General features: G+C 57.7%; 86 protein-coding genes, 1 tRNA gene and 1 other RNA gene (2 of these 88 cut by a window edge). 29 read left to right on the top strand and 59 right to left on the bottom strand.

The genetic code is table 11. The annotated features are described in order from the left end of the window. Both Enr13x_RS23895 and Enr13x_RS23890 read right to left on the bottom strand, forming a co-directional pair. Window positions 1–895, bottom strand: partial view of a 4Fe-4S binding protein gene (locus Enr13x_RS23895; RefSeq protein ID WP_145389350.1) — the start only. Its footprint begins 1,358 nt before the window's first position; 895 of the gene's 2,253 nt are visible here — the first part of the coding sequence; the start codon lies at window positions 893–895; its stop codon lies off the left edge, out of view. Beyond that, entirely contained in the window at window positions 892–2,172 is a 1,281-nt protein-coding gene (locus Enr13x_RS23890; protein ID WP_197455316.1) for an FMN-binding protein, read from the bottom strand. Before Enr13x_RS23890 ends, Enr13x_RS23895 begins: the two co-directional genes overlap by 4 nt. Before the next feature lie 1,767 nt (window positions 2,173–3,939). On the opposite strand from Enr13x_RS23890, the gene Enr13x_RS23885 reads away from it, so the two are divergent. After that, window positions 3,940–4,611, top strand: a complete 672-nt coding sequence (locus Enr13x_RS23885) for a PEP-CTERM sorting domain-containing protein (RefSeq protein WP_145389348.1) — start codon at window positions 3,940–3,942, stop codon at window positions 4,609–4,611. Between the two features lie 3 nt (window positions 4,612–4,614). Then, complete coding sequence (locus tag Enr13x_RS23880; RefSeq protein ID WP_145389347.1) at window positions 4,615–5,214, top strand: O-methyltransferase; 600 nt, start codon at window positions 4,615–4,617, stop codon at window positions 5,212–5,214. Window positions 5,215–5,879: 665 nt separating this feature from the next. Here the strand turns inward: Enr13x_RS23880 and Enr13x_RS23875 are convergent. After that, window positions 5,880–7,187, bottom strand: a complete 1,308-nt coding sequence (locus tag Enr13x_RS23875) for a Gfo/Idh/MocA family protein (protein ID WP_197455315.1) — start codon at window positions 7,185–7,187, stop codon at window positions 5,880–5,882. A gap of 200 nt (window positions 7,188–7,387) precedes the next feature. Here Enr13x_RS23875 and Enr13x_RS23870 point away from each other — a divergent pair, with 200 nt between their 5' ends. Beyond that, window positions 7,388–10,015, top strand: coding sequence for a M1 family aminopeptidase (locus Enr13x_RS23870; protein WP_145389345.1), 2,628 nt, complete (start codon window positions 7,388–7,390; stop codon window positions 10,013–10,015). 243 nt (window positions 10,016–10,258) lie between these two features. Here Enr13x_RS23870 and Enr13x_RS23865 read toward each other — a convergent pair whose 3' ends face one another. From Enr13x_RS23865 to Enr13x_RS23845, 5 genes are all read right to left on the bottom strand, one after another. Beyond that, window positions 10,259–12,889 (bottom strand): hypothetical protein, encoded by a 2,631-nt coding sequence (locus tag Enr13x_RS23865; protein ID WP_145389344.1) that lies wholly within the window; start codon window positions 12,887–12,889, stop codon window positions 10,259–10,261. 274 nt (window positions 12,890–13,163) lie between these two features. After that, window positions 13,164–14,342, bottom strand: a complete 1,179-nt coding sequence (locus tag Enr13x_RS23860) for a GNAT family N-acetyltransferase (RefSeq protein ID WP_145389343.1) — start codon at window positions 14,340–14,342, stop codon at window positions 13,164–13,166. Window positions 14,343–14,705: 363 nt separating this feature from the next. Continuing rightward, complete coding sequence (locus Enr13x_RS23855; RefSeq protein ID WP_197455314.1) at window positions 14,706–16,028, bottom strand: Gfo/Idh/MocA family protein; 1,323 nt, start codon at window positions 16,026–16,028, stop codon at window positions 14,706–14,708. Between the two features lie 105 nt (window positions 16,029–16,133). Further along, window positions 16,134–17,363 (bottom strand): outer membrane protein assembly factor BamB family protein, encoded by a 1,230-nt coding sequence (locus Enr13x_RS23850; RefSeq protein WP_145389342.1) that lies wholly within the window; start codon window positions 17,361–17,363, stop codon window positions 16,134–16,136. 84 nt (window positions 17,364–17,447) lie between these two features. Beyond that, window positions 17,448–18,158 carry a ZIP family metal transporter gene (locus tag Enr13x_RS23845; protein ID WP_145389341.1) on the bottom strand — a complete coding sequence of 237 codons (711 nt, stop codon included), beginning with the start codon at window positions 18,156–18,158 and terminating at the stop codon, window positions 17,448–17,450. Window positions 18,159–18,382: 224 nt separating this feature from the next. Between Enr13x_RS23845 and Enr13x_RS23840 the strand changes: the two genes are divergently transcribed. Beyond that, entirely contained in the window at window positions 18,383–19,501 is a 1,119-nt protein-coding gene (locus Enr13x_RS23840; RefSeq protein WP_197455313.1) for a DNA glycosylase AlkZ-like family protein, read from the top strand. 105 nt (window positions 19,502–19,606) lie between these two features. Here the strand turns inward: Enr13x_RS23840 and Enr13x_RS23835 are convergent, their stop codons facing one another. Then, a complete protein-coding gene (locus tag Enr13x_RS23835) occupies window positions 19,607–21,016 on the bottom strand; it encodes a metallophosphoesterase (protein ID WP_145389339.1) in 1,410 nt (469 codons plus the stop codon). After that, a complete protein-coding gene (locus tag Enr13x_RS23830; RefSeq protein WP_145389338.1) occupies window positions 21,016–25,155 on the bottom strand; it encodes a tetratricopeptide repeat protein in 4,140 nt (1,379 codons plus the stop codon). The genes Enr13x_RS23835 and Enr13x_RS23830 overlap by 1 nt, the downstream gene beginning before the upstream one ends. 679 nt (window positions 25,156–25,834) lie before the next feature. Here Enr13x_RS23830 and Enr13x_RS23825 point away from each other — a divergent pair. Next, on the top strand, window positions 25,835–27,154 hold the full coding sequence (locus Enr13x_RS23825) for an amidohydrolase family protein (RefSeq protein ID WP_197455312.1): 1,320 nt from the start codon (window positions 25,835–25,837) through the stop codon (window positions 27,152–27,154). Between the two features lie 90 nt (window positions 27,155–27,244). Here Enr13x_RS23825 and Enr13x_RS23820 read toward each other — a convergent pair whose 3' ends face one another. The 7 genes from Enr13x_RS23820 to Enr13x_RS23790 all read right to left on the bottom strand — a co-directional run bounded on the left by Enr13x_RS23820 (window position 27,245) and on the right by Enr13x_RS23790 (window position 33,615). Next, entirely contained in the window at window positions 27,245–28,024 is a 780-nt protein-coding gene (locus Enr13x_RS23820) for a class I SAM-dependent methyltransferase (protein WP_145389336.1), read from the bottom strand. Then, window positions 28,021–28,497, bottom strand: coding sequence for a GNAT family N-acetyltransferase (locus Enr13x_RS23815; RefSeq protein WP_145389335.1), 477 nt, complete (start codon window positions 28,495–28,497; stop codon window positions 28,021–28,023). The genes Enr13x_RS23820 and Enr13x_RS23815 overlap by 4 nt, the downstream gene beginning before the upstream one ends. A gap of 3 nt (window positions 28,498–28,500) precedes the next feature. Beyond that, window positions 28,501–29,358, bottom strand: a complete 858-nt coding sequence (locus Enr13x_RS23810) for a glycoside hydrolase family protein (protein ID WP_197455311.1) — start codon at window positions 29,356–29,358, stop codon at window positions 28,501–28,503. Window positions 29,359–29,477: 119 nt separating this feature from the next. Further along, entirely contained in the window at window positions 29,478–30,452 is a 975-nt protein-coding gene (locus Enr13x_RS23805; protein WP_145389333.1) for a glycoside hydrolase family protein, read from the bottom strand. Then, a complete protein-coding gene (locus Enr13x_RS23800; RefSeq protein ID WP_145389332.1) occupies window positions 30,449–31,177 on the bottom strand; it encodes a WbqC family protein in 729 nt (242 codons plus the stop codon). The genes Enr13x_RS23805 and Enr13x_RS23800 overlap by 4 nt, the downstream gene beginning before the upstream one ends. Window positions 31,178–31,537: 360 nt before the next feature. Further along, a complete protein-coding gene (locus Enr13x_RS23795) occupies window positions 31,538–32,407 on the bottom strand; it encodes a LysM peptidoglycan-binding domain-containing protein (protein ID WP_145389331.1) in 870 nt (289 codons plus the stop codon). A 1,013-nt stretch (window positions 32,408–33,420) separates the two neighbouring features. Continuing rightward, window positions 33,421–33,615: a hypothetical protein gene (locus Enr13x_RS23790; RefSeq protein ID WP_145389330.1), complete on the bottom strand. Its 195-nt coding sequence runs from the start codon at window positions 33,613–33,615 to the stop codon at window positions 33,421–33,423. Between the two features lie 186 nt (window positions 33,616–33,801). Between Enr13x_RS23790 and Enr13x_RS23785 the strand changes: the two genes are divergently transcribed. Next, complete coding sequence (locus tag Enr13x_RS23785; protein WP_145389329.1) at window positions 33,802–34,161, top strand: DUF952 domain-containing protein; 360 nt, start codon at window positions 33,802–33,804, stop codon at window positions 34,159–34,161. 148 nt (window positions 34,162–34,309) lie between these two features. Here the strand turns inward: Enr13x_RS23785 and Enr13x_RS23780 are convergent, their stop codons facing one another. From Enr13x_RS23780 to ruvB, 3 genes are all read right to left on the bottom strand, one after another. Then, on the bottom strand, window positions 34,310–35,683 hold the full coding sequence (locus tag Enr13x_RS23780; RefSeq protein ID WP_145389328.1) for a UTP--glucose-1-phosphate uridylyltransferase: 1,374 nt from the start codon (window positions 35,681–35,683) through the stop codon (window positions 34,310–34,312). Window positions 35,684–35,782: 99 nt separating this feature from the next. After that, window positions 35,783–36,436, bottom strand: a complete 654-nt coding sequence (gene nth, locus Enr13x_RS23775; RefSeq protein WP_145389327.1) for an endonuclease III — start codon at window positions 36,434–36,436, stop codon at window positions 35,783–35,785. 35 nt (window positions 36,437–36,471) lie between these two features. Beyond that, the gene (gene ruvB, locus Enr13x_RS23770; RefSeq protein ID WP_145389326.1) at window positions 36,472–37,533 is read right to left on the bottom strand and encodes a Holliday junction branch migration DNA helicase RuvB; all 1,062 of its coding nucleotides are present in this window, start codon (window positions 37,531–37,533) and stop codon (window positions 36,472–36,474) included. A gap of 172 nt (window positions 37,534–37,705) precedes the next feature. Here ruvB and Enr13x_RS23765 point away from each other — a divergent pair, with 172 nt between their 5' ends. Further along, window positions 37,706–38,287, top strand: a complete 582-nt coding sequence (locus Enr13x_RS23765; protein WP_145389325.1) for a sigma-70 family RNA polymerase sigma factor — start codon at window positions 37,706–37,708, stop codon at window positions 38,285–38,287. Between the two features lie 364 nt (window positions 38,288–38,651). On the opposite strand, the gene Enr13x_RS23760 is transcribed toward Enr13x_RS23765, so the two are convergent. After that, a complete protein-coding gene (locus Enr13x_RS23760) occupies window positions 38,652–41,033 on the bottom strand; it encodes a hypothetical protein (RefSeq protein ID WP_145389324.1) in 2,382 nt (793 codons plus the stop codon). Window positions 41,034–41,439: 406 nt separating this feature from the next. Between Enr13x_RS23760 and Enr13x_RS23755 the strand changes: the two genes are divergently transcribed. Next, window positions 41,440–43,209, top strand: a complete 1,770-nt coding sequence (locus tag Enr13x_RS23755) for a SulP family inorganic anion transporter (RefSeq protein ID WP_145389323.1) — start codon at window positions 41,440–41,442, stop codon at window positions 43,207–43,209. Between the two features lie 218 nt (window positions 43,210–43,427). On the opposite strand, the gene Enr13x_RS23750 is transcribed toward Enr13x_RS23755, so the two are convergent. The 5 genes from Enr13x_RS23750 to Enr13x_RS23730 form a co-directional block, all read right to left on the bottom strand. Continuing rightward, complete coding sequence (locus tag Enr13x_RS23750) at window positions 43,428–45,431, bottom strand: VWA domain-containing protein (RefSeq protein ID WP_145389322.1); 2,004 nt, start codon at window positions 45,429–45,431, stop codon at window positions 43,428–43,430. Then, a complete protein-coding gene (locus Enr13x_RS23745; RefSeq protein WP_145389321.1) occupies window positions 45,428–46,321 on the bottom strand; it encodes a DUF58 domain-containing protein in 894 nt (297 codons plus the stop codon). Before Enr13x_RS23745 ends, Enr13x_RS23750 begins: the two co-directional genes overlap by 4 nt. 88 nt (window positions 46,322–46,409) lie before the next feature. Then, entirely contained in the window at window positions 46,410–47,267 is an 858-nt protein-coding gene (gene ygfZ, locus Enr13x_RS23740; protein ID WP_145389320.1) for a CAF17-like 4Fe-4S cluster assembly/insertion protein YgfZ, read from the bottom strand. 752 nt (window positions 47,268–48,019) lie between these two features. After that, window positions 48,020–49,843, bottom strand: a complete 1,824-nt coding sequence (locus Enr13x_RS23735; protein ID WP_145389319.1) for a Gfo/Idh/MocA family protein — start codon at window positions 49,841–49,843, stop codon at window positions 48,020–48,022. A 111-nt stretch (window positions 49,844–49,954) separates the two neighbouring features. After that, window positions 49,955–50,821: a DUF4456 domain-containing protein gene (locus Enr13x_RS23730; protein WP_231743746.1), complete on the bottom strand. Its 867-nt coding sequence runs from the start codon at window positions 50,819–50,821 to the stop codon at window positions 49,955–49,957. 375 nt (window positions 50,822–51,196) lie between these two features. Between Enr13x_RS23730 and ffs the strand changes: the two genes are divergently transcribed. Further along, an RNA gene (ffs, locus tag Enr13x_RS23725) (signal recognition particle sRNA small type) lies at window positions 51,197–51,291 on the top strand. Window positions 51,292–51,404: 113 nt separating this feature from the next. Here the strand turns inward: ffs and Enr13x_RS23720 are convergent. From Enr13x_RS23720 to Enr13x_RS23710, 3 genes are all read right to left on the bottom strand, one after another. Then, a complete protein-coding gene (locus tag Enr13x_RS23720; RefSeq protein WP_145389317.1) occupies window positions 51,405–51,839 on the bottom strand; it encodes a hypothetical protein in 435 nt (144 codons plus the stop codon). A 224-nt stretch (window positions 51,840–52,063) separates the two neighbouring features. Then, window positions 52,064–52,489, bottom strand: coding sequence for an Rrf2 family transcriptional regulator (locus Enr13x_RS23715; RefSeq protein WP_145389316.1), 426 nt, complete (start codon window positions 52,487–52,489; stop codon window positions 52,064–52,066). Between the two features lie 18 nt (window positions 52,490–52,507). Continuing rightward, window positions 52,508–53,377: a phosphoadenylyl-sulfate reductase gene (locus Enr13x_RS23710; RefSeq protein WP_145389315.1), complete on the bottom strand. Its 870-nt coding sequence runs from the start codon at window positions 53,375–53,377 to the stop codon at window positions 52,508–52,510. A 609-nt stretch (window positions 53,378–53,986) separates the two neighbouring features. Between Enr13x_RS23710 and Enr13x_RS23705 the strand changes: the two genes are divergently transcribed. Beyond that, window positions 53,987–55,240, top strand: coding sequence for a HEAT repeat domain-containing protein (locus tag Enr13x_RS23705; RefSeq protein WP_145389314.1), 1,254 nt, complete (start codon window positions 53,987–53,989; stop codon window positions 55,238–55,240). Window positions 55,241–55,854: 614 nt separating this feature from the next. Here the strand turns inward: Enr13x_RS23705 and Enr13x_RS23700 are convergent. The 4 genes from Enr13x_RS23700 to nusB all read right to left on the bottom strand — a co-directional run bounded on the left by Enr13x_RS23700 (window position 55,855) and on the right by nusB (window position 59,459). Further along, complete coding sequence (locus tag Enr13x_RS23700) at window positions 55,855–57,207, bottom strand: SGNH/GDSL hydrolase family protein (RefSeq protein ID WP_145389313.1); 1,353 nt, start codon at window positions 57,205–57,207, stop codon at window positions 55,855–55,857. A gap of 87 nt (window positions 57,208–57,294) precedes the next feature. Beyond that, window positions 57,295–58,158, bottom strand: coding sequence for a TerC family protein (locus tag Enr13x_RS23695; protein ID WP_145389312.1), 864 nt, complete (start codon window positions 58,156–58,158; stop codon window positions 57,295–57,297). A gap of 36 nt (window positions 58,159–58,194) precedes the next feature. Next, on the bottom strand, window positions 58,195–58,971 hold the full coding sequence (locus tag Enr13x_RS23690; protein WP_145389311.1) for a sulfite exporter TauE/SafE family protein: 777 nt from the start codon (window positions 58,969–58,971) through the stop codon (window positions 58,195–58,197). An 11-nt stretch (window positions 58,972–58,982) separates the two neighbouring features. After that, window positions 58,983–59,459, bottom strand: a complete 477-nt coding sequence (gene nusB / locus Enr13x_RS23685) for a transcription antitermination factor NusB (RefSeq protein WP_145389310.1) — start codon at window positions 59,457–59,459, stop codon at window positions 58,983–58,985. A 256-nt stretch (window positions 59,460–59,715) separates the two neighbouring features. Between nusB and Enr13x_RS23680 the strand changes: the two genes are divergently transcribed. Beyond that, a tRNA-Ala gene (locus tag Enr13x_RS23680) sits at window positions 59,716–59,788 on the top strand. A gap of 450 nt (window positions 59,789–60,238) precedes the next feature. Here the strand turns inward: Enr13x_RS23680 and Enr13x_RS23675 are convergent. Continuing rightward, a complete protein-coding gene (locus tag Enr13x_RS23675; RefSeq protein WP_145389309.1) occupies window positions 60,239–60,442 on the bottom strand; it encodes a hypothetical protein in 204 nt (67 codons plus the stop codon). Window positions 60,443–60,640: 198 nt separating this feature from the next. Between Enr13x_RS23675 and Enr13x_RS23670 the strand changes: the two genes are divergently transcribed. The 7 genes from Enr13x_RS23670 to Enr13x_RS23640 all read left to right on the top strand — a co-directional run bounded on the left by Enr13x_RS23670 (window position 60,641) and on the right by Enr13x_RS23640 (window position 65,986). Further along, window positions 60,641–61,162 (top strand): sigma factor, encoded by a 522-nt coding sequence (locus tag Enr13x_RS23670; protein WP_145389308.1) that lies wholly within the window; start codon window positions 60,641–60,643, stop codon window positions 61,160–61,162. Next, window positions 61,159–61,335, top strand: a complete 177-nt coding sequence (locus tag Enr13x_RS39075) for a hypothetical protein (RefSeq protein ID WP_231744485.1) — start codon at window positions 61,159–61,161, stop codon at window positions 61,333–61,335. The genes Enr13x_RS23670 and Enr13x_RS39075 overlap by 4 nt, the downstream gene beginning before the upstream one ends. Next, window positions 61,287–61,472: a c-type cytochrome domain-containing protein gene (locus Enr13x_RS39565; protein WP_315856904.1), complete on the top strand. Its 186-nt coding sequence runs from the start codon at window positions 61,287–61,289 to the stop codon at window positions 61,470–61,472. The genes Enr13x_RS39075 and Enr13x_RS39565 overlap by 49 nt, the downstream gene beginning before the upstream one ends. A gap of 376 nt (window positions 61,473–61,848) precedes the next feature. After that, window positions 61,849–62,610 (top strand): glycine zipper domain-containing protein, encoded by a 762-nt coding sequence (locus Enr13x_RS23655; RefSeq protein ID WP_231743745.1) that lies wholly within the window; start codon window positions 61,849–61,851, stop codon window positions 62,608–62,610. A 638-nt stretch (window positions 62,611–63,248) separates the two neighbouring features. Further along, window positions 63,249–64,127, top strand: a complete 879-nt coding sequence (locus Enr13x_RS23650) for a matrixin family metalloprotease (RefSeq protein ID WP_145389307.1) — start codon at window positions 63,249–63,251, stop codon at window positions 64,125–64,127. Between the two features lie 5 nt (window positions 64,128–64,132). Further along, window positions 64,133–65,170: an AraC family transcriptional regulator gene (locus tag Enr13x_RS23645; RefSeq protein WP_145389306.1), complete on the top strand. Its 1,038-nt coding sequence runs from the start codon at window positions 64,133–64,135 to the stop codon at window positions 65,168–65,170. 636 nt (window positions 65,171–65,806) lie between these two features. Then, on the top strand, window positions 65,807–65,986 hold the full coding sequence (locus Enr13x_RS23640; protein WP_145389305.1) for a hypothetical protein: 180 nt from the start codon (window positions 65,807–65,809) through the stop codon (window positions 65,984–65,986). A gap of 543 nt (window positions 65,987–66,529) precedes the next feature. Here the strand turns inward: Enr13x_RS23640 and Enr13x_RS23635 are convergent. Together Enr13x_RS23635 and Enr13x_RS23630 are read right to left on the bottom strand one after the other, a co-directional pair. Then, entirely contained in the window at window positions 66,530–69,325 is a 2,796-nt protein-coding gene (locus Enr13x_RS23635) for a serine/threonine-protein kinase (protein ID WP_145389304.1), read from the bottom strand. A gap of 17 nt (window positions 69,326–69,342) precedes the next feature. Continuing rightward, on the bottom strand, window positions 69,343–69,990 hold the full coding sequence (locus Enr13x_RS23630; RefSeq protein WP_145389303.1) for a sigma-70 family RNA polymerase sigma factor: 648 nt from the start codon (window positions 69,988–69,990) through the stop codon (window positions 69,343–69,345). An 853-nt stretch (window positions 69,991–70,843) separates the two neighbouring features. Here Enr13x_RS23630 and Enr13x_RS23625 point away from each other — a divergent pair. From Enr13x_RS23625 to Enr13x_RS23615, 3 genes are all read left to right on the top strand, one after another. Further along, complete coding sequence (locus Enr13x_RS23625; RefSeq protein WP_145389302.1) at window positions 70,844–72,793, top strand: phosphate ABC transporter substrate-binding protein; 1,950 nt, start codon at window positions 70,844–70,846, stop codon at window positions 72,791–72,793. A gap of 482 nt (window positions 72,794–73,275) precedes the next feature. Next, entirely contained in the window at window positions 73,276–73,698 is a 423-nt protein-coding gene (locus Enr13x_RS23620) for a YciI family protein (protein WP_231743744.1), read from the top strand. Window positions 73,699–73,700: 2 nt separating this feature from the next. Further along, window positions 73,701–74,192 carry a VOC family protein gene (locus tag Enr13x_RS23615; RefSeq protein WP_145389301.1) on the top strand — a complete coding sequence of 164 codons (492 nt, stop codon included), beginning with the start codon at window positions 73,701–73,703 and terminating at the stop codon, window positions 74,190–74,192. A 177-nt stretch (window positions 74,193–74,369) separates the two neighbouring features. On the opposite strand, the gene Enr13x_RS23610 is transcribed toward Enr13x_RS23615, so the two are convergent. Continuing rightward, complete coding sequence (locus Enr13x_RS23610; RefSeq protein WP_231743743.1) at window positions 74,370–75,257, bottom strand: TetR/AcrR family transcriptional regulator; 888 nt, start codon at window positions 75,255–75,257, stop codon at window positions 74,370–74,372. A 13-nt stretch (window positions 75,258–75,270) separates the two neighbouring features. Between Enr13x_RS23610 and Enr13x_RS23605 the strand changes: the two genes are divergently transcribed. Beyond that, window positions 75,271–76,848, top strand: a complete 1,578-nt coding sequence (locus Enr13x_RS23605) for an HlyD family secretion protein (protein ID WP_231743742.1) — start codon at window positions 75,271–75,273, stop codon at window positions 76,846–76,848. Then, window positions 76,845–80,156 carry an efflux RND transporter permease subunit gene (locus tag Enr13x_RS23600; RefSeq protein ID WP_145389299.1) on the top strand — a complete coding sequence of 1,104 codons (3,312 nt, stop codon included), beginning with the start codon at window positions 76,845–76,847 and terminating at the stop codon, window positions 80,154–80,156. Before Enr13x_RS23605 ends, Enr13x_RS23600 begins: the two co-directional genes overlap by 4 nt. A 270-nt stretch (window positions 80,157–80,426) precedes the next feature. On the opposite strand, the gene Enr13x_RS23590 is transcribed toward Enr13x_RS23600, so the two are convergent. Continuing rightward, window positions 80,427–81,683 (bottom strand): enolase C-terminal domain-like protein, encoded by a 1,257-nt coding sequence (locus tag Enr13x_RS23590; protein WP_145389298.1) that lies wholly within the window; start codon window positions 81,681–81,683, stop codon window positions 80,427–80,429. Window positions 81,684–82,298: 615 nt separating this feature from the next. Between Enr13x_RS23590 and Enr13x_RS23585 the strand changes: the two genes are divergently transcribed. Then, window positions 82,299–82,862, top strand: a complete 564-nt coding sequence (locus tag Enr13x_RS23585; RefSeq protein ID WP_145389297.1) for a protein-tyrosine phosphatase family protein — start codon at window positions 82,299–82,301, stop codon at window positions 82,860–82,862. Here the strand turns inward: Enr13x_RS23585 and Enr13x_RS23580 are convergent. After that, window positions 82,844–84,187, bottom strand: a complete 1,344-nt coding sequence (locus Enr13x_RS23580; RefSeq protein ID WP_197455310.1) for a phospholipase D-like domain-containing protein — start codon at window positions 84,185–84,187, stop codon at window positions 82,844–82,846. The two genes, Enr13x_RS23585 and Enr13x_RS23580, sit on opposite strands and share 19 nt — an antisense overlap. Before the next feature lie 343 nt (window positions 84,188–84,530). Beyond that, window positions 84,531–84,908, bottom strand: a complete 378-nt coding sequence (locus tag Enr13x_RS23575; RefSeq protein ID WP_145389295.1) for a universal stress protein — start codon at window positions 84,906–84,908, stop codon at window positions 84,531–84,533. A 198-nt stretch (window positions 84,909–85,106) separates the two neighbouring features. Between Enr13x_RS23575 and Enr13x_RS23570 the strand changes: the two genes are divergently transcribed. Beyond that, window positions 85,107–86,123, top strand: a complete 1,017-nt coding sequence (locus Enr13x_RS23570) for a site-2 protease family protein (RefSeq protein WP_145389294.1) — start codon at window positions 85,107–85,109, stop codon at window positions 86,121–86,123. Window positions 86,124–86,258: 135 nt separating this feature from the next. After that, window positions 86,259–87,080: a CBS domain-containing protein gene (locus Enr13x_RS23565; RefSeq protein ID WP_145389293.1), complete on the top strand. Its 822-nt coding sequence runs from the start codon at window positions 86,259–86,261 to the stop codon at window positions 87,078–87,080. A gap of 1 nt (window position 87,081) precedes the next feature. On the opposite strand, the gene Enr13x_RS23560 is transcribed toward Enr13x_RS23565, so the two are convergent. After that, entirely contained in the window at window positions 87,082–88,152 is a 1,071-nt protein-coding gene (locus tag Enr13x_RS23560) for an NHL repeat-containing protein (protein ID WP_145389292.1), read from the bottom strand. Window positions 88,153–88,458: 306 nt separating this feature from the next. Here Enr13x_RS23560 and Enr13x_RS23555 point away from each other — a divergent pair, with 306 nt between their 5' ends. Continuing rightward, window positions 88,459–90,045, top strand: coding sequence for a hypothetical protein (locus tag Enr13x_RS23555; RefSeq protein ID WP_145385934.1), 1,587 nt, complete (start codon window positions 88,459–88,461; stop codon window positions 90,043–90,045). A gap of 17 nt (window positions 90,046–90,062) precedes the next feature. Here the strand turns inward: Enr13x_RS23555 and Enr13x_RS23550 are convergent, their stop codons facing one another. The 6 genes from Enr13x_RS23550 to Enr13x_RS23525 all read right to left on the bottom strand — a co-directional run bounded on the left by Enr13x_RS23550 (window position 90,063) and on the right by Enr13x_RS23525 (window position 96,326). Further along, entirely contained in the window at window positions 90,063–90,740 is a 678-nt protein-coding gene (locus Enr13x_RS23550; protein WP_231743741.1) for a hypothetical protein, read from the bottom strand. 228 nt (window positions 90,741–90,968) lie between these two features. Beyond that, entirely contained in the window at window positions 90,969–91,418 is a 450-nt protein-coding gene (locus Enr13x_RS23545; protein WP_145389291.1) for a LolA family protein, read from the bottom strand. Between the two features lie 299 nt (window positions 91,419–91,717). After that, a complete protein-coding gene (locus tag Enr13x_RS39065) occupies window positions 91,718–92,221 on the bottom strand; it encodes an Rpn family recombination-promoting nuclease/putative transposase (RefSeq protein WP_231743740.1) in 504 nt (167 codons plus the stop codon). Beyond that, complete coding sequence (locus Enr13x_RS23535; protein WP_145389289.1) at window positions 92,181–92,996, bottom strand: RHS repeat domain-containing protein; 816 nt, start codon at window positions 92,994–92,996, stop codon at window positions 92,181–92,183. The genes Enr13x_RS39065 and Enr13x_RS23535 overlap by 41 nt, the downstream gene beginning before the upstream one ends. Before the next feature lie 25 nt (window positions 92,997–93,021). After that, on the bottom strand, window positions 93,022–93,978 hold the full coding sequence (locus Enr13x_RS23530; RefSeq protein WP_145389288.1) for a tyrosine-type recombinase/integrase: 957 nt from the start codon (window positions 93,976–93,978) through the stop codon (window positions 93,022–93,024). A 281-nt stretch (window positions 93,979–94,259) separates the two neighbouring features. Continuing rightward, on the bottom strand, window positions 94,260–96,326 hold the full coding sequence (locus tag Enr13x_RS23525) for a hypothetical protein (RefSeq protein ID WP_145389287.1): 2,067 nt from the start codon (window positions 96,324–96,326) through the stop codon (window positions 94,260–94,262). A gap of 571 nt (window positions 96,327–96,897) precedes the next feature. Between Enr13x_RS23525 and Enr13x_RS23520 the strand changes: the two genes are divergently transcribed. Beyond that, a complete protein-coding gene (locus Enr13x_RS23520) occupies window positions 96,898–98,355 on the top strand; it encodes an IS1380 family transposase (protein ID WP_197455309.1) in 1,458 nt (485 codons plus the stop codon). A 1,628-nt stretch (window positions 98,356–99,983) separates the two neighbouring features. On the opposite strand, the gene Enr13x_RS23515 is transcribed toward Enr13x_RS23520, so the two are convergent. The 9 genes from Enr13x_RS23515 to Enr13x_RS23475 all read right to left on the bottom strand — a co-directional run bounded on the left by Enr13x_RS23515 (window position 99,984) and on the right by Enr13x_RS23475 (window position 110,665). After that, on the bottom strand, window positions 99,984–100,949 hold the full coding sequence (locus Enr13x_RS23515) for an RHS repeat domain-containing protein (RefSeq protein ID WP_197455308.1): 966 nt from the start codon (window positions 100,947–100,949) through the stop codon (window positions 99,984–99,986). Window positions 100,950–101,151: 202 nt separating this feature from the next. After that, window positions 101,152–102,108 carry a tyrosine-type recombinase/integrase gene (locus tag Enr13x_RS23510; protein WP_145389284.1) on the bottom strand — a complete coding sequence of 319 codons (957 nt, stop codon included), beginning with the start codon at window positions 102,106–102,108 and terminating at the stop codon, window positions 101,152–101,154. Window positions 102,109–102,401: 293 nt separating this feature from the next. Beyond that, window positions 102,402–104,468, bottom strand: coding sequence for a hypothetical protein (locus Enr13x_RS23505; protein WP_145389283.1), 2,067 nt, complete (start codon window positions 104,466–104,468; stop codon window positions 102,402–102,404). A 1,209-nt stretch (window positions 104,469–105,677) separates the two neighbouring features. Continuing rightward, window positions 105,678–105,938, bottom strand: coding sequence for a hypothetical protein (locus Enr13x_RS23500; protein ID WP_145389282.1), 261 nt, complete (start codon window positions 105,936–105,938; stop codon window positions 105,678–105,680). Then, a complete protein-coding gene (locus Enr13x_RS23495) occupies window positions 105,935–106,636 on the bottom strand; it encodes an RHS repeat domain-containing protein (protein WP_197455307.1) in 702 nt (233 codons plus the stop codon). The genes Enr13x_RS23500 and Enr13x_RS23495 overlap by 4 nt, the downstream gene beginning before the upstream one ends. Before the next feature lie 208 nt (window positions 106,637–106,844). Further along, window positions 106,845–107,825, bottom strand: a complete 981-nt coding sequence (locus Enr13x_RS23490) for a tyrosine-type recombinase/integrase (RefSeq protein ID WP_145389280.1) — start codon at window positions 107,823–107,825, stop codon at window positions 106,845–106,847. A 520-nt stretch (window positions 107,826–108,345) separates the two neighbouring features. Next, window positions 108,346–108,741, bottom strand: coding sequence for a site-specific integrase (locus Enr13x_RS23485; protein ID WP_145389279.1), 396 nt, complete (start codon window positions 108,739–108,741; stop codon window positions 108,346–108,348). Between the two features lie 1,127 nt (window positions 108,742–109,868). Continuing rightward, complete coding sequence (locus tag Enr13x_RS23480) at window positions 109,869–110,375, bottom strand: hypothetical protein (RefSeq protein WP_145389278.1); 507 nt, start codon at window positions 110,373–110,375, stop codon at window positions 109,869–109,871. 8 nt (window positions 110,376–110,383) lie between these two features. Next, the gene (locus tag Enr13x_RS23475) at window positions 110,384–110,665 is read right to left on the bottom strand and encodes a hypothetical protein (RefSeq protein WP_145389277.1); all 282 of its coding nucleotides are present in this window, start codon (window positions 110,663–110,665) and stop codon (window positions 110,384–110,386) included. Between the two features lie 542 nt (window positions 110,666–111,207). Here Enr13x_RS23475 and Enr13x_RS23465 point away from each other — a divergent pair. After that, on the top strand, window positions 111,208–112,128 hold the full coding sequence (locus Enr13x_RS23465) for an ISAzo13 family transposase (RefSeq protein ID WP_231743739.1): 921 nt from the start codon (window positions 111,208–111,210) through the stop codon (window positions 112,126–112,128). On the opposite strand, the gene Enr13x_RS39880 is transcribed toward Enr13x_RS23465, so the two are convergent. From Enr13x_RS39880 to Enr13x_RS23450, 3 genes are all read right to left on the bottom strand, one after another. Then, window positions 112,115–112,762 carry an RHS repeat-associated core domain-containing protein gene (locus Enr13x_RS39880; RefSeq protein WP_390621115.1) on the bottom strand — a complete coding sequence of 216 codons (648 nt, stop codon included), beginning with the start codon at window positions 112,760–112,762 and terminating at the stop codon, window positions 112,115–112,117. The genes Enr13x_RS23465 and Enr13x_RS39880 overlap by 14 nt on opposite strands. Before the next feature lie 111 nt (window positions 112,763–112,873). After that, window positions 112,874–113,758: an Rpn family recombination-promoting nuclease/putative transposase gene (locus Enr13x_RS23455; protein WP_145389275.1), complete on the bottom strand. Its 885-nt coding sequence runs from the start codon at window positions 113,756–113,758 to the stop codon at window positions 112,874–112,876. Window positions 113,759–114,841: 1,083 nt separating this feature from the next. Beyond that, window positions 114,842–115,343, bottom strand: the 3' portion of a protein-coding gene (locus Enr13x_RS23450; RefSeq protein ID WP_145389274.1) for an Rpn family recombination-promoting nuclease/putative transposase. Its footprint extends 431 nt past the window's final position; only the last 502 of its 933 coding nucleotides appear in the window; its start codon lies off the right edge, out of view; its stop codon occupies window positions 114,842–114,844.

Genomic DNA, 115,343 nt, shown 5'->3' with positions numbered 1-115,343 from the left:
GAAACAGCATGCCTCGCGTGATCACCGGAATCGCCGAAACGAATCCCGAGACCAACACCCCGAATACCGAACACAGCAGCGTCCCGGCGAGCAAATAGTATTTGATGTGAACCCACCAACCGTCACCGGGAACACGAAACCGTTTGACCCGTTTTCCGATCGCCCAATCAAACAGGTCAATCGTCGTGCCCAATGGACACAGGTAGCCGCAAAAGCCGCGCGGAATCAGCACGCAAACGATCAAAATCGCTGCCGCCGACACCAGCGACCAGACCCAGCTACGTGACGCGACCGCGGTCGACAAACTGACCAACGGGTCAATCATCAAGAACGTCTCGGCCGGGATGATCTCCTTTGCCGCCAAGTTATCGCTGTAGTGCGACGGCCATTGCTCGACGGCGGCGATTTCTGGGTTGGGACTCTCCGCCGCCGGCCGTGCATCGTAAGGCCAACAAACGTAGAAGAAGAGAACGACGAACGTGACCAAGCAGATCGTTTGGACGATCCGTCGGACCGGTGACGCCAGCCAGGACAATCCGAATCGCCGCAACGTCTTTCGCAACAAGCCTCGCTGTTTCGACATGCGGTCGGACTGCAGCCCCTCGGGCACCAGCCAGCGCAGCAACCGCCCCGTCAATGAATGGGAGGCGTATTGATCCGGCTTGAGTCGCCGGAGGGCGGGTGAAAACCAGTCCAATCGCAGCACCGCGCGGCTGCCGAGATCAAAACTGGTCAGCAACACCAAGAGGGCGGCGGCCAACCCGACGCACGCGATCGTGACCGCAAGCGATGGCGGAATGCCCAAGCGAACCGCAATCCAGTGGTTTTGCGCGACGGCCACCAGGACTGCGGCGGCCAACAGGGCGACGGCCAGCGCCAAACCGCGTCGTCTCATCGGGTCCCCTGGGCCAGCGCCTTGGCAGTCGCGTTGACGATGGCTTGGGCCGTGATCGTGGCACTGCTGGTTCCATCAATGCCTTGCACGCTTTGACGGGCGATCAATTGCGCCGGCGTGTCGGTCAACGACGAATAAAATTGTTTCTCTTTGTGGTCGGTGATTTTGACCGCTTCCAATCTGCCGCCCGATACCGTGACTGCGACGGAAAGTTTACCGTTGTAACCCGTGCTGCTGTCGCGGTAGGTTCCGTCGGCGACGCGACTGACGTCCGCCTGGTCATACAAGCGAATCGTATCGATACTCTCCTGGGCACGAGCTTTGAAACGTTTCTCGTACTCGTCGTTTCGAAACCGCTTGGATGCGATGACGCGTTGGTAATAGTCGATCGCCTCGTCGGGGCGTCCGGCCAGCCGCAGCGCGTCGGCGGCCAGAATATTGGCCTGGTAATCGTTGCCCGATTTCACGAAGGCGGCCGTCAGACTGAGCGCCCGGTCGATCTCGCCCATGTCGCCGTACAGTTTGATCGCGCCAAGGTTGAGACGCCGTCCGCGTAGCATTTGCAGGGCCATGCTGCGGTTTCCTAAACGCCAATAGCACTCGGCCAATCGAATGCCATGCACCTTGTCGACGTTCGCCTTGCCTTGCTGGAACCAGAACGCGGCCCGTGGGTAGTCCTGCAACAACCGAAAGTAGGCGTCTCCGAGTGCGTTCATGTCGCGCTGCAGCAAGACCCGGTCGTCTTTGTGCAACGACACGCAGTGGTGAAGCAGTTTGATGCCCGAGTGCCATCGGCCAGGGTTTTCGTTGATGACCGACCAGATGTACTGGCCCATGTTCTTATGGCTTTGCCACGGCCCCTTGGGCGGCTTGATCGGCCAGGAAAGGTCGAGCGTTTTGGGATAGTTCAGCGGCGTGGATTCGAACCAGTCGGGCGGCGTTTTCCCGGCAGCCTTGATCAGGGCCAAGACCTCCGCCTTGGAACGTGTCACTGTCCCGGAATCGCCCCCGGCAGCGCTATCCGTGGGCGTCGGTTCCGCTTTCGGCGTCAAAACGAACCACTTGCCTTGGTAGGAGACCCGATAGACTTCATCGAACCGATATTCCGATTTTGCAGATTGAGAGTCATCACTGGGTTTGAAATCAAACTCCTTTTCCGCTTTCCGGATCGAGGTGATGGTGCCGGAGAGTTTCGCCCCGTCGGCAAACTCAATCACGTCGGCCCCCGTCGCGCCGCCGCCCGCCAAAACCATCATCAGTAGAACCAAATACTTCATCACGTTTCCTCGAGATTTTCCGCCAACCATACGCCTCGGCCCGATCAAACGTACAGGATACTAAATCGCCCGCGCGACGGCACGCACTCTGCGAAACTTGGCGGGGCAGAATCCGAAATCTGCTCAGTCTAACGGAATCGATGTATGTCATCGTCTTTTATCGCAAAACGCTGATTCACCCTCCCACACAGAGCTGGAGCAGTTTTAAAGTCACCCTCCTGGCAGGAGGGTCGAGCGAAGCGAGGGGAGGTCGAACGGTTGCAACGGAGTGATTTCGAGCCACAGCGAACCCTCCCCGGTCGCTCGTACCTCGCGTCCGACCTTCCCCAACGGACGTCAATTCTATAAGTGACAGATTTGATCGAGGCGGAAGGCGCCAAGGCTTTTGCAGCGTGGGCCCTCTCTGGCGTTTGCTTGCTGCGCAAACGCCGTCTCTCCCAGAGGGAGAGAATCTAAATTGTTTCCCAAAAGCTGCCGTTAGACAATCGATATCCCACACGGGAGTGTGACGTGAATTGAAATTCAATACATCGAAAACGTTCGAGTCAGGAAATCTGAAACCCGCCCGCAAATCGGTCAGAATGAGGTTCCTCGACATGCCCCTTCCCGCGTGGCAGCGTGAAGCACTCGGTGTATGGCGGAATCGCCCGCGCTGCTCCAGCGGACACGACGATTGATGACCCCCGAATGCTTCCTCAAGTGTATCGCCGGGCCTGCCGTGGTTGCGTTTCCATTTTGGTTTCTGGGCTGGTATCCTTGGCGGTCGTCTCGGCAAGGTTGCAGGGCACGCGATCGCGTGGTTCTCAGCGGCGGTCGCGGCGGGGAGTTTTCAAACCACGACGGCAATCCATACTCGCCTCCCAAATCAATGCAGTCGAATTCAATTTCCTCTGGTTTTGTGGAAGACGGCTACGAACGAGCCATCAATGGAATGGAGGTCGAGATTCGAACTGCAGTTGAAGCGGAATATGCTGATCAATGGAACGCTTCAGGGCTCCTCCGACGATGGTTTTTGCTGCGACGAATCGAGCGTGAGGTTTCCGAACGCGTCGCTGAACGATCCAAACACATTTCGCCAGACTCGCTGTTCTAGCCACCGACGATGCGTCGTCGGGCATGAGAGGTCAAACTTTCGAGATCGATCCGACCGGAGTCGTTTCCCGCGGCGATTCCGATCGCGTACATTGAATGGGTGATCATGGACCTCCTTCTCATCATTGCGATGGCCTGCCTCGGCGCCCTGCTCGGGTGTGGGATCGGGGTTTTGATTCCCGGCGCATCCGTGTCGCTTGTGATTTTGACATCCTGCGCGTATGCGGTGTTGGGCCTTGCCGCTGCGTACGGGCTGCTCATGATTTCGAAATCACACTCGAAGAAGACTCGGCGGCCGAGATCCAAGCCGGCCCGCAAAACGAGACCGCCACAAACACGTCGTCGATTTGAAGAGCGTCTCGCCAGTTTCGTCCATCAAACCGGCGCACGAGAGGTGCGGAGTCGTGAACCGCGAAGGTCGACGATGCCGTTTTGGACATCGGTCACCCAGTTCGCCAGGATTCCGCCGAGGTCGTCGTTGTCCATTCGCCAAATCCTGTGGAACATTCGACGTATCCTTCGCCGCTGAGTGTGGGCACCATTGACGTCCGTCTGGAGCCCCATACCGCGATTTTTCATGGCGTTCACGCCCAGCCGCCACGATGTTGCTCGGCCAAGTTAGGATATCCAGTGGCAGTATTCTTTCTTACCGAGTGTCCTTGCGGGAAGTGATCGATGACGACGAAGCTAAGTGTGATGATCGTGTTGGGGTGCAGCATGCTGTGGAGCACCCAAGGTTGGGCTGAACTCGTTTTCCTAAACAATAGCAATGCGTCGGTTGCGTTGGGGGCAAGCATGGATGCGGAGCCGTTTGCGAATCGGTCAACGGCAGATTCGCTGGCTAGCATGATGGACCTGCCGACTGCCGATGCGACGGAATTTCACAATCAGTCGACGCATGTTTGGGTTTCCGGCGGAATGCTGGAAGTCGATTTCGATCTTGGCGTTGAATACGATCTCACTTCATTCCACCTTTGGAATTACGTGACGGAGACCTATGACGTCGATCGTGTGGACCTCCGTTTCTTGAACGCCTCGGCGACTCAGGTCGGGGACTTTTCGGTCATCAACCCGGCCTTTGGCAACACTCAGGGTTCGGAAGCGTTTCCGATCGTCGGCGAGACAATCGCGATCGGGGACCCAAAGAACGTCCGATTCGTCAACGCGGTGTTTTCTGGCACGAACAATCAAGTCGATTTCAACAACGTCGGATTCACGGGGCAATTGTCGGCGGTGCCCGAACCGGGAACTGTTGCCATGCTCGCCGCCGTGACGGGGCTATTTTTTACCGCTCGTCGACGACGATCGATCCGCACCTCTTTGACTGCGAATCAGGCGTCGGTTTGACTCATGGACGTTGACGCCTATCTGGAACAACTCTATCGCGAAGGCTGTCGCAATGACGAGGCGGCGGTGTCTCGCGACGGCATGATGTTGAACATCACGCCCTCGACGGGAAAATTTCTCGACGTGCTCGTCCGCGATGCGCAACCGACGCGGATCCTTGAGCTGGGCACGTCAAACGGCTACTCGACCCTCTGGCTCGCGCGGGCTGCTGCAGCGGTCGGCGCGACGGTGGACAGTGTCGACGCGTCGCGTTCAAAAGTGCAGAGCGCCGAAGCAAATCTCGCGGCGTGCAGTCTGACCGAAACGGTGACACTGCATCATGGCGACGGTGGCGATTTTCTCCGGCAATCTGACGATGATCGCTATGACTTTGTGTTTCTGGATTCCGACCGCTCGCGCTATCAGGATTGGTCGTCGGACCTGATCGGTGTGCTTCGATTCGGACTGCTGGTTGTCGACAACGCCGTCTCCCACGCCGGCGAGATGGTCGAATTCCGACGAACCCTGTCGCAAGAGTTCGGTCTCTCCGTCGTCGTCCTTCCGATCGGAAAGGGGCAGATGGTGGTTCAAGATGCCGCGAGCGCTGGGCAGCGAACCACGTGAATCCCAGTGATCGTCGGCAAATGGAAAGCAATTGTTAGCGGCAGGGCGCGAGCCCTCCGGTCTTTCAAGCTGGAACCGGAGGGCTCGCGCCCAATACCGCTAAATCGAGATTCGACTTACCCCAAAATGGCTCCCCTCTCCCCCGAACAAGCCTCTTCGTTGATTCTGATTGATCATGGGCACCGAGTGATTTTAGAATGCCAATATGTTGCAATGACGAGAGGCTTGTTTGGGGGAGAGGGGCTGGGGGTGAGGGGGAATCCACATGACGAAACGACGATGCAATCACAAGGTCACCGAGTTTGTTCGTGATCAGCGCGGCCGAGCGAATGAATTCGAAAACTCGGTTTAGCAGATGATGAGCAATCGTGGTTGCGCCGGAGAAAAGTTTGGACGTGAGTATCCGATGGGGCGATACTCTGCTGATTTCTGCTGTGTCGCCATGTCCAACCGGGGTTCGAGAGCATATCGTCGCCGCAATCCAGCAACGGCGCACAGTATAAATTCCCACTTATCCCCCTCACCCCCAGCCCCTCTCCCCCGATTTCTGACTCGCTTAGGCTCGCCAGGAATCGGGGGAGAGGGGAGCCAGGGTGATTCATGTTCCCTTCTCGATCTAGCGGTATTGGGCTTGCGCCCTGCCGCTAAAAGCTTGTAAACACGGGTTACACCGCGGCAATGTCCCAGCCGTCGCGGTAGTCTCGGCGCAGCCAGGCGTTGGCCGAATCGTCGTTGGTGAATTGCATCGCTTTGCCGTTCCACGTCAGCTTGGTCCCGCGATAACGCACCGCGACGTTGCCCAACAGCACCGCTTCGGTGAGCGGACCGCCGTAGTCAAACCCGTCGCTGGGCTGTTGGCCGCTGATGATTCCGTCGACCCAACCGTGATAGTGGTTCAAGCCTTCAACCTTGTCCAAAAGGACACCGTTGGAGACGAAGGGTGCCCCGACGTGCGGCAAAACCAACGTGGCGTTTTCGCCGACGAACAGCGAACCGCTTTTCGGCAACGCTTGATTCGATGGAAAGTCCGTGCCACGCAGACTCGGCAACCGACCGCCGTCATACCACGTGATCGGCAGCTTGCCACCGACCGTCCATTCGGTCCCCGGGAACACATACTTGACGGTCGTTTGGGCCGGCCAGACTTCATCGTTCAGCCCCGTGTGATCGGCAGTCAATTCCAACGGTGCTCCGTTGATTTTCAGCGCCGTGAAAACCGGGTCCAGGATGTGGCAGCCGAAGTCACCGAGCGCGCCGTTGCCGAAGTCTTGCCAATCGCGCCAACCCCAGGGGTGATAGATCTTCCATCCGCCGTAGGGTCGTTCCGGTGCGACACCCAGCCACAGATTCCAGGCCAACGTCTTGGGGACGTCTTCGAGCGTCTTGGGGCGACTGATGTGAAACGATTTGCCGTGGCCGGTCGCCGCACACCAGCTACGCACTTCCTTGACCTTCCCGATCACGCCGGACTGAATCGCAGCCACGGCGGTCCGGTAAAATTCGTGCGAATGGATTTGATTGCCAAGTCGCGTGATGACGCCCGACTTTTTGGCTTGCAACGCCATCTGTCTCGCTTCCCAGACGTTGTGCGTCAGCGGCTTTTGACAGTACACGTGCTTGCCCTGACGCATCGCGTCCAGGCCGATGAAGGCGTGCATGTGATCGGGGGTCGAAACGGTCACCGCGTCGATCGCGTCACCGTGCTTGGCCAACATTTCACGAAAATCTTGGAAGACCGGCGCCTGCGGGGTGAGCTTTTTGACCTTCTCGGTGCGAGAGAGATCGACGTCGCAATACGCCACCATCTCGGTCGAGTCGTGGGAGTGCATTTCGCTGATGTCCGACCAGCCCTTGCCGTCGCATCCGATTCCGGCGATCTGGACGCGAGAGTTCAGGTTTTGGCCGCGGACAAAGGCGGGGGCGGCGGCAAGTCCGGCGGCGGTACCGGCGATGAATTGACGACGATGAAGCATGGTGGGACCCTTCATACAAAAAGGAGGGGAGGCTGATTGGTGGGGAGCCGACCAGTCTACTCGATCTGAAATCCTGGTGAGGGTCGCAATAGTCAAGTCACTCAGTACACTGGGTGAAATTGATGGAAGGCGTGGAGTTGTCCATCCGCTCCGATCGCAAGCTGGAAGCTTACGCCACATCCCCCCAACCACCTTGAGCCATGATTCCTATTGACCGTTGGTCCCTGATCGCTGTCCTGTTGTTCTGTCTTGTCGGGCAATCCCGCGGCGCAGAAATCATCTGCCGATACTGCGCCGATGGCCGTTCCCACGCGATGCTTCCGCTGGGTCTGGAACTCGACGGTCGCTACCAATACGCGCCCGATCGTCAAGTCGACGTGCTGCATCTCAAGCTGGACGTGACGCCCGACTTCGACGCGAGAACGGTCGCCGGCACGGTCTCCATCACCGCCCAACCGATCGCCAAACCGGTCGAAATCTTGAGTTTGGATGCGGTCGACATCAGCGTCCAGGAAGTGCGTTGTCAGGAAGCGACCGTTGACGATTTCATTTCCACTCGCGACGGTCTGCAGATTGCGTTCGCCGAACCGATTCCGGTCGGGAAAGAGTTCACCGTCGAAATCGACTATTCCGCCCAGCCCATCGCGGGGCTGTATTTTCGCACGGCCGAAATGGGCTACCCCGAGCAAGACACGCACATCTGGACGCAGGGGGAAACGCACGAGGCGCGGCACTGGTTCCCGTGTTTCGACTATCCCAACGAACGTTCCTCGACCGAAGTGATCTGCCACGTCCCGAAGACCATGCGTGTGCTGAGCAACGGAAAACGGATGGGGGAAACGATAGATGCGGCGGGATTGAAAGCGGTCCGTTGGCTGCAAGAGAAACCGCATGCGAACTACTTGATCTGCCTGGTCGCCGGGAACTTGGAAAAGCTTGAAAAACGTCATCGTGACATCGCACTCGGTTTCTACACGCAACCGACGCTCGCCGAACATGCCGCCAACTCCTTTCGCGACACGCCCGACATCATGGCGTTCTTTGAACAGGAAATCGGCGTGCCCTTTCCATGGCACAAATACGATCAAGTGACGATTCGTGACTTCACCGCCGGCGGCATGGAGAACACGTCGCTGACCACGTTGACGCACACGACGATCTTTTCCGAGGCGACCGAAAACATTCGCACGACGCGGCGACTGGATGCTCACGAAATGGCACACCAGTGGTTCGGTGACTACGTGACCTGCAAAGATTGGAGTCACCTGTGGTTGAACGAAGGCTTCGCGACCTATTACACCCATCTGTTCGAAGGCCACAAATTCGGACGCGATGCGATGCTGTATGGGCTCTACAGCGACGCAACCGGCCGGGTGTTGACTCAAGACAAAGACACCAAGCCGATCGTGTACAACGGCTACAAAAACGCGATGCAGCAGTTTGACTATCGGTCCTATCCCAAGGGCAGTTGGGTGCTGCACATGCTGCGAAGCCAACTGGGCGAAGATCTGTATCGCCAATGCGTCAAGGAATACCTGCAACGCCACGCCTTGACCAGCGTCGTGTCGGATGACTTGCGGCAGGTGATCGAGGAATTGAGCGGTCGCCCCATGGATCGCTTCTTCGATCAATGGCTCTACCACCCGCGGCACCCCGATCTGAAGATCAGCTACAAATGGATGCCTAAAGAGAAACTGGCCAAGGTCAACATCAAGCAGACACAAAAGCTGAGCGAGGATGTCTTGCTGTATCACTTTCCGACGAAGCTTCGTTTCATTGTCGATGGAAAACCCGTCGACCACGAAATCGTTGTCAGCGAGGTCGACGAGGATTTTTACGTCCCCCTGGCGGCGAAACCCTCGATCGTCCGTTTTGATCCCGAGTACACCGTGCTGGCAACCGTGTCGTTCGACAAGTCAAATGACCTGTTGAAACCGCAAATCGAAAACGCCGACGACATGATGGGACGATTGCTTGCCTGTGTCGCGCTTGCCGATCGTAAAACCGATGCGTCGGTCAAATTGCTGGCCGAGCGGCTCAATTCCGATCCGTTTTTTGGTGTTCGAATCGAAGCGGCCAAGGCGCTCGGCAAACATGGATCGGATGAAGCATTGGACGCATTGCAATCGAGCTGGGAGAGTCAGTCGGACGCTCGTGTACGGCAAGCTGTCGTGCAACGATTGTTCGGACGGTTCACCCCGGAAACCCTGGAGTTGGCGTTGGAGGTACTGGAAAAGGAGTCCAATCCCGCGATCCAGGTGGCGGCGATCGGGGCGTTGGGTAAGTTTCATGGGGACGCGTCGAAACAGAAACTGACGGAGTTGCTGGAATCCGATTCGTTCGGCAATGAGGTGGCTGACGCGGCGATTGCGGCGATCGGCAAAATGAATGACCCCGAGTTGGTCCCCGCCTTGCTGACCGTGCTCCAAAAGCGTCAAAGCGAACTGGACGCACGCGATTTCGGACGCGGACTTGGGGCACTGGCCAAGACTGCCCGACCGCTTGAAGACAAGGACCAGGTCTTTCAATTCATCCGCTCACACGTGGAGCATCCCAAGTCGACGGTCCGCACGGCGGCGCTCAGTGCCCTCGGACAACTCGGTGACCGGCGCGCCGTCGCGGTGATCGAATCGTACAGTGATTCGGGCGACAGCCGGATCGCCGGCGCCGCGAAACGCGCCCTCGGCGAACTCAACGCGTCACGTCCACTGGTCCCGACCGAGATCATCGAGCTTCGCAAGACGATGACCGAACTGAAACGGGAAACGGAAAAGCTGAAAGCCGAGCTGAAAGATCTTAAGGCACAAGAGGCGGCCAGTGATGACTGACGGGGCTGTGAAGAGCGTTGGGCGACGTCCTTTCTAGGTCGTCGGGGCGAGCCCTCCCGACGACGGCCCGGAAGGGCCGTCGTACTTGAAAAGCGATCGCCTGAAGGCTAGACACCAACGGTTGCTGAATGCCGTTTTACTGATGTCCGTGCCATTCGTGCCTGTCCGCTTTTTCGCTCGACGGCCTGTTGTTTCAGCCTCGTCGAACGTGAAAGCTTCTGCCACCTGTTATCCGCTGCTGGTTCAGTTCGCCAGGCCGACACGCACGTCGTGCACGATTTGCTTGGCGATGGCGTCCAGGTCCAAGTCGGGGGCGGCCAGATGCAGTCCCTTGGTGTAGGACTTGTTCATGAATCGATAGTCGATTTCGAAGTCCACCGCATTGTCGGCTAGGACGGCCGACAACGTGCCCTCGAAGGAGATCTGGTCGATCATGAACAGGTCGTCATGGTGTTCGGCGAGAAACGCCAACGCTCCGACCGCACCGGTTGAAACGTTCTCGGCCGCCTGGACCGCCAGCTGGGCGACGTCCAATGCGGCATTCTTGATGGCGAGTTCCGCGTTGATTCGGATCACGTCCGGGTGCGCCTCGGGGCCGGCGGCATCGAGAATCCATCCGGCCGAAGCACGGACGGCCGACATGGTCGCATTGGCGACATTCAATGACCCCTGGGCGGCCAACCGAACCCCCTTGGCCGACGCGTAGCGTGCGTACGTTGCGACCTCGTACGCTCTGCGCTGGGCATAGTTGTACCATTTTGCTTGCTTTCGGCTGCGAACGGCCTTGCGCCATGTCGAGTAGCGGGCGCTTTCGGTTTTGCGGAGCGACGTGACCTTGGAGGAGAGTGACGCGACCGCTTTTTCGGCGACGGCCAGATTCGATTTGATCTCGTCAAAATCGCGTTGCGCTTCCTTGATCGCAGCGTCACGTTCGCCGATCAGCTTGTCGACCTCCCGCTGGGCCGCGTCGAGTCCGGCTTGGGCTTTGTCAAAATCTTTGTGAGCCTGGTCGATCCAATCGTTCAGACCGCCGGCGACTTTGCCCTCCAACGTCGCACTCAAGTCGTTGCGAACGACCGCGCGGTACGTCCAGAACGGAACGCCGACGGACGAGGCTTCGAATTCATAATCCACCATGCCCAAACCGTCGACTTCCGTCGTGATGTTGTAATACATGCGGCGTGGCGTGATGTGAATGTCGACATCGTGGGAAACGCCCAGCATCTCGACACCACCGCTGACGATAAAGTGATCGTGCTTGCTCTCGGACATCAGGATGTCGATGTTGACATCGGAGACCGAGAGGGCGCCCAAGTCGAACGCTCGGGTCCAGGCCTTCAGTCGCACGACCGGCGTGAGTCCCGTGCGATCGATCAAGCCGTCGACTCGACCGGCCAACGAGCCTTTGATGTACAGTTCGCCCTTAACGCCGATGCCGTCTTCGATGCCCAATTCGACGTCGCCGCCGAGCGGCGCGATGTTGATGACGACGTCACGAATCTCAAATGCCGCCGTCTCGTTCGGGTCGGTGGAGACTTCTCCCAACCCCGTCAAACGCTTGGCAAAATTCATCAGTTCGGTGCTGGACAATGATTCCAGTTCGCCCCGCAGTGCGATCTTGATCGGCGTTCCGGCCGCCAGACTGAAGTCGACTTTGCCGGCAATCGACACGTGGCGTCCCCCGATGTCCATGTCCGCCAGCACGCCGACGCTGACCGAAGGCACGGCAGTCGGTCCGACTTGATCGGCGGCCGTTTCGCCTGGGGCGGGTGCTTTGACGGTGTTCAAGCTGATCAGAAGAATGACTTCGTCCAGGTCCAGCCCCGTCACGCCGAACGCGTTGTTGATGCCGCGAGCGGTGGCCGACAGGCGGAACTGGTTCCCCGTCGGTGTTTCGGCGATGCCCACGCGTCCGGACAACTCGACCACCGAACCGTCGGTCTGCGCCATCGCCAAATCAACACTGACGTACAGCTGGTCCTGGTCCGTACCGGGCGATTGCCACACCAAAAACGCATTGCCGACGCTTAGGTTGGACGGCAGGTCGTTGATGACGATCTGGGGCAACGTCGCCCGCAGCATCACGTCTTCACGCAACTCTTCCCAGAAACCCGTGTCTTTGGGCTCCGATTGCCATTGTTGCACGACGTCGTTGGAGAACTCGCTGAACAACACGCCCTCGATTTGAATCTCAGGAATGTCCAACCCGACTCGATCGAGCAATTCGGCCGGAATCGAATCCTGGGCAATCGTTGCGGTCGTCAGCACATTGACGCCACGCTGCAACCGGATCGTGAACTCCTCTGACGCGTACAGATCGCCGTAGAAGGTTTGGGCCTGTGTCGACATCACCGATGACTCGATCTCACCGACGGCTGCGGAAAAGACGACGATCGGTGATTTGAATTCCAGCGGTGATTCGATCAGGTCGTTGCTCTGCGCCAGTGCGCCAAGATCGGTCTTCACGGCCAAGACCCAATTTCCCAGAGCATGGTTCCCCAGTGCGCCGCCGACGTATTGGAACAAGACGGGGGCGTCGGATTGACCGAACGTCGTCGTGCCCGTGACCGAACCGTCGCTGCCAAACGTCGGTGCTTCGATCACGATCCCCGCGAACGAGGCGAATTGGTCGATCTGATCCAGCGCGAGCCGTCCGGTTTGGTCGGCGATCGCCTTCATCGCGTCGACCGTCTCGCGGGCCGCGGTCGACAGTGCAAACGCTTGCGAATCCGCGCCGCGCGTCTGCTGGTCTGTCTGCTGGCCCGACTCCACCGTCGCGACCAGCGCCGTGGTCTGATCGCTGACCGCCAGATCCAACAGCGACACCGGTGTCGCATCGGCGGCCATCAATTGTCGCGCTTCGAGTGTTTCCAACGGCCGCGTGATGCGACGCGCTGTAGAACGCCGTTTCGTCGGATTCTTTTTGACTCGACTTGAACGTTTTCGACCGAACGTGAACTTTTCCGGGAACATAGCGGCGACCCTGTGGACCAGATGTAAAAGAGTGGGGTGGCGAACCGGAGTGTTCCCGATTCACCATCCCCTGCGTGGTCCGGTCAAGGTTCCCTTAAGTGTCCGGCAGAAAAAGTGGGATAGGCTTCCAGCCTGTCGACGCGGCGATGACAGGCTGGAAGCCTCTAAAGCTCGCTCAGCACCCGAGCCTGCGTGCACAGGATTTTGCGATGCGTGCTGAGGATTGCATCAACGGCAAAAGCGATGTGACCGGCCAATGCATCCCCGAATCCAACCCGATCACGATGCTTTGAAACGGAAGACGCTCGGCATAGAGGCTATTGATCAGTTCATTGTTCGGGTCGGTGCATGAATCGCTTACGGTACATCCGGTTTCGTGCAGCCAATGAACGTTCTGGATCTCCAACAGAAAGCCGGGGGAATACTCGGCGAACCGCTCATCGTACGTCGTTTTGTATCCGCTGACGTGATCGCCGCTGTGCAGGTCGACGAGCATGGCGACCGGAGCGCCATCAAGCGTCAAGCGACCGAATCGGATCGAGTCCTGTTGGCCGAAGCGATCGACCATCTCCAGAAAGAAGGCGAGCGATTCGCTTTGACAGGCCAACGCAGTTCCTTCGCGGCCCTTCCAGCCGCTCGCCTCCAGGTCGACGAACTGGTGTGCCCAATGGTGAAGCTCATCGGCGTCGCCGGAATGTTCAAACGTCACGTCGCCGACTTGCTGCAGCTTGGCGAGCAGTTTTCTGGCTTTCTTGCGACGGTTCTTTGACATCGACTGACGGAGGTACGCTTCGGCGTCCCCGTCGGGCTCCAGGGCGGCCCTCGAAAATCGGTCGCGAGTAAAAATGGAAAGTTGGTTTTCTGTCACCGTCTTGCGAACGTGTTGATCGAATTTGGGGGAGGCCGAGACGGTGTCAAAGGCCAGCAACCGCGCGTTCTGCCGGGACAGTGACGTGAACATCGCCGTGAGTGTTGCCTCCACGTCATCGGCGTCGATCAACGGGGTCGAATCGAACGCTTCGTCCGGCCGCCAAGCGTGAACGCACTGGATCGGTAACCGGTAAAAGGGCATCGTCACCAGCGGCATCACCCCATAAAGCTCGGGCGTGTCGCCGTTTGTCGGCGTCCCTTCGACCACCAGCAGACGTGCCGATGCTTCCCGGCGGTGCTTAATCAGCGGAATCAAGAACTCCGGTTCGTAGCAGGGATTTCGCCATGCACATCGTCCGACCAACCGTCGCCAGGCCGGGACCAACGACTCCATTTCGCAGCAATCGGTCACCAATCGCCCACGAAGCAAGGGCGTGGTTGATTCGCATTTGGCAACGGGACTGGGTGACGGCAACGTGATCATGGCAACAACAGCGAGGCAGAGGGCTCCGAACTGCTAATCCTACGTCGCAAACTTGGATGGAAGCCCCGGCCACAACCCACGATTTGATTTCGCTGCTTCAGCTCCAAATCATCCCCGGTCGATCACACCGCTGGTACGGATCGCGCCGGGGATTCCAATTTTCCTATCCCACCAAAAAGGTGTCCGACACCTTTTTGGTGGGATAGGTAGTTTGGCGGGCAAGAGACCAAGAGTGTGCGGTTTTTTGTGCCCGCCATTTTTACCGTGAGTGAATCTCGATACCAGCACGACGTTGAAGCGTGTACGGGCCTCGATACATTCGCCTACGCTGCGTGCGCAAGATCGTCGTGGCGGCGTGACCGGCTAGCCAATTTCAGGATACGTCCAGGGCTCGCGGTACGTTCGTCGCAGCATGCCGTTGGCTTCGTCGTCACCGATGATCTGGCCTGCGCCGGCGTCCCAGCGGACGCTGCGGCCGAGTTTCATCGACAGCATGCCCAGCAATGCAAGCGTGGTGGCTTGGTGTCCGACGGTGATGTCCGCAGCCGGGCGGTTGCCGGTTTCGATGGAGCGGAGGAAATCGGCGTAGAGCAGTTTCAGGTTGTGGCCGTCGGGTTCTTGTAGTTCGGCATCTTGGTGGATCACTTGCTTCTTGCTGTCGGCCGGGTAGAACGTCCAGCCATCGCGCCATCCGATGTGAAAGGTTCCCTGGGTGCCGAAGAAGTAACAGCCGATGCTGGTCTGCTCGGGGCCTTGCCCGGCAAACTTGCGATGCTCCCAGGTTGCGGTGAAGGAATCGAATTCGTAGGTGGCGGTCTGGTGATCGGGGGCGTCGGTCGTTTGTTCGTCGTCATTCAGCACGGCCGCACCGGCGATCGGTCGCCCGCCGGTGGAGTGCACGCTCGTCGGTGATTGCTGGTCGCTCCACCACAGCATCTGGTCCAGCCAATGCACGCCCCAATCGCCGAGGGTTCCGTTGGCGAAGTCCAAAAAGTGCCGAAAACCGCCCGGATGAATCCGACGGCAATAGGGACGCAGCGGAGCGGGGCCACAGTACATGTCCCAATCGAGATTTTCCGGCGGTTCGCTGTTTCGCGTCGGCTTTTCTGCGCCGCCTCTGCTGTGCACGAACATTCGAACCAACCCGATGTCGCCGGCACCACCGTCTTTCAGGAATTTCATGCCAGAGACATGGTGGGGGCCGATCCGTCGATGTAGGCCGACTTGAACGATGCGATCGGCGGCACGTGAAGCCGCCAGAACGGCTTGGCTTTCGCCGATCGTGTGCCCCGTCGGTTTTTCAATGAAGACGTGGGCTCCGGCTTCGATCGCCGCCAACGCATTGAGCGCGTGCCAGTGATCCGGTGTGGCGATGATCGCGACGTCGACGTCTTCTTTTTCGAACAGCTCGCGATAGTCGCGGTAGGTTCGTGGGGTGTCGCCGGACAGATCGCTGACTTCTTCGGCGTTGATCTCCAGCCGGTCGGAATCGACATCGCACAGCGCGACCACTTTGGTTTGCCCGCCGGCCATCGCTTCACGCAGAATATTCATGCCCCACCAACCGGCGCCGATCAGTGCCGTGCGGTACTGCTTGTCCTTGGATGCCGCGTGAATTTTCGGAGCCGAGGTGAGGGTGGCCGCGGCGGCGGTGCCGGCGAGGAAGGTGCGACGTTGGATGGGCATGGGGCAGGGATGTTGGCGGGGTGCGGTGGGGAGGTCAGGATTCGACAGGCTGGAAGCCTATCCCACTTGGGAATTGACAGGCTGGAAGCCTATCCCACTGTTATTCTAGTCACGGCAGTCGACGCAGACGAGTTGGCCTCGGATGCTTCGGCAAAAGATGCGGCCGCCGGAGAGGACGGGGGAGGTCCAGGTTTTTCCGTCCAGGACCTTGCTGCGGGCAATCGGCTCCCAGCCATCACGTGTTGCCGGTGCGATGATCAAATCGCCCGGTTCGGTCAGCAACAACAGTTTACCATCGGCCATCGCCAGACCACCGGGACGCAGATCGTCGACCGACCAACGGATGTCGCCGGTCGACCAGTCCATGCACCGCAATCGCGCGCCGGTTTCCATGTCGCCATCGATGCCGTACAGGTGCCCCTGATACAAAATCGACGTGTGGATCTGATTCTTCATCTCTTTGGACTTCCAAATTAGATCCGGCGTCTCGCCACTGATATCGAACAGTGCCGAGCCGCGATTGTATCCCGAGGAGAGAAACATCTTGCCGTCGTGAAAGATCGGATCGGCGGCGTTGCAGTTAAAACTGGTCAGCCAACGCTCGGCCCAAAGTTGTTCGCCCGATTGGACGTCCACTCCCACGTAGGCTTTTCCGGATGCGATCACGGCCGCCGTCGGTTCGGAGTTGGGGATCAACACGGGCGACGCGTACCCGCATTCACGGTCGTCGGAGCTCCACAACAGATCACCGCTGTGTTTGTCGACCGCGACACCGGATTCGCCGACGTTCAACAGCAGGGTGTCGCCGATGACCAACGGAGCCGCAGAAAATCCCCAACCGGGCAACCGCACCTCGGTCTCGTCGGCAATGTTTTTCCCCCACAACTTTGTTCCATCGGAAATCTGCAGACAGAACAGCTCACCGGCACGTCCCATCACATACAGTCGATCGCCATCGACGGTCGGCGTCGAAATCGGGCCGCCTTCGAAGTCTCGGTCGTCGAGCTCCGCCGGATAGCCGAACGTCCAAACGGTCTGTCCGTCAGCAACGTTGATGCAGTAGACGATGTCCTGGCCGTCGACATGCCCGAGCGTGAACGCGCGTCCGTCTTTGACCACCACGGACGAAAACCCTGTGCCGACCGACCGAGACCAGGCGATCTCCGCCTGTCCGTCAGTCCAATCACATTTCCAATCGGTTTCGCGAGAGATTCCGTCCCCGCTGGGGCCACGCCAGCGATACCAGTCCTCGGCGATGCATTGCGAAAAGCTCGCGAGAAAAACGACGACGAATAATCCGTGCACAGAAAATCGGTACAAAGGCATGCTTGTCATCAGACCAGTCAAGACGATGTCGTAGGGGGGGGACAACTTAGCGTAAACAGATCCGATTCGCAAAACCTGGGGAGCGCCCCCGGTTCAGCCCTCCAAGAGTTTGCCCAGCAGCCCCAACAGGAATCCAAACACCGCACCCAGGGGTGGGAAACTGCTGTTCTTCAAAGTCGCTTGAGGTGCGATATCTTCAAAGACCAGATAGAGGATGCCTGAGGCCGCGAAGACTTGCATCCAGCCGAGCACCCTCGGTTCGTCGGCGAGGAAATGGTACCCTAAAAAACCGAGTAGCGGGCCGAGTATCGCTGCGATCGTGAACCAAAACAAGATCTTCCGAGACGCCATCCCGCCGCTGCGTAGCTCTCGATGAGCGTTGAAACCTTCGGGCAGATTTTGCAACGTGATGATCACCGCCAGCAGAATCGCTCCGCTTTTTCCACCGGAGATGACCGCGCCCAGGGCGATGACTTCAGGGATAAAATCAGACAACATGGCGACAAGCTGCGACGCCGACGATTGACTACGGTCGAGCAGAATCTGCAATCCCCAGAAACACAACCCGCCGGCGGCAAATGCGATCACGGTTTCCCACGTCGCAATCAGTTCGACGCCATGGGGAATCAACACCAACGCAACCGCTGAAAGAAGGGCACCGCCCCCAAATGCGATCACGGTGTGACGGAATTCCTGCTCGAGCCAACGCGGTCGTATGTGTTCGAACGATGCAATGACGCCTCCGAGCGGGATCGCGCCGCCCGCAATGGCGGTCGAGAGAATCAATTGAGTGATGGGATCCATTGGCAAATGATCAGTTGTGGGGGCGATCAAAGTTTAACCGAAGTCACGCTGGATTTACGAGAGGTCCCCTACAGCCTGCACACCAACACCCATGCCCGCGCAAATCGTACCTTCCCCAAATGGCACGGGCATACACACTACCGCCCAAATGTCATCCATCGAGTCGGTCGATTTCGCAACAGATCGGCCGATGGTATTCTGGGCATCCGAAGCGAGGAACTTCTTTGTTTTTAATCGGGCAGGAAATGACGACGATGGAGCGATTGAAACTGGCTGAATTCAGGAGACGCGTTGTCGCGGGAGCCTTCCCCGATTTTCAACGATTGTCTGATGCGATCAGCGCGATGCAATTCGTCCAGGCGGATCCGATTCGATCGCCGGCACGGGCTCAAGACTTGATGCTTCGGCAGCGTGTTGCCGGGTATCTCGCCGGCGAATTGGAAGAAACCTACCCCGAATTGAATGCGGAGGAAGGCTACCTGTTCGCTTATGGGTTCATGACGCCCGAGGTCTGGAGAAACCTGCGTCTGCGTCCGCATCGGAAACTGAAAAAGCTGGAACGTGACGTACTCGACGCGGTGGCAGAATTGGGTGAAGTGCATCCGCGTGGGCTGGATGAGCGGTTTGGTCGCAAGTCGGTGAAAAACTATTGGGGCGGCAAGTCCCAGCAAACGAAGCGAACGTTGGACCATCTGCACCACCACGGGTACTTGCGTGTCGTTCGTCGGGAAAAGGGAATTCGTGTCTACCAAGTTCCCGAACAGATCGACGGAACAGCGGCGGATCCGGCCGAGCGGTATCGTCGGCTGGTCTTGACCACCGCAGGCGTGTTCGGCGCGGCGACGAAACCGACGTTGGTTTCGGAACTGCGCAGCCACAACCATCTGCTGCCGTCCCGGCGCGATCGCATCGCGGCGGTCGACTCCTTGGTCGAAGCGGAAGAACTGCGGGAAGTCGACGTGGCGGGCATCACCTATCTGTTCAGACGCGAGAATCGATTGACCGACGAGGTTCCCGAGCGGGTTCGGATTCTGGCGCCCTTTGACCCGCTGGTGCGAGATCGGGCCCGATTCCAGCAACTGTGGGGATGGGACTATCGTTTCGAAGCCTACGTCCCGGCGGCAAAACGGGTTCGCGGCTACTACGCCATGCCCGTTCTGTGGCGCGATCAAGTGGTCGGCTGGGCCAACGCAAATGTGGTCGATGATCACTTGCAGGTAGAATTCGGATACGCCGACAAACGCCCCCGCCCCAAAGCGTTTCGTTTGCAGACGGAAATCGAAGTGGAGGCGATGGCTATGTTCTTAGGCCTGCCGAGCGGTGCGTGGGAACTCGCGTTGTAGCGTGACCGTCATGGCCGGCAACAAAACCAGCACTTTTCGAACGCGGCTTTAAAATCATTTTCCATTGAGTTTGATTGCTGGACATCGAAGCTCCGAACGAATCGGCTACGAATCAGAAAGATGCAGTGTCGGACCGGTAGGCAAAATTTCCACCCAGCTACGACGCTCCATCAATTCAATCTGGTCGTGTTCGATCGCATCGATCAGTTCAATCATGGATTCGTCCGAATCGTCAAATCGCGACAGATCCAAGAGGCGGGTCCAGGTTCCTGAATTCAAGTACACGTGGTTTGCAGACTGATCGATTCGTCGCGCCGCATGGGTGTGGCCCGCAACGACGGCGTTCGGGCCATTTGACATTGCGAATCCCGAGTTCATGATTTCGCGATCCATGCCGCTGGCTTTCGCGGTATCAAAAAACGTTGTCGATGTCGTACGCTCGGCGCGCAGCCAGGCACGAAGAAATGTTTTTTCAAAACCGCCGTGACTTGCGAGTAGACCGATCGGTTGATCCGACTCAGGTTCGATCGGGGACTGTTTCAGGCATTGTTCCAGCTTGTACATCGTTGCGACATTCGCCTTCCGATCAGATTCATCAATCGACTCCCAGACGTGCTGGGCCATCATCTGCCCCATTTGCTCGGCGATGGCGTCACTGACGTTTGACGCGTCTGCCACCGCCAAACCCGCTCCTCCGAAAAGCTGTCCGCGAATCTGCTTCATCAAGACCCGCAGGAGTGGTCTCAATTGGTCCGGAAGGTTCTTTCTGACAAGCCCTGCATCCAAGTACAGCAACAACAACAAAACCCCGGGAAACTCGGGTTTGACCGAATCGAGGAAGGGGAATCGTCGTCGGCCACTGATCGGGTCCATCGCCCGTTTGAACACGTTGATCGGCCCCAGAACCAATTCGCTGCCGGCGGGCATGCGGAGATCGGATTGACCATCGGCCAAGGCTTGATGCACAACATGAGGGTCGATGTCGTTGACCGGATCGGCACGATGTCCGTGCGCCACAACCACATCCCATCGTCCGACCTTTGCCAGCCACGGCTTGGCGTGCCGCCAGATCTCAATGCGATCGTCTTCTGATGCCTGTGCATCACTACCGGCAATCCAGCGACGAAGGATGGTTGTGGTGTCCGGGTGCAACCACTCTGGGTCATGGTTTCCCGACAAGAGGACGATTCGGTTGTCGAGTGCCAACCACGCCCGCAATCCGGCCCTCCAATCCGAGGCCCATGGCATCTGTTTGGCGATCCGATCGAGCGTCGTTGCGACCAGTGCGGGGGCGGTGGAAAGTTCGAAACGAGCGGGCCGGGACTCCAACAGCAAAAAATCGACGATGTCCCCGTTGAGTACCAGGATTTGGTTCTTCGGTTCGTCGGCGAGCAGTCGCTTCGCCCACCGGACCAGTGATCCGCCAGCATCAAAATTCCCCATCCGTGCGGCTGGAGTGATGTGCAGGTCTGAAATCACAACCACGCGATCCGCTGTGGGAATGGTCGTCTCCATCACGTCATCTCCATTTGCCCGGTTTCTTCATCGTCCTCGTCTCGCCGCCCTTGTTTAGTGTCACCTTCAACGGCGTCCTGTTCATTTGCCGGTTCGGCCGGAGGGATGTCGGGCACCTTCGCCCCTGGGGGTGAAACGACATCAATCGATGCTTGTTCGAACGCATCCAGGTACCGTTTTGCAATTCTCGCCATTGCAGCGATACAGGACGATCTCAGTACTTCGTCCACCCGCGTGAGATCGATTCCCGGGATCGTTGATTGCAGCATTTCTTCAAGTTGCTCCACCGAATCGTCGTTCAACTCGAACGCCGTGGCCCAGGCGAGATACCTCGCGTTCGCCGCGGCTTCTAACTCATCGGCAGTCTCCAGGGCGAAGATTAGATCCTGCATCGAGAGCAGTTGACCGTACCGATCGTCCAGCTCGCGAAGATTGGTCCAGGCCAGCAACCCAAGAACGATCGCTCTGGCAGAATCATCGGCAGCCAGCGCGATGCGAGCAAGGTAGCCCAATCGCCCCGCGACTCCCAGGGTGTCATCTACCGACTGGGACAGGGCCAAAGCGGTGGCCTCCAAACGAAATGCTTCAACCGTGTCTCCTTGCGCCAAAAATAACCCAGACATCCCAGACAGTGTATTGGCTTCGCCTAGTCGCTCTTCGATCTGTTGGTAGATCGGGAGCGCCGCGGCGTAGCTCTGCTCGGCTTCGGTCAATCGGTTGGTTCGGACCTGAAGGTCCCCCAAAGCCTGAAGCGTATTGGCTTCGCCCAGCCGATCTCTGATCTGTTGGTAGATTGGGAACGCCGCGGCGTAGCTCTGCTCGGCTTCGGTCAATCGGGTGGTTCGGACCTGAAGGTCCCCCAACGCCTTCAGCGTGTTGGCTTCGCCCAGTCGATCTCTGATCTGTTGGTAGATCGGGAGCGCCGCGGCGTATCTCTGCTTGGCTTCGGTCAATTGGGAGGTTCGGACCTGAAGGTCCCCCAACGCCCTCTGCGTGTTGGCTTCGCCCAGTCGATCTTCGATCTGTTGGTAGATCGGGAGCGCCGCGGCGTATCTCTGCTCGGCTTCGGTCAATCGGTCGGTTCGGACCTGAAGGTCCCCCAACGCCAGTTGCGTGTTGGCTTCGCCCAGTCGCTCTTCGATCTGTTGGTAGATCGGGAGCGCCGCGGCGTAGCTCTGCTCGGCTTCGGTCAATCGGTCGGTTCGGACCTGCAGGTCCCCCAACGCCAGCTGCGTGTTGGCTTCGCCCAGTCGATCTTCGATCTGTTGGTAGATCGGGAGCGCCGCGGCGTAGCTCTGCTCGGCTTCGGTCAATCGGTCGGTTCGGACCTGAAGGTCCCCCAACGCCCGTAGCGTATTGGCTTCGCCCAGTCGAGCTTCGATCTGTTGGTAGATCGGGAGCGCCGCGGCGTAGCTCTGCTCGGCTTCGGTCAATCGGTCGGTTCGGACCTGAAGGTCCCCCAACGCCCGTAGCGTATTGGCTTCGCCCAGTCGATCTTCGATCTGTTGGTAGATCGGGAGCGCCGCGGCGTAGCTCTGCTCGGCTTCGGTCAATCGGCCGGTTCGGACCTGAAGGTCCCCCAGCACACGGTAGATCGACGCCAATGCGGCGGGTCGTTCAAAGATAGACATCAAGCCAACTTTCGAGGACCACCTCAATAGATGCTCGGAAGGCGTCGCAAACATTCGGATATTAAGCCAAACTTGTACGAGCAAGGCTAATCGTTGTTCCGTATCCGTGTCTCGATTTTCACTCTGCCAATCCAACAGTGATTCGACATTTTCCGTTTCTTCCAACGAAACGCGTGATGCAATGCGAGTTTTTCCTTTGCGATGGTTCTCGTTGTATTGAAAAGAGATCCAACTTTGAAACGCGAAAACGATTGCCGCGAATACCCTGCTTGACTCTTCCTCGTCCAATTCCTGAAGTCGCCGCGAGGCGTACCAGCGGAGCGGGGCGGGGAGTCGGAGACGTCGTTCCGGCCCCGCGATCTCGACCAGACTGTGACGCTGCAGGACCACCAGTCGTTCTTCTGCTCGATCGCCGAAAATGCTTTGCAGCAACACCGATGGCAAACCCGACGGAAGGAGCCCCAGCCAGCAAAACAATTCCGCTGCCTCGGCCGACTCGTTCTGCAAGGCGTTGAACGAGAGATTCAGGCTGCTGGCGAGGCGTTTGGTCCTTAGCTGGGCGTCCGGGTCTTCGCCAGGATCCCAGCCGACCAATTCGTGTGCCGTGACGGCATCAACGTCGTCGGCTTCGATTCGTTTCAGCAGTGTTTGCAGCCCCATCCCACGCCCCACTTGCCCGGCGATCAAACCGATCGACCGCGGATGGCCTGCCAACGACCGGACCAGCGACCGCAACGTCGTCAAATCACGATCCGCGTCGCTTAGCCGTGCTCCGGCTGCTGAAACGAAGGCTTCGTAGTCGTAAGGCTGTTCGAGTAAGTCAACTCGTTGCACCTGTTCAACCAGGGCGGCGGATGGATCGCCAAGTTGCTGTCGGGTCGTTGTCAGGATCCGCGGCAACGTGTCGGGGGGCAGCAAGTCGCGGATCAGTGATTGAACCCCAACGCGATCCGAGCTGATAACGTCTTCCAAATTATCGAAAACCAGCAGAACACGCTGGTCCGAGATGGCTTGCGACAATTGCCGGTTGTCTTCGATCTGATCCAGATCAAACGTGACGGCGATTCGATCACGCAATTCGATTGCCGATTGCGTTCCGTCCAGGCTGAACCAAATCGCCCGCTCGAAGACCCGAGTTTCATGTTCGGTAGAGTGTTGCAAGAACGCCAATGCGAGTTCGCTTTTCCCGCTTCCGGGCATCCCGGTCAGGGAAACGAGACGATTCGTCGCCACATTATCCGTCAGGCGGACAATTTCAGATTGCCGACCGCAGAAGTGTGGTGTCGGTGCAGGAGCATTTTCAATCGTGATCGGCCCGGCAACGCGCGCGACCGGTGACGAAGGCTTCCAAAACGCGGATTCAAAATGCAACGGCCTGGCAAAATACAACGGTGCAGCCCACTGCAGATCCTCCGCCGGAATTTTCCTGCGGGCGTTGCCGACGGCACGATCGAAGTAGCCGTTGGCCGTGGTGGCAAGTTCGGTAAACAATTTCTTTGCCAGATCAGGCGTCCGGTCTGCCACCAATGCCGCATGGCTTCCAACCACCGCGACCAACTTTCCCCGACTCAGCAAGTTCTCGGCCAGACTACCCAGCACATTGTCTCCCTGGGCACCATAGCAGCTCCAGATCAACCCCACCTTTACACCCGCGTTGAGCAAACGATCGGCGATTTCGGAGACGATCACAGGTTGTCCAGGATCGTTGGGGTATTCATCGTGCTCGGCATGAAGATGAAGCCGGCCGGGACTGCCGTGGGCGACGATCGATAGGAGCGTCGGACCAGACTGGCGATCAGACAACTGTTTCAACAAGTCGGCACTGGCATGCCGAGCGAGAAACGGGTCTTGAAAACCGAATTGCTTGACCACATCCTCGATGACCTTTTCATGACGTTCAAACACGGATTCCGGCAACCGCGTTCCTAAGTGATCCGGTGTGCGGCACCAGAACAGACCAACCGACGAGTCCGAATCGATTTCGATGACCTCGCCGCGCATGCCTTCAAAGCAGCGGACGAGGCACCAACCAGATCGTCGGAAATAGAACGAGCCTGCGCGTCCCAGCAATTCAAAGGGCAAATGGGGCAAGAGCCACGGACGGGTGTCCTGGTTGACCAGCGTCGGCGGCATCGTCAACTGAACTCGAAGCGGGCGGGCGGAGTTGGCTTCGTTGAGCAATTGGTCCCAACGGCGTCGCGCGTCATTAGGTAAGCCAGCCGCACTCTTCGATGGCAGCAAGAACTCTTCTAACCACGCCCCGAACTTCAGTCCCTCTTCAACCGAGAGGCTTCCCGGTTTGGAAAATTCTCGAACGAATTCCCGCGGTGATAGCTCGAAATCGGAAACACGTTCGTCACAACGTAGACGGATCGATTCATCCGTGTAGGGACGCGGTGACGACTCGGTAAAATCCATCAGGGTGATGTCATAAACTTCCTCACCGGGCACGCTTTGGTCGTCAAGCGGCGAAATAATCAATCCAACATCAATCGACGTTTGCGTCATGCGAGCCGGCCCCGAAGTCTGGATCCAGAAATGGCGTGTCTGTGCAACTTCACTCGTTCGGTCGCATGTTTCCACCAAACGATCGTGGAGTTGATCCTCCGCTGAGGGATTATAGCTGACGCAGGGGGTGCACGTATAGTGCTACGGCGGATCCGCTGTCAGGGCAGGGAGCGGAGAGGCTGTGGGATAGGCGTCCAGGCTCATCGACGTGGATTTCCGGGTAAGGATCGTGGGCGAAGTGGGGAGCACTTCTCCACCGCAAAGAGGTCGTGCAGTTTCTAAGTCGATGATTTCAGAGGGTTTTCGTCACTCTCCCTCGGGACTTCGATTCTTTTACTGCAGGATTTAGCAACCGATTTAGATTCTCTCGCTCTGGGTGAGACGGCGTTTGCGCAGCAAGCAAACGCCAGAGAGGGCCGGCGGCTCGCGAAAGCTTTGACGACTTCCGCGACGATCAACTCCGCCACTTATACAATCGACCTCCCCTCGCTTCGCTCGACCCTCCTGCCAGGAGGGTGACTTTAAAACTGTACGACCACCAAAGCCGGGGGAGAAGGGAGCCATCGTAAGTGATGTAGACCACGATGTATGCCAGAAGAATTGAGTCGAATCCCGTACGACGTTTGCCGAGGGTGGGCGGCGTCGTGATGCAATCCAGAAACGTTCAATGGAGCCAACGATGTATCGAGACAGCGACGTTCAGTCGAGCCGGTTGACAGTGATCCTCGCGTGCCTGCTGTTGACGGTGGCACCGATCGGGCTCGGCAGAGTTCTGGCGCAAGAGATGAATGTGATCGCGTCGCCGCAGCCCGATTCGGTGATTGCGATCGTTGGGGGAAATCTGATCGATGGAAATGGTGGGCCACCGCTTAAGGATTCCTGTATCCTGGTCCGTGGCGAGAAAATCGTCAAAGTCGGCAAACGCATCGACAGTTCGATTCCGCAAGGAACCGAAGTGCTTGATGTGAGTGGCAAGTCGGTATTGCCCGGGCTGTTTGATTCGCACTTCCACTCGCGTGATTCGGTCGAGCAGCCGGTCGAATTCGAGTTGCACAACGGCATCACCTCATTTCGTGATCCCGGACACCCGTTCAAGTACTACAGAACATTGCTGTCGAGTGACGCGACGATTCCACGAGTCTTTTTGTGCGGCGGCCATCTCGATGCTCCGCCGGTCGTCTGGCCCGATCAGGCTGCCGTCATCACGACGACCGAAGAATCCAGACAGGCGGTCTTTGACCACGTCGATCGGGGCGCTTCGGCGATCAAAGTCTACTTTCGATTGCCGCTGGAACACATTCGTGCGGCATGCAACGCGGCCGACGAACGACACGTCCCGGTCACGGCTCACTTGGAGTTGGTCGACGCCGATGATGCGATCAACGCGGGCGTGATCGGCATCGAGCACATCACCAGCTTCGGCACGACGATCGCAACACAAGATCAAGTCGAACAGTTCAAATCCTTGGTGACCGCAGACTCCGCCGCGCGAGGCGAGTGGCGCTACCGCCTCTGGGCGCAAGTGCAGATCGACGGAAACCCACGAGTCGACGAATTGATCGATCTGATCGTCGAACGAGGCGTCTACGTTTCGCCAACCCTGGCCGTCTTTGAACGACGAGCCGGAAAAGAGGATGCGACGCCAGTGGAGGCAGCCGGGTTCAAGAACATGCTCTCCTTTTTCCGCCGCTGTCACCAAGCCGGTGCCAACGTGGTGGTCGGCTCGCACACCTGGGCACCGCTGGCGGGCCCCGGTAAAGCCTATTTGCGAGAGTTGGAGTTGTTGGTCGAGGCGGGGATGACGCCATTGGAAGTGTTGACGTCCGCGACCAAAACGGGAGCTGAATTCTTTGGCGTCGCGGATCGATTGGGAACGATCGAGGCGGGGAAGCTCGCGGATCTGATTGTCGTCGAAGGCGATCCATCGAAAACGGTAGGTGAATTAGATCGCGTGAGCCAAGTCATGCTGAACGGCCGGTGGGTGGGGCTTGATGATTGATCGCGGAATCGGAATTCGCCAAGAGTTTCGGTTGCCTCCGCGAATCCCGAAAGTCTTGGCGGTGGTTGAGTCGCTGGCGAGAAAACGGATTCAGACGCTGCCCATTTTATCGGGTAACGCGTCACCGCGGCGGCAAACCAGAAAGATGCTGGCGCACAGATCGGGATAGATCTGCCCGAGTTGATAACAGCCTTCCAGATAGTCGTCGGAGATGATGTCGGTTTGCAGCAACCGGTCCCACTGGAAATTCGCCAAGGCCTTGAAGAAAATGCCTGTTCGATAGACGACGTCCAGCCCGGCTGCGCGGGCATCGCGTTCCAGTGTGTCCAGGGAGTAGGTGATCCGGTGGCCGTGCTCGCGCTCGGCGGCGGTGACCGCGCTGTGATGGGAAATCAGCCCCATTTTCACGGCGATTTGCCGCGACGGCGCGTTCGCATTGGGACACACCAACAACAACCTGCCCTCATCGCTGAGCCATTCCCGGTTGATGCGCTCGAGAACCAAGACGGGGTCATCGAGGTGTTCGAGGACATGGGTCAAGACGATGTTGTCGTATCGAGTCGGCAACGTCACCTCTTCGAAGGTCCCGTGGATGCTTTTGACTTTGCCGGCGAGTGTCTCGTTCATCGTGGCGATTGCCGCATCGGACGCTTCGACACAGGTCAAGTCCTCAAAATGCTTGAGCAATCGTTTGGTGAAGCTGCCGTGAAAGCTGCCCAATTCCAAGCAGTTCCCCGATCGAAAAAACGGCTCAAACGCCCTGATCATGAAGCGATGCATCACGTCCAGGTCAAAGTTGTAGGCGTATTTGTGCTCGGGCGTATCTCGCAATTCGGCGTTGTAGTCGCGCGGTTCGTTCGATCCAGTCATCCGTCGATCCCCAAGTTAAGTTGCATCACCACGTTGGCGCCATCTTTGTCAAATCGGAGGTATCCAAGTTTTGAGTACAGTCCGATCGCCGGCACGTTCTCCGCCGAAACGTCCAACGCGATCGTTTGGACACCGCGCTGCTTGACGTCGTCGTGACAGCGGCACATCAAACGGCGAGCAATCCCCTGCGAACGGTACTCCGTCATCACACTGACGTTGGAAACAAACGCGCTGGGCGGCTGAGTCTGTTGATTGACGTAAGACGCCACCAATCCGATCAGTTTGCTCGCGTGCCAGGCCTCGAACGTCACCGAATGGTTGAACAGCTTTTCCGCGTACGTCGGCAGATCGACGCGCTCGGCAAGCGGCGGACGAAACTGTCCCGAACAGGCTTGTAAATGCTCCAGGATGTCTGCACCAGTCGCTTGCGAGATCGTGTATCGGATCGATTGGGGTGCCCGACTGGATTCCATGCATCAATCCTCCGCCACCGCGAGTCCGAAACCGCGCCGCCCGAACTCGTTTCCGTTGTACAGCAGATAAGCATTTTGGTTGTGATGAAAAACGTGGGGATAGCACATCATCTGGCTGTCCCACACCTCCGCGGACGCAGAACGTTCGATCCCGACCTGACGATCATCGCGGACCCAATGTTGCAGATCATCCGACGACGCATAGCCGATTCGATAGCCACGATCGGGATTGGTTCGAAAGTCGTTGGGGTAACGGTAACAGAAATACATGTGAAACCGTCCGCCGCGTTCAATGACGGTCGGCAACGCCTGGCATTCTCCATCGCCGATCGCGTCTGCGACAATCTGGTCTCCGCCGTCCTTTGTCCAATGGACGCCGTCGGGTGAGGTCGCGTGGGCGATCTTGTAAATTCGGTCCGGTTCGGATTGACCGGGAAACTGTTGCCAAGGATGACCAAAGATGTACCACATGTGAAAGACATCACCGAAACGCTGCACGAAACCATCGCCGACCAGGCAGGGCTCGTGCCGGGTCGCCGACAGGATTGGGCCGTCTCCGATTCGCCGGAACGTTATTCCGCCGTCATCGCTGATTGCTAGGCCAATCCCCGTTTCGACGGACACCCCCACCCGTCGACTCCAACCACACGTGTAAGCGAACACTCTGTCGCCGACGCGAATCGGATTGAACGGAAAGATGCCGTGCTCGTCAAAGCAGCCAAGTCCGCCCAGCGGGAGGGCGGGCTGTTCGGTGACTCGCAGAACCTTTTGCAGTTCCCAGTCAAAGTCCACGTACAGGACATGGCTGCGAAATTTGCCGGTGTCGGCGTCGCGCTGGCGCGAGGAAAAGTAGATGCGCACGAAACCGTCGCACACCAAGGCCTGGGGGGACTGAGCGAACTCGACGCAATCGGCGGGTAAGTCGTAGTCGGTTGGATCGAAAAGGCGACCCCGTTTTCGCCATCGTGGCGCGTGCTTGGTCACAATTCGCCCTCCAACACCGCGACGCCGAATCCGTGTCGGCCGACGTGATTGCCGAGATAGAACAGGTAGGTGTGTCCCTGGTGCTGGAGCAGATGCGGATAGCTGACCATTTCACTGTCCCAGCCACTTTCGGAAACCGTGATGCCCGCTCGGTCGTCGTCGCGTGTCCAATGCAACAGGTCTTCGGAGTGGGCATAGCCGATCCGATAGCCGCCGCTTTTGCCGCGATAGTTTCGGCTGCGACGGTAGCAGAAGAACATGTGGTATTTGCCACCCGAAAAGATCACATCGGGGCTGGCCTGGGCTTCGTCGGGTTCAATGCGGCTGTCCAACAGGTCTTCACCGTGCTTGTGCCAGTTGAGGCCGTCATCGGAAGTCGCCATGCGGATCTTGTAGACCGGTTCGGCGCGGCCGTTGTCGACGATCCACTTTCTGCCCGCGATGTAGAACAGGTACCAGCGGTCATTGAATCGGCGGATCTTGGGGCCGCTGATCACAAAGGGCTCGTCCGGTGTATACGGAATCACCGGACCGGGGCCGAGCTTCGTAAACGTTCGGCCGCCGTCAACACTTTCCGCCACACCGATCGCCGTATTGAACGGAACGGATTCACATCGCGTCCATCCCGCGTAGTAGGCGCGATACACGTCGTTGTCGCGGATCACCGAAATGGGATAGATGCCGAATTGGTCGAACATGCCCATCTCGCCCAGCGGCAGCACGGGGCGATCGCTGACGTGGAGCACCTTTTGCAGGTCGGATCGGTCGAGATCTAGATACGTGGAATAACTCGTGTACTGGCCGTCGGAATCGGGCACCGGACGGCACGAAAAATAGACGCGTAAAAAGTCATCGTGCGGTACGACGCATGGCGCCTGAGCGAATTCATCAATCCAGCTCGCCCCGGGACAGGTTGACTCGGTCGGGTCAAACACCTTGCCCAGTTTCTTCCAACGATAGCGCTCCGTCATGACACCGGCACGGGATTGGCAACCAGTGTGTATCCATTTTCCACCCACTCGCGAACCGTTTCTGTCGTGTTAAACATCAACACATCGAGGATGGAAAGCCAAGCGACAAAGGGATGATTGAACTGTTGATAAGACCGGTTCTCCGATTGAATGAACCTCAAATCAAGGCCCTGCGAGTTGAATTCCGCATGGTCATACAACGCCGCGCCGCCGATCGCGTTGACATACGTCGTCGCGCCAAGGGCGTGGCAGATCGCCAAGACTTTGTCTTGACCACGGGCGGAGTGGTCGATCGGAACGCTGGATGAATCGATGATCGAAGTCTGGATCCCAATGTGCTCACAAAGCAATTGAATTGAGTGTTTGATGAAGCGAAACAAATTCGAATCGGGGTATTCGATCGCCGTCATGAACAGCCCCATCGCGGCGGTGAAGTTCGGGGCCTTTTGGTAGGCGGCTCGAACTCGATTCAACAGTTTGCGTCGATCAAAGTCCGGGGAAACCTCTCGCTGTTCGATCGTGCTGTAGTCGGACGCCTTGCGCAGCGGAATTGAAAACATCACATCGCTGCCATCGAGCAGCATCCGGTTGCGATTGATCCAGCCTTTCTTGGTGTACTGCAGATTGTCGTAGAGCACCAATGCGTCGGCCGCGTGCAGCAGGTGAAAGTAGCCGACGTAGGGAAAGAAGTACGGCTGCATGATGGCGATCCGCTTCTCCCCCATTGCAATGCCCCGTTGTAGAAGTCGTCGGAAATCCAGAATCGATTGAATGCGCCGCGCGCGGCATCACCCACGTCTTTGGATATCGTCATCGCTTGAGCGAACCTTGAATCGGCCGATGACGACGCTCATGCGATTGCTAGCAACTTGTGATCGCTCGGATTGGTTTCGAGGCTGGCAGGCACACGACGTGTGACTGAGAAGAGAAGAAGGTCAAAAAATGGGTTGGTCAAAAAATGTGGCGACCCGTGTAGACCAACCCGCCTCAGCCGCTTCCATTTTTTGACCACCCAATCTTTTGACCAACCCCCAAGCGAACCGCAAGGTTTGGGTCTGTCCCCGGTCTGCGACCGATTCGTCGCTCTATCCGCCCTTGGTCAGATTGGCTCCGACCCAGTAGCCCCAACTGCCTCGCGCCAACACGCGTCTCCCCTGGTAGCCCTGGTCGGCGATGTGCATCCCATCGATAGTGGATCCGGACAACGAATAGCGGAGGAAGATGAAGGAGTGTCCGATTCCGCGGGGCCGTTTGTTCTCTCGGACAAGTTCGTAATTCGACTTGGTGCTCCAGGTTTGAATCACGGCACCCGGTTTCAGATGCCCGGCCCAGATTCCGTTTTGCTCGACGAGCGTTCCAAGCTTCGCGTACGCCATCGCTCCCGCAGCGCCTTTGCCGCGGTATTTTGCAGGAAGACGAAACCAAGTGTTTGTCTTGGTGTTGATGAAAGAGCCCCAGAGTCGACCGAAGGACGTGCGACTGGACAGCGACGGAAGCGCAACACCCACCTCGATCGCAGCAGCCTTCACCCGGTTGTATGCGATTTGATAGCACAACCCGCCGGGGTACTTTTCGCTTTCGCTCAGGTTGTTGTACAGCTCGGCCACCTTGTTTCCGAACCGGTTTCCTTGTGGCTGTGGAGCGCCGGTGGGCAGAAAGATCATCCCGCTCTTGTTCGCCGGATCGTATTTTGCCCCGCGAAAATGAACGTACTTTTGTCCACGCGGGGGTCGGGGGCATTGGACGTAGTTCACCAAGTACCAATTGATCTCGGCGGATTTCAGCGTGCCAAAATTGAATCGGATCAGTTCCTTGGCATCCAGGCCATGATCTTTTGCAATCGAGACGAAGGTCTCGCCATCTTTCTGGCCCACCTTGTAGGGAACCGGCTGTTGGTCGGTCGTTGGAGTGGGTGGCCACGGTGCCTTTCTGGCAGGTTCTTGAATCGTTGCCATTGTCGTCTCGTCCCTTGGGTTTGCGTGGAATTCAGAGGTGGACCAACCGCGTGAGTCGACCTGCTGGTGATCGGGCCTTGCAAATTGGGGCGAAGTCACCTCGTTCAGATTTCCAAGCGAACAATCAACGTTTTTGTTGCAACAAACTTGATGCCTCCGAGAGATTTTTTGCGTCTCCGAGCAGAGCCCGGGGCGCTGTGGAGCATTTTTTAGCGGCAGGGCGCGAGCCCTCCGGTGTTTTGGCAAAGAGGAAGAACCGGAGGGCTTGCGGGCTGTCGATTGAGTCGGGATCTGCTGAGTCAATGGTGAGCCGCTGGCCGTAAGGCCCCGGGCAGCGTCGCAGTGCCCGGCCGCTTACGCGCCCGCGGCTCACCAAACCGACAGCCCGCTTGCACCCTACCGCTATAACCTCCAGAAACACATGGGAAAAATGCTTCCTAGCGTTAAGAGCCCGGGGGCGAAATCGAAAGCATCCGTCAGTCGAAAGGGCCGACAGCGACACGGCGCGGATCCGAGGTCCGCACGCACGTTGTGGTACGGGAGAAGAGATGGGGGTCAAGAAATGCAGCCAGCTTTACAGGCAAATCCTCCCAGTCCCTGCCATTTTTTGACCACCCAATCTTTTGATCCACCCCAAAGCGAGTGAGCCAACCGCCCGGGGTCTGTCCGCAGTTGGTGCGCATTTTTCTTCGTTTTTCGCACGACCAGTCGTACCAAGTGCGAAAAACCTTCACCCATCGCGGCGTCCGAGCTATCCCGGAGGGATCACAGCGAGTAGCCGGAGGTCAGCGCAGCGCCACCTCCGGACCACGCCCCCAATCCTGCCCCCGACCCCGGACGGGGTCGCAGCAAATCCCGACACCCCGCGTGTTCAGCCTCCCGCTCAATGGAAACCCCAGAGTCCGACCGGAAAATCTGTCGCGATCACTGTCGGCAAGCCGTTGTTCCGAGCCCACAGAACGCAGCAGGAAGGTAGGAAAATTTCGGGTAGGAAAACGGATGCCCGAAAAACTTCACACCCGGCAAACCCGAATCCAAATCAAAATGCCCAGGACGAAGACCGCGATGCCGAACCAGCCGAATGCGTCCATTTCGGCGCGTGTCGCCGTCCCGAACGACCATCCGAAACAGAACACCGACAACACTCCCCACAGCAACCCCGGGTGGTCGTTGTCTTGAGTGGCGATCGGAGCGCGATAAGGATTCATGGCGTCGGTGTGTGGAGAGATGTCTTCATGGGATAGCAAGCAGTATAATTCAAGCACCGTCATCACAGATGAACATTCGAATGTAGGATCGCGTTCTACGAAAGCATCGGATTTTGCGAAGATGATGGGGGCCGTTTTGGGAAACGATTGATTGATGATTGAGGAGGGCAAGTTTTGAATACGCCGATGGTCTACAAAATTCTCGCGAAAACCGACTGGGACGACGCCCAAGCCGCGGGTGTCTTCGCCGGCTGCGGCATCGATTTGACCGACGGCTTTATCCACCTGTCCGGTCACAACCAGGTCGAGACGACGGCGAAGCTATACTTTGCCGGGCGAGAAGATTTACTGCTGCTGACAATCGAAGCGAGCAAACTGGGCGAATCGCTGCGGTGGGAAGCATCGCGTGACGGAGCTCTGTTCCCGCATGTCTATGGTGACATTCCACTCGACGCGGTGATTTCCGTCGATCCGTTGCCAGTCAATGATGACGGAAGTCATCGGTTTCCAGATTCGTTTGAACGGCTCGACCAAGAGACGGGGTGATTGGGTAATCTGGTTGGCAGCCTATTCGGTAGGGCATGCTGTGCATGCCATTTGTCATGCGCAGCATGACCTACCCTATCTGCCATTTGTCATGCGCAGCATGACCTACCCTATCTGCCATTCGTCATGCGCAGCATGACCTACCCTATCAGGCGAATGTCTGGTCGCCTTCGTAGGTTCCCGCGGGGACGGTTGCGGGTGCTTCACCGCCGACCAGACTCGCGGTGCCTCGGATGGTGATGCCTGCGGAGAGTTTCAGGTTTCCGCTGACCTTCAGCGTCTCGCAATCACTCAGCGACGGCGTGTCTTCAAACCGCTGATCGAGATCGCCGATTTTTTTGAAGTAGCGATCGTCCAGGGCGACGTGCGGCGGAACGCCGTTTCGACTGGCGATCAAGCCTACCGAAAAATCCTCGCGGACTTCATAGGCATCCGAACGCACGGCGATCAGATCGCCGGTCGTTTTGACCGGGGCGAACCGAGATCGGGGGACGCGGATGGCATCGGTATTGGGCAGCACTTCGATCGCGGCGCCCATCGCGGTTTCCAACTGGTAGACCGCGGTCGAGGAAGCGTCTTTGGGGTCAACCGTTTTTCGGTTCGTGATCGTCGGCAGCGAGACGACGCCATCGTTGGAATCAAGGAACTCGGACAGGGCGACCAAGTCGATCCACAAGTTGTTGGTGTTGAAGTAGCGATGCGTGGTGATGTCTTGAAACTGTGCTTCTTCGTCGCCGTGGCATTGGGCTTTTTCACGTAGCAACAGTTGCCCGTCGGCACGACGTGCCAAGTGACCACCTTTGCGGTCCGCCGGCGTGCGGTCGGCGACTTCCATCAAAAACGATTTCCCGCTTTCGATGAAGTGCCCCAAAATGCTCAGGTCCAGCGTCGCGCCGAGATTGTCGGCGTTGGAAACAAATAAATAACGCCGGCCGTCTTGGAGTAATCGTTCGAGCGTTCCGCTGGTCACCAACGCTGCGTAAATGTCGCCGTGACCGGGAGGGCACCATTGCATCGACGGATCGGCCGGCCACACGGCGGGTTCGAGCGTCGTTGCATCGATCTTGGGGACCTGGTGTTGCAGGAACGAGATCACCTCGACATCAACGTCTCCCATCGCCGAAATCGCCTCGTCGGTTTGCGTTGCCGTTGAGAAGCTGTTCATCAGCACCAACGGCACCGACAGCAATTCGGCTTGGCGAAGGATGAAACTGAGAAATGAATCTTCGCCCCGCACGCTCAACAACGACTTGGGGCCTTCCAATCCCATCGATGTTCCCAGCCCACCGTTGAGTTTCAAGACGGCAACGGAATCGAGTTTTGCCCGACCGGTTTCTTGCATCGCCGGCGGCAGCGTTTCGGCATCGGTCACATCCGACGCGGGCTGGATGTCCGCTTCGCGGATAAAGCTTTCGGTTCCCGAGCAGAGTTTTTCGTAGTGCTGCCGGAACAAGCCTTTGACGATTTCGGGGACCTCGGCTTGGTCGAGAACGGCTTGGACGGCGGGCCAGTTGGAAGACATGGTTGCACGCGTTGACAGGGGAAAGATCTGATCCGTGGGTTTATAGGTGTAAGGCCAGTGTGGGATCAGATCAAGTACGTCTGGGGGAGGAGACCGACATCACGCCTTTTTCAGCGCGACCGGCTTTTTTCGATTCGGGTAAAGATCGCGACAAAGGTCGCACTTCGTTCCGTCACAGCCCCGCGCGGTACAGAACTCTCGCCCGTAAAAAATGATCTGCAGATGCAGCTTGTTCCACGATTCACGTGGAAACAATTTCTTCAGATCCGCTTCGGTCTGCGCCACGCTTTTCCCGTTGGAGAGGCCCCACCGCTGGGCGAGGCGGTGAATGTGGGTGTCGACGGGGAACGCGGGGACGCCGAACGCCTGGGCCATGACCACACTGGCCGTCTTGTGGCCGACACCGGGCAACGCCTCCAGCTCCTCAAACGACTGCGGAACCTGGGCTGCATGTTTTTCGATCAGGATCTTGGACAGCCCGTCCAGGCTTTTCGCCTTTTGTTTGGACAGTCCGAGGGGACGAATGATTTCCAGGATCTTTTCTTGGCCCAGCGCCGCCATTTTCTGCGGCGTCCCGGCGACACGAAACAGTTCCGGAGTGACCTCGTTGACTTTCTTGTCGGTGCACTGGGCACTCAACAAGACGGCGACGAGTAACGTGAACGCATCGGAATGATCGAGCGGAATCGGCGTTTCGGGGTAGAGTTCGTCCAGTCGCCGCTGGACCAGCGCGGCACGTTCTTTTTTCAGCATGGTTGGCAAGATCGCAAGCTGGAAGCTTACGCCACTTAGACGGCGGGGGGCGGCATTTTCATGTGCTCGAATGCCTTGCTGGTCGCCATTCTTCCACGCCGCGTTCGAACGATCAACTCGCTGCGCAACAAGAAAGGTTCGACTTCGTCCTCCAGCGTGTCGCTGCTGACGTTCATCGTGTGGGCGATCGCTTCGAGTCCGCTGGGACCGCCGCCGAAGACGCGGATTAAGGTTTCAAGATAATTGCGGTCCTGTTTGTCCAGACCGAGTTTGTCGATCCCGATCATGTCCAACGAATCGCGGGCGACACCGATCGTGACGGACCCCTTGGCTTTGATTTGGGCGTAGTCGCGAACCCAGTGCAGTCGATTGTTGGCCAAACGCGGTGTCCGACGACTTCGCCGAGCGATCTCTCCGGCGGCCGGTTGATCGATCTCGACGGCCAGCTTTTTGGCGTTTCGAATCACCAGTTCACAAAGCTGGTCGTCGCTGTACCAGCCGAGGTGTTCGCGGATCTGGAATCGGTCACGCAGCGGCGCACTCAGCATGCCGGCTCGGGTGGTCGCGCCGATCAAGGTGAAGGGTTGCAGTTCAAAGTTCAACGTTCGAGCGTTGACCCCTTCACCAAGCACGATGTCGATCCGAAAATCCTCCATCGCCGTATACAAGTACTCTTCGACCGCCTTGGGTACGCGGTGGATTTCATCGATGAACAGCACCGACTTTTCCGAGACATTGGTCAGGTAGGGGAGCAGATCTTTGGGGGCACTCAGTCCGGCCCCGTTGGCCATCTGCACGGTCGTGCCCATTTCGGCGGGGATGACGGTGGCGAAGGTCGTTTTGCCAAGCCCAGGAGGGCCGTCAAACAAGATGTGCCCGAGCGGTTCGCCCCGCCCGGTGGCGGCATCGATGGCAATCTTCAGCCGCTCGATCACGTCCCGCTGGCCGACCATTTCGTCCAGCCGGCGCGGCCGCAGCTTTCGCTCCTGATCGTCCGGACCCTCGGCACTGGCCGACGCGACGACCGGCGGATCACCCGGAGGCAGATCACCCGGGACGGCCGGTTCGGATTGTTGGTAGACTGCTTCTCGCGCCATTGGGTACTCATCCGTGTGGAAACACATTTGCGAAGATTTCTTTGCAGTGACTGTTTTAACCGAATTTGGCTTTCAAGTCGGCGCGAGATTTGTCCGGTGCCCGACGATTCTCCGCCGCGACAGCTCTACGGCCCTGCCGACCCCCCGGCACCGCCCACGCAAGGAATTTTCAATGTCTGAATCCCTCCCTTCCTCTCGGCCCATCGACGTGTCCGACCCCGCAATCGTCGCCCAATACGAGCCTTATCTGCGGATGCTGGCCCGGACGCGGATGCGGCGGGCCTACCAGGCCAAAATCGGTGCCTCCGACATGGTGCAGCAGGCGATGATGCAGGCCGTGCAGGGATTCGAGGGGTTTCGCGGGTCCACCGAAGGCGAATTGCTGGCCTGGCTGAGGCAGATCCTGGCGCATCACCTGTGCCACCTGGACCGGGATCTGCACCGCGACAAACGCGACATCCGCCGAGAACAATCGATGGAGCAGAAACTGGCCGCCTCGTCGATGCGGCTGGAAGGATTGCTCGCCGGCGATTCCCCGACGCCCAGCCAGAATGTCGCGTTCGGCGAGAGCGTGATTCAGATCAGCCAGGCGATTGCCCAACTTCCCGATGCCCAGGCCGATGCCGTTCGGTTGCATTACCTGGAAGGCATGAAGCTAAGCGAGGTGGCTGCCGAACTGGGGAAATCCACCGGCGCCGTCGCGGGGTTGTTGCATCGGGGCATGAAGGCGCTGCGGAAGCAACTTGGGGATTGATGGCGTGCCTGTTGGTGTCTCGCCTTGAGAGACCATCCAGCTTGGGACGTACGATGGCCCTTCCGGGCCGTCGTCCGTAGGACTCCCGACGACGACCTGGAAAGGACGTCGTACAACTCTGCTCGACGGCCCCTTTGCTGCGAGGGACTTCGATTCTTTTGCTGCAGCGTTTGGCAACCCATTTAGTTTCTCTCCCTCTGGGAGAGACGGCGTTTGCGCAGCAAGCAAACGCCAGAGAGGGCTCGCGCTGCAAAAGTCTTGGCGACTACCGCTACGATCAAATCCGTCACTTCTACAATCGACGTCCCGAGCAGCGAGATCGGCGGCTGAAGCCTGCACACCAGCCTCTGTTGGTGTGATGTGCTTAGTTTTTTGCGAACGCTTCGAATCGCTTGCGTGTTGCTCCATCGACGGGGCGGTGCAATAGCAGGACGTATTGAGCCCGCTTGCGCGATTGTTCCTGGTCGCCGATTTCAGCCAGCCACTCGATCGCTTGCAGCTTTGCCTGGTACCAGTCCTCATTCCCGATCTTCATCGTCGCGGCCAGGCGATCGGCCAACTCGATCGCCGACCGCTTGGCGGCTTTGGAATCGCTGCCGGCCAGCAATCGCATGCCGCGTCGCAACGATTGGGGCTTCGCGTCGCCCGAGAGCGCCAGCCGCACGATCCCCTTGACGGACGTGTCGTCCGGCGCACTCCAAAACTGCGCCGTTGCCGTTTGCCATTCGGATGCATCGGGCCAGCCCAGCAGAACAGACCCGATTGCCGGTTGCGTCGCCGCGTCGAGCATGGCGTCGCGTTGCAGTCGCCATCGCGCCCGCAACAGAATCGTGTCGTCGACAGCGTCGGTTGCAATCGCTTCCCCGCCACCTCCACCGCTGGCCCGGAATCGTTCCAACCGTCTTAAGAACTCCGTTGACGGATCCGCGCCGGTTAATGTTGTTGCATCGAATGCCATTTGCGGACGATCAAAAAACAGAATCGCCGCTCGATGAACCGGGGCCGCGAAGGCATCGTTTTCGGCGGCGAGTTCACCGAGCGTGGCGGCGAGCGAGTTGAGTTCGTTGGTGACTTGGTCCAGTTCAAGTTTCGACAGGTAGTCAAACCACAACGTCAGGGTGGGTTCGAATTGATCGACGCGTTGCCCGAGCGTCAGCAGTTCCAATGCGTCGCGAGCGGCCTGTTCCCGGCGTCCGGATTGCACCAAGATCCGACACAGCCACTCGTTCGCCTTGAGCGCCGCTTCGCTGCTCGGCCAGGTTTGCGAAACTTCTTTCAGCAGGTCTTCCAGCAGCGTCAGGCGTCGTTTCGGATCGTCGGCCCCGGCAAACGGTTTGGACGCCAACAGCGCCGCCTGCATCGTCAATTGGGTCGCGTTGTCGTCAATCGCATGTTTTCGAGCGGTTTGCCGCAGCACCTCAATCGCCTGCTGCGAATCCTTGGCTGCGATCGCCGCCGCGGCGCTCTTGGCTGCGTATTGAAACGCCGCCTCGGGGACCGGTTCGGCCAGCGCGGCTTCCCGCAACAACCCCGCCGCCTGTCGCGGGTCCTTGCGTCGCAACCAGTCTTCGCCCTGGGCCGCGATCAACGCGGGGCTCAGCCGACGGCGGTCGGCCATCCCGTCCGGCGAGGCGGTGGATCGAAGCAGGGCGATCGCGATCGATTCCGCTCTTCGGCGTGCAAACGCGCCGCCACGACGCTCGATCCGATCGATCCACCGGGCCACCTGGCCATCGTCTTTCGCGTCCGCCAACAGCACATCCAATTTCGCAAAATCCACCTCCAGGTTCTGCGGTTGGGCATCCGCTGAACCCGATGATCGGTAATAGGCATCGCAAATCGCGCGGGCGGATGCAGAGTCGCCCTTGGCGAGTGCTAAACGGATCCGCAACGCGGTCCAACGCGGTGAATCGTTGGCAGCGGACGGGCCCCCCGCAGCGGCGATGATTTCGCCGGCGGCCGCAACATCACCGCTTCGCAACAGCGACTCGGCTCGCAAGGCCCTGGCGACACGCTTGGCTTCGGATCCGTCGGGTAGCGTCAGGATCGCCTCCTCCGCCACCACCGCTGCATCGGCGGCCGCGGCTCGATAGTCATCGGAACCTCTGGGGAACAGTTCGCTTTGCAGCAGCGCGATCGAAACGCGCTGCAGCGACAACTCTTGCAACAATCGCTGGTATTGATCCGCGGCAATCCGGCCCGGCGACTTCGCCCCACGGGTGGTTTCGGCGGTTCGTGCGCTCCACTCTCGGCGTGCCGTTTCCTGCAGTTCGTTGACGTCGTACTGCAGACGCGAAAACTTGCTCAGCAACTCGTCGGTCAGGCTTGGGTCGGGGGGCGAGACCGATGCGGCGACAATCGCCGCCCTCAAGATGCGTTGGCGAATGGCCAATCGAGTGGCGTGCAGGAAAACGACCGACGGCGACTCGGGGTAACTGGATAACAGCAACACGAGGGGCTGGCACGCCGAATCGATCGCGGGATCAATGCGTTGGGAAAGGTCGGAAACCTTCCCGTCAAAGATCGTTGTGGTATTCCGTTCGGCGAGCACCTGGGCCAACCGCGCCGACCATTTGGCGTGCGGCAGCAAGCCTTCGGGATGCCGGCGCAGCTGGTTTCGGCAAACCCACTCGGCATCGTCCAAGCGGCCGGACGCCGTCAAGGACTGGACCAGATCGTTGGCGGTATCGTCGGTCGTGCGAACGCCGGCCCAACCGAACGGTGACGTGATGCCGAACAGGAGCACGCAAATCGCCAGCCGCCAGTCGCAACGTGGCCGGTCGCAACGTAGCCAATCGCGACGTGCATGGATTGTCCATCGAGCACGCGAGGTGGGCGGCGCGATCACGTTCGGGTGGTGCGGTCGTGGTCGCGGGGGAGCGAGCATGGTGATGATGCAGATAATGAAGTCGAAATATTTTTTTACTTTTTTGACGTCGCCGGGTTCCAAACCCATGTGGTTTGCGACGTCGGGCACCGACCTAGCGTAGCGGGTAGGTGGCGGATTTTCACCTCACCGAAGAATGTGATGATTCGGTCATTTTTTAGACGCACGCCATGCGCTTGATCCTTTCTTGACCGCGTGGCGATGGAAAGTAGGATTCGCGGTTGTTTCTTTTTATGATCACCCTTTCTCTGCCCTGATTGCTTGAATGCTGAATTTCTTCCGTGCCGGAACCGCGAACGCTAAAGACGATCTTCTTTCCGGCTTGACCGTCGCGTTGGCGTTGGTCCCTGAGGCAGTCGCGTTTGCCTTTGTCGCCGGTGTTTCCCCCCTGATCGGATTGTATTCGGCATTTTTCATCGGCCTGATCACGGCCGCCTTTGGTGGGCGCCCCGGCATGATCTCCGGTGCCACCGGCGCGATGGCTGTTGTCGTGGTGGCTTTGGTCGCGATGCATGGCGTGGAATATCTGTTTCCCGCGGTCATCTTGTGCGGCATCTTTCAAATCACCGTCGGCGTCGCCCGGCTGGGAAAATTGATTCGAATGGTTCCCCACTCGGTGATGCTGGGGTTCGTCAACGGTCTGGCGATCGTGATCGGAATGGCTCAATTGGGCAGCTTCAAAACGCTCGATCTATCGACGGGAAATCTGGTGTATCTGACGGGGCCCCGGCTGTACGTCATGCTGGGGCTGGTTGCGATCACGATGCTGATCATCTATCTGCTGCCCAAACTGACGCGTGCTTTGCCGGCGTCGTTGGTGGCGATTTTGTCGGTCACCTTTTTGTCGGTGGCGATCAATCGAAGCGGCGTCATTTCGGGCGATGAAATCACGCCTAACGCGGTCGCCACGGTCGGCGACATGCTGAAGACCAATTTCAAGGCCAGCCAAATCACCGAGGCCCGGCAGAACGATCCGACCAACGTGGCTTCCGATGAGCTGTTGGCCGAGTTCCGCCGCGTCAGTTACCAAAATGATGAAGTCGTCGGCCCGGTGTTACGCGATCCTGCGACCGACGCTGCGGAAGTCGAACCCGCCGGTGGCGACGAAGAGTCGTCGATCAGCGGCGGACTGCCGATGCCGTTCTTTCTGCAATACACCGTTCCGCCGATGACGATGGAAACGCTGTGGATCATCCTGCCGTTCTCGCTGACTTTGGCGGGGGTCGGGCTGATCGAATCCCTGATGACGTTGACGTTGATCGATGAGATCACGGAAACGCGAGGCCGCGGGAACCGCGAATGCGTCGGCCAAGGTGCTGCGAATATTCTTTGTGGACTGTTCGGCGGGATGGGCGGTTGTGCGATGATCGGCCAATCGTTGATCAACGTGAATTCCGGCGGACGCGGCCGATTGAGTGGGATCACCGCGGCGGTCTGCTTGCTGGCGTTCATTCTGTTTCTCGCGCCGTGGATCGAACAGATCCCGATGGCCGCCCTCGTCGGCGTGATGTTCATGGTCGTCATCGGAACGTTCGAGTGGGCGTCACTGAAGATGGTTCGCCGTGTTCCGCGGGCCGATTTCGCGGTCATGCTTTTGGTCGCCGGCTACACCGTCATCATGCACGATTTGGCCACCGCCGTCATCTTGGGCGTGATCGTATCGGCCTGTGTGTTCACTTGGACGCACGCCACCCACCTGGGTGCAGAAACCCAGATCAACGAGTACGGCAGCAAGATCTACCAGCTGCACGGCCCCCTGTTCTTCGCTTCGGCAACTTCCTTCAAAGAGTTGTTCGATGTCCACAAGGACCCCGACGATGTCGTGATCGATTTTTATTATACCCGCGTCTATGACCAATCCGGTCTGGAAGCAATCAACGTGCTGGCCGAAAAGTATGAATCGGCGGGCAAGCGTTTGCATCTGACCCATCTCAGCGACGAATGCCGCGGATTGCTGGACAAGGCGGGCGATTTGGTCGAAGTCAACCTCTCGGAAGATCCCCAATACCACGTCGCAACCGATCGGTTGGGGTGAGGGATCCACTCGTTCCAGGGCTCCGCCTTGGAACGCGAGGTCGGTGTGGCTACGGCCACACGCGGTTGATGCTCAGGAGGCGGGAGCCTCCATGACAGGGTGTTCCCAGGCGGAGCCCGGGAACAAGGGAAAGTTAGTAGGTGATGCTGTGCATCACCTCCCGCACGCACAGCGTGCCCTACAGATGATCGACAGGCTGGAAGCCAATCCCACACCCGCTAGGCGATGCGTCGATTGTACAACCACCATTCGACGGCCAGGACCACCAGAACCGCACCCAACAGCCAGCGCCAATACTCCTGGCGGGTCTCGATCATCCCGGCGGTTTCGATGGTTTCGTAGCCGAGTTCAAACGTCTCACGCGGCTGGATTTGGCTTTCCAGTCGGCTGAACAGGTTGATGCTGAACAGATCCACCAGCTTGTCTCCCGCGGTGACCCGGTAAGACCCAGGCATCTCGGAATCGACGAATTCCACGCTGCCGGAGTTCCCGGTTCGAACCGATTCCGGGGTCCCACTGCCACGCGCGATCTCGACCGAATCGATCTGGCTTTCCACTCTTAGCCGGACCGTGTCGCCGGGCAAGAACGAGGGTGCGGCGGTCGCATCGGCCGCGCCGGCGAGATGCCGCAGGACGTTCAATAAAAACACCGGCCAAGAGCGTTCGGCGTACCAGTTCGTGTTCGTCTGCGGCGTGCCGTCTTCGCCGGTGGTGACGATTTCAAACCCGAGGACCAAATCCTGGTAGCCGTCGCGCGGCGCCAGCGCGAGCACGGTTCCGTTGTCGGCGCCGACCAATTCACGGGTCCCGGTGGGGCCGCTGACCGATCGGCCTTCAAAGATCAGCAGCGAGAACAGTTCCAAAAACTGCATCATCGGATGGGTGCGATCGACGTCGACCAGGATCGTTTGGCCGGGTTCGCTTGCCCAAGACCATTGGTCGCTCGGCAGGGCGCCGATGAAAAAGGTATTGGTCGCCGGCAAATTTTGGGGACGGCAGCGATCGTAGAGGATCAGATCGTCCAGGCCCGCTTCCGCCCGCGCCTGGTATTCTGGTGTTTCGAGATAACTGGGGGATTGGAATTCGGCGATGCAAATCTTCGCCGCACTCTCGGTGGTCAAGCCGATCTCCAGCGGTTTGTTTCCATCGGTCACGACCAGCACCGACACGGTACGCAGGGGCCGCAAACCCGCGTAGGCAAAATTATCGATCAACAAATCGTCATCAAACGGTTGGTCTCGCGACGCCCCGGAGCCGGGTGATTCCAGCCGCATTTCCAGTGACGCGGCATCCTCTTGTCCGGCCAGCGAGAACGTCAGTCCGGTTTCTTCCCCCGGCGCGAGGGTGAGCGATTCGGATTCACGCCAGATGCCGTCGACGTACAGCGAGAGATTGAAGGTTTCGGCGCCGGTCCCGAAGTTGACGATCGTCGCAAAGGCCTGGGCGTCGCCAGGTTTTTCGACGTTGCGATCGGCGCTGAATGCCGTGACGGCGACGTTGCGCGATTGATCGGAGCCGACTTTTAGATAGGTCGGAACGAGGTTGCCGACGTTGAAATCGCTGACGTTTCGAAACCCACCGTCGCTGTAAATCAGCAAATCCGCCGGCATCGGATCGGCAACCTGGACGTCGTTTTCGTCTCCGGTGGTGCTGCTGCGGCGCGGATTGGCCAATCCATCGGCGGCTTCCAGTGCACCGATGATGTCCGTCGGACGGTTGGTCACTTGAGCCCGTTCCAATGCGGCTCGCAAACGCCCGCGATCGCTGGTAAATGATTGCAGCACCTCGGCCCGGTCGCTAAACGTGACCAACATGGCGGTTTCGCGTTCCTCCATCCCATCGATCTGCTCGCGGATCATTTTGCGAGCCACTTCGAAGCGGTTTCTTTGTTCGCCCGCATCGGTCGCCATCATGCTGGCCGACGCATCCAGCAGAAACACCTTTCTGCCCTGACTGGTCGATTCGCCCTGCACGCCGGGACGCAACAACGCAAACGCTGCCAAGGCCACTGCGAGCAGCTGCAAGAACAACAGCAGATTCTGTCGAATCCGCTGGAACAAGCTGTTCACATGCAGATCTTCGACGGTTCGGGACCACAGATAGGTGCTGGGGATCTCGACCGGTTCGCGTCGCAGTTTCAAAAAATACAGCAGAATGATGCCGGTCGGCACGGCGGCAAACAGCGCCCACTGCCACGGCAGAAGCGTCGAAATCCAATTCATCGCACGACGCCTCGTTTGCGGAGGTAGCGGGTCATCACATCATCCACCGGCTGGTCCGTTCGAACGGGCAGGTAGGCGATGCTGCGTCGTGAACAGAAACTCTTGACGCTGCTGAGAAACGATTGCAGCGTCAACTTGTATCGCTCGAGCACGTAATTGTTGATCGTGATCTCGGTTTCATCGCCGTCTTCGCAATCGATCAATCGCCGATCTCCGCGAATCGGCGGATCGATTTCTTCGGGTGACAAGATATGCATCACGTAGACGTCCATCCGCCGGCCGACCAGCATCCGCAAGGCCGCTTCGTAACCCGATTTGTCCATCAGGTCGGTGATCAAGACGACGACGCCGGTCCCTGAATTACGCAACGAAAAATCCTTGACCGCGTCGTGCAGCGAAACATTGTCGCCACTGTCAAGGCTCTCCAGATACTGCAGCATTTTCCACAAGCCGCTGCGGCCGCGCAGCACCGGTGCGCGACGTCCCTGGTCACCGAGTGCTTGAACGCCGACCCGGTCGGCGCGACACAGGCCGATGTAGCCCAGCGCGGCGGCCATCTGTTTGGCGACGTGAAATTTCGTCGGCGTGCCAAAATTCATCGACTCGCTGCAATCGATCAACGCGTAGACGTGCAGGTCTTCTTCTTCCTGAAACAGTTTCAGGAACAATTGATCCAGGCGGGCGTACAAATTCCAGTCGATCAATCGCAGATCGTCGCCGGCGACGTAGTTGCGAAAGTCGGCAAATTCGACGCTCTGCCCTTTGCGTTTGCTGCGGCGTTCGCCCTTCATTCGCCCTCGAAACACTTTGCGTGAAACGAGTTCCAAACGTTCCAGTTTGGCGAGCAGATCGGGCGAGAGTAGCGGAATCGATTCGGTGGTGGCACTCATGTTCGCTAGTGTAGCGGAATTGCCGTGGGAGAGGCTTCCGGCCTGTCATTTCGGGATCGACAGGCTGGCAGCCTCTCCCGCATCGTGCCTAGAGCACCGTCGCCGTAAACCCGTCCCCTTGGGCGTTTGCGCCGGGATCGAAATGCGAGCGTCGTGCGATCCCAATCGCGACCGCGGTGTCCTCGCCCGTCTTGGCAACGCTGGTCAATCGTCCGACGACTTTCGCGTCGGCGCTGACTTCGCTGCCCGGGGCGGGAATCGATCCCGAGGTCTGCCATCGAACCAGTTGTTTCTGGACCTGACCCAACGCGTCCAACCGGGCGACCGTTTCTTGCCCCAGGTAGCAGCCCTTGGTGAAGGAAATCGATTGCTTGATGCGGGAGGCTTCCTGGGGCAGATTCTTTTCCGACAGATCAACGCCGAACCAAGGGAACCCGGCCAGCGTGCGGGCGTGATGAAACTCGTCGTCATCCCCCGCCGTTTCTCCGGTCGAGCGAATGACTTGTTCGATGGCCCCCGGCGTTTCGGTGACCAACACGATCGTTTGCTCGCCCAGCCAATCCACGTCGTAGCGCATCGCGTTGGATTCGCCCCAGTCGGTTTCTTCTCGCAGCGTGACCGGCGCGTCGGGGGCGAGGACGAACACAGACAACTCCGAGGAATGGTCGACGGGCGTGGCGTCTTCGCGAATCGTGTAGCGATCGGCGTGCGTGGCGATTGCGTCGGCCTGGCCGTCCGCGCCGATCATCCGGAACCCCTCCGGCGTGCGAAACGCAACGACGTGCGCCACGGTTTTGCCGCGCACGTCGGTCAGAAACGTTTCACAGCCGCAACCGATCTGCAAGGACTTGACGTCGTTGGTCGTCAGGTTGTTCAGGATGGCCGTGGCGTCGTCGCCGACAAGGTCCAAGACGGTTGCGGCGGAGAGACGAAAGACAGCTGACATGTATGGCAGGGAGAGATTGGAAGGGGGGCAGAGACAAATCGCTGGAGCTTAGGGACCGTCCAGCATAGGACGACCGGTTATCGAGTACGACGGCCCTTCCGGGCCGTCGTCCGCTGGACTCCCGACGACGACCTGGAAAGGACGTCGTACAACGGTCCGGTTATCGAGTACGACGGCCCTTCCGGCCCTTCCGGGCCGTCGTCCGTTGGACTCCCGACGACGACCTGGAAAGGACGTCGTACAACGGTCCGGTTATCGAGTACGACGGCCCTTCCGGGCCGTCGTCCGTTGGACTCCCGGCGACGACCTGGAAAGGACGTCGTACAACGGTCCGGTTATCGAGTACGACGGCCCTTCCGGGTCGTCGTCCGTTGGACTCCCGACGACGACCTGGAAAGGACGTCGTACAACGGTCCGGTTATCGAGTACGACGGCCCTTCCGGGCCGTCGTCCGCTGGACTCCCGACGACGACCTAGAAAGGACGTCGTACAACGGTCCGGTTATCGAGTACGACGGCCCTTCCGGGTCGTCGTCCGTTGGACTCCCGACGACGACCTAGAAAGGACGTCGTACAACGGTCCCCTTTCCCTACACCATGTCGTGGAGGCTCCCGCCTCCTGAGCGTGAACCGCGTGTGGCCGGAGCCACACCGACCTCGCGTTCCAAGGCGGAGCCCTGGAACGAGTGAGCCCTGGAACGAGTGAAGGGCTAGACACCAACGTGCGCTGGTGTCTGGCCCCCAGCGCGATCGCTACGTCACGTCCTTGAGCATGAATTCTTGCTCGCGTTTGATGTCGCTGCCGTCTGGGGTTGCATCATTATCGATGTCAAACCATTCCTCTTTGTACTCGAGGTAGCCGCCCTTTCCGGCTTGCGAATTCTTCAGCGCGACGTTGGCTCCCAGAGCGATCACGGCATCTCCCATCGCGACTTCGGGATAGCAACGCACTTGGTTTTCCTTGTCGGGATTGCGGATGCAATACGCCCAGTGCTCGATCTCTTCGCGATACCCTCGGCTGACCGGACCCGACGCGGCGGTCTGGGCGACCGGGGCGGCGAAATCGCCGCTGGCACTGGTGTCCAAGGCGTATCCGCCCTCTTCCTTTTTGACGCCGACCTTGCTGCTGGTATCGCTGTTTCGATACAGCAGAACATCGGTTTCCTTGTCCAACACCAACGTGCCCTTGCTGCCCATGACGACTTCGCCCCAGCCGCCGAATCCGTTGCCGTTGATGGTGCTGTAGGTGACGACGACTTTTTTGTTGGGGTCTTGCTCGTATCCGGGCACGGCTCCGTTGGGATAGTTTTGGACCGGATCGTAATAGCCGACGTCGAAGGTCTCGGCGTATTCGGGGCCGGGGAACTCGAACGTGCAATAGATATGGTCACCGGCGTCGCGGTCGTGTGGCATGATGTGTCGTCCGCCGACGGCATGGACCGACAAGGGGTGCACTTTCTTTCCGTCATCACGCAGTGACGAGAGGAAAATACTGACGGCATCCAGCTGGTGGCTTCCCAATTCGGCCATCAACCCCGCACCGGTCCGCTCGAACAGTCGCCAGCGGTGCAGTTCTTCTTCGGCGGTGAACATGGTGTCGCCACGGCCAAAGTCTTGATAACCATGGTCGCGGGGATCGACCGACTTGTCGGCATCCCAGGCTTCCCACTGCGCGATTTCGGCCTGCAGCCGCGTGATGTCCGACCCGGTCGCGGTTTTCAACTTGGCTTTGCGGTAGGCGAGATCTTTGGCGATCTTGTCATACAGTTTCCCGTTGGCCATCTTTTCGCCGCCGGGAATCGGCATCGACCAGCTGTCGCGACCGGGCAGGTTTCCGCGGTGCCATTGGGCGCGGATGTGGTGCAGTTGGCCCAGCAATCCCCAGCGAATCAGGTTGACCGCGTTTTCATATTTGACGTTGTAGTGTCGTTGGTGACCGGTGGCCAAGTGCAGCGGATTGCCCTGCTTGTCTTCGCCCGCGGCTGCCATCCGGCCCATCACCTTGCATTGGGCGACGTTGTGTGCCATCAGTTTTTCGGTCAGCACGTGCAGGTTTCGCTCCATCGCCAGCGCGGCGACCGGGGCGTGCAACCACAGCGGCAGCGCGATGATGACGGCTTCGATATCGGGGTCGTCCAGGCAGGCCATGATGCCGCCATTGGAACCGTCGTAAACCTTGACGTTCTTCCGCGCTTCGGCTTCGTTGCTGTAGCCGGCGACGGAGATCAATCCGGGGCGACGGATCAATGCCGAGGCACTGCTGCAGTCACCGTGGAAGGCGCGATGTTGGCTGAAGGGCCGGATGTCGCAGATCGCTTTGACGTCGACATAGTTTGGATTGCAGCCGCCGATCAGCACGCTGCCTTCGTCGCCGGTTCCGATCACGGCAATTCGCACCGGATCTTTGACTTGGCCGTAGCCAAAGTAAGCGGCACCCAGACCGGCACCACTGACGGCGCCGGTGGCGACGATGCCTCGTAAAAAGTCTCGACGATTGACGTCGTAGTAACTGGTCACGGCGTTGTAGTAGTTTTGTTTTCCTACTTCACGTTCGTCACTGGAGAGCTTGTCGACCATGGGATTGTCCTCGGATGGGGTTCGTGCTTGATTGGGGTTGTGTTGGGGGCTGCGGTCAAACGTTTCGGAGCGTGCCGGATCATCGTGGCGGCAGCTCGCTTTCGACTCTCGCTATTTGTCGGCGGCGTGCTTTGCGACGCTGCGCCGAATCAACAGGTGGATGAAATAGTCCAAGCCCGCAAAGCGTCCGGCTCCCGTTGCTGCCAGGACGAAACAGGCCATACATTCGATCAATTGGTAGTTGCTGCTCGTCGGCCCGGTTCCCGGCGGGTACTGGCTCAGGAAAACAGAACCGAGAAAACCGGCCGCGGCTAACGCGGCGACGGGGGTGAACAGCCCCAGCAACAGGCACCAGCCGACCGCCAAGTCAAAGTAGGGCACGTAGCGATTGATCACGCTGGTGTCGACGACCGCGGTCCGCGGCTTGACCAAATCCAGCGGCGGCGAAGCCTGGCGTTGGTTGGGGGCGGCCAAGGAATTGATCGTGCCTTCGTACCCGGCCCACAAGTCGTCGATCGCCGCCAGTGCCGGTTTTAATTTGGCGTCGTTCTCCTTTCGAACGGTCTCGATCTGGCCCGCCAGACTCTCCACGCCGACGCGGTCGCCTTCGGTATTGAGCATCTCCAGTCGCAGCTGACCCAGATCGTATTCTTCCAATTCGTCGGCATAATCCTGCAAGACAACCTCATGGTCTTCCAGCAGTTTTTCCAACGCTTCGTTGGCCACCGCCAATTCCTTGTCGCCAAAGGTGTAGTAATCAGCAGCTTGATCCCGATACTGTTCCAACCACCAGCGCGTGAACTCGGGATCGCGTCGCACCTTGCCGTCGTAGTCCCAAACCGTTTTGCGAAATTCGTTCGCGAACGGGCCCTTGGCGTTGGCGAAAAAGGGTGCCGCATCCCAATCGCCCTTGCGATACTTCTCACTCCCTTCGCTGTGAAAGTGCCAACCGATAGTCAGTCGAAGCAAGACAAGCATCGTGATGGCGATGATGCCCAAGATTCGGGGCGAGATTCCCCAGCCGACAGCGAGGCGAAGGGGGGTGAGCAAAAGATTTCGCACGATTTCAGGCAGCTCCAATGGAGAGTTTGTTGGCAGGGTTGTAGGCGGGGAGCGTGGGGGCAACCGCGCCAATGGCCGGATCGGTTTCCACTCCGACACCGGCAAGCCATTCATTATGGACGAGAAAACGCCTTCCGCCAAGGATAAACGGCGCGCGAAACGGCGACGATTCGCAAGCAACCTGTGGGGCTGGGCGAGACTTGGCCGAGATTGCCGATTGGCGTGGCCGTCGCACGCCCTGACTTTTCAAGATGAAGATCGTCGTTTACACTTCCCGTCCCATTGCCCGACGGTGGTGGCCCTTACGACTGTGAATCGTGAACCTGGTCAGGACTTAAGTGGAGCAGCCATAAGCGGTGTAACTTTGTGTGAGGGCCACCTCCGTCGTGCAAACCCAACAAAAATGGCGAGATCGTGCCGTCGGCATGACCTCGCCATTTTTTTGTGCGCCGAATTTGTTGCGCCGAAACATTTCAGCCGAAACGGATCCGAGACGAAACTAGTTCTTCACCAATTGGGTCTCGGTGACGAAGGGGTTCGTTCGCACGACACCGACTTTGACCGGTTTTTGCACGCCTTGGCTGACGCACGGGTTCAGCGTGCAGGGCGCCGGTTCGGTCGGCTGGTATTCGCTCGGCGGAAGATAAAAATCGCTCCGCAGGCGTCCGCGATAACCGGGGCCAGCGCTGACCACCGGAGGCGAAGCGAATGGGCTGATCCCGTAGGGGCGAGCGTGCCGGGCACCGTAGTAGACCGGCGGGTTGAGCGCAAAGTACGGCGGCGTCCGTAGCGACGATCCGTACTCAGCCCCATAAGGCTGATAAAAGCCGAAGGGGACGAAGGGGTAACCGGCTGGATGGGCGGCAGACGCCGCGTCCGATCCGCCAAATGCAATCGCGGCCAGCGCGGCGACGGCAAGTGCAATTCGTTTCATGGTGTTAAGACTCGTTTGGTGTCGACCTGACGTGTGGAGAAATTCCCGGGCGGGAAACTCCACGCTAGTCGCAGCAGCGATCCTTGCAACCGTCACCAGCGGCGAAACACACGAAAGCCCTAAAGGGCGTGCGGATTGTGCAGGCGTCAGCTCGCCCGGTAAAAGCCTGATTTCGCCGTGCTTTTCGGCCGCAGCAGGCAAAACGTGAGATATCTTCCCACGCATTAGATGTAAAACATCACCGCGTCGTCCTGGGCCGTGCGGGCGGCGATCTCGGCCAACGTGGTTCGGGCCAGTACCGCCCGCGAGGCCTCGCTGGCGGCGTCCCAGACGTCGTGCAGCATCCGGTTGGCTGGTGTGTCGGTCGCGTCGGTCTGGCCATTGGTTTCGGGGCAGCCGACCGCCTCAGCAATCTCCAGCAAGGTCAGCTCGGCCGGTGCGATCGCCAAGCGATAGCCGCCCTGGCTGCCGCGAATGCTCTGCACCCAGCCGGCACTGCGCAGGGTGCGCAGGATTTGAACCAGGAACGGCCCGGGGATGCCGTGCCGCTGGCTGATCTCTCGCACCGCCACCGGCGCCTTTTCCGGCTGACGCAACGCCAATTCGATTAGCGCCAGCGTCGCGTAATGAACCCGTGCAGAGATTGTCACCGAATCCTCTCCCCGTTTTCAGTCATGAAGCCCGCATTCGGTCTTCTGAAACCCACTCCATCGCCCCGCACGCTCGTCTTCGCCGAGTAAATTGGCGCGCGTGCATGGCCAGCAGCCGACGCTCGGATAGCCCTGGTCGTGCAGCGGGTTGTAAGGGATGTCGTGCTTGCTGATCAGACTCCAAACCTCTTTCTTGGTCCAATTGGCCAGTGGGCTGATCTTCACCAGCTGGAATTTTTTGTCCCAGCCGACGATCGGAGCCTTTGCACGATCTTCGCTTTGGTCACGCCGGATCGCGCTGGCCCAAGCGTGCAGCCCCCGCGCCGCGTCTTTTAAAACACGTAACTTGCGATCGAAGCAGCATCGATTGGGATCGGTCTTGTAAACCGGCCCGCCGTTGGCCGCTTCGTATTCCTGGACCGTTTGTTGTGGGTACTTGAATTCGACTTCGATCCCGTAACGCTGCTTGACCGCTTCACGCAATTGCAGTGTTTCTTTGAATTGATAGCCGGTTTCCAGGTTAAAAATCGGCGTCTCGGGAGCAATCTCGCTGAGCATGTGGATGATCGTCATCCCCTCGGGGCCAAATGCCGTCGCCATCGAGAATTTTGGCGCAAAACGCTCCACCGCCCAGGCCAGGATCTGTTGCGGAGTGGCCGTTTCCAGCCGCTGACTGTGGTCGGCCAATTCCGCTAAAAACTCTTCGGTCGGCGCCAGCGGGGGATCCGCCGCCAGCGCCCCTTGCAATTCGTCCTCCGCTGGCTGGCTGTCGGCGTCACCGCCCGTCACAACGGGAAGCGACGCGGCCGTAGGGACAGACTCTTGTCCACCGGCAGCACGCTCCAGCTCCGGTTCGATGGACGGTTCGGCGGTCGAGACGGGTTTCATCGTCAGACTTTCAGGAAGGCAGAAAACTCGAGACCGGCCGCTCCTGCGGCCACACAGCCGGATAACAATAGAAAGTTGATCCGATTAGTCAAGTATGGTATCGGCTGGTTTGGGGATCGGGTTGAGCGGATTTCGGCTCCCGGCGACGCTGATTCGCGGGCGGACGGGCGAAAAGCCGATAAAAACGCTGCGGGCGTGAGCCCGCGGGATGTTACAATCCGAGGGTACTGGTGCCGCGGCAACGCCGCGGTGTCCAGGCTTTAGCGACCGTCCAGCTTGGGGCTAGCGCGAAACGTGACAAATCTGAATGATCTGACCGAATGGGTGAGAGGTGGTCGGCGGAGGGGTGTACGACGTCCTTTCCAGGTCGTCGCGCAGAGCCCCACGGGCGACGGCCCGGAAGGGCCATCGTACTCGGAAGGCGGAGGGGTGTACGACGTCCTTTCCAGGTCGTCGCGCAGAGCCCCACGGGCGACGGCCCGGAAGGGCCATCGTACATCAGAAAAGCGATCGCCTTAAGCTGGACGGCGACTCAAGGCGGCACACCAACGAAGGCAGCATCCCGGTCACCGTGGCCGTTTCTCTTTCTTCTCGTCAAACAGACCTGCCATGACACATTTGATTCGCCATTCGCGTCTGCCGTTGAGGTTCGTGTTGCTGCTGGCACTTGGGGCGTTTTGCGTCGACGCACCGCGGGCCCATGGCGACACTTTGGAATTGCGTGGCGGGGTGCAGGTCGATGGAAAGATTGTGCGGAAGACGGACACCGGATCGAAACCGCATGTGATTGTGGAAGTGGATCCGGAGATGCGACTCGCGATTCCCCTGAGCCGGGTCGTCAAGACGGTCGGCGACGGCGAGGAAAAACTGGTCTGGTACCGTCGGCAGTTGGCCCAAGTGGGCGAGGACGCCGAGGCGCACTGTCAATTGGCGCGGGCGTGTAAGGGGAATGGTCTGTTGGCACAGCGTGACTTTCATTTTCAGCGAGCCATCGAAATCGATCCCAATCATTCCCAAGCCAGAGCCGCGCTCGACTATGTTCGCGACGGCAACGAATGGGTGCTCTTTGCCGATCAGCAACGACGCCGCGGATTGATGCGGACAGCAGGGGGATGGGAGGTCCCGGAGGTTTATCTTCGTGAACAAAGACGCGACGAGTTCGACGAAGCATCGAAGCTCTGGATCAAAGAATTGACCAAGCTGAGGGGGCTGGTGTTGCGACCGGGAAAACGGTCTGCCGAAGCGCTCGAATCGATCCAAGCCATCGATGATCCGCTGGCATCGACCGCGCTGGCCGAAGCCCTTGAAAAGTCGCGAGGGAACAAACCCGATCCGAAATCGTTGCGGATGATCTACGTCAAACGACTGGGGGCGTTGAAGACGTCGGTCGCAGTCCAGGCGTTGGTTCGAACGGGAATCTTTGAGCCCGATCCGGGCATCCGCACCGCCGCCCTCTTGCAGCTTCAGGAGTACGGCGGGTCGTCCGCGGTCGCGTCGTATCTGCCGATCTTGAAGGGCGACAATCGCAAGCCGGTGGAAGTGACCGCGGCCCTTCGCGCATTGAACTACTTTCCCGACCCAGAACTTTGGCAAGAATACGTCGATGCCTTGATCACAACGCACAAATCTTTGACACCCAAAGGGCCCGGCATGTCTGTCGGCAGCAACAGCCTGGGCGGTTCGGGGCTTTCCACCGGCAGCAAGCAAGAGGTGCGAACCAAAACGGTTCAAAACCCCGCCGCGTTGGAATTGCTACGGCAAATCGCACCGGGCGTCGATTACCGATACGACCAAGCGGCATGGCGAAACCACTTTGCGGCGCAGCTGACGCAAGCCCCCGACGATCTCCGTCGCGATCCGTAGCAACGTTGGTGTTTAGTTTTGAGGTGATTCCCGGTCACTGCGACGGACCGTTGTACGACGTCCTTTCTAGGTCGTCGTCGGGAGTCCAGCGGACGACGGCCCGGAAGGGCCATCGTACTCGGAACGCGGAGGGGTGTACGACGTCCATTGCCCTTGTTCCCGGGCTCCGCCTGGGAACACACTGCCATGGAGGCTCCCGCCTCCTGGCTCGCCGACGGCGTGTGGCGGAGCCACACCGGCCTTGCGTTCCAAGGCGGAGCCTTGGAACGAGTTGAGGTCGTCGTCGGGAGTCCAGCGGGCGACGGCCCGGAAGGGCCATCGTACTCGGAAGGCGGAGGGGTGTACGACGTCCATTGCCCTTGTTCCCGGGCTCCGCCTGGGAACACACTGCCATGGAGGCTCCCGCCTCCTGGCTCGCCGACGGCGTGTGGCGGAGCCACACCGGCCTTGCGTTCCAAGCCGGAGCCTTGGAACGAGTTGAGGTCGTCGTCGGGAGCCCCACGGGCGACGGCCCGGAAGGGCCATCGTACATCAGAAAAGCGATCGCCTTAAGCTGGACGGTCTCTCAAGCCTGCACACTGGCACTGGCATGCCGTACGCTTTCGCGTCGCGCATCACTCGACCGGTTGCAGCACGTATCGGTGCGGGGCCGGTTGGGCGGCTTCGTAGATCGCCGCCAATTCTTCGTCGGCTTTCTGTTCGAGGGCTGCGAGTTTTTCTTCAAAGCCTTCCATCTTTTGCTCTCCCGCGGCGACCTTTTTCTCCAACGCCGCCTTGGACGCTTCATCACCGGCTTGGGCCAGGCTGCGTTGATCGCGTGCCAGGTTGCGAGCGGTGTACCAGTGACCGCGAAGGTCTTTGATCGTCGATTCGTTTCTGGCTTTGTTCATCGCCACGACCTTGGCCGCCTGGACGGATTGGGGGGTGGAGGGGAACCGTTGCAGTTCGACATGGGCGGCCAGCTGGGTGTGGGTGAATTCGCCGACCGGTGTGCCATCAATCGAAAGGGCGTATTTGCCGGGCGCCAGGCCGTGGACCTGGAACCCTTCGCGGCTGAATTTATGGTCCAGCTTCAGCATCTTGGCGGCGACCTGGGTGTCTGCGGGGGTGACCCACGGCAGTGATTCGGCGAGGAAGGTGAATTCGATCGATCCGTCCGCACCGACCAGCTCGCTCACCTCGCCACCGGTGGCCCGTGCGCGATAACCCTTCTTTGTGGGCACGAGCGTGATGTTCGAAACCGGGCCTTGCATGCCCAGGTTTTCAAGCCAGGCGTGTGCCATGATCAGTTGGCCGTCGGTGCCGGGATGAACCGCATCTTTGATGAAGGTGAACTGCGGATCATCCTGACGCGCCACTCGAGTCAGGTGATTCAGGGGGCCGAACATATCGATCGACCGCATGCCACGACGGTCTGCCTCGTCACGCAACCAAGTCCCAAAGTAGGCGAGGACGGCGTTGTACTGACGCAGCGCGGACTCTTCGCGGGGGCGTTTTTTCAAATTGGCGCGGGCGGCGACGGCGTCGAACATCGTCGGCGTGATCGGCGAAACGGTCGTGCCGGCGGATTCCAGACGGTCCAACAATTCGGTCATGTCGGTTTCATAGGTCTCAAAGATTGCATGATCGAACGCTTGATAACGTCCGTCGTTCATCCCCAACAGAATCGTGACCAGCTTCGGATTCTTCGACAGCACGTCGCGGTCGAGACGCTGCAGTGCGTCCCAGGCTTTGTCCCCGCCGATTCCCGCGTTGTGGAACTTCAGCGGCACACTCGGAAACCGGGTGATGAAGAAGTCTTCGATGTACTGTGTGTAAAGTCGCTGATGCGTGATGCTGTCGCCGAGGAAAACCACCGCATCACCGGATTGGAGATTGGCGGCGCCGACTTGGATCGGTGTCGTCTGGGCGAGCGACGGGAAAAGGAGTAAACAGACCGAGAGCAGGGCCAACGCGAATCGTTTCATCACTGGTGTGGGGGATAGAGGGAGGGAGAGGCAGAAAAACGGAGGGCAGAAAAATCTGAGATCTGAAATCTGAGATCTGGAACCATCTTAACCTCTCACGCTTCCGGTTTCACCTTCGCCGCGGCTGGGGCGAACGCGTTTCATCTTCATTCTCAGATTCAGGAATTCGACCATCAGGGAAAACGCCATCGCAAAGTAGACGTAGCCTTTGCTGATCGGCGTCCCGGAGGCTTCGCTGATCAGCACGACGCTGATCAAGATCAAGAAGGACAAGGCCAACATTTTGACGGTGGGATGTTCCTGGACAAACTCGCTGATCTGGTTGGCAAACGCGATCATCACCAAAACGCTGATCACCACGGCGGTGACCATGACGGAGACTTCTTTGGCCATTCCCACAGCGGTGATCACCGAGTCGAGCGAAAAGATGACGTCCATGAAGGCGATTCGGAACAACACGCCGCCGACGGTGACGCTCGCACGCGTTTCCGGCGTGACGGGGTCGATCCCATCGGATGATCCGCCGCTGTCACCGGGCAGATTTCCGATCTCGGCCTCCTCTTCCTGACCCTCGATCTTGTGATGGATTTCGCGCACCGCAGTCCACAACAGGAACAGACCACCGAGCAGCAAGATGATGTCTTTTCCGCTGATTTCGTCCGCTTCTTCGTTTTCGCGAAGGTACTCGGCAACGGATTCCAGCGGGACATAGTCGGACAGATGAAACAGCGGCCCGACGAGTTGCATCAGGTAGCCGATTCCCAGCAGCAACAGGATCCGCATGCCCATGGCCAACACCAGTCCGAAACGTCTGGCGAACGAGCGTTTTTCCGGCGGCAAGCGTCCGGTGATGATCGCGATGAAGACGATGTTGTCGATCCCCAGCACGATCTCCATCAACGTCAACGTCAGCAACGCAACGATCGCGTCACCGGTCAGCAGAGATCCCATTTCCGCGATCATATCCAATGCCTTTTTGTCATCGCACTAGCCTGGGCGGATCCAAGGTGAGGCCAGGCCGAGAATCCCCATCAAGAACAGCAGCCCCAAGGTAACGCCTCGCAGACGGTTGCGTCCGAGCCAGTTGCCGAATTTAAGTCCCAGCGAGGTGACCAACAACAGGATGGGAATCGACGCACCGGCATTGAGCGCCGGGGTGACCAGTCGATCGCCAAAGAAAGCGAACAGCATGACGATCGCCGGCGCCAGACTGGTCAGGTACATCGCAAACAAGAATCCGCGAATCTGACGGGTGTTCCAGTCATGGGCAGAGACCCAAAACACCATCGCGGGCCCCCCCATCCCGACCAGCCCTTGCAAGAAACCTGAGATGGGAAACGCGATCCAGGCCCAGATCGGCGACAGTTTGGCCTTGGGGACCGGGTGATACAGGACCGTCGCGATCGTCGCCGCCAGCACGACAGCGCCGACGAATTGTCGGATCCGCACCAACGGAAACGCTTCTTCGATCGCGATCAGCGCGATGATTCCCAGTGGAAAAAAGGCGACGCGTCCAATCCCGGGCCAGAGAATGGTCTTCGGCCGGATCGATTCCCGCAGCGCGTAAACGCCCGCGATGTTCTGCGGAATCGTCGCCACCAACAGCGCCATACTGGCCTCGGGGATCAAGTACCCCAGCCATAACAGGGTGGGAATGATCAGCATGCCGGCGGCGAATCCGGCCGCCGCCTGGACAAAGATACCGACCGAGAGCACGAGCGTGACGACCAGCCAAGGCCCTAACCAGGAAACGACTTCGGGCATCGGTCGATCGCCTAACCGTCGTTGTCTTGGGAGGCGTCTTCGTTTTGGGAGGCGTCTTGTTCGCTGGCCCCACCCAATGCGTTGGCCTCGAATTCCTTGAGCAATCGATCCAAAATCCCGTTCACAAACCGCGGGCTGTTTTTGTCGCCGTAGCGTTTGATCAACACCACCGCTTCATTGACCGCCACGCGGCCGGGCGTTTCGGAAAACAGGATCTCGTAGCCCGCCATGCGCATCACGTTGCGATCGGTGATCGCCATCCGCCCCAGCGCCCAGCCTTTGGCCAGTCGGGCGAGATGCCGGTCCACTTGCTCGCGATGTTCCAGCGTTCCGGTCAGCAGATTCTCGGCAAACGCCGACAAGGCCGAACGGCCCTGCAGCCGAGACTTGATAAACCGGCGCGCCGACACGGCATCGCGTGTGCCGTTGACGTCGGCTTCGTAAAGTAACTGTAAAACGATCTCGCGGGCGCGACGGCGGGTGGACATTCAGGATCTCGGGACGCGTGTTCTTTCGAAGCAGACGCTTTTTCAGGGATTTCGATGATTCAGGAGCGGATTGTAGGCGCGCCCCGCCGCCGCGCCGAGCTACCTCGATGCGACCTCGATTTTGCCTCCAAAACGCGGGTTGACGAATCGGCCGTCGGATTGATAATACCGCTCCTGATTAGTTGGTCAGCCCGTTGCGACGGGCCCAACATGCCTCCCCCATGGCTTTGATCGGATTCCAAATGGGGGCCCAAACGGGGGTATAGCTCAGTTGGGAGAGCGACGCGCTGGCAGCGCGTAGGTCGTCGGTTCAAGTCCGTCTACCTCCACTTACGAACGAAAAGCCGCCGATCCAATGCGATCGGCGGCTTTTTTCGTGGGATTTTCGTGGTCGTTCGCCGGCTTCACCGAGTTCCATCGGTTCGTGCCATTTCGGGGCAGTGTGCAGCACGCGACTGCGAGCAAGGCACTTGCAGAGTTCAACGATTCATTTTCTTTCATCGCATTGCACGCCGCTTCACTGGTTTGAGTCCTACTCGGGGGAGCTTTCGGACGACCGTCCGAAGAGGAGCCCTCGATCAAGCCGTCTTCTTTGGAGGTCGTGCAGTTTTTTAAAGCAACCCTCCTGGCAGGAGGGTCGAGCGAAGCGAGGGGAGGTCGAAAGGTGAATCGAGAGTTTTATTTCACCTGCCAGAGTCGCGTCCCAAGCAGCAAAGAGAACCCTCTCCTCGCTACGCTCGACTCTGCCAGAGGGAGAGTGTTGAAAACCCTTTAAAAAATCAACGACTTGAAAACTGCACGACCTCTGTCGCCTCAATCGCCATCATGAATCGGCCGACGTCATCCGGCCGATCACTGACCGGGGATCCGTTCACGGCAAGGCCCATGGTCATCATGCCAGTGCCCAACAGAAACAGTGCGAAGGGGAGACGCACCACCATCGCCAGACGAGAAAATCGAATGCTGCGTGTTTCGATGGACATCACATTCTGTCTCATCGTTGAGTTTCTCAATCGGACACTTGCCTGTGTGCTGCAGGTAACTGCCGTGATGTAAATGGTGGGAGGAGTTTTTCATCGGTTTTGCGGGCATGACCAGGACTTCAAGAATCTTTTGTCACACTTGAGAGAATTCGTGGAGAGTACAGGCATCAACCCTCAAATGCAGGTGTCAACACGGCAATGCTTGAAGAACATCAGCAGATTCGATTTACACAACTTTGGACTGATGCTCAGCCAACGGTCAGTCAGTACGTCGCCTCGCTGATTCGGGACCAGTGGGCCGTTGGCGACATCATGCAAAGCACGTCACTCGCGTTGCTGCAGAAGTTTTCAGAGTACAACGATTCGCGCCCGTTTCTTCCCTGGGCCTTGGGTGTGGCCAAGTTTGAGATTCTGGGGCATCGTCGCAATGCCGCCCGGAATCGGATGATCTGTGACTCAGAATTCATTGAAATGTACACACAAGCCTGGGCCGAGATTGCCCCGCGAATGAGTGACGAGGCGGCGGCCCTGCGGCATTGTGTCGGCGAGTTGAAAGCTGTTGAAGGGACTGCCTCGGCAGGCACTGACTTTGCCAGTGCTACACAGTTCAGCCGTGCATTCGCAAAGCCAAAGGGCACACAATCCTCAAACGACGCGTTGGCAAGATTCGCGATAACGCAACTTCACTACGAATCAAAGTCAAACGGAATCGTATCATGACGTTCATTCGAATTGCAGTCGCCCTGCTGATGACTGGCCTCTCGACGCAGGCCATCGCGGAAGACCTGTCGCCCGAAAAATTGCAGTTCTTCGAGTCGGAAATTCGTCCGGTGTTGGTGCGAGAGTGTTACGGTTGCCATTCCAACAAGGCAGGCAGGACACACGCGAGCTAACACACATCGGCGGAAGCACCGGGCCGGCCGTTGTGCCGGGAAACCTGGAAGAGAGCTGGCTGTACAATGCGATCACACACCAAGACTTCGTCATGCCGCCGAAGCGGAAGCTGCCTGCCGTTGACGATGCCGCTTGACCGACGTCCACGGCAACGTGGCGAGAGAGATCATCGCTTAGGAGTCCGACGTTGATCTTCGCTTCAATGCTGCGGGTTTTGTAGGCGTTTCTTCCGACGACCACGATGCGTCCCGCCGACTGCTCGATCCGATCGTAAAGCAATCCACAACGCTAGCGATGACCGAAGTGATTCACACCGCGCTGGCTTGGGGAAGGACCAGCGCGCCTCAGCCCAACGCGCGATCCAGCAGCGAGGCCAAGGCCGTCGTCGCAATTGGCAATGATCGACAGCCATCAGCCTGGGCAGGGGCTCACGATTAGCCTGGAGTCTTACTGGTAATTGTCACTGTTTCTCTCACTTGCTCGATTCTCCGAAACACCAACTTCTCACGTGAATGGCGTTGCCTTTCGAATGGAATTGGACGAAAAGATTCATAGTTCCTCATTCCATCGAATGGGCTTTCAGAACTCTACACCAAGGAATGGTTATGAACACGAACGACAGATGGATCCGCATTCGCGTCACGTTGGCAACCGTTGTGATTTTTGGATTCAGTATGACGCAGGCCACCGCTCAAGAGAATACGCAACGCGGAGCGGTTCTCGGTGGATTGGCGGGAGCGGTCACCGGCGGTCTGATCGGCGATCACAACGATGAGGCCGGTGCAGGCGCAGCGATCGGAGGCGCGATTGGTGCGATCACTGGTGGGTTGCTGGGAAACGCAGCCGATAAGGAAAAACGCGAGGCACAAGAGCGGCAGCAGTACGCACTGCAGCAGCAGGCAATCCAAAGGCAAGCGGCCATTTCGATGGCGGACGTGATTTCGATGACGGCCAGCGGATTGAGCGACACGATCATCATCAATCAAATCAGCCAGCGAGGAGTTCAGTACCGCCCCCAAGTTTCTGACATCATTACCCTGCACGACAACGGCGTGCGTGAACCGGTGATTGCGGCGATGCAACGAGCAACGATCGGACAACCGAACGATCCCAAGCCCGTTGTTGTTCAGCAAGTCGTTACTCCTGCTGCAGCAACACCGGTGCCCGTGATCGTTGAAACGCGGCGGGTCACGCCGTACTACTATCGACCAGCTCCTGCCGCTCCGCGTGGCCGTCGCCCCATTTCTCGTGGCAGTTTCAATATCCGCTTTTGACTGTATCGCAGTTCCGCATCGCGAGGCTCCTACGAAAAAGAGCAACGCTTACAGCCAGTGGCAAGATGGCTGCGGCACCAACTGAGCAGGGCGGCGAAGTTTTCCGAGTGCGAATCCTCGACCGATCGAAGAGTCTCGGTCGCGGGGTTTTTCTGCGTGGTTTCCATACCTAACAGGCGGAACCGCCGTCCGAAAAGTCACAGCACCTGTCCAACCGTCCAAGAAAACTCACTGGGACATCAAGAAATTTCCCGGATCTTTGTGACATCCCGCAACTTGATTCTGTCTGGATAAATACGGGCCGGCTCCAGGGCTGATCAGTTGTTGAATTTGCGGTGTCCCCTGAAATGATCACCCAAAGCGTGAGCGAAGGATTTTCACTGACCCTCGTTGGCGCATGACAGTGCAATTGAAGGCGATTTGAGCGTGGCCAAACGAATGAAGCGGACAGCATTGAGGTCGACGAATCCTTCTCCGATGGCGGTGATACCGAACTTGGTGCTGGTGAACAAACCGAAAAATTCTTCGGGAGGAAATTCGGTGGACGAGGATTTGGCAGTCCGGGCGGATTCCGATTTGGATTAGGTCGCTGCTAATGAACAGAAAGCCGGAGCTCCACGTCCAACCACAGGAATGTCATGTCTAAGCACAAAGGATCAAGTCGATTGCTTCGCGCGGAAGCGTTGGAGTGTCGAAGATGTATGGCGGCGAGTCTCGGCTGGGATGGCCCCGGACTCGGTTCGGCGACACTGACGTATCACATTGATGCGTCCGGCTCGGGACTCGATCCGGCAACGGTTCAGTCCGCGATCGAGACCGCATTGAAGGCGTGGTCTGATGTCGCCGCTATCGATTTCATGCCAACCAATCGAGCTGGGCTTCAAGATTCACTCGACTTTTCATTCGAGTCGATCGATGGTTCAGGCGGAACTTTGGCGCAGGCATACTTTCCCGACGATGTGAATCCCGCGCGAATCGCCGGCGATGTCGAGTTTGATTCTGCGGAAATCTGGGAGGTCGGCAACGCATTGGGAAGTCGAGCCACGGACCTGGTTTTGGTTGCGGTTCATGAAATCGGCCACGCACTCGGCCTGGATCACAACGATGCCGCCGACAGCACATTAAACGAAACCATCTCGCCACATGAATTCTTCACCACGCTACCGGCTTCGGACGTGGATGCGATCCTGGCACTTTACGCACCCGCCACAGGCGCCTTCATCGACGATCCTGTCGCGAACGATGGCCTGACCGACGACGCGGATGAAACGGTGTCAACAAACGAAGAGCCTGACGTTGCCCCCAGGCGACGGTGGACTCCATGGGCGCGGCACAACCCCTGGGGCCGTGGTTTTGGCGGACGAGGATTGAGAAACTTCCCAACGCCGACCGACGAAAATTCGACGGATACCGGTGCTGAAAGTAACAGCGCAGATCAAAATGGGGTGACGACGGACCTCGGCTGTACTCCACAGCTGACTCGGTTCATTGGTGCTCGCTCCGCCTGGAGAAGGTAGCGAGGATGAGCTTTTTCAGTGAAGACCCCATCACGGTACTGCTTGAGAAACTCTATCTACCGGATTGGGAAGCGGTCGAGTTTTCCTTTCCCAATCGCTGGGGTTTGCGCGTGCCAGATAAGGTTGTCAGCATGTACGTGTTCACTCAGGGCGGCGGTTGGCTTCAATGCGATCAGCCGGGCACCGAACCGATCAAGGTCATCGCGGGCGACCATGTCATTACGACACAGGGGCAAGCGCACAGAATGCTTCGCGAGCTCGATTGTGATGCGGAACCGATTGGTGATCGCATCCGCGACCCGACTTGGCAGATGGACTCGGACGTCGGTCAGACGGTCTTCGTCTACGCACAATTCAGTCTCTCAGAGTTGACGCTCAATCCACTCGGGATTGGCCTGCCAGACGTTCTCCACCTCAATCATCGTCGCGACAACGTGTTGAAATCCTGTGTCCCGATGCTCGATCTGTTGCAAGCAACCAGACGCGAAGCGACAGCAGGTTGGCAGCTTACTGTCCGTAGGCTGGCCGAACTCGTGTTCGTAAGAACAATCGCCGCCGAGTTGAATCGTGGCGTACCAATCACAAACACTCAAAGCGACATGCATATCCGACAAGCAATGACGGACCCGGCGATCGGCCCCGTGCTGAAGCAAATGCTCACATCGCCGCAGCGACCTTGGTCGGTCCCTCAGATGGCTCGCATTGCCAAGATTTCCAAGTCAGCGTTCTCGGAGCGGTTTCGCAATTGCGTCGGATCTCCACCGCTGCAGTATCTGACCGAGATTCGCATGAACAAGGCTTGTCGGTTGCTGCGAGAAAGTACCGTCGAGATTGCGAACATCGCGATCTTGGTCGGATACGAGTCACCTTCCTCCTTTAGCAACGCGTTCAAACGGTGGAGTGGAAAGTCGCCTGTGGGATACCGTCGGGGAGGCGAACATCACACCGGCTGTCAGCCCAAATCACAGCTCAACAGCCTGCCTTGCGTTTCAAGCGAACGTCTTTTTGGCAACGCGATTCGACCATCAAAATCATCGCACTGACGAAGGCAACACCGGCATAAGCAACGGGTGAATCGAGCAACGCAAAATCAGCAGCGGCCGCGTCGCTTTCTGGTACTTCGACAGCATTTTCAACAGATGTCGCCAACGAAACCAACGTCTCGCTCGTATCCCGTCGATGAATACCATGTCCCGGTGCGGCCGCAATCTGGAAACTTCGGAAACGCCCAATGCTTGGGTCAAGCCGAATGTCACCTCGATCAACCAGACCCGTCGCCGTCACCGCTGGTAGCGGCACAGCATTCATCGCAATCAGTCCACCTTCACGCGAACGCTCGATGGCGATGATTGACGCCCTGCCAGACGCATCGGCTTGGGACTTGGATTCCGAGTTTTCAACAATGTTATCGATCGTCCGTTGACGGATTTGCCACGGAGGCTCGCTCGCGTGCTGATCGGTGTCGACGGTGGCTGGGGATCGGTCTAGTTGCTCCAAGGTATCAAGTTCAACCATTCCACCGTTAACGTCGGGAGCGTTGACGCGCGAGCCACGTTCGTTAGATTCTGCCGAGTCGACAGTGAAAGCGGTACGGGTTACGACCGATGACGGAATTGTTGATCGAGTGGATTTTCCATGAACTTCGGTGACCGCTAATTCCGACGTGCTAAGCGACAGCAATGCAACATCCATCACCGACGCCGAACGATCAACACTTGAAAGTGGCAGAGGCGAAACCGCGACCGCTCGTTCCCTGGATGCAAACTCCGCCCTCGCTGCAGATTCCGCGAACACTGCGTCTCGGTCTGCAAGGGTGTTTTGATGCGGCCGTCCCCCATCTTGGAAATCGCGGATTCTGACCGCACGATCGATCACAATCGTGTTCACGTATGGATTATCGCTCGAGGTTCCGCGCAGTTGTTCCAGGCGTGACTCGATCGCGGCAGCCACTCGAAAAGGATGGATCGGTTCACCACGAAGTTGTATCGACCCATCCGTTGCCTTCGCCACCCTCGGCACGGCAGCGATGGCAATTTTTACATGGCTGGACAATGGTTCCGTGATGCGAAGTTGTTCACCGGAAACCCGATAGGATTCAGCTGGCGCAGCGGGTTGCGGGACAATCGGCTCCGTCGCAACCCGTGCGGCAATTGCCTTCACAATCCTTGGCGTTGTGAACGAAGCTTCATCCGAATTGACGACGAAAAACGGCTTCTCCGCAAATTCCACAGCATGCCCCATCAAGCCTGCCGCCAGCAACGCGCGGTTCTCTAACGGCTCAACGCGCAATCGCCGTTGAGGGTTGGAGGAAGATCGGCGAGGATTGCGTTGCAAGGGCATGGCAGGATGAGAAAGGACCGATCGGGACGATACTGAATCTTCTTTGATAATAATTTAGTTTGCTAGGTTCCGTCCACAGGGATTGATTGACGCAAAGAATGGTACTCTGGACGATCGAGCAAGTCGCTCGTCGGTTTGTAGCCACCCTCGATCGCCATTACCAACGTTTCTCGTGCGTAATCGACACAATTGGACCTGGAAATGACGTCTTCCGATTCCAAAGAAGGAGTGATGGGAATCTGCGCAGCGATCTCGCGCAGCTCTTCCGCGACGCTGGCCAATCGCTCTGCATTTCCGAGCCACAATTTCCGCCTTTTCAATGCGATGGCAGCCGCTTCCGGTGCCCGCTTTGTCGTCAGCAGGAGCTTGGCATAGTTGAAGTAATGCTTGCTGAGAAATTCTCGGTATCGTGGTGTCTGAGCAGAAACGTTGTAGGCGATCTCTTGGTGCTTTACCGCCGATTGATAGGCGTCGATCGCTTGCTCCAGGTTGCCAAGTTCTTCATGGACAAAAGCGACGTTGTTGAAAACGCCACCCAGCGTGCTGTGTTGGTCCGCATCCTGCTCGAAGGCCTCCGTCAGAGTCATTTGAAACGCAAGGGCTTCTTCAAAGGCACTCTGCGCCTGCTCGAAACGCTGCGTCTTCGCGAACGCGAGTCCCAAGTTGTTGATCGACACGGCGAGATCGCGTTGATACAGTCGATGGTGCGGCCAGCGATCGGCCAATTGCCGATTGATGTCGACTGCTTGGGAGTAAGAGTCGATCGCTGCCGGTAGATCCCCCGCGTCCGACTGCGCCGTGCCAAGACTGCTAAGCGTCTGTGCGACGGCTGAAGCAACCTTCGGGTTACTCTTGTCCTTCGTCAGCTCGACCATCTGCTTTTTCAACGCTGCTCTTGCAAATTCGATTGCTTGAAATGGTTCACTCTTTGAAAGCAGTCCGCTCAAGTTGTGGTAGGTCGATGCCAGTTGCTGATCGAGTTCGCTACTCCACTGCGACTCGTCGATCGTTTCGATGATTTCGATACTGCGACGAAAAGCGGCTTCGGATCGTTCTGATTGTCCGATGGAATGAAGCAACAAGCCGAGATTGTTGAGTGACAATGACAAGTCCGATTGCCGATCGGGATCGTTGGGTTCGGCGCTCACCAAACGCTCCCCGATGGCAATCGCTTGTTCATAGAGTTGTTTTGCGGTCGCGTAGTCACCCGCTTTTTCTTGCACGAGAGCCAGGTTGTTTTGACAGGTTGCCAGCGCCGATGACAATGTTTCGTTGGTTGGATCAGCAATCGACAACCTTTCAAAGAGGTCCTTCGATTGACGCAGTGATTGGGCCGCTTCGCGACTCAGTCCGATTTCGCTTTGCAACGACCCGATCTTTCCGTAGGTGACGGCAATGTCTTCCACCAATTCGGGGTCGTCTGTCGCCCGCTGGACAAAACTTTGATAGTAAGCGAGCGTCTCTTGCAGCAATTGTCGCCGGACCTCACTGGCCGAAGGAATGTCGGCCAACAACTCTGCCGTTTGCGCGCCAAGCCGATCGACCGCTGCACGCGATTCCGCTTCACTCTCTTTCCACATGATGGTGCTGGCATCCGATTCGCGCTTTGCGGCAGCGATCATCGCGTTACTGGCGACGAGTCCCAGCAGAGCAAGCAAACCGATAAGCACCGATGCAACCACGGCGCTTCGATGTTTGTTCGCCCACCAGGATACGCGATCCAACAGTGTCGGCGGTCGAGCGACCGTGGGCTCGCCACATAAAACTCGACGCAGGTCTTCGGCAAAATCGGCTGCCGTATCATAGCGGCCGTCGCGTGTCTTCGACATCGATTTGGAGATTACGGTCTCTAGGTCCGGCGGAATGTCGCGGCGGATCGTTCGCAGGAGCGGCGCTTCGTGGCCATCAATCTGCCGCAATACGGCTGGCGCGTTGTCGCCTCCAAAGGCAGGTTGCAAACACAACATTTCGTACATCGTCACGCCAAGTGAAAAGACGTCGGTGCGTCCGTCGACGATCGCAGATTCTCCCCGTGCCTGTTCAGGACTCATGTACTTCATCGTGCCGACGACGTCGCCGGTTTTGGTCAGAGATGCATCGGTCTGGCAGAGCGCCAGGCCAAAATCAGTCACCCAAACCTTGCCTTCATGGTCAAGCATCAGGTTGGACGGTTTGACATCGCGATGAATCACACCGGTTTGATGCGCCGCATGAAGCGCGTCGGCAACGGCAATCCCGAGCCGGACCACTTCATGAACGTCCGGCTTGATGCGGTGCTCTCGATGGTCTGCGATGACCGCATCCATGGATTGGCCATCAATGAACTGCATCGCGTAGTAATGAACGCCACGTGTCGAGCCGACCGTGTGGATCGGAACGATGTTGGGATGATGCAGCCCAGCAGCCGCGTGGGCTTCGTTTTTAAAACGGGCGATTTGCTGTGCGTCGAGGACGGAAGCGAAAGGCAACAGCTTGATCGCAACCATTCGATCCAACGAGATTTGCCGAGCGCGATAGACGACTCCCATTCCGCCGCGACCGATTTCGTCCATCAGGCGAAAGTCGCCAAGGACACGATCAGAATCGTCGCCAAACTGTGTTTCCACATCGCCATCGTGTTGCGGCACGAAGCCAACCGCGATCTGATGCAGGTCTTCCAATCCGACGATGTAGGACCGTAGCGGCTCGATCAGATCGGGATCCTCGCAGGCTAATTCATCCAGCGACGGGGGCACGCCGCCTTCCAGCGATTGCAAATAGCTATCCAAGAGTAACGTGAGACGCTCTTTCTGCGCCGCGTTCAGATGCCGCGTCGTCGCAGGCTCGATGCTCAAATCGAAAACGGAAGATTGGTCCATGACAGTCAGGCAAACGGCTAAACGTCTGAATCCTCATAAGTCTCTTTGAACTTGTCCATCGCGCGCAACCATAGCATGCGTACGGTCCCCGGCTTGCGATCTAATCGTTCGGCAATCTCGTTGAACGAGAGTCCCTGCAGGATGCGCAGCACGATCACATCGCGATACTCTGGCCGTAGCTTGGAGAGTTGATTCGCCAATGCGACCGATTTTTCCTGCTTCCGCATCGGTTCGCTTGGCGACGGCCCACGGTCGGCGAGAACGTTCGCAAAGTTTGCGGCGCTATTGTCGAGGGCTTGACTGACCCGGTCGATGGAGACATCGCGTCGCAAGTCGCGTTTCTGGGCATTGAGGTGAGTGTCAATGGCGTTACGCAAGCTGTTCACCAAAATCTGTCGAAGCCACGCCAGCAATTCGCCTTCACTGCCGCCTCGAAACGTCTGGAAGTCTCGATGGGCGGCCAGCATCGTTTCCTGAACCAAATCCGAAGGACTCATGCGACGACGAAGGCGATGATCGAGTTGAGTGGTTGCCAGAATCGTCAAGTAGTTTCGGTACAACGTCAGCAATTCACCGAGCGACTCGGCATCGCCACCGCGAGCCAGATCCAGCTTTTCGCGTGCCTGCGTCGCAGATGAGTCAGAAGAGCCTAAAGGTTCCGCCATGATTCCTTTCGATGTTTGCGGCCTCAGCATCCAACTTGGGTTGTTGGTCTCTTTTCTGGCGAATGAAACGTATTCGTTTTAACCCGATCGAAGCCGATTGGTTTCGGTTTTTGTCGTGGTCACTTGAACAGAGGTTGGAGGTGCTTGAAACCCGCAATTTGAATGGCCTGCGGACGATCAGGCATCTGAATTGGATGATCGAAAAAGTGAACAGCCCACGTGACTCAAGCACTGAATCACGTGGGCAAACCAGCGAGCGGGCTGCGTTTTTGTGAGCCGCGCGCCGCGTAACCGGCCGGGCACTGCGACGCTGCCCGAGGCCTTACGGCCAGCGGCTCACCATTGACTCAGCAGATCCCGACTAAATCGACAGCCCGCTAGCTGGTTTTCGCGGAATTCCGAATTGAACTCAGGGGGATCGAGAGGTTAAGGATCGAACGGAAAATAAGTGTCGGATCTAGCGAGTGGGATAGGCTTCCAGCCTGTCATTCCAGCGTCGACAGGCTGGAAGCCTATCCCCCTTAGTTTCCGTGCGTTGCTAAGCCGGGGACGACTCGGGAACTATGAGCCGTTGCGTAAACAGATCGATTCTCTTGAATTGATCAAAACCAAGAATGTCGTCACCCAAGATTACGAATACACATGCGGCGCGGCCTCACTCTATCCAGTTTTTGGGATCGTTTTAGGACTTCGGGCAGCGACCCGTTTCCTCGCAATTCTCAACTTCGTCGGATCATCGTTTGAAGTTCCGATAAAGATTGGCCCTGCCAGCCAAGGATGGACTGTACAACGTTTTGGGCAGCAACCAAATTGCCGGCTCCTGTCTGAAGTATGCCGCAAAGAGTCGCCACAGATGACCGAAGCACTCGCGATCACGGGCTTTCTGCTCGCCGCCTATTCCATCGTTGCCAACGATGCGATTCAAACGCTTGGCACGTTTTTGAGTTCAAACGCCAAGCGGCCCTGGTGGGTGTTGTGGGCATTCGCCTGCACGGTCTTGATGATTGTGTTCGTCTATGGCTGGCTTTCTAACGACGGCGACGTCGCGTTTGGGCGGTTATCAAAATTCCCCGAACCGGCCGGTGGATTGACTTGGCTGCACATCATTCCTCCGTTGGTGATCCTTGGACTGACACGTTTTGGGATCCCTGTCAGCACGACGTTCCTCGTGTTGTCGGTGTTTGCACCCGGCAACATGACGTCCATGTTGACCAAGTCGATGCTGGGCTATCTGGTGTCCTTTTTTGTTGCGATTGGTGTCTATGTTCTGATCACCAAATCATTTGAACGAAAGGTTCGCGATTCCGCCGATGCGCCTCCTGCGAAGTACTGGATCGGCCTGCAATGGATCTCCACCGCGTTTTTGTGGAGCCAGTGGTTGATGCACGATTTGGCGAACATCTTTGTTTACTTGCCGCGCAAGTTGGACAGCTCGTACTTCTTTTTCGCCGCCATCGTGATGCTGGTGCTACATGCCTATATTTTTTCTCGGCGTGGGGGTGAGATCCAGAAAATCGTCAACAGCAAGACAAACACCAGTGACATCCGGTCGGCCACCATCGTTGACCTGATCTACGGCATGATCCTGGTGATCTTTAAGGAATACAGCAACATGCCGATGAGTACGACGTGGGTCTTTTTGGGACTGTTAGCGGGTCGAGAAACCGCAATCTCACTCCTGTTGAAAGCCCCGCCGCTGAAACAAACGACTGGAATCATTTTCAAAGATGCTTCCAAGGCGGCAATCGGCTTGGCCATCAGCGCTCTGCTGGCGTTCGTCTTGCCGATGTTTTTCAGCAGTGCCGTCGGAACGGCCGACGCATCCAGCGATGTTGAATCGGTGACCGCGCCCGACGGAGAAAGCCTGGCACAGCTCGCGCCGTTTCAAGGCACCGACGCCGCGGACTTTCCGCAGGCAAACTTGCATCTAGCCGGTTCCGATACGATGCGTCCGTTGGCCAAGGCCTGGATCGAGCAGTTCAATACGCTTTATCCCCAGGTTGCCATCGATCTCCGTTCCGAAGGTTCCGCGTCGGCAATCAAAGCGATGGCCAGTGGCCAGGCGGAAATCGGCTTGATGAGCCGGCCTATGAATCGCGAAGAACTGAATCAGTTTCGCGGCAAGTTTGACACGCATCCGCTGGTGATCCGCGTGGGACTCGATGCGCTGGCCGTCTATGTCCATCGCGACAATCCACTGCGCGGTTTGACCTTGCCACAGTTGCGGGAGATTTTTGCCAAGAAGCAGTCGATTGAGTGGAAGAAGTTTGTGTTGCCGCCGTTTCCCAGCACTCCGATTGAAACCCATGGACGCAACGAGTTATCGGGGACGCGCCAGTACTTCATGGACACCATCGGCACCGATGGCCTGCGTAGCGACATTCAAACCTACGATCATTCGGAAGGGGTTGTCCAAGCGGTGGGCGAATCGATCTCAGCGATCGGCTATGCGGGCTTGAACTTTACCAACGATTCGGTGCGACCGATTGCGATTGCCCAAAAGGAACACGATCCCTACAGCCACTACTATAACGAAAAGCATCCAAACGCGACGTCTCTCCAGCGTCGCTTTGCTCCGGTCTATTCGGGGCAATATCCACTTGCGCGATACCTTTATTTGATCGTTCACAAACCGAACGGCGAAACGCTTTCGCCACAGATCGCTGCGTTCTTGAACTATGCAATTTCACGTGAGGGTCAGGCAGTGGTCATGCAATCCGGCTTGATTCCGCTGGACACCGAGTTGCAATCCATCCAGGCGATCCGATTGCAATCCAACTACGTGCCTCGACTGCAGGACTAAAACGACACGAGCCGAGTCGACAGGATCCGAATTCGCGAGGAGATCCTGGGCTCGGTCGATGAAGCGTTTGAGGCCGCGAGGAAGGCGGGCGTGATCCCAGATCACCTCGCTTTGATTTTGAGTAGAATCAGCGGGGATGCGTGTGGCTGGTGCGACGTGGTAAAGAATTTCGGACGTGTTTTTAAGTGGGCAGCCGGCACGCCTGAGAGTTTTGCTTCAGCAACGATTCGCTCGCATTCCTGTACGGTCTCTCGTTTCTCATTTTTTGGGCCAACCAATTTTTTGTCCAACCTTCTTGCCCATCGCATCGCGACGAACGAGGTCGATCGATTGCAGGGACGTCTCTGAATTTGACGAGCGGAGTTGGATTTTCGCAATCGTGTGAGCGGCGGCCAGCCAGAAGTGTCGAAAAATCTCCGGAGGTTGTCGATCTGGCGACGTCCCATTCGACTGGATCGTGAAACAGCAAAGCCAAGCGTCGTTTGGCGATTAACACGGAGAAACCTATGAGATACGTCTGTTTGGGCTACATTGCGGAAGGGAATTGGGATTCGCTGCCAGAAGCCGAGGGGCAGCGGATGTTGGAGGAGTGTTTTGCGTACGACGATGAATTGCGCAACGGCGGCCATTTTCTCGGCGGCGAGGCGCTCGATTCGTCACGCAATGCCGTCACCCTGCGGATGAAGAACGGTCAAGTCGACGTGACCGATGGTCCGTACGCCGAAACAAAGGAAGTGCTCGGTGGCATACTTTTGCTGGAAGCCCGCGACTTGAACCACGCCATTGCGCTGATGTCGAAACATCCGGGGGTGAAGATGGGGCCGTTTGAAATTCGACCCGCTGACGAACAGACCAACAAATTGATCGCTCAGCGGGATGCAGCATTTAGTAATAAGGAAAACTGAAGATGACAAAACAAGCGAAGAACACGATTTGCCTTTGGTACAATGGCGACGCCGCAGACGCCGCGCGATTTTACGCCGAGACCTTTCCAGATTCCTCTGTCGACGCGGTGCATCGAGCGCCCGCCGATTTCCCATCCGGAAAGAAAGGAGATGTCCTGACCGTCGAGTTCACGGTGATGGGCATTCCCTGCCTCGGACTCAACGGCGGCCCCGGTATTGAGCATAACATGGCGTTCTCGTTCCAAGTCGCAACCGCCGACCAGGCCGAAACGGACCGCTACTGGAATGCCATCGTCACCAACGGCGGCGAAGAGAGCCAGTGCGGATGGTGCAAAGACAAATGGGGTTTGCACTGGCAGATCACGCCGATCGCCCTGACGCAAGGCGTGACCAATCCCGACCCCGCAGTCGCCAAACGAGTCTTCGAGGCGATGATGACGATGAAAAAGATCGACGTCGCTGCGATCGAAGCAGCGGTTCGCGTTGCTGACTGAGCCGTTGATGTGCCGAACTTAACCAAACTATTCATCGGAACCAACAAAATGACCGTCAAGAATGAAGGCCGTTATGGGCCCAAAAAAGGCGGATGGCAGCCTGCCTGATATTGGGCTGCGCCTTGACCGACCGAGCCGTCTGATCGATGTCCGCACAGAAAAACGTTGTAGCAGGGGTCAGTTTATTCCATACGTGCTGAGAAACATTTCAATCGTGCGTTCGACGATTTGATTTCGTTGGCGGCGTGACGGCGGGGGCTCGCCTTGGACAATGCTTGGCCAGAACGCGAACGTACGCAGCAATCCGAGGAATTGCATGGCTGCGAATTCCGGGTCCGCTTTAAGAAGACAGCCGGATGCCTGCGCGTTTTTCATCCACGTTGTCACTCGCCTGATAAAAAATCGCTGGTCGATCTGTTGGCCGGCATCCGGCTCGCCCAGGACGCGCGACAGTCCGGCTCGGGCAAGTGCCTGCACCTCCTCCGACGTGAAAAAGTCGATTTCGCTGTGCGCAAGCTCCGTCAACTGCTCGGCCAGGTCACGCGACTGGTCGAACTCACAAGCGGGAAGTTGCTCGGCGCGGAGCTTTAACTCCTCAAGAATCGCATCAAACAGCGATTCCTTGCTGTCGAAATGGTTGTACAGCGTTCGCTTGCTGACCGAGGCGGCGTCAGCGATGCCTTTCATGCTGGCGGCGAAGTACCCGTATTGCTGAAACGCCTGCACGGCGGCCTGCACGATGGCCGCTCGTTTGCGATCCGTCAGCCGCTCTCGCCGCGCGGTTTCAGGAGGTGCACTTCGGGGTTTACTTTTAGCTGGCATAAGATAAAGTGTACCGAACGGTTTACTTTTCGCAAGGAGTGGCTTGGCCTCTTCAGGTCGACAAGAGATGTACTTTACGAAATTCGACGTCGGCGTTTCTGTCCTGGGCATTGTCTCCTTGTGGAGCATTGGAATCACCGGATGCGCACAGAAACAGGACGTGATCGTCCCGGTTGAGAAACCACCTAAGCCGGTCATGATCGCTGCGTTGCGGAGAAGTTCTCCGACAAGCATCCAGTTCATCACGGGGACCGTTGTGCCGTGGAAATCCGAGCAGATTGGGTTTGAAGTCGCCGGACGGGTCACCGAAGTCATTGAGCCAAACGAATCCGTGACGCCGCAAATCGGTGAAGAGCCTGCTCAGGGGGCACCGCGTGCGACTCCGCTGGCTCGTTTGGATGATGAGGCATTGCAAATTGCCGTCGATTCGGCTCACGCCAGTGTCGAAGTCGCGAAACTCAACCGCGATGCGAACCTTGTGACGATTGAGCAGCAGTTGCCAGCCCAAATCGAATCGGCAAAGGCCGAGGCCGATCTCGCCGACATTGAGCTGTCCCGCGCGCGACAGCTTTCCAACCAGAACGCAATTTCACGCTCGGAACTCGATGCCGCTGAAACGAATGCATCGACGACGAAATCGCGTCTTGCCAGCTCACGGGCCGAGTTGGCACAGGCGCAAGCCCGCCAACTCGCACTCGAAGCTCAAATCCTCGAGGCCGGGCAGCAGCTCTCCGAAGCCCGGCGAAATCTCCGAAACGCGGTGCTGTTTAGTCCTTTTCCCGGTCACGTTTCACAGATCCACGCCGTTCCCGGCACCTATGTCAAAGAGGGCGATCCGGTGGTGACGGTGCAGATGATGGATCCGATGACCATCGAATTTGAGGTGACTGCCCGCGATTCTCGCCGCTACCGTCGTGGAGACTTTTTTCCGGTCCAAGTCACCGATGGAGGCGGTAGGGCCCGTCGGCTAAGTGGAATGGTTTACCGGGTCGACACGGTCGCTGATCCGGCCGCGCGAACGTTTACGGTGACACTACATGTGCGGAACGAGATTGACGAATCCGCGTATGCGACACTGGACGCCGCGGAGCCCGTTGCCAGGACGGAGCAAATTGCGCCGCTGAATATCGGCCCCATGATTACGGGCGACCAGCGACTGCTGGTCATTCGCGAAGCGGTTCACACGATCGACGGCGAGACATTTCTCTGGAAAGTCACCAATCGCCAGTGGGGAACGCCCTCTCCGCCGGGCGATCGACTACTTTCGGTCACGAAAGTTCCGGTGCGAATCACCAGTGATGTGATTCCTTATCTGGGACGTTGGAAGTTTGTCGCGGTCGAGTTTACCGACCCGGAAGTGGCGATGGATGTCGATCACGATTTGATTACTGGCGAACTGTACTTCAAATCGAATCCGTCAGAATCGGAAGGGAACGCAGCCAGTGAGCAACCGTCCTTGGAATCCTGGACGGGATCGCATGTCATGCTTGATGATCATCGCTGGTTGTTGCGGTCGGGTGACGTCGTTCAAATTTCACTGACGCCGGACGAACCGACCGACGGCTACTACGTGCCGATGAAAGCCGTCCGTGAAGAACAAGATCAAACCTTCGTCCATGTGGTTGATGTCGCTGAAAGCCAACCGACCGCGCGACGAGTCTTTGTCGAAGTCGCCGAAGATGAATCGGTCATCGGTGAATCCGTCCTGCTTCGTATTTCGCCTTCATCGTCGGAAAACTTGCGAGACGGCATGCAGATCGTTGTCGAAGGCACGCACTATCTGAACGACGGCGACCGCGTGATGGTCTCGCCGGTTGTGGGAGCCGAGCGATGAGAGGGCTTCCTGAGTTCGCGGTACAGCGGCCGACGATCACGATCACGTTGGTGCTATTGTGTGTCACTTGGGGCGGCGTCAGCTTCTTCACGATGCCGCGCCGCGAAGACCCTGAATTCACGCTCAAGATTGCCATCGTGACCACGCGTTGGCATGGCGCCTCGGCGGAGCAAATTGAAAAACTGGTCACGGACCCGCTTGAGGATGCGATCGACGGTCTGGAAGAAGTCCGCTTGATTCGATCGACGTCCAGCAGCGAACAGTCGGTCATCTTTGTCGAACTCGAGGACAGTGTGCCGGGCGCCAGAGTCGACGACGCCTGGGATCGAGTGCGGGCACGGATTCGCAACGTGCCGATGCCAGAGGAGAGCATTTCGCCGTTTCTGTTCGACGAATTCTCCGATACCAGCGTCTTGCTCTATGCCGTTCATCAGCGTCCGCTCGACGGGGACTCGGTCATTGACCCGCAGTACGCCTACTCGCCGCGACAACTGGATCTGTATTCAGAGCGAATACGCGATGCGCTGCGACTACTGCCCGGCGTCTCGCAGGTCGGTCGGTTCGGAGTCCAGGAAGAAGCGATCTATCTGGAGACGGACGAAGGGAACTGGTCAACACTCGAGCTGACGACGTCTCAAATCGAATCCCTGGCCGAGTCACAAAACATCGTGGCGCCCGGTGGCAAGATCGACGCCAAAGACGGCCGTTTTTTTGTAAAGCCCGCCGGTGACGTCAGCGCCGTGGCGGCGTTCGACTCGCTGGTCGTCGGCGTCGTTGCGGCCGGAGAAGGCGCAGGCGACGCGGGCTTCAATCAAGTTCCACTCAAAAACATGGGGCTGAACGTTCGTCGGGGGTACATCGACCCGCCGCAGCGCATTTGCCGCTACGGAACACCCGAGTTTGAAACGGACGCCATCATCCTTGCGGTGTCGATGAAGTCGGGCGCGAATATCATTGACATTTGCGACCGTTCCAAGGGGAGCGTCGCTCAGTTGCAAAGGACGGGTGTGCTGCCGCCCGATCTCGCCGTGTCGATCATTTCGGACCAGTCGGACAGCGTCAAGCAACGCATTCGCGAAGTCGGCGTGAATATCGTCCAGGCGATTCTGGTTGTTGTCGTCCTGGTGTATTTGGTCGTCGGATTTCGAACCGCCGCCGTCATGGCCGCCAACATCCCGTTTGTTGTCATTTCGTCGCTGGCAATCATCACGCTGTTCGACGTGCAACTGGAACAAATGTCGTTGGCGTCGATGATTATTTCGCTGGGATTGCTGGTCGATAATGCCGTTCAAATCTGTGACCAGAGTCGCACCAACCAGATCGCCGGTATGAGTCCGCGCGAGGCGTCGGTCGAAGGCGCGAAGATGCTTGGCCCGTCGATGCTGAGCGGAACAGGCACGACGATCGCAGCGTTTATTCCGATGTTGATTGCAATGGATGGTGCAAATCGCGAATTCATCTACAGCCTGCCAATCACATTGTCGGTCATGCTGGCCGTCAGTTGGGTTCTGGCGATGACTTTCTGTGTGATCCTTGCAGCGTGGTTCATTCGACCGCCAAAGGATACGAGTCGCCCAACCGCACCGCTGCCGTGGCTGATGGCCAGGCTCGGCGCACTCGATCGTCAACTCCGCGGCAAGAAGAGAGCAACCACGCCACTGCAACAACAAGCATCACGGGGGGGATTCTATCAACTCTACGCTGGTGCATTAAGTTGGTCACTGCGTCATCGGTTCGTCACGATCAGCGCCTCCGTCGGCATGTTTTTGCTCGCGACCCGGCTTCCGGTTTCGAGTGAATTTTTTCCGCTCACACAACGCGATCAATTTGCCGTTGAAATCCATTTGCCGGAGTCCTCATCGATCGAACAAACGAACCGCGTCGCTCGGCAGGTGGAAGAAATGATCCGCGCGCTTAGCCATCATGTTGACGCCGAAGGACAGTCGCACGAACGCTTGCTCAATATGCGGACCATTGTTGGCGGCGGCGGATCGCGCTGGTACCTCGCATGGGAACCGGAGTCGCTGAAGCCCAACTACGCTGAAATTTTGATCCATACGACTGATGGAAAATTCACTCACGACTTCGCCGAACAACTTCGCGTCGCCGCACGACAGGGAATTGAAACGTTGGGCTTGTCGCCCGTCGCCGGCGCCCGTGTCGTACCGGTCGAACTGGCCCTCGGCCCGCCCGCTGATCCGGTCGTCCTGCGCGTGATGGGGAACGGGCTGGCGGATGCCAGCGAGCTTCGACGGGTCGCCAACCGAGTCAAATCAATCGTGGACGCCGAGCCAGACACTTGGGACGTCAACGATTCCTGGGGTGTGCCCAGCCAGCAACTCTTCGTCGACGTTGACTCGGATCGAGCCAGCCTTTCGGGAGTTCGCAACGCGGAAGTGGCTGCAACGCTCGATGCCTACTACTCCGGAAAACTGCTGACGATGTACCGCGAGGGTGACCGGCAGATCCCGGTCTATTTTCGATTGAATCCCGAAAGCCGCCAATCTCCTGCCGCGATCAAAGACGCGCACATCGAAAGCCGTGTCGGCAAGATATCACTGGCGGCAATCGCGAGTGTGAAACCGCAATGGCGATTGGAGTCCATTGATCGCCGCAATGGCAATCGAACGATCGAAGTCCGCTCGCGAGTGAACTTCGGAGCGTCCGGCAACGACATCACCAATCGGGTCTTCAGCTCCGCGGCGATGGAGGAACTGAGAGCCGAATTGCCACCCGGATTTCGTATCGAGATCGGCGGTGCGCTCGAAGAATCGATGAAGGCTCAATGGAAGATGTTCCGGTCGTTCGGCATGTCGTTCATCGCGATCATTTTGTTGTTGATTTTTCAGTTCAACAGTCTCGCCCGCACGGCGATCATCATTGTCACGCTGCCGCTTGCCCTCGTGGGAGCATTGTTCGGGTTGTGGGTCACCGGAAACGCGTTCGGGTTCATGCCGCAGCTCGGCGTGCTGGCGTTGTTCGGAATCGTCCTGAACTCGGCCATCCTGTTTGTCGAGTTCGCGGACATCGTCATGAAAGGAAGACGATCCGGGACAGATCAGCCGCTGACGCGCAGCGAGCACTTTGCTGCGATCGTCGACGCCGCCCGGCAACGATTGATGCCGATCTTCCTGACCACCGCAACGACGGTTGGCGGTCTTGTTCCCCTCGCCCTCGCCGGCGGCCCGCTATGGACCGGGCTCGCCTGGTTACTCATCTTTGGACTCTCCTTCGCCACCGCGCTGACGCTATTTGTCATACCCGTCCTCTATTCCTTCCTGTCGCCCACGTCTCGAGGAGACGTCTGATTCGTCTACGACCGGCAATCCAACGTCATTGCGACCCTGAAACGGGAGTTTGGCAATGACGCCCATGTGACTTTTGTACCGATGGATCTGGCGGTGCTGGATTCCGTAAGGGAAGCGGCGTTCAGGATCTGGATACTGTCTGAGCAGAAGACGTCTCTGAGTGGGGCACCGTAGCTGCTGTTGGTGAAACGCGGGATCGGTCTATCTGGCGAGAGCAGTTCGCTGACGAAGTCGCTCATTGTTCTGAGCGTCGTCGATGCGCCACCGTGATCAGGAAGCGGATTTCCGCAGGCCGATGCCGGCTCCGTCGGATCGGCTAATTCCAAATCCAGGCAGATTCGGAACGCAGAGATTGCCGTTGCGAATCGTAAAGTTGGAGTAGTCCAGATTTTTGCCGACTCCCGGAATGCCTTCCACGATCAAGACGTTGCCGACGCCGGCTGCGAGGTGCGCGCAATAGAGCGGTTTCGGTGTGCAGCCCCAGAGATGAGGCGCCGCCGCGATTCCCGTTTCTTGAAGGATCGGCATCACCTTCCTCCAACGAGTAAAACCCAGGGTACCAATGTCGAACACGCAAACGTCGATCAGCTGTTCATCGGCGAGCGTAAAGAAGCGATCGATAAACTTCTGCTCGTACTCGCCCCACTTCCATAACTTCGGTGCGCTTCCGGTCCGAGCTTCGCCGTCAGCAATCAGTGCCTTGCAACCGACCTTGTGCATGTGGTCTTTCAATCGCGCCAGTCCGTTTCGATGTTCTACGAACGGTTCTTCGATCCAAAACAGATCGCAGTCCGCGACACCTGTCACGTAATTCAGAAACCGATCGACTGAGTATCCGTCGTTTGCGTCGACGAGGATTTTGCAGTCGGGGAATTTCTCGCGAACGGCTCGAGTGACTTCGATATCGCGTCGGTCGCCTTCGTCCTGCTTCATCCACCGAGCGCGGCCGATCTTCAATTTGAAAGATCGATATCCGGAATCGTAGTCCATTTGGCAGGCATCAAGCACAGCCGGGACGCCGCGCGGTTTCGCCTTCGGCATCAAGTCTTCCATGTAGATCGCGCCGCTGTACGTGTCGATCTCCGTGGGCCCGTGAGCCCCCATCATTTCGTAGACAGGCTTGCCAAGAATCACACCGGCAAGATCGTGTAGTACGTAGTCCAGAACGTGCGCTTCTTCCGTCACGCCGACCGATGGATCGAACAGATCTGCCAACTTCGCGCCCACGAACGGTTTGATGACATCCTCCTTCGGCCAGCACATGCCAATTCCACGTGCCCCCTGGTCCGTGGTTGCGATGCGAAACGGCCTCGTATAGCCCGCCCCGTGAGGCCCCCGCTTGGCGTTGGGGCCGAGCGAGCGCGCATACTGGTCGCGCGAATGGAACGTTTCAAACTTGACAATACGATGATCCGCCAGATCTTTCGACCACGCGACCGTGGCATCACAGTAACCTTCGTTGAGAACACCGTGGTTGGCAGCGGCCAAACCCAGTCCACTTGCGATCAGGAAATCACGACGGTGCATTGGATGTCTCATTTCGAAAGGACTGTCAGGCTGGCGACTCAGCGATCAACATCGATTCCTCGATAATGTATCACATCGTGCGAATGCACCATCACACCGGTCTCGTGGGTAAAAAGGGCCACCGGCAAAAAGAGGGCAAAAGGCAGGCGGCAAAAAGAGCCACCCAAATGTCTCGGCGCGGGGAATAGCAGTCCGGTCACTCGCCTTCCATTTTCTAACTCAATCCACCGAAACGTCGACGATCATTGAACGATTTCCCATCGGCTAAACGTGCCGGCAGACTGGCCGGCACTTCTTTTCACCTGGATATTCGGACTTGTTCGCCGATCCCGACTGCTGGCCTCGTCACCTGCAGGGAACGCAATTCTACAGCTTGAACAAATACCCGTTCAGGCTGGTCTACCTCCGTCGGCCAGGCCGATGGATGCGCGAAGTTGTTGCGCCGTCGGCCATCGTCACGAGCGTGTTGTCGCCGAGCTGCAGGGAAACGATGCTGTTGGGCGGCGGCGATCCCCATCTCGGCAATTTCGTGGGCCTGAACCATGTTTGCGTGTCATAATTGGTGGATGCCGCTTCACGAACCTTGCCACCGCTTTCGTCCTTCGTTGATCTCGCATGTTGATTCTTTTGATCGTCGCAAGCTCTCTCGTCGTCGCGTGCTCTCCGTCGTGTAGCGCCAGGGGCCATCGGGGGGACACGCTCGAGATCCATCATTTGGACCGCCAGATCTATTACGGTGCGGCACCGCGATCGGAGGCCGATTTTGCGAAACTGCGTCGACTGGGCATCCAACGGATCATTGACGTCCGGACGTTCAAGGTGTTCGCCAGCGGGAAAGAAAAACGCCGGGCGGCCGAGTCAGGAATCTCGTTCCGGCGGATACCGATGGGTTTCTTTCCGATTCGAACCGGAAACGTTCCCGTCATCTTGTCGCAACTGACGACGGGCTGTGCCGGTCCCGTCTACTTCCACTGCAACCTCGGGCTCGATCGAGTCGGGTTGCTGGTGGCGCTGTACCGGATCGAGCATTTCGGTTGGGAACCGCGGCACGCCTTTGCCACCTGGAAAGCGCAGCAGTTCAACACGAAACTGAAGGGTCTCGATCGCTACTTCTGGCAGCACATCACTGCCCAGAGTATGACTGCTCAGAGCATCACTGCTCAGAGCAGTCCGCGGTAGAGTTCGATCACCGACCGCTTCATCATCAGCCTGGCGCGTTTGGACGCCGTCGCGTCTTGCCCGACCGACAGGATCCAATTTCTTGCGGGCACCGGCGTCGATTGGGCCAGTCGTGTTTGCAGATTCGAGCGCAACCAGGCCGCGCCGGCCGGATCGTTGGAGACGATGCAAAGCTCCAAATTCAGATGATTGGACCGGGCGTCAAAGTTGTAGCTACCCAACATCCAGCAACAGTCATCGATCAGCATCGTCTTGGCGTGCAACGTGTCGCGGCCGACGAATTCTCTCAACTGGACGCCTTCACGCAGCAGTCCGCGTTTTTGATTCTGATAGGCGGCGTAAACATTCAGCTGATCGGTGGTCTCCAGCGAATTGGTCAGGATGGTCACGCAAACGCCACGATTCCGCGCACGTGAGATGGCCGTCCGAATCGAGCGATCGAACGCTGGATAGGGTGATTCGATCAACATCGATTGTTTGGCGCGATCCATCATCTGGATGATCCGATGTTTGACATGATGTTCTGATTTGTCCGAGGAACAGTCATGTAACAACTGGATGTTGATCCCATGCAGTGCCTCGGCCATCCAGTCACACTGCGGATTCAATCCCACGCCACACTCGCAGACGACACGTTGCAAGGCCTGATTCAGCAGACGCTGGTAGTCCGCCGGTCCGTCCGCATCGCGCCAGGCATTCTTCCAATCGCTTCGACCAAAAGGGCGGTAGCTGAGCACGTCCAGTCCAAGCGAATCCTTTGCGGGCGCAGGTTGAACGTCGGGGGTCGCCCAGAGCCAGTCAAAATAGACCTGTGTCTGTTGAGCGATTTCGCCAAAGATGATGGCGTCACAATCGACAAAGCCACGTTCCTGTTTCAACCCAAAGTGTTCGTTTTCAAGGTTGCTGCTGCCGATGATGGCGTTGCAGCTGTCGACCACCATCAGCTTGGAATGCAAACGACGATTCAGCCAACGCGGGTGGCCTTGCTGCGGAGGATGGTAGACCCGCAACTGGATGCCGTAGCTGCTCAAGTACTGCTCGAACTTTGCCGGCAATCTCGATTTCAATCCGTCGACAAGGATTCGCACGCGAACGCCGCGCAGGGTGGCTTGACGCAGCAATTCCAACAGCGCGACCGGCACTTCATCGGTATCGATTGCGTAGTACGACAAATCGATGGTCTGACGAGCTTGTTGAATCAGATCGACTCGAGCTTGAAGCGATTCATGCGGTCCATCCAAAAGACGCACGCTGCTCGCGTTCGCACCGTCCGCGACCGGCAACGTCAATGCCATCAGCACGACCATCACGCCGCTGCGCAACATTCGAACTGCAAACCGACAGTAGGGGGAGGGAAGAATCGATTTGAGCATCTGCCTGCCGAACGAAGCGAACTGTTACTGATTGATCGGCATCGTCGCGAGAGACCTGAACCGGGATGTGGAGTGATGGTCTGCAACGGTCGTCCGCTCTATGGACATCACGCGTGATGCATCATTTGCACCGCTGCGACCGGTTTGAGATCAGAGAGAGGGCGGCCGGCCGCTTACGCGCCCGCGGCTCACTGCATCAACAAACAGGCCGCCCGCGAGTTGCGCGACGCTGAAGCGAGGCGGGGGCAACGCACGACCGCTCAAGCCGTCCATTGAAGTACGCTTGCGCGGCGGTTTAGAACCTGCGATAGCAGTGGGGAACCACCAGTACCGGGACGTCGCATTGATCCATCACGTTGGCGCTGAGCCAGTTTTCGACGACGGTTCCGCTGCTGGCCCCCATCAAGACGAGGTCCGCATGGATGTCCTTGGCCGCCGCAATGATGGTGTCGACAACATCACCCATCGCCACCCTGGACGTGACCGACACCCCGGTGTCGTGAGCCGCTTGCAGAAACACCGCACAGCAGTCTCGACCGGCGGCCTTCGATTCGTCGTCTTTCAAAATATGCAACACCGTCAACTCGGCATCGAGCTGGCGTGCGACAAGGATCACATAGTCTGCGATTTCAACGGCCGCTTCTTCGCCGGCGGTCGGCACCAAGATTCTCATTTCAATCCTTCTCCGTTAAGGGTTTCGGCCGGCACCATCAGGCGGACTGCGTGCCGGATCGCCCATCTTCCATTGAGCTTGACTCAATCATACAGAATTCTGCAGCGCCGCTACGGTCGAGCGTGAAAGTCCGGCTTCGTGGAGTGGCACGGGAAATGCAGTGTGAGTGGTTGTCCTTCGTTTTTGGGAGTGATTGGAATGAATGGTTCTTGGCATTTGGGACGGCTTGCTGGCATCGACGTGCGGATTCACTGGACGTTTTTGCTGCTTCCGATTTGGATTTACTACTCCAGCCTGGCGGCGGGAAGCGGCGCGGTCGCTGCCACCGTGGCAGTGTTGCTGGTTTTTGCGATCTTCGGCTGTGTGGTGTTGCACGAACTGGGGCACTCCCTGACCGCCCGCCGGTTCGGGATTCCCACGCGCGATATCACGTTGCTTCCGATCGGGGGTGTCGCCAGTTTGCAGCGGATACCACGCAGCCCGTGGCAGGAACTGGCGATTGCGATCGCCGGTCCGGCGGTGAATGTCGTGATCGCGACGGCGTTATTTGCGTCGCTGCCCCTGCTGGCCGCGACGTCGATTTTCGCCGATGGCGTGCTGGCGTTTCTCGGTCAGCTGGCGTGGGTCAACGTGGCCCTGGTGGTCTTCAACATGCTGCCGGCGTTTCCGATGGATGGCGGTCGAGTCCTGCGGGCGTTGTTGGCCTTGGGCATGCCCTATCGTAACGCGACGCGGCTTGCGGCCGGCGTCGGCCAGGTCGTGGCTGTGCTGTTCGCGCTGTTCGGGCTGCTGTCGGCGAACCTGATGTTGGTCATCCTGGCCGGGTTCGTGTTCTTGGCCGGCCGCGGCGAAGCGATGATGGTGGAGCGTGAGGCGGAATGGGAACAACGCGGCTGGCGACCGATCGATTCGACGGCCGATCAACCGTTTCCGATGGAGCAATCGCACCTCCAGCCGGCCAGCCGCCAGCAGTCAGCAGCCGAGCAATCCTTGCCGGTCGTCAATGCACAGTGGGATGCCCGCAACGTCTTGGGGTGGTTGTCCAGCCAATCGGTCGACGAATTCCTGGTGTCCAGCCACGGCGTGGTCGTGGCCGTCGTCCGAAAATGCGACCTGCTCAAAGCCGTCGCGGCGGGCATGGGATCGTTCACCTTGGAACGACTTTTATCCGGTCGTTTCCTGCCGTTTCGAAACCTGAGATCACCATCGATGTAGACTGTTGCGGACCGCCTCACGTCGACGAACTGGCGTGACGCGGCCGCATCTGCGATCATTGACACAGCAGAATCGCAACCCGTCATCGATGCGGTGTTGAAAATGCAACCTCTTCCCAGCCGATGAGAACCAGTCGTGACCGCCGAGTCCAACGAATACGTGACGACCGAGTGCCCCAACGGACATCGTGTCCGCGGCGACGTGGGATGGTTGCATCGCGACGTCCGCTGCCCGCATTGCCAGGCGACCTTTCGGTTTGATCGGCCCGAATCGACCGCCGCCGTCGTCACCGAGGTGAGTGGCCCCCCGCCGGTCGAGGCCCGGTCGCTCAGCGATACCGGCGTGATGCGGATTATTGACAGTTTCGGTAAACCCGTCGTGCCCGAAGACGACGGGCGGACGCGTCACTGCAGCAATTGCGGGGCGGTCTATCCGAGCAGCATCTCGGTCTGCTTCAATTGCAACCTCGAACTCGGCCCGCCCGAAGACGATGCGGCGGGACGCGCCGCATCCGCGGAGCCGGCGTCCGGGAAAACCGGCAAACGTGCGAGCGTTGAATTCCAGCCCGTCGATGAGTCGCCGTTCCAGGACGTCACGATCGGTGCCGTGATGCGGCCTCGCAAGGCGATGATCGAACTCAAGGCTTCCCATTCGATGGTGGAGACCTTGGATCGCATTCGTCAATCGCCGCATTCCTGCTATCCCGTCGCAGAGGATTCCGGCGACGATTTGATCGGATGGGTCGGCGTCGAACAGATCCTCTCGGCCGAATCAGACGCGTTTGATCTGAGCCAGCTGGCCAACCCGATGGCGGTGATGCACCGGTCGCGTCCGGTCAGCGATCTGTTGCCGATCCTTCAACGGACCAAATGCTCCTTTGTCCTGGTCAGCGAAGGAACCGACACGGTGGTCGGAATGGTGACGGCCAAAGACGTGTTGCTCAGCCTGTTGAAATGAATCACACGCGCGTCAGCTTGGTGACGCGTCCGGTGGCGACCCATTCGGCGACGTGGATGTTGCCTTCCTGATCAAAACAGGCGTCGTGCGGGTGGATGAACTTGCCGTCCTGCCAACGCGACTCGTCGGCGCGAATCGATCGCTTTTTGTCAGCCAGAATCCGCTCGCGATCGTCACCGATCGTTGCCACCGGTTGGTAATGCAAATCCAACAGCGAAACCCGCGCGACGAGTTCCGGAACCAGCATCAAGTCCCCGTGGGTGTCGACATTGGCCGGCAATCCGAAACCCTCGACGGTCTGTTGGTACTGGTGGTCCATGTCAAAAAACTGCAACGTGTGATTGGCTCGATCGGCCACCACGATGCGTGATTCGATGCCGTCGCGGTCATCGACCCAGATGCCGTGGGGCAGATTGAAAGTGCCTTCGCCCTTGCCGGCACCACCGAAGTGGCCTTTCCAGTTCCCATCGGCATCGTAGTGGTGGATGCAGTAAGCGCCGTATCCGTCGGCCAACAGAAAATCGCCATCGGGCAGAAAAGCAAAATTGGTCGGCATGAATCGGTCGCGACCCCAAATCTTTTTCGGGGCACTGGCTTCACCGTCGGCGTAGCGGTCCGATTTCATCGGCGCATACTTTTGCCAAACCACTTCACCATCGAGCGTCAGCTTTGCGATCGTCTTGAGGTGCTGGTACCCGCTGACGTACAAGAACGGCGTGCCGCCTTCGACACGGATATCCAGCCCATGGCCGCCGCCCTGAAATTGCTGGCCGAATGCTTTGACGAATCGCCCCTCTTCGTCGAACACAAAGACCGAGGGATGATCGGATTTCTTGGCGTCGCCTTCATGGATCACATACAGTCGATTGTCGCCGTCCATGGTGACGTTATGCGTGATCTGCCAATGGTACTGATCCGGCAGCTGCGGCCAGTGGTGTTGGCATCGAAACTGGAACTCACCGCTGCCGACGACGTCTTGGGCGTCAGATCGTTTCGATGTGATGATCGCGGGGGCGGCAATCGCTGCGGCACTGGCAGCGAGGAACGTTCTTCGGGGGTGTTGAGCGGGCATGAACGGTCCGGAGTGCGAGGGGATTTCGGGGGATCGCAAGCACCCAGTCTAACTCAGCGGCGAGCGGCGTAGGGCATGCTGTGCATGCCACTCGCCTGTCGATCTGCTAATTCCCGCCTCCGAGTTCGGGCAGGATCAAGCGTTTGTCGGCATGGGGTGCATTCCCATTTAGTTGACGTTTTTGCTAGCAACCCGTCGGGGGCTTGGCTGCTGTTTCTGGATCCGGTGTTGACGGTATCTTGGGCGATTCAAGGATGATTTTCCACTCGCCTAGCAAGGATGCCGACGACAATGCAAGGACTAGACATGGGGCAAGAGAATGGTGAGCGGATTGAGTCGGCTGAAGAAATGCTCGCGCTCTTTTACGCTCAGTTGGTTCCCAAAGTTACGCTCTGGAAACAACGGATCTCAGATCATCCCGAGCAACTCGCAACGCTGGAAAGAACCATCCATGATGCCTTTGCCCGCGGTGCGGACATGGTCGTCGCCGGGCTGATCTCCGCGACCATGATCGAAAAAGGTTTTGAAAAAGCATGCCAATCGAGTCGGGTCAACTTCTCAAGACCGCTTCAGAAAGGGCGCGAGACTAGGGTCGCCGTTCGATTGCTCGGCGGCATGCTGTTCTGGGCCACAGCGCTCTACTGTGCCCCTAAGAAAAAGTTGCTTGGTCGAGACGATTCGCCCCGCGTCGGCTTGCATGTTTCGCTTGCTCAATTCGGGTTCGGCAAAGGCGTCTCGCCCGCGCTGGAGAGTCGCGTGGCACGCCAAGTGGCATTGTGTCCTTCGATCGAAGTGGCTCACCGAGAACTGGTTCGCGATGGTATCACACTTGATATCAAGGCGGTCAAACGGATCGCCTATCAATCTGGCGACGGCTTATTGCGCCTACGACGGCATCGGCTCAAACTGTTTCGGCAGGGCAAGTTGGCGAGCACCGGTGAATTGGCCGGGAAACGAGTGTCGGTGCAAATTGATGGCGGAAGAATGAAAATACGCGGCAAAATGCTACCTGCATCGACTTCCAATGCGTCAAGCGATGATGTCGCTCAGGGGCAAGCTGACTCGCCCGGACGCTCGGCAAAGAAACCTGCACGCTCGTTTGAAGCGGACTGGCGGGAGCCTAAACTGATGACGATTTTTGTTCACGACGAGCAGGGGCGGATGGTGAAGGAGCATGAAGCGACGATCGATGGCACCCTGACTGGGCCCGACGCGATCGCCGAATTGGTTGCGATGCATCTGCATCGGCTCGGAGCCGCGGAGGCACATAGCGTGACGTTCGTCGCCGATGGCGCCCCCTGGATTTGGGATCGTATTGATCGCATCATTCAATATGCGGGACTCACGAGCGTCGTCACGCATCAGGTCTTGGACTGCTGCCATGCGGTGCATCACGTTTCCAAAGCGCTTGCTTCGCTTGGGCTCGACGCAGACGTCCGCCAGGGGCTTTATCGTCAGTACCGAACGCTGCTGCGAAACGGTCAATGGCGGCGAGTGGTTGATGAGCTCGCCGGCCTAGAACGCGTCGGAAAATCGGCCACAGAACTGGAAACAGAAATCCATTACCTTTGCCGACATGGTGAAGCGGGTCGGTTGAGTTACCCTGCCTATCGTCGCAGCGGAATCCCTTGTGGTAGCGGGGCGATCGAAAGCAGCATTCGCCGCGTGATCAATTTGCGTCTAAAGAGCAATGCAATGTTTTGGAAAAGCGAAAACGCGGAGCAGATGCTTCAAGTTCGCGCTCATCTGATTCCTAATCGTTGGGATGAATCAATCGGCGAGCTGGCCGAATTCCGTCGCACCCAGGCAAGCGACAGTTGGCACTGGGAGCCTCGTCCAATGAGCTGCAAAGTTGAAGCCACTGACCAACAACTCCTTTCGGCCGACGATTAACGTGATTTTTGCGTCAACTAAATGGGAATGCACCCGTCGGCATGTTCGGCGATGAACATCTCGATCGAACGCGCCTGTTCGTTGATCGCGTCTTCGGCGGCCTGTTGGACTCTTGCGTCCGCCCGGCTGGTGAATAGCTTCGGCACGTCAACGCGGACTTTCATTTCGACGGTCAACTGGACCTCGGTACCATCGTCGCTCGGTCGCGCTCCAAGCGTTGTCTCGTAGCTTTCCAGGTTGCCGGCCGCCGCAATCGACTTCGTCACAACATTCATCGAATCAGCTTCAATCGCGGCCTGTTGCCGCAGCGCCAGTTCGTCCGCGTCGATCGCTGGGTCGTCCAGACGCACCCTGATCTGTCTGATCGCGTCGAGGTTCATTTTTGATTTGCCGCGAATCGCGTTGAGCAACGGTCGATCGTCGGCACTGGCGTCCACCTGCAGGTCCCGAATTTTGACGTCAATCAGTTCCATGCCAGACCGGCCGACGATGGCCGCCGTCGCGTTCTTTCGCACCATGATCTGTCGAAATTTGTCGAAGTCGCATTGGACGACGAAGCGTGTCTGATGCGCGCCGATTGCGAGGTGGCTGACCGGTCGGAGCGCCCACGCCGCGGTCGCAATGACGGCGACGACCAGCGACACGATCGCGACGGTCGTTCCCACTCGGGGCAATGTCCAAGTTTTTCGATTCATGGGGACTCCACTCCTGTTTTTCCATCCTCTGCATCAAAAGTCGGTCGATAGAGCGTTTGGTGTGTTGCTGCTGACCCTTTTGTTGCGAGCGTTTTATCTACTCGTAAGATCGCGTAGTCAGACTTGTCGATCCAAATTGTGTTGATTGAAGACCGGCCGGAAAACCGTATCCGATAGCAATCACTGTCGTCGATCCGGCCACGTTGCAATTGTGTTGGATTTTCGACGTTAGAAACGTATCGTTCGATCCGCCTCATCGGGCATCAAAAGCCCAGCGATTAGGCTAACACTTCCATCCGTGATTGCATGTGCTGATGACAGTGCTGATGAAAAATTCTTCTCTTTGCGATCGGCATCATCAATGCTGTTCTTGCTCTGTACCTTGTCGCCATCCTGAACCAATTCGTACTCGAAGTCACTCTCGAATTCGAAATGAAAACGATTCGGGCGTCGAAACCTTGTTGAAAATCTTGCGTGATCTTGAACGTCGTTCCCCTTGAATCTGGTAACGATGGTGCCGGTGTCAGTGTAGATTTTGCATTCGGAATACTTCGCACATGCTCGTTCAAGGATCTCCGTTGCACTGAGGGTGTTAGGCGGGTTTTGAGCGATTGTCTGCTGAACAGACAGTGCAGACACGAGCCACAAGAATGAGAGCCAACGCAGAAAGAAAATCATTTGAAGCACATTTTAATAGAGGTTCCAGTTGCGGCGGTTGAGCACGTGCCTGACGGTTGTTGCTCAATTTAGACTAGCAGATGGGCCGTGACCGCATCGCTCCTCGAGACAGTCAGCTACATCCGCAAGGGAAACTTTTTTCGCTCGCCACTGCACCTATGAAGTGATTTCAAAATCGGAGGCACGCATCCTTGAATCCGATGCCGTCCGTTGCACCCACAGGGACGGTGCGAGGGGATGGTAGAAGGGCAGCACGGGAAACGGATTGCATTTGCCGAATTGAAGCTCAAAATGCTGCACTACACTCCACGCTCGCGAAGTTGACGCTTTAGGTCGCCTTCGAGTGCGGCAAGTTGCGCGGTCGATAAATCTGCAATGGATGTCTGGTCGAAACCCAGAAGCTCGCGGAGGAGTTCAATCCGTCCACGTGCTTCAGCACCTGCTTCGCCCTCTTGACGAGCCTGGTCGACCGCGTACTGCATTCTGGCACGTTCATCACGCTGTGCTTTGAGGCGTAGTTCATATTGGCTACGCTGCCCGGGAGTACGTTGGATCATTTCGAGGACCTCGGCGGCTTCGTTGAAGGCGCGTGAACTGAAGCGTTGTCGAATTTCAGCGGCGGTCATTTCGTCGGCTCGGCGGAGGAAGTAACACCAAGCTTCCACCGGGTCGGTGACCACCCCATTATCGCATTCATTGAACAAACGGGGATGGTCTGAGAGGGGATGATGAGCGCGTTGGACAGCATCGAAGTTTGCTTTTCTAAACCTCCCGGCTTTTACCGTAACCCTTCGCAATGTCATCAGCTAATCCCGTTTGGTTGGCGGGTTTTGCAACCTTCTTAAAAATGCAGACCATGCAGGCTTGGATCGCCCCGAAACTCACAACATTTGCACAAGTGTTACTTTGAAGGCCTTCCGCAAAAATCCTCATACAGCGACCAAACGCACCTGGCCCATTGCCGTCGTCGCTGCCGGCACATCCGATTGCACCGATAATGTACGATACTGGAACTGCTGCGCAGGCTATAACGCAACCAACAACAAGGATCGGTACTGCTTCTCCGGTAGGGTCCACATTCGTAGTTGGCTGACCGTTCACATACTCGTACAAATTCCAAGGGCTGCCCTCATACCCGATCGGGTCTCTGGAACAGAAGCGTCCGCTCAGCGGATCGTACATCCGCGCCCGGTAGTGGTACAGGTCGAGGACGTTGTCCCACTCACGGCCGGTGTAGGTGTAGCGGTTACCTTCGGCCGTTGATGTCCGAGCCGTGCCGCTGGCATCGAAGATTGAGAGATTGCCGTACGCATCGTAGGCGCACCTTTCCTTGATCATCCCGCTTGAATCGGTCAGCGCAGTGATGCTGTACTGTTGGGTGCCATCGTAGCGAACCGCGAACTTGGTCGATGACTTGTCGCTTTCAGTCAGTGATTTGTCGGGCGAGCAGATATGTTGACGAAGCGTTTTGCAGCTACGAAATTGTTTTGAATCGGCGCACGACTTAACGCCTCCCGCGCGGGGGCGCGCGAGACGGCGTTGAAGGGTTTGGCGGCGGGACGATGGCTTGCAGAGCATCCCGCCATTGTAACTGATGGACAGGCTATTCGGTGTCGCTTTGCGGTGGGCGGTCCTTGGCTCCCGGATGGGTTTTGTCGTGGACTTCGCGCAGGCGTTTGATCGACACGTGCGTGTAGATTTGGGTGGTGTTGAGCTGCTCGTGACCGAGTAACGTTTGGATCGAGCGCAGGTCCGCGCCGCCTTCGAGCATCAACGTCGCCGTGGTATGGCGGAGCATGTGGCAACTGCCGGGCTTCGTGATGCCAGCAGCAGTCAAGTAGCTTCTGACGAGTTGGCTGAGTGTGACCGGATGGAAGGCGTTGCCGCGGGACGTCAAGAAGATCACGTCAGTGTCTTCGTCGAGCAGTGCGGGGCGACCATCGTGAAGGTATTTCATCAGCCATCCAAGGGCTCGCTTGCCGGTCGGCACGACTCGATCCTTGCGGCCTTTGCCTTGACGGATCATCGCTAGGCCAGACTCGTGGTTGATGTCGTCGAGCTTCAGCGCGATCAACTCGGCGCGCCGCATGCCGGTGGCATAAAAGAGTTCCAACAGCGCGCGGTCGCGAAGGCCGGTTGGCGTTGTGAGATCCACTGAACTGAGTAGCGTTTCGATTTCATCGATGGTCAAGTGCGATGATGGAAGACGCTGTTCTTCTTTGGGGAGTTCGATGCCGGTTGATGGATCGCCGTCGATCCAGCCTTGTTCGCTCAGCCATGCGAGCCAGTGACCAACCGTAGAGAGGTAGCTGGCCTGAGTGCAGAACTTGAGCGGCTTGCCGGTGCGTTCGTTGCGGTAGTGATAGAGCCAGCGGCGATAAGCTGCGAGTGACTCGGCGGTGATCTCGGTGACGGACTCGATACCGCGTTCGCTTGACCACGTGATGAACTTGTTCAAGACGTAGTCGCGGCGCGAGATGGTCGTTGACGACCAGTTGTTCATCTTCAGGTTGTTGAAGTAACGAGTTAGCAGGACGGTGGGAGTAGGAAGGTTTGACATGGATTTGCATCCTGGGGTTGTGATCGGCGCGTACCGGTAGCCGGGCGTGCTCGATCAGGGTGAAAGCGGCCGTGCGAACGTCACTCGGCCGAAGAAGATGGCATCACCGATCACGGCGATGCAGCTATGGCAAGACTTTCAATGAGGGGGCCTTGCGAGGTTTTGGCATCGGTTTTGATGCCAGAGCGGTTAGGTCGTTGCGGCGCAACGACTTATTGGATGTGCGAGGTGGAGTGAAGCGACCGCAGAGCGGCGACAGAGCCGGGGTTGAGCTCACTTGCTCAGGGGGTTGAGGTTTCGACCAAGGGGGTCGAGGTTTTGGTTGTAGTTGCAGGTGTCTTGAGTTTCGCCGGATCGATCAGACCCATCAGGAACGGTTGGCCTTCGCGGCCCTCCCCACCGTAAAGCAGTTCGTAGACGTAGCGTTGGCCATTGCGACCACGGTGAACCAGCACGTATTCCAGATCGACAAGCCGACCAAGATGCTTTTGGATTTGCGAATCGCTCCAGTGGATCGCTTCCCTGACATCGCGGCGGGTGAACCGGAATGCGTCCCGCGGAAGCCCGATCGATCGTGAGTTCGAGTCGATGAAGTCATGCAGTCTGCCGAGCAGGTTTCGCGTCTGCGGTGCGAGTTCATCCAGACTGCGTCCGAGGACTTCACCCGCGATGCCGTTGGCGATCGCGATATCACCGGGCTCGACGTTGATGAACTCGGTCGAGATGTCGCCTTGTTGTGCCGAATGAATCGTCCGCTGATGCTGGTGCAGGAACGCGATGGTATTGATCAGCGTCAGATACTTGATGTGATCGCGTCGCATGCGTGTTTTGTGATTGGGGAACGTCAGCTGCGTCGCAAACGGGTTGAACACTTCGACGGGCTGCAACAACCGCTGCGCGTTTTGGTGAAGGCGTTTCAACTGACCGGCAAGGTAGCCATGTTCGGTGAAGTCATGCGTGAACGATTCACGTTGCTTCGACTGGATTGCATCAGTCTGTGAATCGGATTCATCAACGGTCAAGATCAAGCATCGATTGATCAGTTCTTCATCGATGTCGAGGGCTGTTGTGGTGAGGAAGATCTGCGTCGGGCCTTCGACGTGATGTTCTTGGGTTTGGCTGCGTCCGTCTTCGCCGCGGCCGACGGTGGCATGACGCAGTTCGCCTTCGCTTTGAAGCAGCTTCAGTGCGTAGCTTGCTTGGCGGATGCCTTCGTCTTCGGCGATGGCCAGGATCTTGTGACGGATTGAATCGCTTTCGAGATAGAATAGCGACTGACCGGTCATGCCGCTGAAGCGGTTGACGTCTTCGGTTGGCATCATCGAGAGAACGGCATCCATCAGTGATGTCTTACCGGCACTGGATGATGATTGGATCACAATGGCAAGCGGCTTGGCAAGCTTGCGGCTGGTTGCGGCCAGGTAGCCGGCGAGCTTGTTGGTGGATTCGCCGACGATGCCGCAAGCGTCCATGTCGGCGACGATGCGTTCGAGCAAGTTGGGCGAGCGAAGCAGAGCCAACGCTTCGCGTTGCTCTTCGTCGCTGAGCTTGACTTCGATGCGCGCCGGTTGTTTCAGCGCCGCGATGCGATCCGACTGCAACGCTTCGAGCTTGAGCAGTAACGTGCCGATGTCTTTTTTGATTGTATCGGCATCGGTGTAGAGTTCCGTTGCGGTAGCCTTGATGAACGACGTGCGCGAGCGTGCCTTCACAAGATCAAGCGTGTCCATGTGAACGAGTTCATCGCGCGATGCCATCAGGTTGACCTTGAGTGTCAGCGTCGACTTGTTCTTTTCAAGACCACGAATGCGATAGCGTCGATCATCGCGGATGAAGATGATTTGATTGTCTTCGATGATCAGTTCGTCACTGTCGTCCGTTTTCGTGTCCTTCGTTTGTTTCGTGGTTGGTTCTTCCGTCGTGGCAACCGGAACTTGCGTCGCGGGGCTGATGGCGGGTTCGGATTGACCGACTGTGATCACGTCTTGGCCACTTGCGTGCGCATCGATCTTGTAACCTCGAATGCCAATGATGTTGCCTTGTTCGTTGACGATCGAAACCGTGACACGGCCACGCATTACTTCGCGTCCGTTGGCTTTGTAGAGGCCGGCTTCGACGAGTGCGTCACGGACTTCACGGCCGCGCTTGATGCGGCGTTGTGGGATCTGCTTGCCAAGTGTGCGATCGGCGAATCCGACTTGTTGTTCGGTCGCTTGTTCGCCAGTGAGATGGAGTTCGTCATTGACATAGGCTTTGGCGCGGTCGTTTTCGTTGAGGCAGCCTGCGTAGAAATCGGCGATGGCCTTGATCGGGTTATCGAGGATCGCGTTCAGGAAGTCATCGTTCATCGTGTTGGCTCCGTTGGATGCGCGCAGACCGGTGGCCCGGTTCTTGCTCTGTGACTTGTTTTTGGAAAGATCGCGGGGAGAGGTGTCGGTGGTTTACCGAGCGGGTCCGCGGAAGCTGCGCACCTGTCGGCTGTCGTAGGCGGTCGAGAGCCTTGAGGGTGCAGAGGCGAAACGTGGATCAACGCCTCACGGATCGGCCGGCCCTCCATGACGCGACAGCTTCCGCTCACTGTCAAGCGACGGAATCAGCCAACCGCCGCGAAAGTAGAAAACCACTTCGTCATCAATCGTTAAAGTCAACGCACTTGGTGTTAACGATCGCACGTGAGTGTTTTTTGACTCTCGCCTTCTCTCGGCCTGATCGCCGGAGGGTCACGGGTGACGGCGTCAGTCCGGCTCGGCGAAAGCCAAAAAACGTAGGGGGAAGAGTGGGTGGTCGATTCGGTGGCGTTGGTGTCTAGCCCGGATATTGCATCCGCTGATACGATTCCCCCTATAGCGCGAAAGCCTTAGTTCGTGTATCTATTGGAGTTACGACACTTCACAGAACACGAAACCAAGGCTTTCGGCAGTGACAAAGCGTAATCGAAAACGTCCCGCATTGAAACGCCTCCGCAGGCAGGCCGTTGAGGTGGATTTCAACGGCGGATCGCTCACCTCCGACGGAGGCCTCGTCCTGCTTCGTGAAGTCGACAAAAAGCTCAATTTGATCGAGCGGATTGACCAAGCCATCGACGACCCACGTGATCCGTTTCACACCAAGCATTCGCAAGCGGAAATCCTCATCAGTCGAATCTTTGCGATCGCTGCAGGATACGAAGATGCAAACGATCAACAGCATCTTCGCAACGATGCCGCCTTTCAAGTCGCCGCCGGACGGACCCCTCGAATCAATGCCGGGGCGGACGACGATGAAGATCCCACTCTGGCAAGTCCCTCGACGCATTCGCGATTTGAAAATCGAATCGGCAAAAAAGAACTCTTCGAGCTCAGCAAGATCCTCGTTGACATTTTCCTTGACAGCTTCGACACCCCGCCTGGTGAAATCACGCTCGATCTAGACGCAACGGACGACAAGGTACACGGCGAGCAAGAAAGAAGGGCTTTCAATGCCTACTACGACAGTTACTGCTTCCAACCGCTGTACGTATTTTGCGGCGACCAACTTCTCGTCTCTTATCTTCGTGCGGCCAATCTCGGTGATGCACACCACGCACGCGGGATCACAAAATTACTCGTCGCAAGGATCCGCAAACGATGGCCTCAGGTCAAAATTACCCTTCGTGGTGACGGAGGCTTTGCGATCGAACGCCTGATGCGTTGGTGCGACAAAAACGATGTCCACTACATCTTTGGTTTGCCCAAGAATAAGGTTTTAGTCAAGGAAATTGCTTGCGAAATGACACGGGCAAGAATCCTTCGATCACACCGGGGTGGGAAACAAGCCTGCTTCAAATGGTTTCGCTATCGCACCGGCAGGACTTGGGACCGCCATCGCTGGGTGGTCGGCAAAGCAGAGTACACTGGCAAAGGCCCCAATCCTCGCTTCGTCGTAACAAACCGTTTCTCAAGTGATGGCATTGTCGACACGACCTACCATCGACCGATGGTCAACGGCAAAAGGCAACCGTTGCAAGTTAAGACTCCAGGAACATGGTGTTCTGTCGCCTTTGCCCCGGAGAAGTTTTATCGAGAGCACTACTGCATGCGTGGCGAGATGGAGAATCGGATCAAAGAACAACAGCTTTGCCTGTTCGCTGATCGCACCAGTTGCACCCGTTTTATTGCCAATCAGTTCCGCGTGATGCTTTCATCATTTGCTTACGTTCTACTCGATGGGGTGCGTCGCCTGGGCCTGAGTGGAACGAAACATAGTCGTCTACGCGTGGACACAATTCGATTGCGTCTATTGAAAATTGCAGCACGCGTGCGTGTGACTTGCCGTCGTGTGATCTTTCATCTCTGCAGCCACTGCCCCTGGGAACCGCTGTTCAATCAGGTGCTGACGCGTCTTTGTCGTAGCGACTAGCTACCCCCATCGCATCGCGATTCATCACCCAGCGACAATTTTGTCCTCTGGGGGTGGGGGGCCTCTGCCCAAAGCCAATCAATTGCAGCGAAAATCGGCCATAATAGGCAACGCCGCCGTAACTCAGTCCAAAATCACAGTCAACCACTCAGCGGATGCAATATCCGGGCTAGGCTTTAGCCGATCTTTGTCCGGTCGTGCGAGCGCCGAAGGCGTCGTGGAGAGGCGCCTGAAGGCTGGACACCAACGGTTTGGATCCATAGCCATGAATGCCGAGGAGCCTGTCGGTGATTCGCAGAGGGCTTTGGCCGAACAGACAAGCTGTCGGTTGACGGTTGACCGAGTGTCTCGTTCCCGGCTTACCTCGCTTGGGCTCGGACGCGGTCACTTACGCCCTTCTTGATAACGAACTCGGCATCCTGCCTCGCACTGTTCTTATCGGGCTCCGCCCTCGGCGTCGGTGCTGCTCGCTCGCGCTCGGCGCTACCCTCATCCTTCGGTCGCTGTCACCACCTCCGCGGGCCGTCGGCTCCGCTCGGTCGATCCCTCTCTCACTGCGGTCGACGAACGATGGCCCGCTACCTCACACCACAACCATCATCACTCTACCACTCCTTGTCTCCCCCTCTCCTTGTCTCCCTCTCTGCCTTCCCGCTTCCTGCCATCGTTCTCCGACTGACATCCTGTCACCGACGGGTTTCAGTCGACGGGCATCCTACCCGCCGTGCCTTCGGCGTTCTTTTGCGCGTCCAGGTGCTCGGTCGGTCTTGTGGCAAGACCAAGTGGCCTCCGATTGCGGCGGACGTTGGCTCGGTCCTGTGATCACATCAATCGTCCGCCGCTGATTTGCGGGATTCAACCCCCGTCCCCTTTGATGTTTCCTGCGACGTTCTTTTCTACTCGAAGTGCGCGGTCCGGCATCGTGCCGAAGCCAACCGGCGGTCATCGTGACCGCCAGCGGTAGTGAAGCGGATGGGCCATCCATTGCGGCGGAAGTCGACTCGGTCCTGTGATCACATCAATCGTCCGCCGCTGCATTGCGGGATCCAACCCCCGTCCCCTTTTATCCGTCCTGGTCTTGTGGCAAGACCAAGCTGCCTCCCATTGCGGCGGAAGTCGGCTCGGTCCTGTGATCACATCAATCGTCCGCCGCTTGATCAGTCATTAGCCGCTGACATTGTTTTGCCCAGTCTCACTTTTCGGTACCTGACAGCTGATACCCTGAAAAGTCCTAAATTGCCAGTGATGAAATAAAGCCCACTGCAAACCAAACAAACGCAAATCCACCGTGAACAAAAATCGAAACTTGACCTAAGTACGTAAACCGAAGAAGGAAGCCAAGTAGACAACATCCACCAACGACAAAGACCAGAAACGGAAAAATCACACCTGCATGCGGTACGAATGTGATGTCAATTGGCACACCTAACGGACCACAGAGCATTCGCAGGCAGTTCCGCACGAAGAGTTTGAGTCCAATGTCAAGGCGATTAAGGTACAACGCGGCGAACAGCGATGCGACAATTGCATAAACGGATAGTACGGAACTTGTTCGCAACCATGAAGTGCGACGAAGTAGAATGTTCTGAAGGTCGCTTGGCTTGTACGGGTTCGTTGTCACGGTTGAGTCAGTTCCGAGGGGCGATTGTCGGGCCTGGACCAAAATTTGGGTTTGCCAGCAATTGAGAAAACAAGCTTGCGTTGAGACATCCGCATCCCGCCTTCCGCAGCTTCTCGAGTTGGTTTGCATAGCCTGCGTCATGAACGACGAAACCCCCGTAGGATTCCGAGTTTGCTCCGTTGGGGCTGACTCCCGACAACCAACATGCTGCATCAACGACATGCGAAGCGCTGAATGTCGGATTCCCGACTGCTGCACGAAAAGACCCACCTGGTTGCTCGTAGATCTTCAGTTCCCAGCCACTGGGTAGCCTGATCGTCCATGCACGCGAACCAGATATCGTTACTGATGGCGTAGCATTGATACCGGACCCCAGGATTTGAAGAATCTGGTGTATTGTTAATCCCGCTTTGTCCTCATCCACGCGAAACGGGTCAGGCTGTAGATCAAGCCCTAGCTCAAGCAACGCTAGCCTGACAGCTTCTGCCACGGCATAAGGAGCGAGCTCGTTATTGCACTCCTGAAAAGAATTGTCTGCGAGCGTCTTCAGAAGAGTCTTAGAGGAATCGGATAGCGATGACTTGTCGATGCATCGCTTTTTAGCACATAGTAATTCACTGCACAGTTGGACTAGGCCAGACGGATCAAGTGAATCAAGCGGACTTGATTGAACCAATTCGAAGAGATTCCAGGTGCTACCTGAATACCCAATCGGATCACGACTCAAAAACCGCCCACTTACAGAATCATACATCCGCGCCCGATAGTGGTAGAGGTCAAGGACGTCGTCCCACTCGCGGCCCGTGTAGGTATAGCGGTTACCTTCCGCCGTTGATGTACGCGCGGTTCCGCTACCATCGAAGATCGACAAATTGCCGTACGCATCATACGCGTAGCGTTCCTTGATCGTCCCGCTCGAATCGGTCAGGGCGGTGACGCTGTACTGTTGGGTGCCGTGATAGCGAAACGCCAACTTGATAGTTGGCGCATCGTTTTCAGTCAGTGATTTGTCGGGCGGGCAGGTTTGTTGACGAAGCGTTTTGCAGCTACGGATTCGTTTTGAATCAACGCACGACTTAACGCCTCCCGCGCGGCGGCGCGCGAGACGGCGTTGAAGGGGGCAACGACGGGATGATGGCTTGCAGAGCATCCCGCCATTGTAACTGATGGACAGGCTATTCGGTGTCGCTTTGGGGTGGTCGGTCCTTGGCTCCCGGATGGGTTTTGTCGTGGACTTCTCGCAGGCGTTTGATCGACACGTGCGTGTAGATCTGGGTCGTGTTGAGTTGCTCGTGACCCAAGAGCGTTTGGATCGAGCGCAGGTCCGCGCCGCCTTCGAGCATCAACGTCGCCGTCGTATGGCGCAGCATATGGCAACTGCCGGGCTTCGTGACTCCCGCCGCAGTCAAGTAGCTTCTGACGAGTTGGCTGAGCGTGACCGGATGAAACGTGTTGCCGCGGGACGTTAGGAAGATCACTTGCGTATCGTCGTCGAGCAGTGCGGGGCGACCATCGTGAAGGTATTTCATCAGCCATCCAAGGGCTCGCTTGCCGGTCGGTACGACTCGATCCTTGCGGCCTTTACCTTGACGGATCATCGCAAGACCGGACTCGTGGTTGATGTCGTCGAGCTTCAGTGCGATCAACTCGGCGCGTCGCATGCCGGTGGCATAAAAGAGTTCCAACATCGCACGGTCGCGAAGACCGGTTGGCGTGGTGAGATCGACCGAACTCAACAGCGTTTCGATTTCGTCGATCGTCAGGTGCGATGATGGAAGACGCTGTTCTTCCTTGGGGCGTTCGATGCCGGTTGATGGATCGCTGTCGATCCAACCTTGTTCGCTCAGCCATGCGAGCCAGTGACCAACCGTTGAGAGATAGCTCGCCTGAGTGCAGAACTTGAGCGGCTTGTCGGTGCGTTCGTTGCGGTAGTGATAGAGCCAACGGCGATAGGCGGCAAGTGACTCGGCGGTGATCTCGGTGACGGACTCGATACCGCGTTCGGACGACCAGGTGAGGAACTTGTTCAAGACGTAGGCGCGGCGCGAGATGGTCGTGGCCGACCAGTTGTTCATCTTGAGGTGATTGAAGTAGCGAGACAGTAGGACGGTGGGAGTGGGAAGGTTTGACATGGATTTGCATCCGGGGGTTGTGATCGGCGCGCACCGGTAGCCGGGCGTGCTCGATCAGGGTGAAAGCGGCCGTGCGAACGTCGCCCGGCCGAAGAAGACGGCATCACCGATCACGGCGATGCAGCTATGACAAGGCTTTCAATGAGGGGGCCTTGCGAGGTTTTGACATCGGTTTTGATGCCAGAGCGGTTAGGTCGTTGCGTCGCAACAAGTTACGTGAATCGGAAGCGGGCCGGACGGCACCGGAACCAGCCCGGATGCCACCCGGCAGGTTGACTGCCGAGCCCGGAAGGTTATCGCGAAGCCCGGAAGGTTTTGGTTGTAGGTGCAGGCTCGGAGAGTTTGCCGGGATCGATCAGGCCCGTCATGAACGGCTGGCCTTCGCGGCCTTCTCCGCTGTAAAGCAACTCGTAAATGTATCGTCCGCCTTTGCGTCCGCGGTGGACGTGGACATATTCCAGATCGACGAGGCGATTTAGATGAATGCCCAGTTGGCTGTTGCCGATGGACGTTGCTTCGCGGATGTCGCGGCGCGTGAAGCGGACAGCGTCACGCGGGACGGAATTGGCTTTTGCGGTTTCGCCGACGTACCCGTTGAGCAGGCCGAGTAGATTCCGTGTTTGCGGTGCCAGTTCATCCAGGCTGCGACCAAGCACCAGACCCGCGATGCCGTTGGCAACGGCGATGTCGTTCTTGGTGACTTCGATGTACTCGACTTGTCGCTCATTGAGCGTCGCGTGTTTGACCTCTCGCTGATGTTGATGCAACAGCGCGATGGTGTCAATCAGCGTGAGATACTTCTCATGGTCTCGACGCAGCCGAGTCTTGTTGTTGGCGAACGTCAGTTGCGGCGCGTAGGGGTTGACGATCGTCAGCGGACGAATCAGTCGTTGAGCGTTTTGATGCAGCTTGCGTAGTGATCGTTTCAGTTCGTTTAATTGGCTCAGCACCGCTGCGCGTGCATCGCGTTGAATGTTTTGAATCGCATCGGTTTGGTTGCGGGATTCATCGACGGTCAGGATCAGGCATCGATTGATCAGTTCTTCGTCGATGTCGAGGGCGGTTTTGGTGAGGAAGATCTGCGTGGGGCCTTCGACGTGGTGTTCTTGGGTTTGGCTGCGTCCGTCTTCGCCGCGGCCGACGGTGGCATGCCGCAGTTCGCCTTCGCTTTGCAGGAGCTTCAGTGCGTAGCTGGCTTGGCGGATGCCTTCGTCTTCGGCGATGGCGAGGATCTTGTGACGGATGCTGTCGCTGTCGAGGTAAAACAACGACTGGCCGGTCATGCCGCTGAAGCGGTTGACGTCTTCGATCGGCATCATCGAAAGAACCGCATCCATCAATGATGTCTTGCCGGCACTGGATGATGATTGAATCACGATAGCCAGTGGTTTGGCAAGCTTGCGACTGGTCGCGGCCAGGTAACCGGCGAGCTTGTTGGTGGACTCGCCAACGGTCCCGCAAGCATCCATGTCGGCGACGATCCGCTCAAGCAAGTTGGGAGAGCGAAGCAGAGCCAACGCTTCGCGTTGCTCTTCGTTGCTGAGCTTCACTTCGGCACGCGCCGGTTGTTTCAGCGCCGCGATGCGATCGGACTGCAACGCTTCGAGTTTGAGCAGCAACGTGCCGATGTCCTTTTTGATGATGTCGGCATCGGTGTAGAGTTCCGTTGCCGTAGCCTTGATGAACGAGGTTCGTGAGCGCGCCTTCACAAGATCAAGCGTGTCCATGTGAACGAGGTCGTCGCGCGAAGCCATCAGGTTGACTTTGAGTGTCAGCGTCGACTTATTCTTTTCAAGACCGCGGATTCGATAGCGTCGATCATCGCGGATGAAGATGATTTGGTTGTCTTCGATGCCCAGTTCGTTGTCGGTCGTCGTAGCAGGACGCGACGAGAGTACTGATGTCGCGGCTGTCTGTGGCTTGCTGTCGGAAGCCTTGATGGCATCCGCGACGGGTTCGGGGATTGTTGTTTCCGATTGCCCAACGATGATGACATCTTCGCCACTTGCGTGTGCGTCGATCTTGTAGCCTCGCAGGCCGATGATGTTGCCTTCGTCGTTGACGACCGGAACGGCCACACGACCGCGCATGGTTTCGCGCCCATTGGCTTTGTAGAGGCCGGCGGCGACGAGCGCGTCACGGACTTCGCGGCCGCGCTTGATGCGCCGCTGTGGGATCTGTTTGCCGAGTGTTCGGTCGGCGAATCCAATTTTTTGTTCTGTTGCTTGTTCGGTGGTGAGATGGAGTTCTTCGTTGACGTATGCTTTGGCACGTTCGCTTTCCTTCAAGCATGAAGCGTAGAATTCTGCGATGGCCTTGATGGGGTTATCGAGGATCGCGTTCAGGAAGTCATCGTTCATCGTGTTGGCTCCGTTGGCTGCGCGCAGACCGGTGGCGTGGTCGTTGCTTGGTGGTTTGGAAAGATCGCGGGGAGAGGTGTCGGCGGTTGCCGATCGGGTCCGCGGAAGCTGCGCACCTGTCGGCTGTCGTTGGCGGTCGAGAGCCTTGAAGGTACAGAGGCGAAACGTGGATCAACGCCTCACGGATCGGCCGGCCCTCCATGACGCGACAGCTTCCGCTCACTGTCAAGCGACGGAATCAGCCAACCGCCGCGAAAGTAGAAAACCACTTCGGGATCAATCGTTAAAGTTTACGCACGCTCTGTTAACCAACGCGTGAGTGTTTTTTGCCTCTCGCCTTCTCTCGGCCTGATCGCCGGAGGGTCACAGGTGACGGCGTCAGTCCGGCTCGGCGAAAGCCAAAAAACATTGGGAAGAGTGGGCGGTCGGCTTTTGACGTGAAGTCCCGGGCGCCCGGGGAGTGGTGTGCCCATGAATGCCGGGGAGCCTGTCGGAGATTCGCAGAGGGCTTTGGCCGAACAGACAAGCTGTCGGATGACGGTTTACCGAGCGTCTCGTTCCCGGCTTACCTCGCTTGGGCTCGGACGCGGTCACTTACGCCTTTCTTGATATGGAGCTCGGCCTCCTGCCTCGCACTGTTCTTATCGGGCTCCGCCCTCGGCGTCGGTGCTGCTCGCTCGCGCTCGGCGCTGCCCTCATCCTTCGGTCGCTGTCAGCACCTCCGTCAACCGTCGGCTCCGCTCGGTCGATCCCTCCCTCACTACGGTCGCCGAACGATGGCCCGCTACGTCACTCCACGACCATCATCACTCTACCACTCCTTGTCTCCCCCTCTCCTTGTCTCCCTCTCTGCCTTCCCGCTTCCTGCCATCGTTCTCCGACTGACATCCTGTCACCGACGGGTGTCAATCGACGGGCATCCTACCCGCCGTGCCTACGGCGTTCTGTCATGCTCGAGCAGTGGCCGATCGGTCAACTGGGAAGGTTTCGCGACCGAGCGTTGCGGCGGAAGTTGACTCGGTCCTGTGTTCACGTCAATCGTCCGCCGACTGAAGAGACGCCGACGCCTCACGGCGGTGTCGCTTCAATTCGATACATCGTGTGACTCGTCTAAAACCCCTTTCCTTCTTTTCGCACTGATGGAAGGCTCGCTCGCCCGTGTGTGTTCGGATGAAAACCGAAAACAAGAGTTGACTCCAGCGACAGCCTTCACCGGACTTTTGAACGAAACAAAACGAAGAAAACCAAACAGACGTTGGCCCCGGTCGTAGCTACTACAACTTGAAACATCCAAGGCCCGGGATTGACCTGACCCAATGCTTTTGCCAACGCAATTGCAGCGAACGCCCCAAAAACGGCGATGGGCACAAGCACGCGGAGCCGCATTCCCGAGTCTCTTACTGAAGCAAAGGCCAGAAATGCAGAAACCAATGCCGAACACACCGCGATCAGAATCAAAATGGCATTCATTGAAGGAGCGGGGATGGTCCGAGGGGGGATGGTGAACGCGTTGGACAGCATCGTATTTTGCTTTTCCATACCTCCCGGCTTTTACCGTAACCCTTCGCAATGTCATCGGCTAATCCCGTTTGGTTGGCGGGTTTTGCAACCTTCTTAAAAATGCAGACCATGCAGGCTTGGATCGCCCCGAAACTCACAACATTTGCACAAGTGTTACTTTGAAGGCCTTCCGCAAAAATCCTCATACAGCGACCAAACGCACCTGGCCCATTGCCGTCGTCGCTGCCGGCACATCCGATTGCACCGATAATGTACGATACTGGAACTGCTGCGCAGGCTATAACGCAACCAACAACAAGGATCGGTACTGCTTCTCCGGTAGGGTCCACATTCGTAGTTGGCTGACCGTTCACATACTCGTACAAATTCCAAGGGCTGCCCTCATACCCGATCGGGTCTCTGGAACAGAAGCGTCCGCTCAGCGGATCGTACATCCGCGCCCGGTAGTGGTACAGGTCGAGGACGTTGTCCCACTCACGGCCGGTGTAGGTGTAGCGGTTACCTTCGGCCGTTGATGTCCGAGCCGTGCCGCTGGCATCGAAGATTGAGAGATTGCCGTACGCATCGTAGGCGCACCTTTCCTTGATCATCCCGCTCGAATCGGTCAGCGCGTTGATGCTGTACTGTTGGGTGCCATCGTAGCGCACTGCAAGGTTTGTATTTGAAGCGTGGCTTTTACAGCGTGATTTGCCGCGTGAACAAGTCTGTCGGTGTGGCGCTTTGCAGCTACGGTTTTGTTGTGAATCGGCGCACGACTTAACGCCTCCCGCGCGGGGGCGCGCGAGACGGCGTTGAAGGGTTTGACGGCGGGATGATCGATGGCAGAGCATCCCGATATTGTAGTGGATCGATCGACTACTCGGTGGGTTTGTCGTCGGACTTATTGGGATCAGATTGCGGTGGGCGGTCCTTGGCTCCCGGATGGGTTTTGTCGTGGACTTCTCGCAGGCGTTTGATCGACACGTGTGTGTAAATTTGGGTGGTGTTGAGTTGCTCGTGGCCGAGTAGCGTTTGGATCGAGCGCAGGTCCGCGCCGCCTTCGAGCATCAACGTCGCCGTGGTATGGCGGAGCATGTGACAACTGCCAGGCTTCGTGATGCCCGCCGCGGTCAAGTAGCTCCTGACGAGTTGACTGAGCGTGACCGGATGGAACGCGTTGCCGCGGGACGTTAAGAAGATCACGTTGGTGTCTTCGTCGAGCAGTGCGGGACGACCGTCGTGAAGGTATTTCATCAGCCATCCAAGGGCTCGCTTGCCGGTCGGCACCACGCGGTCCTTACGGCCTTTGCCTTGACGGATCATGGCAAGCCCGGACTGGTGGTTGATGTCGTCGAGCTTCAGCGCGATCAACTCGGCGCGTCGCATGCCGGTGGCATAAAAGAGTTCCAACAGCGCGCGGTCGCGAATACCGGTTGGCGTGGTGAGATCGACGGAGCTGAGTAGCGTTTCAATTTCATCGATGGTCAGGTGCGATGATGGAAGACGCTGTTCTTCCTTGGGGAGTTCGATGCCGGTTGATGGATCGCTGTCGATCCAACCTTGTTCGGTCAGCCATGCGAGCCAGTGACCAACCGTTGAGAGATAGCTCGCCTGAGTGCAGAACTTGAGCGGCTTGTCGGTGCGTTCGTTGCGGTAGTGATAGAGCCAACGGCGATAGGCGGCAAGTGACTCGGCGGTGATCTCGCAGACGGATTCGATGCCGCGTTCGGACGACCAGGTGATGAACTTGTTTAAGACGTAGTCGCGGCGCGAGATGGTCGTGGCCGACCAGTTGTTCATCTTGAGGTGGTTGAAGTAACGAGACAGTAGGACGGTGGGAGCGGGAAGGTTTGACATGGATTTGCATCCTGGGGTTGTGATCGGTGCGCACCGGTAGCCGGGCGTGCTCGATCGGGGTGAAAGCGGCCGGGTGAACGTCACTCGGCCGAAGAAGACCGCATCACCGATCACGGCGATGCAGCTATGGCAAGGCTTTCAATGAGGGGGCCTTGCGAGGTTTGAAGGCGAAGTTTTCGCTTTCGTTTTGAATGTCGTTGGCTGGCAACGACTTGTGTGAATTACTAAGCATCACAAGCGATGCTCATGACATGCTCACCCAATGCACATCCCATGCTCGGGCTTGCCGATCTGATGCTCGCAGTCAGCTATTGCATGCTCGCAGTTTCGGTCGTAGTTGTTGTATACAGAGTGTTTGAATGAGGGGGGGCTTGCGACGTTTTCGGGTTCGGTTGGGGTGAATCGTGGCTAGCTGCTTGACTGGAAACGACTTGCGTCAATCGAATGCCACCAGAAGGTCCACGGAAGCCCGCCGGAAGCGCCCCGGCAGCTTTACCGCAGGCCCCGGAAGCTTGGCGTCCTAGGCCGGAAGCTTTTGGTCATAGCAGCTGTTGCTTGGCAGATTCGCCTTGCCGCGCTTATCGATCGTGGGAACCGTCGCTGCGATGTCGCTGGAGAAATTGGTGTCGCGCGCAAGCCATTCAAACAAGCGACGAAGCTTTGTGACGCGTTCACGAACGATGCGGATCCCAATGGCTGCACCATTGATTAAATCAACCTCGTTTTGCAAGTGACCAACATAGTCAGCGGCGGTTGTGTCGCTGATTTGGTCGCTGGCTGTGATCGATTGCGTTTGACACCAGGTGACGAAGTAGTCGAGTTGCTGCCTGGTGATGTTGACGATGCGTCGTTTGTGGCCCGATCGTTGCAGGTATTCGATGTAGCTTTGGACCAAGGCTGGTAATGTCGAAGCCATCGGGGGTGACCTTGTGCTGGTTCGTTGCAATCGCGCCGACGCTATGGGGAAGATCCATGCCGGCGGGGTCGTGTGGGCTTGGCGATCCGACCGGCTGCGCTGCGTGTCTCTCGGCTGTCACTGATGGCGGCGGCCTTGATCGGTGGCGATGGCGATCAAGTTCAATGCGCCCGAGAGCGTGGACCACCTCGATGACGCGACAGCTCCGCCTGGTTGTCAACAGAGCAATTCGCCAACCGCCGCAAAAGTAGAAAACCGCTTCGTCATCAATCGTTAAAGTCAACGCACTTGGTATTAACGATCGCACGTGCGTGTTTTTTGACTCTCGCCTTCTCTCGGCCTGATCGCCGGAGGGTCACGGGTGACGGCGTCAGTCCGGCTCGGCGATAGCCAAAAAACGTAGGGGGAAGAGTGAGCGGCCGGTTCGATGACGCTGGTGTCTAGGCTTTAGCCGATCTTTGTCCGGTCGTGCGAGCGCCGAAGGCGTCGCGGAGAGGCGCCTGAAGGCTGGACACCAACGGTTTGGATCCATAAGCCGTGACTGCCGGGGAGCCTGTCGGAGATTCGCAGAGGGCTTTGGCCGAACAGACAAGCTGTCGGTTGACGGTTGACCGAGTGTCTCGTTCCCGGCTTACCTCGCTTGGGCTCGGACGCGGTCACTTACGCCCTTCTTGATAAGGAGCTCGGCATCCTGCCTCGCACTGTTCTTATCGGGCTCCGCCCTCGGCGTCGGTGCCGCTCGCTCGCGCTCGGCGCTACCCTCATCCTTCGGTCGCTGTCAGCACCTCCGTCAACCGTCGGCTCCGCTCGGTCGATCCCTCCCTCACTCCGGTCGGCGAACGATGGCCAAATCAATCGTGTGGGTTAGTTCGCGAGAGTGTTTTCTTTCACCCTTCACTCTTCACCCTTCAAACTTCATCCCTGCGATCGTTCTCCGACTGACATCCTGTCCCCGACGGGTTTCAATCGACGGGCATCCTACCCGCCGTGTCTACGACGTTCTTTTCTACTCGAAGTGCGCGGTCCGGCATCGTGCCGAAGACAACCGGCGGTCATCGTGACCGCCAGCGGTAGTGAAGCGGATGGCCATCCATTGCGGCGGAAGTCGACTCGGTCCTGTGATCACATCAATCGTCCGCCGCTGATTCGCAGCATTCAACCCCCGTCCCCTTTGATTCGCGCGTTCGTTCGAAGAATGCTAAAAACCATTGGCCCACTCCTAAAACACCAGAAGCAAAGAACATGCACCAAATTGGAAACAGAATCGGAAATACTGATATCATCGCTCTCGAATGCAACCAATCACAGCAATACGTGCCCAACCCAATCGCCGCTACAGACGCGAAACACATCCATCCTCTAATGCTTTGCGTAGCAGATGTATTGTCGACTCCGAAACGGATGCCGAAAACAACGATGACCGCAAAACACATGTCGATTAAGAAGCTGGTGGCGGAGAAAGCAGCTTCCTCCATCCGTCCGGCATAAAACTCAACATGAATAAACTCGAATGGCCAACCAACCACGACTGATTCAGCATGTTGTTGCTGATACCAAACTTCATTCGTGCGAAAGTTGCAATGCAAGAACGCTGCAACACACCAAATTGCCAGAGTCAGACCATACGGCTTCATGGCGATGCCTACTTAATGTGGCCAATATGATTCTTGTAGTTCTCGTATTGGTCATCGAAATAGTCGAGTATCTTGTCGGGGCATTTCGTTTTCAGGCTTGTTGAATACTTTGGTTTATCCGGAGAGCCCGTAATGTCGGTTGTGAAGGAAAGTTTGTCGATGACGCCTCCCTTGCAGGTGTCGAGAATGCGAACCTCGAATTCCAGATGGATTTTAAGCGTAAAGCCCTGAGCAGCTAGCTTTTTGATATCGGCATTTGAGTGAATTACCCCCGGATTGTCTGAAAGCATCGCTAGGCACTTCACCGTAGTCAACCGAAGCGAGTCTTGTTGAAAAAGTTTTGGGTCAATCTTCTTGCCAGGCGATCCTGGCAGCTTTGGGCTTGGATAGAACCCCGTAACCGGACGCCCCGTCGAATCAAGCAATTCGTAACTGCCTCTTAGGACCGCCGGAACAATTAGTGTCGCGGGTTTTCGCTGGATGGGGTAGACTTTCCGCGTCTCAATCCACCAGCGAGGGTGCCAAGGATGGCGTTTGTATTCGAAAATCAGCTTGACGATCTGGCTGCCAAGCGAGCAGTCGATTTTTATTCAACCTTGTCCGAAAAGGATCGCCGTCGGTTCGCGGCTGTCGAGGCACAGCGTCTCGGGCGAGGAGGTGTACCGTACATCAGTCAATTACTGGGCTGCTCGACTCGCACCATCGAACGAGGTATCGCTGAGCTCGATCAACTCTCCAATGATCCGGCGAAAGGTAGGATACGGCGGCCAGGTGCTGGACGAAAAAAAAGATCGAAACCGATCCCGACCTCGAAGACAATCTGAACGAACTATTGAGCGTTCGTGTTGGAGGCGATCCTGATGAGCCCGACGTGGTTTACACAAACCTGGCCTCCACTGAAATGGCTGAGAAGGCGGCCGAGGCCGGCACCCCTGTGAGCGACAAGACGGTCTCCGCTTGGCTGAATAGCTTGAAGATCGGTTTTCGAAAAATGATCAAAACTATTTCCGGTGGCTTGTCAGCGGATCGCGAGCAGCAGTTTGATCTCATCGCAGGACATGTGGAGAGCTATCAGGCTGCCGGCAATCCGGTCTTTTCGATCGACACAAAAAGCAAAGAATTCCTGGGCCGTCTTTACCGGGCCGGTCGCATTCGCACCACAGAGCCCATTGAAGCGTTCGACCACGACTTTCCGAGTTGGGCTGATGGCGTTGTGATTCCTCACGGAATCTACGACATCGGACGAAATGCTGGGCACGTCAACATTGGACTCTCTCACGAGACGAGTCGCTTCGCGACCGATAGCCTCAAATGGTACTGGAACCGGATAGGGAAACGTTGTTATCCGGATACCAATTCCATTTTGCTATTGTGCGATTGCGGCGGTAGCAACTCAGCTTCAAAATACATCTTCAAGCACTACCTTCAAAAGTTGGTCGACACGATCGGCATCGAAATTCGGGTAGCCCACTATCCAAGCTACTGTTCAAAATACAATCCGATTGAACGCCGTTTTTTTCCGCATCTTGGACGTGCTTGCTCCGGGATGCTTTTCGATAAGTTGGAAACAGTTGTCAAGTTGATGCGGAACACATCGACTCGGACCGGCCTTCGCACTACGGTCAACGTCTTGCGAGGGTTGTACGAGACGGGTGAGAACGCGACCGCAACAATGAAAGCAGCTCTGCGTACAGTTTTTGACGAACAAATACCGAGATGGAACTATCGATTCTCGCCAATTAACCGACACTAATTGTTCCGGCGGTCCTTATCCATTGCTCAACAGCGCAGCACGAGCACTTGCAATCAGTACACCCTGGTTCGTGGAAAACAAACAAACCTCGATGAGCTTTGAATAGGTGCTGTGCTGTGATTTTCTTTCCTCCTTTCTCAACTTCCGTGTCGTGAGAATACGCATTGTCGGCTACGGAACAAAGGAACTTAGACTTGATGCAACATCGATCCAACCCGAATGGATCTGCGTACGACAAGGGGCTCGCACCCACAAACAGATATTGACTCACTCCATCCGCGTACCCAATCGGATCTCTGGAGCAGAACCGGCCCGCGATCGGATCGTACATGCGGGCGCGATAGTGGTAGAGGTCAAGGACGTCGTCGTACTCGCGGCCCGTGTAGGTATAGCGGTTACCTTCCGCCGTTGATGTACGCGCGGTTCCACTACCATCGAAGATTGATAACCCACCGTACGCATCATAAGCATACCGTTCCTTAATCGTCCCGCTCGAATCGGTCAGCGCGGTGACGCTGTACTGTTGGGTGCCGTGATAGTGAATCACGGTATTCGTAGCTGAAACGCAGGTATGGTGCTTCGATTTACCGGACTTCCTGCTTGCTTGAAGGCTGGTTGTGCAACCATGACGCATGATTGGATTGCGTCCCCTGCTTCGTCCAGCTCGCAAGAACGTCGTACGGGCGTGTTTACGTTGCGCGAGAAACAGCCATCGTTTCAAGGAGTGGATTGCGGCAGATGATTTCTAGCTGCGCTCACGAAGCTGACGTTTTAGCGCCACTTCCATCGCGGCAAGTTCCTCCGATGAATGCATTCGCAGGTCTTCGATCGTTGATTCTGCGACGCCCGCAAGCGATTGAAGCACTCGCACCCGGCCGATTGCCTCACCACGGGCCTCACCTCGGGCCTCTCCACGTTCCTCAGCCGCTTCCAGGCGTGCCTGTTCGTCACGCTGCATTTTTAACCGTGTTTCGTAGAAACGCTTTTCTTCTGGGTTTCGGGCAATCATCTCCAATACTCCTATCGCTTCGGAAAAGACCAGATCTGGTAGTTGTTGCCGCAATTCTTCGGGGCTGGAAATTGCGGCAAATCGAAAGAAGTGGATCCACTGCTTGATCGGGTCTGCGATCACGCCATTATCCGCATCCGGCTGGTACTTCGGCAACTCTAAAAGGTGGATTTGCAGGCAATCTGTTAGCAATTCACCGCTCGGAGATCGAAGTTGGAAGTCGAGATGCAGGGCGGCCGATTCGCGAAACCGGATCGCATCAAGGATGCAGATTCCGATCGAAGGACGCAATTCCCGGTAGCTGTCTCCCTCGCCGAGTTGTTCGACCAACTGGCTGGCAGCGTAATACGTCAGTCGCTCGGAGAGCCCTGCGGGCAGCGTCGTCTGAATTTCAATGTCGATGAACCGCCCGTGATCATCGGTCGCCAAGACATCGAGAATCGAAGCTTTGTCATCGTCAAAACCTTTGCCGATGATTGGGTTCAGGATCTGCACGGTAGTGATCGGCGGGTGTCCACCCAAGACCGCATTAAGAAAGTGAAGCGTAATCGCCGGATGATCAGGGCTTCCTAGCAGTCGCTTGCACGCAAAGTCGACCGTCGGATCAATGCCAATCGCCATTTTGGACTGTCCGCTATTGAAGTAGAAGCGAGCAAAAATGTTTCCTGATGATGAATTGAGGGAGCCGTTTTGGCAACCCACGACCTTTGATCGCCTCTCCCCTCGGCGTCGGGGTTGCACGCTTCGCTCGGCGCTACCCTCATCCTCCGGTCGCTTCCAATCATCTCCGTCAACCGTCGGCTCCGCTCGGTCGATCCCTCCCTCACTCCGGTCGGCGAACGATGGCCAAGTCAATCGTCTGGGTTGGTTCGCGCGAGTGCCTTCTTTCACCCTTCACTCTTCACCCTTCAAACTTCATTCCTGCCATCGTTCTTCGACTGACATCCTGTCACCGACGGGTTTCAATCGACGGGCATCCTACCCGCCGTGCCTTCGGCGTTCTTTGGGCTCGAACGGTGTGTCGCCGTCCAATCGGTAGGGCAAGCCTGCCAAGCGTTGCGGCGGAAGCTAGCTCGGTTTTGCGTTCAAGTCCACCGTCCGCCGCTAGCCAAGACCACTGTCATCAGAGGTTTCCAGCACCTCGCCGATCGAGCAATACGCAGGAAAGCCTTGAATGCTTGTTCCGTTAGGGTGCCGATAGCTCCAATTGCTGTTCCTTGCGACTTGCCCTGGGCCGACTTTGAAGTTGGCTACGCAACGTGAAGTGTTGTCCCAATCTGCATTGTCGGTGCGAACAACCAAATTGCATATCAAGTTTGCAAAACGTCCCCGTTCGCCAAGTACTGGACCGCAGAGGCCGTAGAGTTCGTCTTTCTCTTCCAATCGTCGTGACACCCTCATGAAAAAGGGAGCCGTATCGTCGATTATCTCCGCGTGAGATGCATCTCGTAGTGTATAGAGAATGTCCCACGGCTTTACCTGAAGTATCGAGCCAACTGTGGAAAGCACCTACCGTCCCCTGTTCTTCATCGTTTGAGATCGCTCTTCGCCGGGTGACATTGCGTTGATGACTGGTTTAAAAATCGGACGTATGCATCCTCGAGTGGATCGCCGTCCGCCAAGCTCGGTGATTCCACAATAGCGATTTGCGGAAGCGAAGTTCGCGACACAAATTTTGTTCGCTTGGGCCAACCTCAAGCGGCTTCACGAAACTCCTCGCTCACGAAGCTGTCGCTGAAGGTCACTTTCGAGTGCGGCTAACTGCTTTAGCGATAAGCCTGCAGTCGATGTCCGATCAACGCCAAGGAGTTCACGGAGAATTTCAATGCGCCCGAGTGCTTCACCCTCTGCTCTACCCTCTGCTCTACCTTCTGCTTTGCCCTCTGCTTTGCCTTCTGCTTTGCCCTCTTGCCTTGCCTGTTCGACCGCGTACTGCATTCTGGCGCGTTCATCACGCTGTGCTTTCAGACGTAGTTCGTACTGGCTTCGTTGTTGCGGCGTTCGTTGGATCATCTCGAGAACCTCGGCAGCTTCGTTGAAGGCGGGGGATTGGAATCGCCGTTCGATTTCCTGAGCCGACATTGTTTCGGCACGACAGAAAAAATGGCACCACGCGTCCACTGGATGCGTGATCACCCGATTATCGCTCGGAACCGCGTACTTTGGCAACTCAAGAAGGTGAATTTGTAGACCGTCTGTCAGTTTC

This window comes from Stieleria neptunia (genome assembly GCF_007754155.1).
In the GTDB taxonomy this organism is placed as follows: Bacteria; Planctomycetota; Planctomycetia; order Pirellulales; family Pirellulaceae; genus Stieleria; species Stieleria neptunia.
Note: the sequence above shows the minus strand (reverse complement) of the source record. Positions and strands in the feature narration are given on the sequence as shown.

Excerpts from the sequence above, each read along its gene's own strand:
- Enr13x_RS23890 (WP_197455316.1), bottom strand. The coding sequence starts at position 2,172 with ATGAAGTATTTGGTTCTACTGATGATGGTTTTGGCGGGCGGCGGCGCG.
- Enr13x_RS23885 (WP_145389348.1), top strand. The coding sequence starts at position 3,940 with ATGACGACGAAGCTAAGTGTGATGATCGTGTTGGGGTGCAGCATGCTG.
- Enr13x_RS23880 (WP_145389347.1), top strand. The coding sequence starts at position 4,615 with ATGGACGTTGACGCCTATCTGGAACAACTCTATCGCGAAGGCTGTCGC.
- Enr13x_RS23875 (WP_197455315.1), bottom strand. The coding sequence starts at position 7,187 with ATGCTTCATCGTCGTCAATTCATCGCCGGTACCGCCGCCGGACTTGCC.
- Enr13x_RS23870 (WP_145389345.1), top strand. The coding sequence starts at position 7,388 with ATGATTCCTATTGACCGTTGGTCCCTGATCGCTGTCCTGTTGTTCTGT.
- Enr13x_RS23860 (WP_145389343.1), bottom strand. The coding sequence starts at position 14,342 with ATGATCACGTTGCCGTCACCCAGTCCCGTTGCCAAATGCGAATCAACC.
- Enr13x_RS23855 (WP_197455314.1), bottom strand. The coding sequence starts at position 16,028 with ATGCCCATCCAACGTCGCACCTTCCTCGCCGGCACCGCCGCCGCGGCC.
- Enr13x_RS23850 (WP_145389342.1), bottom strand. The coding sequence starts at position 17,363 with ATGACAAGCATGCCTTTGTACCGATTTTCTGTGCACGGATTATTCGTC.
- Enr13x_RS23845 (WP_145389341.1), bottom strand. The coding sequence starts at position 18,158 with ATGGATCCCATCACTCAATTGATTCTCTCGACCGCCATTGCGGGCGGC.
- Enr13x_RS23835 (WP_145389339.1), bottom strand. The coding sequence starts at position 21,016 with ATGGAGACGACCATTCCCACAGCGGATCGCGTGGTTGTGATTTCAGAC.
- Enr13x_RS23830 (WP_145389338.1), bottom strand. The coding sequence starts at position 25,155 with ATGACGCAAACGTCGATTGATGTTGGATTGATTATTTCGCCGCTTGAC.
- Enr13x_RS23825 (WP_197455312.1), top strand. The coding sequence starts at position 25,835 with ATGTATCGAGACAGCGACGTTCAGTCGAGCCGGTTGACAGTGATCCTC.
- Enr13x_RS23820 (WP_145389336.1), bottom strand. The coding sequence starts at position 28,024 with ATGACTGGATCGAACGAACCGCGCGACTACAACGCCGAATTGCGAGAT.
- Enr13x_RS23815 (WP_145389335.1), bottom strand. The coding sequence starts at position 28,497 with ATGGAATCCAGTCGGGCACCCCAATCGATCCGATACACGATCTCGCAA.
- Enr13x_RS23805 (WP_145389333.1), bottom strand. The coding sequence starts at position 30,452 with ATGACGGAGCGCTATCGTTGGAAGAAACTGGGCAAGGTGTTTGACCCG.
- Enr13x_RS23800 (WP_145389332.1), bottom strand. The coding sequence starts at position 31,177 with ATGGGGGAGAAGCGGATCGCCATCATGCAGCCGTACTTCTTTCCCTAC.
- Enr13x_RS23795 (WP_145389331.1), bottom strand. The coding sequence starts at position 32,407 with ATGGCAACGATTCAAGAACCTGCCAGAAAGGCACCGTGGCCACCCACT.
- Enr13x_RS23790 (WP_145389330.1), bottom strand. The coding sequence starts at position 33,615 with ATGAATCCTTATCGCGCTCCGATCGCCACTCAAGACAACGACCACCCG.
- Enr13x_RS23785 (WP_145389329.1), top strand. The coding sequence starts at position 33,802 with ATGGTCTACAAAATTCTCGCGAAAACCGACTGGGACGACGCCCAAGCC.
- Enr13x_RS23780 (WP_145389328.1), bottom strand. The coding sequence starts at position 35,683 with ATGTCTTCCAACTGGCCCGCCGTCCAAGCCGTTCTCGACCAAGCCGAG.
- nth (WP_145389327.1), bottom strand. The coding sequence starts at position 36,436 with ATGCTGAAAAAAGAACGTGCCGCGCTGGTCCAGCGGCGACTGGACGAA.
- ruvB (WP_145389326.1), bottom strand. The coding sequence starts at position 37,533 with ATGGCGCGAGAAGCAGTCTACCAACAATCCGAACCGGCCGTCCCGGGT.
- Enr13x_RS23765 (WP_145389325.1), top strand. The coding sequence starts at position 37,706 with ATGTCTGAATCCCTCCCTTCCTCTCGGCCCATCGACGTGTCCGACCCC.
- Enr13x_RS23755 (WP_145389323.1), top strand. The coding sequence starts at position 41,440 with ATGCTGAATTTCTTCCGTGCCGGAACCGCGAACGCTAAAGACGATCTT.
- Enr13x_RS23750 (WP_145389322.1), bottom strand. The coding sequence starts at position 45,431 with ATGAATTGGATTTCGACGCTTCTGCCGTGGCAGTGGGCGCTGTTTGCC.
- Enr13x_RS23745 (WP_145389321.1), bottom strand. The coding sequence starts at position 46,321 with ATGAGTGCCACCACCGAATCGATTCCGCTACTCTCGCCCGATCTGCTC.
- ygfZ (WP_145389320.1), bottom strand. The coding sequence starts at position 47,267 with ATGTCAGCTGTCTTTCGTCTCTCCGCCGCAACCGTCTTGGACCTTGTC.
- Enr13x_RS23735 (WP_145389319.1), bottom strand. The coding sequence starts at position 49,843 with ATGGTCGACAAGCTCTCCAGTGACGAACGTGAAGTAGGAAAACAAAAC.
- Enr13x_RS23730 (WP_231743746.1), bottom strand. The coding sequence starts at position 50,821 with ATGCTTGTCTTGCTTCGACTGACTATCGGTTGGCACTTTCACAGCGAA.
- Enr13x_RS23720 (WP_145389317.1), bottom strand. The coding sequence starts at position 51,839 with ATGAAACGAATTGCACTTGCCGTCGCCGCGCTGGCCGCGATTGCATTT.
- Enr13x_RS23710 (WP_145389315.1), bottom strand. The coding sequence starts at position 53,377 with ATGAAACCCGTCTCGACCGCCGAACCGTCCATCGAACCGGAGCTGGAG.
- Enr13x_RS23705 (WP_145389314.1), top strand. The coding sequence starts at position 53,987 with ATGACACATTTGATTCGCCATTCGCGTCTGCCGTTGAGGTTCGTGTTG.
- Enr13x_RS23700 (WP_145389313.1), bottom strand. The coding sequence starts at position 57,207 with ATGAAACGATTCGCGTTGGCCCTGCTCTCGGTCTGTTTACTCCTTTTC.
- Enr13x_RS23695 (WP_145389312.1), bottom strand. The coding sequence starts at position 58,158 with ATGGGATCTCTGCTGACCGGTGACGCGATCGTTGCGTTGCTGACGTTG.
- Enr13x_RS23690 (WP_145389311.1), bottom strand. The coding sequence starts at position 58,971 with ATGCCCGAAGTCGTTTCCTGGTTAGGGCCTTGGCTGGTCGTCACGCTC.
- nusB (WP_145389310.1), bottom strand. The coding sequence starts at position 59,459 with ATGTCCACCCGCCGTCGCGCCCGCGAGATCGTTTTACAGTTACTTTAC.
- Enr13x_RS23675 (WP_145389309.1), bottom strand. The coding sequence starts at position 60,442 with ATGTCCATCGAAACACGCAGCATTCGATTTTCTCGTCTGGCGATGGTG.
- Enr13x_RS23670 (WP_145389308.1), top strand. The coding sequence starts at position 60,641 with ATGCTTGAAGAACATCAGCAGATTCGATTTACACAACTTTGGACTGAT.
- Enr13x_RS39075 (WP_231744485.1), top strand. The coding sequence starts at position 61,159 with ATGACGTTCATTCGAATTGCAGTCGCCCTGCTGATGACTGGCCTCTCG.
- Enr13x_RS23655 (WP_231743745.1), top strand. The coding sequence starts at position 61,849 with ATGGCGTTGCCTTTCGAATGGAATTGGACGAAAAGATTCATAGTTCCT.
- Enr13x_RS23650 (WP_145389307.1), top strand. The coding sequence starts at position 63,249 with ATGTCTAAGCACAAAGGATCAAGTCGATTGCTTCGCGCGGAAGCGTTG.
- Enr13x_RS23645 (WP_145389306.1), top strand. The coding sequence starts at position 64,133 with ATGAGCTTTTTCAGTGAAGACCCCATCACGGTACTGCTTGAGAAACTC.
- Enr13x_RS23640 (WP_145389305.1), top strand. The coding sequence starts at position 65,807 with ATGCAACATCCATCACCGACGCCGAACGATCAACACTTGAAAGTGGCA.
- Enr13x_RS23635 (WP_145389304.1), bottom strand. The coding sequence starts at position 69,325 with ATGGACCAATCTTCCGTTTTCGATTTGAGCATCGAGCCTGCGACGACG.
- Enr13x_RS23630 (WP_145389303.1), bottom strand. The coding sequence starts at position 69,990 with ATGGCGGAACCTTTAGGCTCTTCTGACTCATCTGCGACGCAGGCACGC.
- Enr13x_RS23625 (WP_145389302.1), top strand. The coding sequence starts at position 70,844 with ATGACCGAAGCACTCGCGATCACGGGCTTTCTGCTCGCCGCCTATTCC.
- Enr13x_RS23615 (WP_145389301.1), top strand. The coding sequence starts at position 73,701 with ATGACAAAACAAGCGAAGAACACGATTTGCCTTTGGTACAATGGCGAC.
- Enr13x_RS23610 (WP_231743743.1), bottom strand. The coding sequence starts at position 75,257 with ATGAACTGGATGCTTGTCGGAGAACTTCTCCGCAACGCAGCGATCATG.
- Enr13x_RS23600 (WP_145389299.1), top strand. The coding sequence starts at position 76,845 with ATGAGAGGGCTTCCTGAGTTCGCGGTACAGCGGCCGACGATCACGATC.
- Enr13x_RS23590 (WP_145389298.1), bottom strand. The coding sequence starts at position 81,683 with ATGCACCGTCGTGATTTCCTGATCGCAAGTGGACTGGGTTTGGCCGCT.
- Enr13x_RS23585 (WP_145389297.1), top strand. The coding sequence starts at position 82,299 with ATGTTGATTCTTTTGATCGTCGCAAGCTCTCTCGTCGTCGCGTGCTCT.
- Enr13x_RS23580 (WP_197455310.1), bottom strand. The coding sequence starts at position 84,187 with ATGTTGCGCAGCGGCGTGATGGTCGTGCTGATGGCATTGACGTTGCCG.
- Enr13x_RS23575 (WP_145389295.1), bottom strand. The coding sequence starts at position 84,908 with ATGAGAATCTTGGTGCCGACCGCCGGCGAAGAAGCGGCCGTTGAAATC.
- Enr13x_RS23570 (WP_145389294.1), top strand. The coding sequence starts at position 85,107 with ATGAATGGTTCTTGGCATTTGGGACGGCTTGCTGGCATCGACGTGCGG.
- Enr13x_RS23560 (WP_145389292.1), bottom strand. The coding sequence starts at position 88,152 with ATGCCCGCTCAACACCCCCGAAGAACGTTCCTCGCTGCCAGTGCCGCA.
- Enr13x_RS23555 (WP_145385934.1), top strand. The coding sequence starts at position 88,459 with ATGGGGCAAGAGAATGGTGAGCGGATTGAGTCGGCTGAAGAAATGCTC.
- Enr13x_RS23550 (WP_231743741.1), bottom strand. The coding sequence starts at position 90,740 with ATGAATCGAAAAACTTGGACATTGCCCCGAGTGGGAACGACCGTCGCG.
- Enr13x_RS23545 (WP_145389291.1), bottom strand. The coding sequence starts at position 91,418 with ATGATTTTCTTTCTGCGTTGGCTCTCATTCTTGTGGCTCGTGTCTGCA.
- Enr13x_RS39065 (WP_231743740.1), bottom strand. The coding sequence starts at position 92,221 with ATGACATTGCGAAGGGTTACGGTAAAAGCCGGGAGGTTTAGAAAAGCA.
- Enr13x_RS23535 (WP_145389289.1), bottom strand. The coding sequence starts at position 92,996 with ATGCTCTGCAAGCCATCGTCCCGCCGCCAAACCCTTCAACGCCGTCTC.
- Enr13x_RS23530 (WP_145389288.1), bottom strand. The coding sequence starts at position 93,978 with ATGTCAAACCTTCCTACTCCCACCGTCCTGCTAACTCGTTACTTCAAC.
- Enr13x_RS23525 (WP_145389287.1), bottom strand. The coding sequence starts at position 96,326 with ATGAACGATGACTTCCTGAACGCGATCCTCGATAACCCGATCAAGGCC.
- Enr13x_RS23510 (WP_145389284.1), bottom strand. The coding sequence starts at position 102,108 with ATGTCAAACCTTCCCACTCCCACCGTCCTACTGTCTCGCTACTTCAAT.
- Enr13x_RS23505 (WP_145389283.1), bottom strand. The coding sequence starts at position 104,468 with ATGAACGATGACTTCCTGAACGCGATCCTCGATAACCCCATCAAGGCC.
- Enr13x_RS23500 (WP_145389282.1), bottom strand. The coding sequence starts at position 105,938 with ATGAATGCCATTTTGATTCTGATCGCGGTGTGTTCGGCATTGGTTTCT.
- Enr13x_RS23490 (WP_145389280.1), bottom strand. The coding sequence starts at position 107,825 with ATGTCAAACCTTCCCGCTCCCACCGTCCTACTGTCTCGTTACTTCAAC.
- Enr13x_RS23485 (WP_145389279.1), bottom strand. The coding sequence starts at position 108,741 with ATGGCTTCGACATTACCAGCCTTGGTCCAAAGCTACATCGAATACCTG.
- Enr13x_RS23480 (WP_145389278.1), bottom strand. The coding sequence starts at position 110,375 with ATGAAGCCGTATGGTCTGACTCTGGCAATTTGGTGTGTTGCAGCGTTC.
- Enr13x_RS23475 (WP_145389277.1), bottom strand. The coding sequence starts at position 110,665 with ATGCTTTCAGACAATCCGGGGGTAATTCACTCAAATGCCGATATCAAA.
- Enr13x_RS39880 (WP_390621115.1), bottom strand. The coding sequence starts at position 112,762 with ATGCGTCATGGTTGCACAACCAGCCTTCAAGCAAGCAGGAAGTCCGGT.
- Enr13x_RS23455 (WP_145389275.1), bottom strand. The coding sequence starts at position 113,758 with ATGGCGATTGGCATTGATCCGACGGTCGACTTTGCGTGCAAGCGACTG.